This is a genomic window from Wolbachia endosymbiont (group A) of Myopa testacea (assembly GCF_964027115.1).
Taxonomy (GTDB): domain Bacteria; phylum Pseudomonadota; class Alphaproteobacteria; order Rickettsiales; family Anaplasmataceae; genus Wolbachia.
Window position 1 is genome coordinate 1 of the sequence record NZ_OZ034729.1, and the last position, 115343, is coordinate 115343.

Annotated in this window: 107 protein-coding genes, 4 tRNA genes, 1 other RNA gene and 9 pseudogenes (1 of these 121 running past the window's edge); 52 read left to right on the forward strand and 69 right to left on the reverse strand. The window is 34.8% G+C overall.

Going from position 1 to position 115343, the window contains the following annotated elements:
• Positions 1 to 20: 20 nt before the first annotated feature.
• Positions 21 to 1016: a uroporphyrinogen decarboxylase gene (hemE, locus tag AAGD91_RS00005; protein ID WP_410541934.1), complete on the forward strand. Its 996-nt coding sequence runs from the start codon at positions 21 to 23 to the stop codon at positions 1014 to 1016.
• 69 nt (positions 1017 to 1085) lie between these two features.
• On the forward strand, positions 1086 to 2279 hold the full coding sequence (locus tag AAGD91_RS00010) for a pyridoxal phosphate-dependent aminotransferase (RefSeq protein ID WP_341821014.1): 1194 nt from the start codon (positions 1086 to 1088) through the stop codon (positions 2277 to 2279).
• 53 nt (positions 2280 to 2332) lie between these two features.
• Here the strand turns inward: AAGD91_RS00010 and AAGD91_RS00015 are convergent.
• Positions 2333 to 2821, reverse strand: a pseudogene (locus tag AAGD91_RS00015) (hypothetical protein).
• Between the two features lie 488 nt (positions 2822 to 3309).
• Between AAGD91_RS00015 and AAGD91_RS00020 the strand changes: the two are divergent.
• On the forward strand, positions 3310 to 4515 hold the full coding sequence (locus tag AAGD91_RS00020; RefSeq protein ID WP_341821527.1) for an MFS transporter: 1206 nt from the start codon (positions 3310 to 3312) through the stop codon (positions 4513 to 4515).
• A gap of 46 nt (positions 4516 to 4561) precedes the next feature.
• On the forward strand, positions 4562 to 5839 hold the full coding sequence (gene glyA, locus AAGD91_RS00025; protein WP_341821015.1) for a serine hydroxymethyltransferase: 1278 nt from the start codon (positions 4562 to 4564) through the stop codon (positions 5837 to 5839).
• 815 nt (positions 5840 to 6654) lie between these two features.
• On the opposite strand, the gene AAGD91_RS00030 is transcribed toward glyA, so the two are convergent.
• The 3 genes from AAGD91_RS00030 to AAGD91_RS00040 all read right to left on the reverse strand — a co-directional run bounded on the left by AAGD91_RS00030 (position 6655) and on the right by AAGD91_RS00040 (position 8962).
• The gene (locus AAGD91_RS00030; protein WP_341821016.1) at positions 6655 to 7683 is read right to left on the reverse strand and encodes a hypothetical protein; all 1029 of its coding nucleotides are present in this window, start codon (positions 7681 to 7683) and stop codon (positions 6655 to 6657) included.
• Between the two features lie 96 nt (positions 7684 to 7779).
• Positions 7780 to 8034 (reverse strand): ATP-binding protein, encoded by a 255-nt coding sequence (locus tag AAGD91_RS00035; protein WP_341821017.1) that lies wholly within the window; start codon positions 8032 to 8034, stop codon positions 7780 to 7782.
• Between the two features lie 253 nt (positions 8035 to 8287).
• Positions 8288 to 8962, reverse strand: a complete 675-nt coding sequence (locus tag AAGD91_RS00040; RefSeq protein WP_341821018.1) for a septal ring lytic transglycosylase RlpA family protein — start codon at positions 8960 to 8962, stop codon at positions 8288 to 8290.
• 26 nt (positions 8963 to 8988) lie between these two features.
• Here AAGD91_RS00040 and murC point away from each other — a divergent pair, with 26 nt between their 5' ends.
• Genes murC through cgtA form a run of 3 tightly spaced genes read left to right on the forward strand, consistent with a single transcriptional unit; the run spans position 8989 to position 12846 of the window.
• Positions 8989 to 10566, forward strand: coding sequence for a UDP-N-acetylmuramate--L-alanine ligase (gene murC / locus AAGD91_RS00045; RefSeq protein WP_341821019.1), 1578 nt, complete (start codon positions 8989 to 8991; stop codon positions 10564 to 10566).
• 4 nt (positions 10567 to 10570) lie between these two features.
• Complete coding sequence (eno, locus tag AAGD91_RS00050) at positions 10571 to 11836, forward strand: phosphopyruvate hydratase (RefSeq protein WP_341821021.1); 1266 nt, start codon at positions 10571 to 10573, stop codon at positions 11834 to 11836.
• Positions 11824 to 12846 carry an Obg family GTPase CgtA gene (gene cgtA, locus AAGD91_RS00055; protein WP_264731761.1) on the forward strand — a complete coding sequence of 341 codons (1023 nt, stop codon included), beginning with the start codon at positions 11824 to 11826 and terminating at the stop codon, positions 12844 to 12846. Before eno ends, cgtA begins: the two co-directional genes overlap by 13 nt.
• 643 nt (positions 12847 to 13489) lie before the next feature.
• On the opposite strand, the gene recG is transcribed toward cgtA, so the two are convergent.
• Positions 13490 to 15511: an ATP-dependent DNA helicase RecG gene (gene recG, locus AAGD91_RS00060; protein ID WP_341821022.1), complete on the reverse strand. Its 2022-nt coding sequence runs from the start codon at positions 15509 to 15511 to the stop codon at positions 13490 to 13492.
• A gap of 170 nt (positions 15512 to 15681) precedes the next feature.
• On the opposite strand from recG, the gene AAGD91_RS00065 reads away from it, so the two are divergent.
• The gene (locus tag AAGD91_RS00065; protein ID WP_341821023.1) at positions 15682 to 16551 is read left to right on the forward strand and encodes a hypothetical protein; all 870 of its coding nucleotides are present in this window, start codon (positions 15682 to 15684) and stop codon (positions 16549 to 16551) included.
• A 21-nt stretch (positions 16552 to 16572) separates the two neighbouring features.
• Here the strand turns inward: AAGD91_RS00065 and miaA are convergent, their stop codons facing one another.
• The gene (gene miaA, locus AAGD91_RS00070; protein ID WP_341821024.1) at positions 16573 to 17460 is read right to left on the reverse strand and encodes a tRNA (adenosine(37)-N6)-dimethylallyltransferase MiaA; all 888 of its coding nucleotides are present in this window, start codon (positions 17458 to 17460) and stop codon (positions 16573 to 16575) included.
• A 75-nt stretch (positions 17461 to 17535) separates the two neighbouring features.
• Here miaA and AAGD91_RS00075 point away from each other — a divergent pair, with 75 nt between their 5' ends.
• The 5 genes from AAGD91_RS00075 to AAGD91_RS00095 all read left to right on the forward strand — a co-directional run bounded on the left by AAGD91_RS00075 (position 17536) and on the right by AAGD91_RS00095 (position 21149).
• Positions 17536 to 18006 carry a hypothetical protein gene (locus AAGD91_RS00075; RefSeq protein ID WP_341821025.1) on the forward strand — a complete coding sequence of 157 codons (471 nt, stop codon included), beginning with the start codon at positions 17536 to 17538 and terminating at the stop codon, positions 18004 to 18006.
• A 118-nt stretch (positions 18007 to 18124) separates the two neighbouring features.
• A complete protein-coding gene (locus AAGD91_RS00080; protein WP_341821026.1) occupies positions 18125 to 18712 on the forward strand; it encodes an L-threonylcarbamoyladenylate synthase in 588 nt (195 codons plus the stop codon).
• Between the two features lie 17 nt (positions 18713 to 18729).
• On the forward strand, positions 18730 to 19551 hold the full coding sequence (locus AAGD91_RS00085; protein WP_341821028.1) for a DNA polymerase III subunit delta': 822 nt from the start codon (positions 18730 to 18732) through the stop codon (positions 19549 to 19551).
• Positions 19552 to 19624: 73 nt separating this feature from the next.
• Positions 19625 to 20419 (forward strand): hypothetical protein, encoded by a 795-nt coding sequence (locus AAGD91_RS00090; protein ID WP_253309489.1) that lies wholly within the window; start codon positions 19625 to 19627, stop codon positions 20417 to 20419.
• Positions 20420 to 20477: 58 nt separating this feature from the next.
• Positions 20478 to 21149, forward strand: coding sequence for a VirB8/TrbF family protein (locus tag AAGD91_RS00095; RefSeq protein WP_341821030.1), 672 nt, complete (start codon positions 20478 to 20480; stop codon positions 21147 to 21149).
• On the opposite strand, the gene AAGD91_RS00100 is transcribed toward AAGD91_RS00095, so the two are convergent.
• From AAGD91_RS00100 to proS, 3 genes are all read right to left on the reverse strand, one after another.
• The gene (locus AAGD91_RS00100; RefSeq protein ID WP_341821032.1) at positions 21146 to 22642 is read right to left on the reverse strand and encodes a proton-conducting transporter membrane subunit; all 1497 of its coding nucleotides are present in this window, start codon (positions 22640 to 22642) and stop codon (positions 21146 to 21148) included. The two genes, AAGD91_RS00095 and AAGD91_RS00100, sit on opposite strands and share 4 nt — an antisense overlap.
• A 247-nt stretch (positions 22643 to 22889) precedes the next feature.
• Positions 22890 to 23261 carry a holo-[acyl-carrier-protein] synthase gene (locus AAGD91_RS00105; protein ID WP_253309486.1) on the reverse strand — a complete coding sequence of 124 codons (372 nt, stop codon included), beginning with the start codon at positions 23259 to 23261 and terminating at the stop codon, positions 22890 to 22892.
• The gene (gene proS, locus AAGD91_RS00110; RefSeq protein ID WP_341821034.1) at positions 23258 to 24526 is read right to left on the reverse strand and encodes a proline--tRNA ligase; all 1269 of its coding nucleotides are present in this window, start codon (positions 24524 to 24526) and stop codon (positions 23258 to 23260) included. The genes AAGD91_RS00105 and proS overlap by 4 nt, the downstream gene beginning before the upstream one ends.
• A 531-nt stretch (positions 24527 to 25057) precedes the next feature.
• On the opposite strand from proS, the gene AAGD91_RS00115 reads away from it, so the two are divergent.
• The 6 genes and pseudogenes from AAGD91_RS00115 to AAGD91_RS00140 all read left to right on the forward strand — a co-directional run bounded on the left by AAGD91_RS00115 (position 25058) and on the right by AAGD91_RS00140 (position 28407).
• Complete coding sequence (locus AAGD91_RS00115; RefSeq protein WP_341821002.1) at positions 25058 to 25246, forward strand: hypothetical protein; 189 nt, start codon at positions 25058 to 25060, stop codon at positions 25244 to 25246.
• Positions 25240 to 25557, forward strand: a complete 318-nt coding sequence (locus tag AAGD91_RS00120) for a recombinase family protein (RefSeq protein ID WP_341821001.1) — start codon at positions 25240 to 25242, stop codon at positions 25555 to 25557. The genes AAGD91_RS00115 and AAGD91_RS00120 overlap by 7 nt, the downstream gene beginning before the upstream one ends.
• Before the next feature lie 31 nt (positions 25558 to 25588).
• A complete protein-coding gene (locus AAGD91_RS00125; protein WP_264328685.1) occupies positions 25589 to 26077 on the forward strand; it encodes a recombinase family protein in 489 nt (162 codons plus the stop codon).
• A gap of 89 nt (positions 26078 to 26166) precedes the next feature.
• Positions 26167 to 26298, forward strand: a complete 132-nt coding sequence (locus AAGD91_RS06285) for a recombinase zinc beta ribbon domain-containing protein (RefSeq protein ID WP_410541915.1) — start codon at positions 26167 to 26169, stop codon at positions 26296 to 26298.
• Positions 26299 to 26447: 149 nt separating this feature from the next.
• Entirely contained in the window at positions 26448 to 26864 is a 417-nt protein-coding gene (locus tag AAGD91_RS00135) for a hypothetical protein (RefSeq protein WP_341820999.1), read from the forward strand.
• A 100-nt stretch (positions 26865 to 26964) separates the two neighbouring features.
• Positions 26965 to 28407: pseudogene (locus AAGD91_RS00140) on the forward strand (IS4 family transposase).
• Positions 28408 to 28677: 270 nt separating this feature from the next.
• Here AAGD91_RS00140 and AAGD91_RS00145 read toward each other — a convergent pair.
• The 7 genes and pseudogenes from AAGD91_RS00145 to AAGD91_RS00175 all read right to left on the reverse strand — a co-directional run bounded on the left by AAGD91_RS00145 (position 28678) and on the right by AAGD91_RS00175 (position 34577).
• Positions 28678 to 29670: pseudogene (locus AAGD91_RS00145) on the reverse strand (IS481 family transposase).
• 37 nt (positions 29671 to 29707) lie between these two features.
• Complete coding sequence (locus tag AAGD91_RS00150; RefSeq protein ID WP_341821036.1) at positions 29708 to 30151, reverse strand: hypothetical protein; 444 nt, start codon at positions 30149 to 30151, stop codon at positions 29708 to 29710.
• Between the two features lie 426 nt (positions 30152 to 30577).
• Complete coding sequence (locus AAGD91_RS00155; RefSeq protein WP_341820774.1) at positions 30578 to 31066, reverse strand: transposase; 489 nt, start codon at positions 31064 to 31066, stop codon at positions 30578 to 30580.
• A 158-nt stretch (positions 31067 to 31224) separates the two neighbouring features.
• Positions 31225 to 31518 carry a transposase gene (locus tag AAGD91_RS00160; protein WP_253309376.1) on the reverse strand — a complete coding sequence of 98 codons (294 nt, stop codon included), beginning with the start codon at positions 31516 to 31518 and terminating at the stop codon, positions 31225 to 31227.
• Positions 31519 to 32252: 734 nt separating this feature from the next.
• Complete coding sequence (locus AAGD91_RS00165) at positions 32253 to 33014, reverse strand: cytochrome c1 (protein ID WP_410541918.1); 762 nt, start codon at positions 33012 to 33014, stop codon at positions 32253 to 32255.
• Positions 33014 to 34237, reverse strand: a complete 1224-nt coding sequence (locus AAGD91_RS00170; RefSeq protein ID WP_341821038.1) for a cytochrome b/b6 — start codon at positions 34235 to 34237, stop codon at positions 33014 to 33016. Before AAGD91_RS00170 ends, AAGD91_RS00165 begins: the two co-directional genes overlap by 1 nt.
• Before the next feature lie 88 nt (positions 34238 to 34325).
• Positions 34326 to 34577 carry a DnaJ domain-containing protein gene (locus AAGD91_RS00175; RefSeq protein WP_264329184.1) on the reverse strand — a complete coding sequence of 84 codons (252 nt, stop codon included), beginning with the start codon at positions 34575 to 34577 and terminating at the stop codon, positions 34326 to 34328.
• 169 nt (positions 34578 to 34746) lie between these two features.
• Here AAGD91_RS00175 and AAGD91_RS00180 point away from each other — a divergent pair, with 169 nt between their 5' ends.
• Positions 34747 to 35319, forward strand: a complete 573-nt coding sequence (locus AAGD91_RS00180; protein WP_341821040.1) for a NifU family protein — start codon at positions 34747 to 34749, stop codon at positions 35317 to 35319.
• Positions 35316 to 36542 carry a histidine--tRNA ligase gene (gene hisS, locus AAGD91_RS00185; protein WP_341821042.1) on the forward strand — a complete coding sequence of 409 codons (1227 nt, stop codon included), beginning with the start codon at positions 35316 to 35318 and terminating at the stop codon, positions 36540 to 36542. The genes AAGD91_RS00180 and hisS overlap by 4 nt, the downstream gene beginning before the upstream one ends.
• 20 nt (positions 36543 to 36562) lie before the next feature.
• Here hisS and surE read toward each other — a convergent pair whose 3' ends face one another.
• From surE to rseP, 8 genes are all read right to left on the reverse strand, one after another.
• Positions 36563 to 37315, reverse strand: coding sequence for a 5'/3'-nucleotidase SurE (gene surE / locus AAGD91_RS00190; RefSeq protein WP_253309702.1), 753 nt, complete (start codon positions 37313 to 37315; stop codon positions 36563 to 36565).
• 204 nt (positions 37316 to 37519) lie between these two features.
• Complete coding sequence (ffh, locus tag AAGD91_RS00195) at positions 37520 to 38863, reverse strand: signal recognition particle protein (protein ID WP_341821043.1); 1344 nt, start codon at positions 38861 to 38863, stop codon at positions 37520 to 37522.
• On the reverse strand, positions 38848 to 40407 hold the full coding sequence (locus AAGD91_RS00200; RefSeq protein ID WP_341821044.1) for a proton-conducting transporter membrane subunit: 1560 nt from the start codon (positions 40405 to 40407) through the stop codon (positions 38848 to 38850). The genes ffh and AAGD91_RS00200 overlap by 16 nt, the downstream gene beginning before the upstream one ends.
• A 303-nt stretch (positions 40408 to 40710) precedes the next feature.
• Positions 40711 to 43680, reverse strand: a complete 2970-nt coding sequence (locus AAGD91_RS00205; protein WP_341821045.1) for a WPE palindromic element domain-containing protein — start codon at positions 43678 to 43680, stop codon at positions 40711 to 40713.
• Positions 43681 to 43709: 29 nt separating this feature from the next.
• Complete coding sequence (gene fabZ, locus AAGD91_RS00210; protein WP_253309601.1) at positions 43710 to 44150, reverse strand: 3-hydroxyacyl-ACP dehydratase FabZ; 441 nt, start codon at positions 44148 to 44150, stop codon at positions 43710 to 43712.
• 4 nt (positions 44151 to 44154) lie between these two features.
• Positions 44155 to 44706, reverse strand: coding sequence for an OmpH family outer membrane protein (locus AAGD91_RS00215; RefSeq protein ID WP_341821046.1), 552 nt, complete (start codon positions 44704 to 44706; stop codon positions 44155 to 44157).
• Positions 44707 to 47043 carry an outer membrane protein assembly factor BamA gene (gene bamA, locus AAGD91_RS00220; RefSeq protein WP_341821047.1) on the reverse strand — a complete coding sequence of 779 codons (2337 nt, stop codon included), beginning with the start codon at positions 47041 to 47043 and terminating at the stop codon, positions 44707 to 44709.
• A 7-nt stretch (positions 47044 to 47050) separates the two neighbouring features.
• A complete protein-coding gene (gene rseP, locus AAGD91_RS00225) occupies positions 47051 to 48169 on the reverse strand; it encodes an RIP metalloprotease RseP (protein WP_341821048.1) in 1119 nt (372 codons plus the stop codon).
• A gap of 99 nt (positions 48170 to 48268) precedes the next feature.
• On the opposite strand from rseP, the gene AAGD91_RS00230 reads away from it, so the two are divergent.
• Positions 48269 to 48547, forward strand: coding sequence for a succinate dehydrogenase assembly factor 2 (locus AAGD91_RS00230; RefSeq protein ID WP_182158663.1), 279 nt, complete (start codon positions 48269 to 48271; stop codon positions 48545 to 48547).
• On the opposite strand, the gene AAGD91_RS00235 is transcribed toward AAGD91_RS00230, so the two are convergent.
• From AAGD91_RS00235 to AAGD91_RS00245, 3 genes are all read right to left on the reverse strand, one after another.
• Positions 48522 to 48848 (reverse strand): cell division protein ZapA, encoded by a 327-nt coding sequence (locus tag AAGD91_RS00235; RefSeq protein WP_182183710.1) that lies wholly within the window; start codon positions 48846 to 48848, stop codon positions 48522 to 48524. The genes AAGD91_RS00230 and AAGD91_RS00235 overlap by 26 nt on opposite strands.
• A gap of 72 nt (positions 48849 to 48920) precedes the next feature.
• Entirely contained in the window at positions 48921 to 49199 is a 279-nt protein-coding gene (locus AAGD91_RS00240; RefSeq protein ID WP_010963035.1) for an HU family DNA-binding protein, read from the reverse strand.
• A 29-nt stretch (positions 49200 to 49228) separates the two neighbouring features.
• Positions 49229 to 50881, reverse strand: a complete 1653-nt coding sequence (locus AAGD91_RS00245) for a 30S ribosomal protein S1 (protein ID WP_341821049.1) — start codon at positions 50879 to 50881, stop codon at positions 49229 to 49231.
• A 147-nt stretch (positions 50882 to 51028) separates the two neighbouring features.
• Here AAGD91_RS00245 and trmB point away from each other — a divergent pair, with 147 nt between their 5' ends.
• The gene (gene trmB, locus AAGD91_RS00250) at positions 51029 to 51694 is read left to right on the forward strand and encodes a tRNA (guanosine(46)-N7)-methyltransferase TrmB (RefSeq protein ID WP_341821050.1); all 666 of its coding nucleotides are present in this window, start codon (positions 51029 to 51031) and stop codon (positions 51692 to 51694) included.
• A gap of 23 nt (positions 51695 to 51717) precedes the next feature.
• Here the strand turns inward: trmB and AAGD91_RS00255 are convergent, their stop codons facing one another.
• The 8 genes and pseudogenes from AAGD91_RS00255 to AAGD91_RS00290 all read right to left on the reverse strand — a co-directional run bounded on the left by AAGD91_RS00255 (position 51718) and on the right by AAGD91_RS00290 (position 56746).
• Positions 51718 to 52509, reverse strand: coding sequence for a putative folate metabolism gamma-glutamate ligase (locus AAGD91_RS00255; protein WP_341821051.1), 792 nt, complete (start codon positions 52507 to 52509; stop codon positions 51718 to 51720).
• Positions 52510 to 52585: 76 nt separating this feature from the next.
• Positions 52586 to 53098, reverse strand: coding sequence for a dihydrofolate reductase (locus tag AAGD91_RS00260; RefSeq protein ID WP_341821052.1), 513 nt, complete (start codon positions 53096 to 53098; stop codon positions 52586 to 52588).
• A pseudogene (folP, locus tag AAGD91_RS00265) lies at positions 53095 to 54393 on the reverse strand (dihydropteroate synthase). Before folP ends, AAGD91_RS00260 begins: the two are co-directional and overlap by 4 nt.
• Positions 54393 to 54788 carry a dihydroneopterin aldolase gene (locus AAGD91_RS00270; RefSeq protein WP_341821053.1) on the reverse strand — a complete coding sequence of 132 codons (396 nt, stop codon included), beginning with the start codon at positions 54786 to 54788 and terminating at the stop codon, positions 54393 to 54395. Before AAGD91_RS00270 ends, folP begins: the two are co-directional and overlap by 1 nt.
• 31 nt (positions 54789 to 54819) lie before the next feature.
• Positions 54820 to 55479: pseudogene (locus AAGD91_RS00275) on the reverse strand (CADD family putative folate metabolism protein).
• Between the two features lie 78 nt (positions 55480 to 55557).
• Positions 55558 to 55634, reverse strand: a tRNA-Ile gene (locus AAGD91_RS00280).
• Between the two features lie 42 nt (positions 55635 to 55676).
• A complete protein-coding gene (gene trxA, locus AAGD91_RS00285; protein WP_253309585.1) occupies positions 55677 to 56000 on the reverse strand; it encodes a thioredoxin in 324 nt (107 codons plus the stop codon).
• Between the two features lie 125 nt (positions 56001 to 56125).
• Positions 56126 to 56746: a ribonuclease D gene (locus tag AAGD91_RS00290; protein ID WP_341821054.1), complete on the reverse strand. Its 621-nt coding sequence runs from the start codon at positions 56744 to 56746 to the stop codon at positions 56126 to 56128.
• 180 nt (positions 56747 to 56926) lie between these two features.
• Between AAGD91_RS00290 and AAGD91_RS00295 the strand changes: the two genes are divergently transcribed.
• The 4 genes from AAGD91_RS00295 (at position 56927) to AAGD91_RS00310 (ending at position 59315) form a co-directional block, all read left to right on the forward strand.
• Positions 56927 to 56999, forward strand: a tRNA-Gly gene (locus tag AAGD91_RS00295).
• Between the two features lie 115 nt (positions 57000 to 57114).
• Entirely contained in the window at positions 57115 to 57561 is a 447-nt protein-coding gene (locus AAGD91_RS00300; RefSeq protein WP_341821055.1) for a hypothetical protein, read from the forward strand.
• 49 nt (positions 57562 to 57610) lie between these two features.
• A complete protein-coding gene (era, locus tag AAGD91_RS00305) occupies positions 57611 to 58495 on the forward strand; it encodes a GTPase Era (RefSeq protein WP_341821056.1) in 885 nt (294 codons plus the stop codon).
• Positions 58488 to 59315 carry a 3'-5' exonuclease gene (locus tag AAGD91_RS00310; RefSeq protein ID WP_341821057.1) on the forward strand — a complete coding sequence of 276 codons (828 nt, stop codon included), beginning with the start codon at positions 58488 to 58490 and terminating at the stop codon, positions 59313 to 59315. The genes era and AAGD91_RS00310 overlap by 8 nt, the downstream gene beginning before the upstream one ends.
• A 43-nt stretch (positions 59316 to 59358) precedes the next feature.
• Here AAGD91_RS00310 and AAGD91_RS00315 read toward each other — a convergent pair whose 3' ends face one another.
• Complete coding sequence (locus tag AAGD91_RS00315; protein WP_341821058.1) at positions 59359 to 60663, reverse strand: lipase family protein; 1305 nt, start codon at positions 60661 to 60663, stop codon at positions 59359 to 59361.
• A gap of 375 nt (positions 60664 to 61038) precedes the next feature.
• Here AAGD91_RS00315 and AAGD91_RS00320 point away from each other — a divergent pair, with 375 nt between their 5' ends.
• From AAGD91_RS00320 to AAGD91_RS00335, 4 genes are all read left to right on the forward strand, one after another.
• Complete coding sequence (locus AAGD91_RS00320; protein WP_341821059.1) at positions 61039 to 63030, forward strand: porin; 1992 nt, start codon at positions 61039 to 61041, stop codon at positions 63028 to 63030.
• Between the two features lie 133 nt (positions 63031 to 63163).
• Complete coding sequence (locus AAGD91_RS00325; RefSeq protein ID WP_253309591.1) at positions 63164 to 63454, forward strand: GIY-YIG nuclease family protein; 291 nt, start codon at positions 63164 to 63166, stop codon at positions 63452 to 63454.
• A gap of 152 nt (positions 63455 to 63606) precedes the next feature.
• On the forward strand, positions 63607 to 64413 hold the full coding sequence (locus tag AAGD91_RS00330; protein ID WP_341821060.1) for a DUF2163 domain-containing protein: 807 nt from the start codon (positions 63607 to 63609) through the stop codon (positions 64411 to 64413).
• A 31-nt stretch (positions 64414 to 64444) separates the two neighbouring features.
• Positions 64445 to 64531 (forward strand) — tRNA-Ser (locus tag AAGD91_RS00335).
• Between the two features lie 117 nt (positions 64532 to 64648).
• Here the strand turns inward: AAGD91_RS00335 and AAGD91_RS00340 are convergent.
• Complete coding sequence (locus AAGD91_RS00340; RefSeq protein WP_341821061.1) at positions 64649 to 65896, reverse strand: SAM-dependent methyltransferase; 1248 nt, start codon at positions 65894 to 65896, stop codon at positions 64649 to 64651.
• Positions 65897 to 65997: 101 nt separating this feature from the next.
• Between AAGD91_RS00340 and AAGD91_RS00345 the strand changes: the two genes are divergently transcribed.
• Both AAGD91_RS00345 and AAGD91_RS00350 read left to right on the forward strand, forming a co-directional pair.
• On the forward strand, positions 65998 to 66369 hold the full coding sequence (locus AAGD91_RS00345; protein WP_410541935.1) for a hypothetical protein: 372 nt from the start codon (positions 65998 to 66000) through the stop codon (positions 66367 to 66369).
• A complete protein-coding gene (locus AAGD91_RS00350; protein ID WP_007549418.1) occupies positions 66370 to 66654 on the forward strand; it encodes a DUF2610 domain-containing protein in 285 nt (94 codons plus the stop codon).
• A 6-nt stretch (positions 66655 to 66660) separates the two neighbouring features.
• Here AAGD91_RS00350 and dapD read toward each other — a convergent pair whose 3' ends face one another.
• Positions 66661 to 67491 carry a 2,3,4,5-tetrahydropyridine-2,6-dicarboxylate N-succinyltransferase gene (gene dapD / locus AAGD91_RS00355; RefSeq protein WP_341821063.1) on the reverse strand — a complete coding sequence of 277 codons (831 nt, stop codon included), beginning with the start codon at positions 67489 to 67491 and terminating at the stop codon, positions 66661 to 66663.
• Between the two features lie 73 nt (positions 67492 to 67564).
• Between dapD and AAGD91_RS00360 the strand changes: the two genes are divergently transcribed.
• Positions 67565 to 67993, forward strand: coding sequence for a zinc-ribbon domain-containing protein (locus tag AAGD91_RS00360; protein ID WP_341821064.1), 429 nt, complete (start codon positions 67565 to 67567; stop codon positions 67991 to 67993).
• Between the two features lie 117 nt (positions 67994 to 68110).
• Positions 68111 to 68791: a ribulose-phosphate 3-epimerase gene (rpe, locus tag AAGD91_RS00365; protein WP_253309921.1), complete on the forward strand. Its 681-nt coding sequence runs from the start codon at positions 68111 to 68113 to the stop codon at positions 68789 to 68791.
• A 202-nt stretch (positions 68792 to 68993) separates the two neighbouring features.
• Here the strand turns inward: rpe and pnp are convergent, their stop codons facing one another.
• Genes pnp through truB form a run of 3 tightly spaced genes read right to left on the reverse strand, consistent with a single transcriptional unit; the run spans position 68994 to position 72502 of the window.
• Positions 68994 to 71267 carry a polyribonucleotide nucleotidyltransferase gene (gene pnp, locus AAGD91_RS00370; RefSeq protein ID WP_341821065.1) on the reverse strand — a complete coding sequence of 758 codons (2274 nt, stop codon included), beginning with the start codon at positions 71265 to 71267 and terminating at the stop codon, positions 68994 to 68996.
• A 14-nt stretch (positions 71268 to 71281) separates the two neighbouring features.
• Positions 71282 to 71554: a 30S ribosomal protein S15 gene (rpsO, locus tag AAGD91_RS00375; protein ID WP_006279944.1), complete on the reverse strand. Its 273-nt coding sequence runs from the start codon at positions 71552 to 71554 to the stop codon at positions 71282 to 71284.
• Positions 71555 to 71566: 12 nt separating this feature from the next.
• Positions 71567 to 72502, reverse strand: a complete 936-nt coding sequence (truB, locus tag AAGD91_RS00380) for a tRNA pseudouridine(55) synthase TruB (protein ID WP_341821530.1) — start codon at positions 72500 to 72502, stop codon at positions 71567 to 71569.
• Between the two features lie 386 nt (positions 72503 to 72888).
• On the opposite strand from truB, the gene AAGD91_RS00385 reads away from it, so the two are divergent.
• Positions 72889 to 73350, forward strand: coding sequence for a hypothetical protein (locus AAGD91_RS00385; RefSeq protein ID WP_341821066.1), 462 nt, complete (start codon positions 72889 to 72891; stop codon positions 73348 to 73350).
• Positions 73351 to 73406: 56 nt separating this feature from the next.
• On the opposite strand, the gene ribD is transcribed toward AAGD91_RS00385, so the two are convergent.
• Positions 73407 to 74624, reverse strand: coding sequence for a bifunctional diaminohydroxyphosphoribosylaminopyrimidine deaminase/5-amino-6-(5-phosphoribosylamino)uracil reductase RibD (gene ribD / locus AAGD91_RS00390; RefSeq protein ID WP_341821067.1), 1218 nt, complete (start codon positions 74622 to 74624; stop codon positions 73407 to 73409).
• On the reverse strand, positions 74624 to 75823 hold the full coding sequence (locus AAGD91_RS00395) for a deoxyguanosinetriphosphate triphosphohydrolase (RefSeq protein WP_341821068.1): 1200 nt from the start codon (positions 75821 to 75823) through the stop codon (positions 74624 to 74626). Before AAGD91_RS00395 ends, ribD begins: the two co-directional genes overlap by 1 nt.
• Before the next feature lie 47 nt (positions 75824 to 75870).
• Here AAGD91_RS00395 and AAGD91_RS00400 point away from each other — a divergent pair, with 47 nt between their 5' ends.
• Both AAGD91_RS00400 and AAGD91_RS00405 read left to right on the forward strand, forming a co-directional pair.
• On the forward strand, positions 75871 to 76332 hold the full coding sequence (locus tag AAGD91_RS00400) for a heme biosynthesis protein HemY (RefSeq protein ID WP_341821069.1): 462 nt from the start codon (positions 75871 to 75873) through the stop codon (positions 76330 to 76332).
• Between the two features lie 39 nt (positions 76333 to 76371).
• The gene (locus AAGD91_RS00405) at positions 76372 to 77046 is read left to right on the forward strand and encodes an ABC transporter ATP-binding protein (RefSeq protein ID WP_253309781.1); all 675 of its coding nucleotides are present in this window, start codon (positions 76372 to 76374) and stop codon (positions 77044 to 77046) included.
• A gap of 245 nt (positions 77047 to 77291) precedes the next feature.
• On the opposite strand, the gene AAGD91_RS00410 is transcribed toward AAGD91_RS00405, so the two are convergent.
• Entirely contained in the window at positions 77292 to 77990 is a 699-nt protein-coding gene (locus AAGD91_RS00410; protein ID WP_341821070.1) for an alpha/beta hydrolase, read from the reverse strand.
• A gap of 155 nt (positions 77991 to 78145) precedes the next feature.
• Between AAGD91_RS00410 and AAGD91_RS00415 the strand changes: the two genes are divergently transcribed.
• On the forward strand, positions 78146 to 79282 hold the full coding sequence (locus AAGD91_RS00415; RefSeq protein ID WP_341821071.1) for a cysteine desulfurase family protein: 1137 nt from the start codon (positions 78146 to 78148) through the stop codon (positions 79280 to 79282).
• Between the two features lie 693 nt (positions 79283 to 79975).
• Positions 79976 to 80276 (forward strand): annotated as a pseudogene (locus AAGD91_RS00420) (IS4 family transposase); the annotation flags it as partial.
• Between the two features lie 81 nt (positions 80277 to 80357).
• Here AAGD91_RS00420 and fumC read toward each other — a convergent pair.
• Positions 80358 to 81752 carry a class II fumarate hydratase gene (fumC, locus tag AAGD91_RS00425; RefSeq protein ID WP_264731291.1) on the reverse strand — a complete coding sequence of 465 codons (1395 nt, stop codon included), beginning with the start codon at positions 81750 to 81752 and terminating at the stop codon, positions 80358 to 80360.
• Positions 81753 to 82256: 504 nt separating this feature from the next.
• Between fumC and AAGD91_RS00430 the strand changes: the two genes are divergently transcribed.
• Genes AAGD91_RS00430 through AAGD91_RS06295 form a run of 3 tightly spaced genes read left to right on the forward strand, consistent with a single transcriptional unit; the run spans position 82257 to position 82996 of the window.
• The gene (locus tag AAGD91_RS00430) at positions 82257 to 82634 is read left to right on the forward strand and encodes an IS3 family transposase (protein ID WP_341821072.1); all 378 of its coding nucleotides are present in this window, start codon (positions 82257 to 82259) and stop codon (positions 82632 to 82634) included.
• A gap of 48 nt (positions 82635 to 82682) precedes the next feature.
• Positions 82683 to 82802: a hypothetical protein gene (locus AAGD91_RS06290; protein WP_410541936.1), complete on the forward strand. Its 120-nt coding sequence runs from the start codon at positions 82683 to 82685 to the stop codon at positions 82800 to 82802.
• Between the two features lie 23 nt (positions 82803 to 82825).
• Positions 82826 to 82996, forward strand: a complete 171-nt coding sequence (locus AAGD91_RS06295) for an IS3 family transposase (RefSeq protein ID WP_410541919.1) — start codon at positions 82826 to 82828, stop codon at positions 82994 to 82996.
• A gap of 147 nt (positions 82997 to 83143) precedes the next feature.
• On the opposite strand, the gene AAGD91_RS00435 is transcribed toward AAGD91_RS06295, so the two are convergent.
• The 10 genes and pseudogenes from AAGD91_RS00435 to ssrA form a co-directional block, all read right to left on the reverse strand.
• Entirely contained in the window at positions 83144 to 83500 is a 357-nt protein-coding gene (locus AAGD91_RS00435) for a hypothetical protein (protein WP_341821073.1), read from the reverse strand.
• A gap of 111 nt (positions 83501 to 83611) precedes the next feature.
• Entirely contained in the window at positions 83612 to 84892 is a 1281-nt protein-coding gene (gene ispG / locus AAGD91_RS00440) for a flavodoxin-dependent (E)-4-hydroxy-3-methylbut-2-enyl-diphosphate synthase (RefSeq protein WP_341821074.1), read from the reverse strand.
• 17 nt (positions 84893 to 84909) lie between these two features.
• On the reverse strand, positions 84910 to 85530 hold the full coding sequence (locus tag AAGD91_RS00445; RefSeq protein WP_341821075.1) for a TRP75-related protein: 621 nt from the start codon (positions 85528 to 85530) through the stop codon (positions 84910 to 84912).
• 206 nt (positions 85531 to 85736) lie between these two features.
• A complete protein-coding gene (locus AAGD91_RS00450; RefSeq protein WP_341821076.1) occupies positions 85737 to 86258 on the reverse strand; it encodes a hypothetical protein in 522 nt (173 codons plus the stop codon).
• Between the two features lie 154 nt (positions 86259 to 86412).
• Positions 86413 to 88536 carry an FtsK/SpoIIIE family DNA translocase gene (locus AAGD91_RS00455; RefSeq protein WP_341821078.1) on the reverse strand — a complete coding sequence of 708 codons (2124 nt, stop codon included), beginning with the start codon at positions 88534 to 88536 and terminating at the stop codon, positions 86413 to 86415.
• A complete protein-coding gene (locus tag AAGD91_RS00460) occupies positions 88537 to 88815 on the reverse strand; it encodes a YggT family protein (RefSeq protein WP_341821079.1) in 279 nt (92 codons plus the stop codon). It lies immediately after the preceding gene.
• Between the two features lie 155 nt (positions 88816 to 88970).
• Positions 88971 to 89222: a type II toxin-antitoxin system mRNA interferase toxin, RelE/StbE family gene (locus tag AAGD91_RS00465; protein WP_341821531.1), complete on the reverse strand. Its 252-nt coding sequence runs from the start codon at positions 89220 to 89222 to the stop codon at positions 88971 to 88973.
• 12 nt (positions 89223 to 89234) lie between these two features.
• A complete protein-coding gene (locus AAGD91_RS00470; protein ID WP_182183293.1) occupies positions 89235 to 89453 on the reverse strand; it encodes a hypothetical protein in 219 nt (72 codons plus the stop codon).
• Positions 89454 to 89662: 209 nt separating this feature from the next.
• Positions 89663 to 90100 (reverse strand): annotated as a pseudogene (locus AAGD91_RS00475) (ClpXP protease specificity-enhancing factor SspB).
• 22 nt (positions 90101 to 90122) lie between these two features.
• Positions 90123 to 90458: a transfer-messenger RNA gene (gene ssrA, locus AAGD91_RS00480) on the reverse strand.
• 319 nt (positions 90459 to 90777) lie between these two features.
• Here ssrA and AAGD91_RS06300 point away from each other — a divergent pair.
• Positions 90778 to 90965 (forward strand): annotated as a pseudogene (locus tag AAGD91_RS06300) (hypothetical protein); the annotation flags it as partial.
• A gap of 125 nt (positions 90966 to 91090) precedes the next feature.
• On the opposite strand, the gene AAGD91_RS00485 reads toward AAGD91_RS06300, so the two are convergent.
• A complete protein-coding gene (locus AAGD91_RS00485; RefSeq protein WP_341821081.1) occupies positions 91091 to 91732 on the reverse strand; it encodes a hypothetical protein in 642 nt (213 codons plus the stop codon).
• Between the two features lie 330 nt (positions 91733 to 92062).
• On the opposite strand from AAGD91_RS00485, the gene AAGD91_RS00490 reads away from it, so the two are divergent.
• The 5 genes and pseudogenes from AAGD91_RS00490 (at position 92063) to AAGD91_RS06305 (ending at position 93678) form a co-directional block, all read left to right on the forward strand.
• Positions 92063 to 92383 carry a hypothetical protein gene (locus AAGD91_RS00490; protein WP_341821083.1) on the forward strand — a complete coding sequence of 107 codons (321 nt, stop codon included), beginning with the start codon at positions 92063 to 92065 and terminating at the stop codon, positions 92381 to 92383.
• A gap of 16 nt (positions 92384 to 92399) precedes the next feature.
• Positions 92400 to 92669, forward strand: a complete 270-nt coding sequence (locus AAGD91_RS00495; RefSeq protein ID WP_341821084.1) for a hypothetical protein — start codon at positions 92400 to 92402, stop codon at positions 92667 to 92669.
• A complete protein-coding gene (locus AAGD91_RS00500) occupies positions 92633 to 92938 on the forward strand; it encodes a hypothetical protein (RefSeq protein ID WP_341821085.1) in 306 nt (101 codons plus the stop codon). The genes AAGD91_RS00495 and AAGD91_RS00500 overlap by 37 nt, the downstream gene beginning before the upstream one ends.
• Before the next feature lie 49 nt (positions 92939 to 92987).
• Positions 92988 to 93275, forward strand: a pseudogene (locus AAGD91_RS00505) (IS630 transposase-related protein); the annotation flags it as partial.
• Positions 93276 to 93459: 184 nt separating this feature from the next.
• The gene (locus AAGD91_RS06305; RefSeq protein ID WP_410541925.1) at positions 93460 to 93678 is read left to right on the forward strand and encodes a transposase; all 219 of its coding nucleotides are present in this window, start codon (positions 93460 to 93462) and stop codon (positions 93676 to 93678) included.
• A gap of 54 nt (positions 93679 to 93732) precedes the next feature.
• On the opposite strand, the gene AAGD91_RS00510 is transcribed toward AAGD91_RS06305, so the two are convergent.
• Positions 93733 to 94794, reverse strand: a complete 1062-nt coding sequence (locus AAGD91_RS00510) for a hypothetical protein (protein ID WP_341821086.1) — start codon at positions 94792 to 94794, stop codon at positions 93733 to 93735.
• Positions 94795 to 94823: 29 nt separating this feature from the next.
• Entirely contained in the window at positions 94824 to 95267 is a 444-nt protein-coding gene (locus AAGD91_RS00515; protein WP_341821087.1) for a hypothetical protein, read from the reverse strand.
• A 159-nt stretch (positions 95268 to 95426) separates the two neighbouring features.
• Between AAGD91_RS00515 and priA the strand changes: the two genes are divergently transcribed.
• A complete protein-coding gene (gene priA / locus AAGD91_RS00520; protein WP_341821088.1) occupies positions 95427 to 97430 on the forward strand; it encodes a primosomal protein N' in 2004 nt (667 codons plus the stop codon).
• A 17-nt stretch (positions 97431 to 97447) separates the two neighbouring features.
• Here the strand turns inward: priA and petA are convergent, their stop codons facing one another.
• The 9 genes from petA to AAGD91_RS00565 form a co-directional block, all read right to left on the reverse strand.
• On the reverse strand, positions 97448 to 98047 hold the full coding sequence (petA, locus tag AAGD91_RS00525; protein ID WP_341821090.1) for a ubiquinol-cytochrome c reductase iron-sulfur subunit: 600 nt from the start codon (positions 98045 to 98047) through the stop codon (positions 97448 to 97450).
• Positions 98048 to 98133: 86 nt separating this feature from the next.
• Positions 98134 to 100842 (reverse strand): DNA gyrase subunit A, encoded by a 2709-nt coding sequence (gene gyrA, locus AAGD91_RS00530; RefSeq protein WP_341821091.1) that lies wholly within the window; start codon positions 100840 to 100842, stop codon positions 98134 to 98136.
• A gap of 52 nt (positions 100843 to 100894) precedes the next feature.
• Positions 100895 to 100967: transfer RNA gene (locus tag AAGD91_RS00535), tRNA-Val, on the reverse strand.
• An 81-nt stretch (positions 100968 to 101048) separates the two neighbouring features.
• Positions 101049 to 101924: a tetratricopeptide repeat protein gene (locus tag AAGD91_RS00540; RefSeq protein WP_341821093.1), complete on the reverse strand. Its 876-nt coding sequence runs from the start codon at positions 101922 to 101924 to the stop codon at positions 101049 to 101051.
• A gap of 1211 nt (positions 101925 to 103135) precedes the next feature.
• Positions 103136 to 103993 carry a 4-hydroxybenzoate octaprenyltransferase gene (ubiA, locus tag AAGD91_RS00545; RefSeq protein WP_341821094.1) on the reverse strand — a complete coding sequence of 286 codons (858 nt, stop codon included), beginning with the start codon at positions 103991 to 103993 and terminating at the stop codon, positions 103136 to 103138.
• 3 nt (positions 103994 to 103996) lie between these two features.
• Positions 103997 to 104413: a ribosome-binding factor A gene (locus tag AAGD91_RS00550; protein ID WP_164225054.1), complete on the reverse strand. Its 417-nt coding sequence runs from the start codon at positions 104411 to 104413 to the stop codon at positions 103997 to 103999.
• A 9-nt stretch (positions 104414 to 104422) separates the two neighbouring features.
• Positions 104423 to 106747: a translation initiation factor IF-2 gene (gene infB / locus AAGD91_RS00555; protein ID WP_341821095.1), complete on the reverse strand. Its 2325-nt coding sequence runs from the start codon at positions 106745 to 106747 to the stop codon at positions 104423 to 104425.
• 9 nt (positions 106748 to 106756) lie between these two features.
• On the reverse strand, positions 106757 to 108319 hold the full coding sequence (nusA, locus tag AAGD91_RS00560; protein ID WP_341821096.1) for a transcription termination factor NusA: 1563 nt from the start codon (positions 108317 to 108319) through the stop codon (positions 106757 to 106759).
• 88 nt (positions 108320 to 108407) lie between these two features.
• A complete protein-coding gene (locus AAGD91_RS00565) occupies positions 108408 to 111482 on the reverse strand; it encodes an efflux RND transporter permease subunit (RefSeq protein ID WP_341821097.1) in 3075 nt (1024 codons plus the stop codon).
• A gap of 175 nt (positions 111483 to 111657) precedes the next feature.
• Here AAGD91_RS00565 and AAGD91_RS00570 point away from each other — a divergent pair, with 175 nt between their 5' ends.
• Entirely contained in the window at positions 111658 to 112257 is a 600-nt protein-coding gene (locus tag AAGD91_RS00570) for a hypothetical protein (protein ID WP_341821099.1), read from the forward strand.
• Here the strand turns inward: AAGD91_RS00570 and AAGD91_RS00575 are convergent.
• Entirely contained in the window at positions 112225 to 112998 is a 774-nt protein-coding gene (locus AAGD91_RS00575) for a glutamine synthetase (protein WP_341821100.1), read from the reverse strand. The two genes, AAGD91_RS00570 and AAGD91_RS00575, sit on opposite strands and share 33 nt — an antisense overlap.
• A 325-nt stretch (positions 112999 to 113323) precedes the next feature.
• On the opposite strand from AAGD91_RS00575, the gene dnaA reads away from it, so the two are divergent.
• Positions 113324 to 114706: a chromosomal replication initiator protein DnaA gene (gene dnaA / locus AAGD91_RS00580; protein WP_341821101.1), complete on the forward strand. Its 1383-nt coding sequence runs from the start codon at positions 113324 to 113326 to the stop codon at positions 114704 to 114706.
• A gap of 27 nt (positions 114707 to 114733) precedes the next feature.
• Here dnaA and AAGD91_RS00585 read toward each other — a convergent pair whose 3' ends face one another.
• On the reverse strand, positions 114734 to 115343 hold the 3' end of the coding sequence (locus AAGD91_RS00585) for a metallophosphoesterase family protein (protein ID WP_341821102.1). The gene runs 656 nt beyond the window's last position; only the last 610 of its 1266 coding nucleotides appear in the window; the start codon falls outside the window, past its right edge; its stop codon occupies positions 114734 to 114736.

The following is a 115343-nucleotide window of genomic DNA, read 5'->3' on the forward strand; positions in this document are numbered from 1 at the left end:
TGGAAAGCAGTAAAACAACAATAGTAGAAATTATCAAAGAAAATGAGCCAGGTGAAAGAGTGCCTATCTGGCTAATGCGTCAGGCTGGCAGGTCTCTTCCTGAGTACCGCAAAGCAGTGGAAAATATGAATAATTTTATGGAGATATGCTACAACACAGATTTAGTGACAGAATTGACGTTACAGCCAGTGACAAGATTTGACGTGGATGCGGCGATAATTTTTTCAGACATTTTAATAATAGCTGATGTTTTGGGTTGTGACGTGAATTTCCTGCGCAATGTGGGCCCGAGAATAAAACCTATAAAGAATCCTAAAGAATTGAAAAGTCCACAAGACATTGAAGCTAAAATTTTACCAATTCTAAACGCTATAAAGAAAGTCAGAAGTCAGCTATCAAAAAAAAAGCCTCTTATAGGATTTGCTGGTGGCCCATGGACAGTAGCTTCATATATCATAGAAGGTGGAAGCAGCAAAACTTTTTCCAAAGTATTAAATTTTTACCCTTCGTATTTGAAGGAAATAATTGAACGAATAACGGAAGCAACGATTATTTATCTAATTAAACAGATAGAATTTGGAGCAGATGTTATTCAGCTATTTGACAGTAATGCTGGTGCATTATCGGAACCATTGTTTAAAGAATATGTTATCGAACCAACAAAGAGAATTACCTTGGCAATAAAGGATAGATTTTCTGATTTTCCAATAATAGGATTTCCAAGGTCTGCTGGAAATCTTTATAAGGATTACTGTGAACAAACAGGTGTATCTGCAGTAAGTATAGATTATAATGTCCCAATAGAATGGGCGAAAGCGAATCTTAAAATCCCTCTACAAGGAAATCTTGATCCTAATCTTTTAGCCTATAATAAAACGGAAGCAATAAAAGAAGCAAAACGTATAATAGATTGCTTTAGAGATTCACCCTTCATATTTAATCTCGGACATGGAGTATTCCCTGATACTCCAGTTGAAAATATCACTGCGTTGGTGAATTTGGTAAAAAGCTACTAATACAATACACAAAATTCCTAGCTTTTTTACTGTACAGGGTTTATCATTTGAATTTAGCTTCAGTAAGATATGTCAGACCTTGCAAAAAGAATGTCCCTAATAAAACCATCACCTACGATTGCTGTAACTGATAAGGCAAATAAGTTGAAAAATGAGGGAAAAAAGATCTGTGTTTTAGCTGCAGGAGAACCGGATTTTGATACTCCAGATCATATAAAAAAAGCAGCTATTCAAGCAATAAGTGAAGGTAAAACTAAGTATACTGCTGTTGATGGAACGCGTGAGCTGAAAGAAGCAATAATTAATAAGTTAAGAAGGGATAATAACCTCGAGTACACGTTTAACCAAATCTGTGTTGGTACTGGCGCTAAGCAGGTGTTATTCAATTTGTTTATGGCAACAATTAACTCTGGAGATGAAGTTATTATTCCAGCTCCTTATTGGGTTTCATATGTTGATATGGTAAATCTTTTTGGGGGCTTACCAGTTGTAGTGGAATGCAAACAAAATTTTAAACTGACAGCGGAATTATTGAAAAGCAGGATAACTAAAAAAACTAAATGGTTAATTCTTAACTCACCGAACAATCCTGCAGGAGTTGTGTACACATATGATGAATTGAAAGACATAGCACAAATATTGCTTGAATATCCACATGTGAATGTCGTTACAGATGATATTTATGAGCATATAATATACGACGAAAAGTTTTTTACTATCACTCAGGTTGAGCCAAAGCTTTACAACAGAGTTTTTTTAGTCAATGGAGTGTCAAAAGCCTATGCAATGACAGGCTGGAGAATAGGGTATATTGCAGGTAGAAGTGATGTAGTAAAAGCTATCTCTACGCTGCAGTCTCAGAGCACTTCTAACCCAAATTCGATAGCACAAGCAGCAGCAGCAGCAGCATTAAACGGTGACCATAGTTTTTTGAAAGAAAGAACAAGGATTTTTAAGAGTCGTAGAGATTTTATGGTGAAAAAGCTAAATTCTGCTCCGGGATTATCAGCATCCATTCCGCAAGGCGCATTTTATTTATTTGTCTCGTGTGAAGGATTGCTCAGTAAGAGTACAAAAAGTGGTAAAGTAATAAATAATGATCTTGATTTCACTGAATACCTGCTAGAGGATCATTTAGTTGCTGTGGTTCCAGGAATTGCGTTTGGTCTAGAAAATTTTATCAGAATTTCTTATGCAACCTCTCAGAAACAATTAGAAATTGGATGTGATAGTATTACTAAAGCGTGCCAGGAGTTAAAATGAAATAGACTATCCATAAATTACCCATTTCACCGCGTCAAAAATATTCACTAAGGTTATCTTGAATGTTCTAACTTGTATTTTTCTATGGAAGGCGTTTTTATTGAGTGAGCAAGTGTCTTTCTAATATTGAATTCCTCATTTTTTTCATTTCGTTGCAGTAAGTTAATGTTATTTATTTTATTTACTAAATCTTTCCCTTTCTCCAGAGTCTTTAAATCACTTTCGTTAATGTGATGTTCATTGTAAAATTTTGCAACAATTTCTTTTCTTTTCGGGTGAGTATTTAAAAATTCCGACACCTGATGTTTAGCAACAGCTTGAATAAATTTCTTATTAAATCTTGAATCGTTATATAGATTTTACAAACTTTTGTCATAATGTTTTGCTTCGTTTATAGTGAGTTTTATTATCTCTTCTATGCCACTTAGAAGTTCCCTATACAATTTGTCATATCTATTGCCTGACACATGTGTAGCGAATGTTTGTTCAATGTATTTTGTTATGTAATTTTGCAATGTATTATCTATTGTGCTTATGTTCATCAACCTACCTCAATGTTATATTAACTATTTTACATGTAGAAAGGTTAATATTGAGTTAATAGGGTACTTCTGAAGTCAAATTTTACTGAAAATTATAGTGTTTAATATATAATTGTTAGCATGAAATAAAAACATAAATAAAATGGATCTTGTAACAAAAGTGAAGCTCAAGATAAAGATGAATAAGGGCAAAATCATAAATATACTTGTCATTTGTAGTGTAATTTTTTTCATATACCTTATTCATGAGCCAGTTGTAGATATGGTAGAAAAAATTATAAGTAAAATAAAAGGTCTCTTTTAAAAATAGAAAAAGTGAACTTTTTCTATCATCCAAACTTGAACCTGGAAAATTTAGTTAATGCATAAACTACTTATGTTGGCTATGAGTTCAACTGTATAAAATTCCGGTAAATTAAAATAAGTATTCATAAAAATATTGTTTTCTATAAACAGAGTATCTATAATACTAGCTTTGGGGTAAAGTACTGCAGAGGAATTTTTTAATCTGGTTGTTGGCGTCACTGTTTTATGCGTACCAATATATATTACGCGTAATTCCAAACATAATTGCGCCTGGATTGATAACAAAATTTAACATAAGTATTACAGATGTTGGCCAGTTTGGTGGGTTATACTATGTAGGCTATACGCTAGCTCATATACCTGTTGGTCTTTTCCTTGATAGATTTGGGCCAAAATTTGTTTTGCCTGCTTGTATTGTTTTAACATTTACCGGAACATTACCGCTTATATGTTTTGATGAGTGGTATTATTCAATACTTGGCAGAATAGTCGTTGGAATTGGTTCATCCGCTTCAGCAATTGGGCTTTTTAAAGTTGCAAGCATGTATTTTGCGCAAGAAAAATCAGCAAGAATGGCTAGTTTATCCATAATTATAGGAACTTTAGGGGGGATATGTGGCGGATTACCGTTAGACTTCTTACTCAATAAATTTGGCTGGAATTATGTTATCTATACCTTCTCAGCGTTCGGGTGTTTACTTGCTCTGTTACTGTTCTTAGTAACGCCTGAAAGCAATGCTCAACAGGAAAAAGTTAGCATTAGAGACTTGAAAAACATACTTTTCAACAAGCATATTATTCTAATTAGCTTTTTTGGTGGACTCATGGTCGGTCCAATGCAAGGTTTTGCTGATGGTTGGGCGAAAGCATTCTTTTTTGAAGTATATGAAATGAATGAAGGCTTGGCATCTTCTCTCTCTTCCGTAATATTGATAGGAATGTTAACAGGATCATTCTTTTTGGCTTATTTATTGGAAAAGTATAAAAATAAGCATTATGAAGTAATAATTTCATGCTCATTTGCAATGATCGCCGGTTTTCTATTACTTTTTACTCAGATTGGTGGCTTGTATGTTGTATTACCTACGCTTTTTATTATCGGCTTTGCATCTGGATATCAAGTAGTTACAATTTATAAAGCACTAAGTTATGTAAATAATAACTTAGTAGGCTTAGCTACAGCTGTGTCAAACATGATAGTCATGGGTTTTGGCTATTTTTTTCACACTGGAATCGCAAAAATAATAAATTTGTGTTGGGATAGAACAGTAATGCAAGGAAATCCTGTGTATAGTGCTGAATTGCTAATAAAAGCAACATCTATTATTCCTGTATGTTTGCTAATAGCTGTTTTTGGGCTCTTATGGTTAAAAAAGCAGGATAAGTAGTCTTAAAATTGCTTGTGCATCTTAAAATTAAAGCGAGGTTTGATCTATGATGAGTGTTTTAAAAAAAATCTGTCGCTCTAAAAATAGTTTAAAGTCTTTTGATAACGAGGTTTATCAGTTTATAGAAAAAGAGTTACAACGTCAAAAGTCACAATTGCAATTAATTGCATCAGAGAATTTTGCAAGTAAAGCAGTAATGGAAACACAAGGCTCTTTTCTGACTAATAAATATGCAGAAGGCTATCCAGGCAAAAGGTATTACTGTGGTTGTGAGCATGTGGACAAAGTTGAAAGTCTAGCTATAGAAAGACTTTGTAAGCTGTTCGGTGTTAAATTTGCAAACGTTCAACCTCACTCTGGTTCTCAGGCAAATCAGGCGGTATTTGCTTCACTGCTTACTCCAGGCGATACAATACTTGGATTATCACTGAGTTGCGGTGGACATCTAACTCATGGTGCGGCACCAAGCCTTTCTGGTAAATGGTTTAAGTCAATTCAGTATACAGTTAACAAAGATACTTATCTGCTCAATATGGATGAGATAGAAAAGCTGGCGCTGGAGCATAAACCAAAATTGATCATAGCTGGTGCTTCTGCTTATCCGAGAAAAATGAACTTCAAACGCTTTCGCGAAATTGCAGATAAAGTTGGTGCTTATTTGCTTGCAGACATTGCTCACTATGCAGGGCTTATTGCAGCGGGCGAATATCCATCTCCTGCTGAATATGCACATGTTATGACTTCCACGACTCACAAAACTTTGCGTGGTCCTCGTGGTGGAATAGTGATGACCAATGATGAAATATTACACAAAAAAATTCAATCTGCAGTTTTTCCAGGATTGCAGGGCGGGCCACTTATGCATGTAATAGCTGCAAAAGCTGTTGCATTTAAAGAAGCATTAGCGCCAGAGTTTAAAACTTATAGCAAGAAAATCGTGGAAAATGCGAAAGTACTAGCTCAAGAATTGCAAAAGCATGGACTCGACATTATAACCGGTGGCACTGACTCTCATATAGTGCTAGTTGACTTAAGATCGCAGAAATTAACTGGAAAAGACGTTGTAGATAGCCTTGAGAGGGCTGGCATTACCTGCAATAAAAACTCTGTACCATTTGATACAGAAAAGCCAACCATCACTTCAGGGCTCCGTTTTGGCACCGCTGCTGAGACAACACGCGGACTTGAGGCAGAAAATTTTAAAGAGATAGCCAGCCTAGTAAATGAAGTGGTTCAGGGATTAATCAGCGGAAATAGCTCAAGTGTCGAAAAAGCAGTAAAAACTAAAGTTGAAAAGATTTGTAGTAATTTTCCTATTTATTGATTTATGTGGTATCATCCAAGTAGCTGGTAGAAACGGAAAAAGTTGCTTGACAAGCTTTGCCAGCTCCCTTATTGTAGTATTAAGGGTATTTGTGACTCAAAACTTGTTTTTGATCTGCGCAGGTTCAATGACAAAATTCAGTAAAAAACTTAGGGTATTTTTTGGCGGATTACATAAAATTATAGCGGCTGCATGTCTTTTAAATTTTTTCTACATTCAGCCAAACCGCGCTTAAACTAAGCGTCAGCACATTATTACAGCGCCAGTTTAAATTATTATAGGGTCAAAACTCGCACCACGGGGCTTCTTTTGCCTTTTTTTTCGTTTAGTAAATTCCTTAAGTATTTATGGCTAAAGTAACTTAAGAGACCGAAAATGGTCAGCGCTCCTTTTTTTGTCATCCCAGTGCCCCTATGATGTCATTCCAGTCTGGAATCTAGTTCTTATTGTACATTTACTTGGTGTAGAGTTAAGTTTTCTGGATCCAAGTAGTCAGGGCACTGGGATGACACCCTATTGGATGGAAACCAGTGTCAGCTACTTTCATGACACCATGACAACCGTCATCTCGCTGCTTGTTAGCGGGATCTAGAGATACCGCGGCGGTATGACGTAGGACTGCTGTCATTCCAGCGCGTGGCACACATCTGTACGGACATTGTTATAATAAGAGTTCATGAAAGATGTCATCTGGAATCTTGTTCCAATGTTAAACAACACAAAGTTGAAAAAGTAGAGCAAGAATTACTTACAATTCAATAATTCTCCAAAATCAATTATGTTTGAAAAGTAATCACTATCTATAACGTCATCACTCACACCATTAACGTGAATAAGAACTGGACGGCATGAAAAACTTTTGGACGCTTTAGTGTATCTATTTTCTTTTGTACTTCTTGTATTATTGAATGACCGATTTTATTTTTTGAAAATTTGATTTCGCAAATGTAGAGGGTATTAAACCTTGTTTGAATCATGTAATCAATTTGACAACCAGCACCTGTCTTCCTCTGAAAAAATGGATTTTCGCTTACTATTCCATCAATTCTCAAGATATTATATATGCTCTTTCTATTGTTAAGCACCAAATTTTCAAACTGAAGTCCAATAATTGTATGCCACTCTGGTAGAGATGTAAGTAACCCTATAGAGTAGGTGTCGCGATTAATTTTTCCTAGATTTTTTTCAATATATTTTAGATAAAACCTTAAATAATTATCTTGAAGTCTGTACTTCCTGAGTCGTGAATCAGTACCCGTTTTTATATCCCAAGTATGATCCTTTGCAATAAAACCGGCAAGCTCGAGCTCATATAGATACTCAGAAATGCGTCCGTGTCTTGCAATTTTTAAAGCAGTACAAATTTCTTCCTGTTCTTTAGCTCCAGTAGAAAGAGCTCTCACTATTTGCTTATAAAAAGCTGTTTTTCGCATGAATAGATCTGAAAATATTTGGTCAAACTCCTCAACTAAAAATCCACCTTTTGTAAAACAAAGCGTTTTAATATTTCTTTCAGCACTGTGTCTAAAATTTACCTCTTCTAAATATTTTGGAATTCCACCGGTTACTGCAAGCACCTTAAACTTTTCGTATGCTGAAATATTTTTTGGCCAAAATTCATTGCAATCAGAAAGTGATAACTCCCCGAGTGTTAAAGTCAACGATATTCTTCCTACAAAACCAGTACTACTAAGTATATTTTTCTCGATCCAAGATGATGCAGATCCACAGACAACAAAAATTAGCTTGTTATTATTTTTTAGCTGTGTATCCCAAAAATTCTTTATTTTGCCTAAAAAAGTTGGATCTTTTGAGCCCATCCAAGAAATTTCATCAAGGAGCAATAATATTTTGCCAGATAGTAAACGTTCACCAACTGCCCATAGTAAGTCACTCCAGTCGTCATATCTAGCAAAAGATGTATTAAATTGTCTAGAAACTTATCTAGACAATTCATTAAGTTGGTGGGATGTTGTAGTATGCTTTTCTGGTGGCAAACCTGCAAATGAGTAATGTTGTTCGAAATGTTTACCAAACTCTTGAATTAAACGACTTTTTCCTATACGACGCCTTCCTTTGACTACTACAAAAGATGCAGTGTTTTTTTCCGTAAGCTCCAGCAGTTGCTTCAACTCGGTTTGCCTACCAATAAATGATGGAGATATAAAATACGAAATATCAATCTTTCTCTCCATTATACACAATGAAATTGGAGACGTAAATAAGTAAATTTTGATCTTTGTCTCTATAGTGCTATAGCTAAACTGACTTAGATTTACCGACAATTTGAAAAACGACAAATTCGTCATCCCGCTGCTTGTTAGCGGGATCTATCCGCGGCGGTATAGCTATAAATTGTTGATATCTTTTTTATATTACATTTTTAACTTACAATAGTTAGCCAGCGTTTCTTACATTAACCAAATCTTTCGAATTCTGCACTCACCACTACCTATAACTCACTTTCACGCAATATTGATCGTTCTTAAAAAGCAATCTAACATTTTTTATTCCTTGATTGCGAAGCTTTGATGCAGTTGATTTAGCAGCCTGAGCACTTTTAAAAAATGCAACATATCCCTTACTTTCTGCACTGTCTTGTTTCGGGTGACGTTTCTGCATTTCTTTTTCATATTGCTTTCTGTAATGAGGAGTATTTTGTATCAATTGTTCTGACATCTTTCTTAGGTATTGGACTTTTACCTTTGCAAGCCCTACTTTATGAAATCCTAAGACTTGAGCTGCTTTTTCTGATAAGTCTATTATTCTGCCTTCAATAAAAGGCCCTCTATCGTTAATCCTTACAACAAGCTTTCTTCCATTTTCTAAATTAGTGACAAGAGCAAAGCAGGGTAGGGGCAAAGTCTTATGCGCTGCAGAGATCAAGTGACGGTTAAACACTTCACCATTTGCTGTAAGCGTGCCATGATCTTCTATTCCATACCACGACGCTATCCCTATCTCTTCATAGTGTTTACAGTTTTTTGGATAATAAGTTATACCATTTATTGTGTAGCTGCTGCCAATTTTGTAATGACCTGCAGTGCAATTAAACCTGTTGCTAAAACTGCAACTACTCATCAAAACAAATATTAGACATAGGAAGGCTAGGTTTTTTATCATTGTATTCGGTAAGAGGGTTCGATACTATGAGGATTTTAAATTATACTATAATAAATTTAGTAATGAGTAAACATCTACTGCTAAATATTAACAAAACTCAAAAAAGAATAATACATATAATTGGTATAGGTGGAATCGGAATGAGTGCCATTGCTGAAATTCTTCACAATTCCAATTACAAAGTTCAAGGCAGTGATGCACAATCAAACAACAATGTAGATAGATTACAAAGGCTGGGCATAGAGGTTTTTATTGGTCACAATACTAATAATATAAGCCAAGCTCAAATAGTTGTACATTCTTCTGCGATAGAATCTGATAATGTGGAGTTAGTAACAGCGAGAAATAACAATAAAACCATTTTGCATAGATCAGACATACTTACTGAAATTATGAAAGATAAATATGTGATAGCAGTTTCAGGTTCAAGTGGAAAGACGACAACAACGGCTATGATTGCTTCTATTTTTGATCATTCTAATATTGATGCAACTGTAATTGTAGGAGGAATACTAAATTCGTATCAGAGTAATTCAAGACTTGGAAAGAGTGACATTTTTTTAATCGAAGCTGATGAGTCTGATGGAACCATGCTAAAAATTCCTGCAAATATTGCTGTCATAACGAGTATTAACGACGATCATATGGATCATTATGGTACATTCGACGATATTAAAAATGCGTTTTCTCAGTTTATAAGCAAAGCAGGTTTTGCAGTTTTGCCTGATTCTGTAGGCATTAATTATGATGCAAGTAACTCTATGATGTTTGGATTTGAGGATGATGACATTGTCATCCAAGTAGCTGACACTGGGATCCAGAAAAAAAAATCAGCGTCACGCTTTGCCAAAGTGAGTAATGTCAGAGCAAGTAACATTAAACAGCGTGCTAACAGCATAGAATTTGACGTGTTGAACAACTGGATTCCAGTGTCAAGCACTGGAATGACAGAAAAACAGGTGTTATCCCATCACCTTCTGTCATTCCAGTGCTTGACACTGGAATCCAGAAACATAAAAAATGTAATACTAGCAAACGCAATAGGGATGCATAAGGTCAGCAACGCCTTGGCTGCAATATCAGTTGCGATAAAGCTCGGGATTAGCAATGCAGAGATTAAAAAAGGCCTTTTGGAATTTCAAGGAGTAGCAAGAAGATTCTCTTTGATTGCCAATATTAAAGGTGTTAAGTTAATTGAGGATTATGCCCATCATCCAAATGAAATATATACAACTTTAACGGCTGCACGTTCGATTACTAAAGGAAAAGTAATAGGAATTATCGAACCACTTCGTTTTGCTCGCGTTCGTAATTTTTTTTGTGAATTCATAAGGATCTTTATGATGTTTGACTATGTAATCCTTACTCCTATTCATCCCCCAGAAGACAAGCCTATTCCTGGTTGTGGGATTGATGATATACAAAAAGCTTTAATCAGTAATGGGTTTGATAGCGTAAAAATCATGAATGATTCTCTACTCATTTCACATTTTATTAGTGATTCGACAAGTCCAGGTGATATAGTATTATTTATTGGTGCTGGTAGTAATATAGCTAAATTGGCAAAGGAAACTGCAGCACTTATTGCAGAAGTTAAGGTTTAATGCGATGAATAAGATAATCAACAACGTATTTGCAAGAGAAATTTTAGATAGCAGGGGTTACCCCACTGTTGAGGTGGAAATTGAACTCTGTGATGGAGCAATAGGTAGGGCCTCTGTACCTTCTGGAGCTTCAACTGGTAAATTAGAAGCCTTGGAACTCAGAGACCAAGATGAGAAAAGGTATTGTGGTAAAGGAGTGCTGAAAGCTGTTCAAGCTGTAAATGGAGTGATAGCAAATGAAATCATTGGCATGGATGCAACAAACCAAAGTGCAATTGATAAAGCATTAATTGCACTAGATGGAACAAAAAATAAATCTAAACTTGGAGCAAATGCAACTTTGGGTGTGTCTCTTGCGGTTGCAAAAGCAGCAGCAAACAGTTTCAAAATGCCGCTATATAGATATTTGGGAGGAGAGCAGATGCCGGTTCCACTCATTAACATAATTAATGGTGGAGTACATGCAGACAATAAGCTCGATTTCCAAGAATTCATGATTCTTCCGGTCGGTGCTGAGACTTTCAGTGAAGCAATCAGAATATCTGCGGAGGTGTTCCACAACTTACGTAGCATTCTTAAGAAAAAGGGTTATAGCACAAACGTAGGAGATGAAGGTGGTTTTGCACCAAATGTTGAGAGCACTGAAGAAGCTCTTAATCTGATAATCCAGGCTGTAGAATCTGTCGGTTATTCAATGCGAAATCACTTTGCACTAGGCCTTGATGTTGCTTCATCTACTTTTTATGAAGATGGAATTTACAAATTTGAAAATAAAGAGCTTACTTCAAAAGAATTGACTGAATATTATTGTAATCTTGTGGAAAGATATCCAATAATTTCTATAGAAGATGCAATGAGTGAAGACGATTACGAAGGTTGGAAATTACTTACTGCAAAATTGGGGAGTAAAATTCAATTGGTTGGGGATGATTTATTTGTTACAAATTGTGAACTAATAGGCAAAGGAATAGAAGAAAAAATGGCAAATGCTGTACTGATCAAGCCAAATCAAATAGGGACGTTAACAGAAACTTTTGCTGCTATTGAAATGGCAAAATCAAACAACTACAAAGCTGTTATTTCTCACCGCTCAGGTGAAACAGAAGACACAACAATATCTCATATAGCAGTTGCATCAAATTGCGGGCAAATAAAAACCGGGTCGCTGTCGCGTTCTGATAGGCTCGCGAAGTATAACGAGCTAATGAGAATAGAAGGCACATTAGGAAAAGATGCTAAGTATTATCGTGGGTTAGCATGGGTTTTATAGACGAAGTAAAATTGTACTTAAAAGCCGGTGATGGTGGTGACGGTTGTGCAAGTTTTCGTCGAGAAAAGTTCGTTGAATTTGGTGGTCCAAATGGTGGTAATGGAGGAAAGGGTGGAAACATAGTTTTCATCAGCGACGCTAATCTCAACACTTTGCTTCATTTTCGTTATAGAAGACACATTAAAGCAGATAATGGGAAAAATGGTGCAGGCAGGGATAGATCTGGCACAGCAGGGAAAGACGTTATACTTCGAGTTCCAGTCGGTGCACAAATAATTGATGAAGAAAGTGAAGAGATAATAGTAGACCTTGACAAGCCTGGTATGGAATTTCAAGTAGCACAGGGTGGAAAAGGTGGACTTGGAAATACTAATTTTAAATCTTCTACTAATAAGGCACCAAGACATTTTACTTACGGTCAGCCTGGCGAAGAAAAACATGTATTATTAAAACTAAAAGTTTTATCAGATGTTGGAATTATTGGCATGCCAAACGCAGGTAAATCAAAATTTTTGACTCGCTGCTCAAATTCCGATACAAAAGTAGGCGATTATCCATTTACCACCGTAAGACCCCACTTAGGTGTGACAAAAGTGGATGATAGCGAAGTTGTAATAGCAGATATTCCTGGAATAATCACCGATGCTCACCTTGGGGTTGGGCTCGGACATAAATTTTTAAAGCACATAGAAAGGTGTCAAATTTTACTTCATTTAATCGATGTAACTCATGATGACGTTGTTTCGGCTTATAGTTGTATCCATAATGAATTGGAACTTTACAATGGTGATCTTGTTGAAAAAGAAGAGATTGTAGTATTAAACAAATGCGACTTGCTGAGAGAAGCAGAAATTCTGGAAAAGAAGAATCACCTAGCCAATTATCTTAATAAAGAAGTGCTGTGCTTATCAATTAATGGTGATTTACAGCCTATTTTAAGATTATTAAGTGAAAAATTGAAAAAGAGTAATTCTAAGGAAATCGATGTATATGATCCTTTTAAGATGTGAATTTCATTTAGATAATTGATGTTTTTCATTTATTTTATCATATAACTAGAATATATGTGTATGAACGTTTGTTTTTGAAGGTGATTTGCACAGTAAATGGTCAGCGCGTGACGCACTGCCCAGTTCATGTTAGCTATAAATATTTAAGAAATTTACCAAATGGAAAAAAAGGCAAAAGAAGCCCCGTGGTTATTATCCGCTTTAAAATATTGGCGTTTTTTATGTTTTAAACGCTTGATAAGCGAGATTAAGCTGCTTTTAATTGCAACTAACCTACGCTGCAAATGTTTAAGAAGTTTACCAAGCAGAAAAAAGGACAAAGAATCCCCGAGTTAGCTAGTCCTTTACTATCTTTGTCGAGTATTGGCATTTTTTGATGTCTTGTAATGCTTTGTAAGCGCGTTCAGCTTATTTAGATAAAAATCTAGATGTAGATGAAGTTTTGTAAAGACATACAGTATCTATATACTGCAAAAAATTGAACATAAGACGCCGATACATTAAGTAATCCTTACCTTTTAATCTGCAGATTGGCGAAAGCAAATACAATAGCTTCACTGTCATGATAAGGGGGCTGGCGGAGTTTGTCAAGGAATTTTTGCATTTAATTCGTTTCTGCGAGCTACCTGGATAAGAAGTTTTCCTACTGAAATTTTGAAAAATGTAATCTACTTCTATATTCAAATATATCAAGCAGTAATTCAAAATTAGCCATTGCGCCTTTTGCGTTATTATACGCGAGATTGAGCAGCTCTTTGTCCTGATATAAATCAGCAAATTTAAATTCCATACATCCTGATTGTTTTGTGCCTAAAATATCTCCACTGCCTCTTAGCATCATATCCCTTTCAGCAATGTAAAATCCGTCCTGTGACTCACACATGATCTTTAACTTTGAAGATGAGCTTTTACCTAAATCATCGTATAATAATACACAAAAAGATGGCTTGTTTCCTCGCCCTACTCTGCCTCTTAACTGATGTAATTGCGATAACCCAAATTGCTCTGCATTTTCTATAATCATAATGGTTGCATCTGGCACATCTATACCAACTTCTATCACAGTGGTTGCAACAAGCAAAGAAAATTCATTTCTTTTGAAGGAAAACATAACTTGATCTTTCTGCTCCTGAGTCAATTTTCCGTGTATTATCCCGACTCTATCAAAAAATGTTTTTTGTAATTCCTGAAAACGTATCTCTGCTGCAGCAATATTGGTCTCTTCGTTTTCTTCTATATATGGACAAATCCAATATGCTTTTTCGCCCCTGTTTATAGCACCTTTTAGCTTTTCAATAACATCTAGCACCCTACTAATGTTCATAGTTACAGTTTTTATTGGCAATCTGGATTTTGGTTTTTCTCTCAAAATTGAACATTCAACGTCACCATACATAGCTTGCTGCAAGGTTCTTGGAATGGGAGTTGCAGTAACGAAAAGTATATCGGCATTTTCTCCTTTTCCTACCAAGCGATTTCTCTGCATCACTCCAAATCGCTGTTGCTCGTCTATGACTGCAAGCCCTAAATTTTTAAATGTAACGTTAGCTTGAAATAACGCGTGGGTGCCAATCACTATATTTAAAACACCACTTGCAAGTTCGTTCATGATAATCTTTCTTTCCTTGCGCGAAGTTTTACCAGTAAGCAGCGCAACTTTTATATCGGTGCAGGATAAAACTTCCTCAATCCAATTATAATGTTGCTCCGCCAAGATAGTAGTCGGTGCCATTAGAGCTACCTGCATGTTGTTTTCTACCACATTTAGCATCGCAAAAAGTGCAACTACGGTTTTGCCACTACCAACATCACCTTGCAGCAAGCTCATCATGCGATACTTGGATTTTTGCCTCTCTGAAATTTCATCTATTGCACGAATTTGATCGTTTGTTAATTGAAACGATAATTCATTTAAAACTTGCTCTTTATATTTATTCAATACTATAAATTCTCTTCCCCTTTTTTTTACGTGATTTTCTCTTGCAAGTTTCAGTGCTAGCTGATACGCAAACAATTCATCATAAGCAAGCCTTTTTCTACAAACCTCGGCTTCCGCCAATGAGCTTGGTCTGTGCAACTTTATGATGCTTTCCCTCCAACTTAGCCATTTTTTTTGCTTGATTAATGTATCATCTATCCACTCTGGCAAATCAGGCAATTCTTTCAGGTTAGAGCTTATTATGTTCCCAATGCTCTTATTGGTAATGCAACGGCATAATTGGTAGACTGGCTCTATGCGAGCTATTTCTTTAAATTGGTTGATGTCAAGCGACACGTAATCTGGATGAGTAATCTGCCAATGCTCAGCAAATTTTTCGAGTTTGCCACTGATGATTACATAGGCTCCAACTGGAAATAGTTTATATAAATACTTAACTGAGTGATTAAAAAAGACTATGAATATATACTGACTCTCACTTTCAACGACTATTTTATATGGTCTACCTCTAAAAGTGGGCGACTGATGCTCATAAACTTTTGCAATAAAAGTTATAAATTCTCCAGCTTGAGCATCGGGCAGTGACTTACTTCTATCTACATAACTAAGTGGCCTATAAAATAGCAGGTCCATCACTTTGTCCCCACCACAAAGTTTAGGCAATATTGCGTTAGGCAGATTGCTATTTAGAAAAGTTAGCACATCTGATTGCTCATTGAGATTCATACATGTGTAAAACTGTTTATCAATAATAGAGTCTTCTTAAGATCCTGTCACCTTATAGTCAAACTATTTGCTATCATAGAACTTGCGTTTATATAAAATATTTTTATTGATTTATTAATCATTTTTATGTACTATTATACTATTAGTAATTCATATACAGGGTATTAACAATGAATAGCTTTATACCACAAGAAAAGGAAAATCCAATAGTTACACTAAAAGCTCAAGCAGAAAAGTTTGGTTTTAGCAGGTTAAGGGCTGGCAAAGATAATGCTGAAGCGAATTCTGGTGCAACTATGTACGTAGATCTTCCAAGAATGAAACTTGTTATTCAGAACAAAGTTATAACAGAAGAGCTTGTTGATGAATTATATAATAAACATACCAACCTCATTTCAAATGACAAAAATAAGTACCGCCAATTTGTAAAACAAGTTTTTACAGAGCTATTTGAATATGCTGAAGCAGAAGTTCCAAGTGATTCTATTCTAGAAGAACTAATCACTAATTGTAACCAGGCTACTTATGTGGGTGCATTGTATGGTAAAGGAGCACCTATCCTTCATTTAGTTGAAACATATGGGTTATTGTTTCGGTCTAATCATGTAACACATATTAATTGTAGTGATCCAAGTTATGCGGCAATCAGAATTGAAGAAAAAATTGCAGTTCGCACTTTTGCAGAACTGGAAGAAGAATTATGTAAATTGGATAGCTCGCTAGAATTCACACTTAAGTCTCAAGGTGATAAAAATGTAACATGTGAAGATGGTAAATTATCCCTTACTATTCCTGAAGAACTAAAAAACTTTCCAGTTGTCAATGAAATGCAACAAAGTAAAAGTTTATTTGATGTCATTAAAGAGATTTTCCTTCAATTGATTGAGAAAATTTTTGGCCATACTAATGACATAAAAGTAACAGAAGAGGACGGTACAATTACAATGATAAGCAGCTTTAGTAAACCATTGAAAGTAAATAGTACCCTAAAAGAAATCAAGCCACCAATTAATAGCATTGAGACTATATTGGACAAATAGTAGTAAAAAAACTGCATCTATTCAAAAGAAAAGTGAAAATTCTTCCACAAAATCAATCACTTCAGAACTTGGGAACTGGTTTTTAAACCAAGTGTACTGGCGTTTTGCGTAGTGTCTTGTGTTTGTTTGAGCAATCTGTATCGCTTCGTCTAAAGTAATCTCACCTTTCAAATACTTTACAATTTCTGGCACTCCATGTGCTTTCATAGCTGGCAAATGTGGAGCTAAGTTCATACTAAGTAGCTTTTTTACTTCATCAATTGCTCCATTTTCGATCATTTTGATAAAACGAGAATTTATTTTTTGGTATACATCCTCACGTTTAGGCAAAATTGTATATATCTTAAAATTATCGAATAAAGGAGGCTGTCTATTTTCTTGCCATACAAAGATTGTCTTACCAGTTTCAGTGATAACTTCAAGTGCCCTTGAAAGGCGGTGCGAGTCATTCATGAATACTTTACCTTGAATCCTTGGATCTTTGCTTAGCACTAATTTGTAAAACTCCTCTTTACTTAAATTTTTCCTTAATTCGCTTACATTTTTCCTTACTTTCTGACTTATTTGTGGCATTGATGATAAGCCTTTGATTAAACTGCTGATGTAAAGCCCGCTTCCTCCAGTGATGATAGGTATTTGAGCATTTTCTAATGCGTGATTAACTTCTTTTTCTAAATCCTCTAACCATAGACCCACGGAATAATTTTCTTTTGCTGAAACATAACCATATAATTTATAAAATTCTTCTTGCTTTAGTGGTTGAGCAGTAATTATGGGAATTTCTTCATATACCTGCTTTGAATCACAATTTATTATGCTGATATTATTATATTTTTTTATCAGGTTATCACACAATTCTGATTTACCTGAAGCTGTAATTCCTGTAATAATTACTATATTATTTTTCATTTATATTAATTTAATTAACGTATGATAGAGTGTAGTAAAAATTTGGGTCCTACAATCTAAAGTTTGGAGATTTTTATGGCAGAAAACAACGACAATAATTCATTTATTAAGCGTTTCACAAACAGGACTCCTGGCGTTACAGGGGAAGGTTTTTCCAGTAAGTATTCGTCTCAAAACACCAAAGAACGGGCATTAGGGGAAAAAGGGAAAATTTCTGAATTAGCAAACAAAAAAACCGAATCCAAGGAAGCTTTTTCTGAAAGTGGCGGCATAAAAAGTAAAAGCAGAACTGTCAATAAAAGATCTTTTGCTGATGCAACAAAAAGAAGTAGGTCAGATCTTATATATTTAGTCCGTGGTAAAGATCGTGGAAAATCAGCGTGGCATTATGTATTAGTTGATAAAGAGAAAAGAGAAATGTTTCTAGCAAAAAGCAGAACTGGCTCTATAGATGTTGCAGACTATGGAGAGATTTTGTATTCAGGATGGGGAGAGGATCCACCACAGGCAATAGTTGATAAAGTCAATGAAGAGTTTGGGTTGTAGCAAGTCTGCATAACAAATGGTAAGCTGCGTTGCATTACGTTCACAAAAACTAGCAGTTACTATATAAGATACAATGCAACAAAACTGATCTAGTTGTTATGAATAAGTTTTTAGCTATATGGTATCTAAAATAATAAATGCAATACAGAACAACTTGTTAGTGTGTTTTCCAACAGAAACAGTGTATGCTCTTGCTTGTAATGCATTAAATAATGAATCTATAGGAAAAATATATCAGATAAAGAAACGCTCTCAAAATAAACCACTGTCTATATTTGTTAGTGATATTTGCAGCTTGATGAGAATAGCAAAGCTAGAGAAAAAGTATATTGGTTTAGTAAATCACTTTTCTCCTGGACCGATTACCTATATTTTACCACTTAAAAACAATAATATATTGCCAAACGAATTCTTTAAAGATAGTATAGGCATCAGAATCCCTGAGCATCCTATTGCAATTTCAATACTAAACAAACTGAAAGTTCCAATAGTTGCAACTAGTATAAATATTTCAGGAGAAAAAAGTGTATGTAAGGCAGACGATATACCACAATCCATTAAGCAAAATTTATCTGCAGTGATTGAAGATGATGAATTAGTTTCTGGTATAGAATCTACTATTATTGACTTAACCGAAGATAAGATTAAGGTTTTAAGGGAAGGTGCAATTTTATTACAAACAGTAACCAATGCATTTTCAAACTAAGATCTATAGGAGAAAGAATGAAAAAAGTAATAGGTCACAACCAGGCCAAAAAAAAAATAATGAACAACTTATCTGTTCAGTCTTGGCTGATCTGTGGTAAAAAAGGTATAGGAAAAGCAACACTTGCAAAATCCTTCTCCAATTGGTTACTCATAAAAAGCTATAATGAAGTAGCATTGGACTTACACATTGTTGAAGGTGATACTATCGGAATAGAAAAAGTCAGAGAAATGAAAAACTTTCTACACTTAAGTCCCATTCAATCAGAACACAAAATATCTATAATAGATAGCTTAGAGGCAATGACTAATAACGCTAAAAACGCAATATTGAAAATATTAGAAGAGCCGCCAAAAAATTCTAAGATATTTATAATTAGCCATAAGCCATATGATATACAAACTACTATCCAGTGTAGGTGCTTTCAGCTAAATTTACTTCCATTAACTTATGACGAAACAAAGCAAGTTGCTTCATCTCAATGTAAATTTGATGATCAAACGTTTGACGAAATGATTACTTTATTTCCTGGAATGCCAGGAATGATAATAAATGCAATAAGTAGTGATGCTTATGAAGCATACAAATGCTTTTATAAATTTCTTTATGATTTAAAGAATCCCAATATGATTAATAAAGTAATTAATAGCGAAATCGAACTAGAACTAGCATCATATATAATTCAGGCCTTCATTTTAGAAAGCATAAAGAGAGAGGTAAATGGTGTTGAAATTTTACTAGGTCAGTGGAAAAAAATAGATGAACTTTTCGTTGTTGCTAAGCAACTTCACTTAGATAAAAAGCATGTTTTAGCTAATGTAGTTAATATCATGACATAAGTTTACAAAGTATAATACTTTTAACATAAATTCATGATAAAATTCTGTTAATTTAATACTCGAAGTGTATAATTTGACTGATAATAAATTAACTGTATGGCAATCAATAGAAGTTTTGACGAAAGCCATACTAAACATGCAGAAAGAATTAAGTTCAATCAAGAATATAGCTTTAGACCAGGACGTCACCTTAGAAAAAGGAAAGGAGTTGTTAAGCGGCATTTATGAAGCAAATTTTAAGCTAAACAAGGCAATCAATATAGCTACTTTGCCAAAAATTGGCTATCATATGCTAAATGGTGAGCTTGTTGTACGTAATCATATCACGGAAGAGGAAGTAAAGATTCCTAGAGATTTTCATTACCTTAAAGTCGTTAAATCCGATCATGATGATTATAAATTAACGTTTTGTAATTTTTTAGGTAATGAGTTTTTTGAATATAAAAAGTATGATCCACAATATTCTGGCGTTTCAGATGAATATAAGTTTGTGGATTTTGGTAGTGTAAAAAAGACTCATAATCTAAAATTTAAGGAATACGTTGGTCATGCACCTAAGTTTTTTGCTGCAGAAGGGCCTATTGAGCCTGGATCTCAAAACCATGCAATTGATCTATTTGAGCTAGTCAAAAGTGGTAAAGGTAGCAAAGTGGGAACCCTCGCTGATGAATTTGGTTATTTTGATGATCAAAATAAATTACATTATTATAATTATCACAAAAGTGCTGAAAGTAATATTTACAATCCTGAAAATTTCAGTGTAAAAATGATCAATGTAGATGTGAGCAAAATCGATAAATTCTACCTTATTGCAGAACAAGGTGATATAATCATTCATCCTATTTTGGAAAATTTAGACATATTTTAAAGTTTTTTAGAGTATCTAATCTTATTGTTATTATAATTGGGTTTGGTAGCATTGTGTTATGGAAGATAAATTGCTTGAATCAGTAAAAAACAAAAGTTATTTCAGTAAAGCAGTCGAATGGTACTGCCATAGGTATCTGTTTTGTGTAGCAGAAAGATCTTGGATGGCATTAATAGTATCGCTTCTCCTAGTATGCTTATGTTTATTAATATTAAACATATACCTGTTATTTCCTGTTAAAAAAGATTTAAATTTTGTGAAGTACATGAACCACACAGAAGATGAGTTCTCTGCAATGCATAAGCTTAGTTTCAGTAAAAAGGAAGATGAATACACTTCTACAGCGAGGTACTTAATAAGTAAATACATTGAAATATACGAGTCCATTAAGATCGTTGAACCGAAGTACCAAGAAAATTTTATAAGAAACAATTCTATACATAAAATCTATCAAGGCTTTCAGGAAAAAACGAACAATGAAGCTGTTAGTTCACCTTCATCCAAAAGAAAAACTACCAACATAAATGTAATAACATTATCTATTGATCGATCGACCAAGGACTTAGTTACATTTGCTGGAAATGCTACTGTAGTTTTTACAACCGAGCAAAATAAGGAGGTGAAAGATCATACTGTGGAGATTAGCTTCACTTTGTCGAGTATAAAAGCAACTCTGGCTGGTATAATACCATTTAAATTTATTGTTAATGGTTATAAATACAGATTTTAAAATATTACTTGGTAGCTAAAAAAAATAACTAAAGTGCATGTACCAGTAATAACTGGAGGTAAAACTAGAAGAATTGGCGTTTTTTTAATAAAGTAATTCTGAGAAGGTTTTAAGAAAAAGGCATTGTAAATTATCGGTAAAAAGTACAGAGCGTTAAGTATAGTACTAACAATTAACACTAGAGTTACAAACACAGAAAGTATTACATTGCCAGAGTTGAAAACAGCTTGAAAAATGAGAAATTTACCCCAAAAAGTCGGAGCAGGCGGCACCCCTATCATAGACAATGCACCTATAGCAAATGCTGTCATGTTAATTGGCATACTGCGTCCTATACCGTGAATCTTATCTATATATTTCTCACCTGTTTTCGTTATTATTGCTCCGGCAATGAAAAACAAAGTGATTTTTGCAAATGCGTGGCAAACTAATTGAAAAATTGCAACCCTCATGCTGAGCTCACTAAAAATTGAAGCAAATAATATAATATACGACAATTGAGAGATGGTAGAGTAAGCAAGCAATTTCTTTAATTCTTTTTGCTTTAATGCAATCAATGATGCAGTAATAATAGTAAATCCAGCAGCGTACGGAAGCCACCCTCCAGCAAACCAATTTTGCTGCACAAAACGTTGTATGTTATCGACGCCGAAAGTGTATAATATAACTTTTATGATGATGAAAACTCCGGATTTCACAACAGCAACAGCATGTAATAATGCACTCACAGGAGTTGGTGCAACCATTGCTTTTGGTAACCAAAAATGCATTGGCATTAATGCAGCTTTTCCTATTCCATAAATCAGCATAGCAAAACACACTGCAATGAAAGTGATGAGTGAAGTATCAAATTTGAATATTCCACCACTTACAAAGTCTAAAGTATGAAATTCATTATATAAAAGGCCTATTGCAGGAAAAAATAATACTAAAGAAGAGAAAAATAGCACGCCAAAGTAATAGCGCCCTGCAATCATTGATTCATTTGTTGAGTTGTAAGTAACCAGAGGGTATGTACTAATAGTTAGAAGCTCATAAAAAACAAATGTAGTGAGCAAATCTCCAGAAAAAGCAATAAACATTGCACAGCTAATCGATATTGAAAAAAAGCATAGAAAACTTGAGTGATTGCTATCAGCATAGTTATTCTGCATATAACATATTGCATATATACTGGTTAGTATCCATAAAAACGATATTAATAAACTGAATATTACTCCGGTAGACTCTAGCTTTAAACTAATGTGCAAATTATTACCAAAATCCATGAGAATAAATTGAGAATGATCACCATATACCCAATATAAAGTGCACAGACACGTATACGTAAACAGAAGTACAGAAGAAATGACAGTAATACTATTGTTCACTCCGGGCCATTTACCAGTAAAAAAGATAACAAAAGCACTTAAAAGCGGAATCAACGCAGTAATTAATAAGTAATTCTCAGTAATTAAAAATGGTAAGGAAAGATACATTAAGATATAGTCCATTAAATTTTCTGTTTAGGTAAAGCTAGAATTATACTCAAATCATAGAAAAACCGCCATGTTTTTTTGGTAAACTAGTTGTTTGTGTATGCTATAGCTAACACGTTATACCGCCGCGGTATCTCGGCATAGATTCCGCTAATGAGTAGCGGAATGACGAATTTGTTGTTTTTCAAATTGTCGGTAAACCTAAGTCAGTTTAGCTATATAGATAGCATAAAGTCAACTGCATAAATTGAAACAATATCTGCTAGACGCAAATTATAACAAATGCAGTAGCGTAATCTCCATCGTCACTCAGAGAAAGATGAATCTTGTAGTCCTTTGAGATGAAATCCTTTCTGACAGCAATATATGGTTTTCCTCTTACATCGCTGTATATTTCTATATCTTTCATTATAATGCCCTGGCTAAATCCAGTACCTCGTGCTTTAACAAAAGCTTCTTTTGCTGCAAAGCGTTTGGCAAAATACCTTGCTCGCATTTCTTGACTATTATACTTTCTACTTAGCTCTATTTCTTTTTCAGTGTAGATTCTATTGAGAAATTTTTCCCCGTATTTTTGTAATATTCTCAATACTCTTGGTATATATACTATGTCAGTGCCGATACCGCGTATCATTTTGTGCTAAAGCGATTTATTGCTTCCTCAATCTGCATTTCTTTTACCTCTCCAGTTGCTCTATTTTTTACTTTAACTATATTTTCATCTATTGCCTTTTTTCCAACAATTATTTGCCACGGCAAGCCTATCAGATCCATTCTAGAAAATTTTACTCCTATACTTCTTTCCGTATCATCGTAAAGCACTTCATCACTTTTCAAAGCTTTGTATATTTTATCTGCAGCCTCCGTTACTTTCGTTTGTAAATTGATTAAACCAATTCTGAAAGGAGCTACCGCTTCTGGCCAGATAATTCCCTTATCATCATGAAAAGCTTCTATTATTGCACCGACAAGCCTTGAAACCCCAATGCCATACGAACCCATATGCATGTTGACATTTTTTCCATCTTGAGAAGTAACACTTGCCTTCATAGGCTTTGAGTATTTGTCGCCAAAATAAAAAATATGCCCTATTTCAATACCTTTACTAACATTTAACTGCTCTTGCGGCACAAGGCAAGTTTTAGGGTCGTGCATATCATCTGCAACTGCATATATATTCTTCAAACTTTCAACATCTTCACTTTCCAGTAGTTCAGAAAATTTATTGTCATAATATAAAGTGCTCTCACCAGTGTTTGCCAATATATGAAACTCGTGGCTCAAATTTCCTCCAATTGGCCCAGTGTCCGCTCTCACTCCAATTGGAGTAAGTTCCATGCGTTTGAAGATTTTTATGTAAGTTTTGTACATCAAATTATATGAATTCAGTGCACCTTCGTAATCTACATCAAAACTGTATGCATCCTTCATCAGAAATTCCCTACCCCTCATAACACCATAACGTGGTCTTACCTCATCACGGAATTTCCACTGGATATGATACAAACAAAGTGGCAAATCTTTGTAACTTTTTACCACATCTCTAATTAGATCAGTTGCTACCTCCTCATGCGTTGGACCGAAAAGCATATCTTCCTCATGCCTATCCCTTATACGTAGCATTTCCTTACCGTAATCATCGTAACGTCCCGATTCTCGCCAAAGATTTGCTGGTTGCACACAAGGCATTAATGCTTCAATTGCACCAGATTTATCCATTTCATCTCTGATAATATCTTCAATATTCTTAAGCACGCGCAGACCAAGCGGCAACCACGTATAGATGCCAGATGCTATCTGCTTTATTAAACCTGCACGTAAAGAATATTGATGGGAGATAATTTTAGCATGGGTAGGCTTTTCCTTTAGAGTTGGTAGGTAATATTTGGATAAACGCATATAATAGACCTGATTATATTAAGTAATCTTAATACAATCAGACCTGTAGGTAAACTTATTTTGAAAAAGAAGGGAAGTGTGTGGTACTTCCCTTGATAATTTTATAGCTACCGTGGTCTTGGTACAACATTTTCATCCCGCTAATGCGTAGCGGGATGACGATTGTCAGGGTGTCATCCCAGCGCCCCTATGATGTCATCCCAGTGCCCAGACACTGGGATCCAGGAAACTTAACTCTACACCAAGTAAATGTACAATAAGAACTAGATTCCAGTGTCAAGCACTGGAATGACAAGTTCTCGGCAACCCCTACATCATACCGCCGCGGTATCTCTTAGCCGCTAACACGTAGCGGGATGACGAGGTTATCGTCATCCCACCGCGAACCGTCATAGGGACTCCGCCAACAATATTGGAAGAAATCTGAAACTTGAGAAAACTATTTCCCGAAAGCTTCTACAAAAAGAACAGAGAGTTGAATTTATTTATAGAGCTAGTGATCAAATAACCATATGTCTCAATGAATAACATATGGGAGAGCTAATGGACAACAAGAAATTAATAGTTTGTATTCGTTGTAGTTATGAAGTGAATAGATTAGCAGAGTTGTATCTATTAGATGCATATGAAAAATTAGTGTTAAGTAAACCAATAAAAGTGAGCAAAAAGGAAGAAAACTCTGAATGTAAGAAAGTAGATTTGAGGAGGGTTAAATGGTAACAGTTAGATTATATGCAAGAGTTTCTTCAGGGAGACAAGCACAAGAAGGTACAATAGCAAGTCAAATTGCTGCTATAGAGAATCAAATTAGTATGGACGGACATAAATTATTAAATGAATATAAATTTATTGATAATGGTTCTAATATAATCCGTCCTGGTTTAGAAAAATTACGTGATAAAATAGTAGAAGGTAGCATTGATAAGGTTTATATTCATTCTCCTGATCGTTTATCTCGCAAGTATGCATATCAGATGGTATTACTTGAAGAGTTCAAGAAACTAGGAGTAGAAGTCATTTTTTTAAATTAGCGATAATCCAGAATCTCAATTACTATTACAAATGCAAGGTATGATAGCAGAATATGAACGTGCAAAAATCATGGAAGGAAGCTGCCGAGGAAAGATTTATGCAGCCAATAAGGGTTATATAAGTGTAATGAGAGCTGCTCCTTATGGCTATCATTATATAAATAAAAATACAGAGACAGGACAAGCCTTATTTGAAATTTATGAAGAAGAAGCTGAAGTTGTGCGTAAAGTATTTTTTTGGGTAGGAAGAGAAAGAGCGAGTATAGGAGAAGTATGTCGTGGGCTAAGTGCTATGTCCGTTATGACGCGAACAGGAAAAGAATATTGGGATAGGGCTGTAGTTTTGAGTATGTTAAAAAACTCTGCTTATAGAGGACAAGCAGCTTTTGGTAAAACAAGGTTAGGCGTAAAATTAAAACATATAAGACCAAAAAAAACTCCTGCGAGCAACCAAAAGATAATTATTCTACTTATCCTGTTCCAAAAGAGGATTGGATTTATATTAAAGTACCTAGTATAGTAAACGAAGATTTATTTGATATAGTTCAAGAACAATTAGCAGAGAATAGAAAAATAGCAAGAACAAGACAAAGAGGAGCAAGATATTTATTGCAAGGTTTAGTAGTATGTAAGCTTTGTAATTATGCATATTATGGTACTAGCACTGCAAGGAATAAGGAGGGAAAAAAAACTAATAATCAGGTGTATTATCGTTGTATTGGCACGCCGTTTTGGTGGTAATAAAATGTGTAACAACAAATTAATTCGTACAGATACATTAGACATAGCTGTGTGGGAAGAAGTAAAGCATCTATTAAAAAATCCGAATAGAATATTAGAGGAGTATAAACGAAGACTTTCAGAACTTACCACTAGATCAAAAAAGCGCTTTGCTTGAAGCAGAAGAAGATAAATTAAAACGTGGTATTGCAAGGTTAATTGATAGTTATGCTCAAGAATATATTGATCAAGAAGAATTTGAGCCAAGAATTAAAGCAATGAAACAAAACTTAAAAATGGTTGAAGAACAAAAGAAAAAAACATTTGATCAGAAAAAACTCACACAAGAGTTCACTCTAGTAGTAACAAATTTAGAGGGATTTTCCTCTAGTATTAACTCAAGTCTTGATAATGCAGACTGGCTAACTAAACGTGATATTATTAGAACGTTAGTTAAGCGAATTGAGATTAATTTTGAGGATGTGAACATCGTGTTTAGAGTGAAAGAGCTTCCAGACTCTTCTCATGGGGAGAAAAATCAATACTTGCAATGTTGTTGTAGGGGTAGTCATCCCGCTACTTGTTAGCGCTTACTATTACCCATAAATCTAAAAATGGAGAAAAAGCTGCTATTTTACTAATTCAACTTTCTATTATAAATAGATCTATGGTCTAAAAATGGAATATATGATGAAAAGAACTATAAATACCTCAACTGGCGAATGGGCAGAAAGTGAATTTGGAATTGTTAATTTTGGTGATATAAGATTAAGTAAAAGGCTTCTAAAAATAGTTAATAGTTTTGCTGAATCGCCTGAGCGTTCAATAAATCAAGTTTGTGAAGAGTGGCATCAAAGTAAAGCAGCTTATAGATTTTTCCAAAACGATGCCGTTTCTGAAAGAAAGATATTAGACAGTCATATAATTAAAACTGTTGAAAGAGCTAAAGAATACTCAACTATCTTAGCTATCCAGGACACGAGTTATATTTCATATAAAAATCATAAAAAGACCGAAGGGTTAGGGATTATAGCAGCAAGATTAACATCTAAAACAACTAATTTTAAAACCCATGATGCATACAACGTTTGCAGTTACAACAGAAGGACTACCTATAGGATTATTGGATCAAAAAATTAGTACTAGACCTTCCTTAGCTGAAGACCTAAAGGAGTTGAAAAGAAGAAGCCATAATACTGCTCTTCCCATAGAAGAGAAAGAAAGCATACGGTAGATAGCATCACTTAAAGACTCTACTAAACATCCTGGATTAAAGGATGTTAAGGTAGTTACCGTTTGTGATAGAGAAGCAGATATTTATGATTTATTTGAAGTTGCTTCCACTAATCAATCTCTTTTTGTAGTAAGAGGAAATCAAAACAGAACAGTAAACAAGAAGTCGACTTATTCTGAAAAAGGTGGTGAAAGATTGTGGGATTTGATGAATCGCATGTCTTGTCAAGGAGAAATTCAAGTCTGCTCGCGATAACAAACCTCAAAGAACAACAGTTTTAGAAGTAAGGTTTAGTAACTTTGTGATGAATGCATCAAAAAACAACGCTAGACGTAAAACCCAAAAACTTCCTAATTTAAATTTAAATGCTGTCTATGTTATAGAAAAATATCCCCCATTTGGCAAAGAGCCCATGAACTGGATTTTGTTAACAAATATAAATATTAATAATTTTGAAGAAGCAGTAGAAAAAATACAATGGTATTGCTTAAGATGGAGAATAGAGGTTTTTCATAAAATTTTGAAATCCGGTCTTAAAGTTGAAGAATGTAGGCTCCAAACAGCAGATAGATTGATCCGCTTTCTTACAATTGTGAGTATAATTGCATGGAGAATATTTTTTATCACATTGGTAGCTAGCGAATCTTTCTTGCACTGTCATACTGACTGATGACGAATGGAAGGTTTTATATACCAAAATGCTTAAGACAAAAAACTATCCTGAGACTCCACCACCTATAAGAGAAATTGTGAGGTGGGTGGCCAAGTTAGGAGGGTTTTTAGCTCGCAAAAATGACTTAGAACCAGGCCCTATAGCTTTGTGGAAGGGATGGAAACGTCTCTTTGATTTAGCAGAAGGATGGAGACTTGCTCATGAATTCTATACTTGTGGGTAATAGTAAGCGCAAGAACCGTGCATGCAGCTTTCCCGCACACGGCTCCACAATATTAGCGTTCACGACATACCTCCTGTGTATACAAGGAAAAACATATTTTTGGTTTTGATGGTGAATTGGCTTGTGTATAATGAATAAATTGCTCCCAATTCATGCTCTTTTTCTGGCTACGTCGGTTTATCCACTTAAACGTTAGTTTCTTTACTGCCCAATTAAACTTATTGAGCCATCGATAATTTCCGCTAATCTCGAAGTAGTTATAGTGTCCTCTTAGTTTGGCTTTGAGTATTTGCCACCAGTCTTTGAGACGAATAAGATGTATGGTTCCAGAGTGTGATGGTGTGGATCTATTATAAATAATTCAGGAGACTTTGTCAACTGAGAACATATAAATTCAAAAGGTGTAAGACCCCTAAGAGTTTTGAGTCTCTTTGCATAATTGTAGGCCATAACAAAGTCATAAAGATGCTCCTTAAGTTGCTGATGCGAACGATACTAATATTTCTTAACTGTAGCATTCTTTAAAGTTTTATTCATACGTTCAACTTGTCCATTTGTCTAAGAATGGCTAACTTTTGTCAGACGATGTTCAATGTTATTTTCTTCACAAACTCTATCAAATATGTGTTGGAAGGCGTATTTATGGCGCTTCTGATTTGTAAATTGTATGCCATTATCTGTCAAAATAGTGTGGATTTTATACGGTAAAATTCTAATCAGATTACCTAAAAACTCAGCAGCTATGGGTTTTGTAGCACTTTTGTGCAACTCAACGTAGGTGAATTTGGATGTTCTATCTATTGCAACAAACAAATACAGCTTTCCTTCTTCTGTTCTAACTTCCGCGATATCAATATGGAAATAGCCTATAGGATATTGTTTGAATTTCTTTCTTAGTTTAACTTCACCATCGACATCTGGTAGTCTGCTAATGTTGTGCCTTTGTAAACAACGATGTAAGCTGGAGCGACTCAAATGTGGGATTGAGGTTTGCAAAGCGTAGAGACAGTAATCTAACGGCAATAGAGTATGCTTACGAAATGCAACAATTATAGCCTCCTCTTCTAAAGTTAAAACAGTTGATCTTGGATGCTTTGGACCCATACCAGCATCTTTGGTAAATGAGCGTTTTCTCCACTTAATAATAGTTTTTGGTTTAAGGTTATAACACTTGGAGAGTTTTGCTATGCTCTCTTTACTATTTTGTATTGCTCTACGAATTGTCTCTGTTGTTCTGGCGCACCCATGTAATACTTGTCCCATAATTCCTCCCTTGATGATATTTTTTTCTCACATTTTATCATACCATCACACTCTGGAACTGTACAACTACTCTCATAATGTCATTGTCTCTACGTGATATAGCATCTGTAAGTATTGTATGAGTTTCTTCCCGACCATCTGAATATTTTGTGGTCATTTCTTCATTCAGAACTTCCTTTAATAGTTTTTGTTTTTTGGCTTCTTCCAAAAGATCTTTTACAGCTTGATTATTCTTATGACTTATAGCATAATGTAGTAGTGACAACGTCTCCTCTCTACCCTGATACTTGCGAGTTATTTTTGCTAAAAGAATCGTGCTTGCGTTATAGCTGGACCTTTTGAATATTCTATTTCTGAACTTTCCAGCAACACCTTTCCCTTCCTCTATTTCTCTTGCTAGTTTTTGAATATTCTTTCTATCTTTATTTGTTAATTCATATATATCACATACTAATTCACCAGTCAGTTTTGGCGTTTTCACAGTGCTTTTTCCTCCTATTAAGATTTATTGATTTAGTTGTAGTAGTTGAAATAGCGCAGTTGCTCACCCCATAAATTTGGTGCTCTCTTTTGATCAAAGGTGTCTTGCTGCTTGAAATGTTTTCTTTATAAAAATTTAGCTTATCTTTTACATCTAAACAGCATTAACACGATTTGCCTTTTTTTGGATGTAGAAATTTTCTAGGAATTGTCTTCTTGAGTTCTATGGTATTTTGTTTAACATTGAAACAAGATTCCAGTGCTTGGCACTGGAATCCAGGAATTTTAATTGTAAGTAATGCATTGGGTTTGGTGAGTATGGGTTTTGCGTTATAAAATGAAGCACTTTTGGTGAATTTGTAAAGAAAACTGGATGCCAGTGGGCTTTGTTGCATCACACTTTATGAGATGGTGATTTATGGTAAATTCATGTAACTATCTCAAATTTAGCCATACCAATATCAGTGAATTTATTAAGCAAATAGCATTTGATTAGCAGTTCTTTTTCTCGATTTATCTCAGATTTATTCCTAAAACTAAATCCGAATATTTGCTTTAATCTTGAGAAAAACCCTTCAATATAAGATCTTTTCCCATAATTTACTTCTTTTTTCCATTCTTTCATGCCATCTTCACCGTATAATTTTATTAACGTAATAGCAGCATTCCTGTCAGACATATAATCTATTTCTGGATGTTCTGCCGCATTGTTTATTGGTGGAATTTTTGTCTTTATATCATATTCGTTACACAACTTATAAAACTTGTGCCTATCACATGCTCTATCTGCATATAGTGCTTTTATGGCATGCTGAAAATCAACTTCTTTTAGCAAATCACAAGCTCCATAGTGATCAGAGTAGACACCGTTACTGTATTTTACAGCTATGGCTTTTTTGTTGTTTATATTCAACATTACGTGCAATTTTCTCGTTTTCTCATAGTCACGATATTTTCTGTCAGTGCTATTTTCCTTGCTGTGTGTTGTTGTATATACTAATTCCTGTACTGTCTATAGCAATTTCGATATCTTCCATATTATTTTTATCAATTCTGCAATCATTTATCTTAATATTAAGTTTCTTTTGATGCTTGTGAATAGCTGATAACTGCCAAATCTCTTCCTATTTGTTGCAAATACCCTTTTATAAACCCGACTGTTTGTCTTAAACCAATTCTAAAGAAACTGACGATTATATGCACCAAAATCACAACTTTATCACTATAAATATAGTTGCCGCCCTGCATTTTTGGACAATTCTCGTACCAATTTTCTATGGCATCATTGATATAACAAAAAATGCTTCCTCTTTCTTGGAGAAATTTGTTATATTCATGGCAGTTACTGACTCTCATTTTTTGTGGCATATTTTTTCTTCAACAGCTAAATGGCTATTTATAATGAATTTTATCAGTAACTGCCAGTTCTTTTTACTTGAGCGATGCAACAAAGCCCACTGGGATGACATCCTCCTAGTAGAGATCGCTTTTGTAATTGCAACATTCGTGCAATCTTTAGCTATAAATATTTAAGAAATTTACCAAACGAAAAAAAAGGCAAAAGAAGCCCCATGGTGGTTGGCTATTCACTATGTACTAAAATATCGGCGTTTTTTTTATTCTAAAACGCTTGATTAAGAGCGATTTAGCTGCTTTTAACTTGCAACTAACCTACATCGGAAGTGTTTAAGAAATTTACCAAGCAGGAAAAAAGGCAAAGAAACCCCAGGGTAGCTAGTATTCAAATTCTCCCTTGTCAATTTGACGTTTTTTGCTGTCTTAAACGCTTTATAAGCGCGTTTCGGCTTGTATAGGTAGAAACCTAAAAGTTTTATAAAGACATGAGGTGCACATAGTGCAAAAAATTAAGCATGATTTACGCCAAATACATTAAGTTTTTTTGTCATTAATCCACTGCAGAGATTGCGAAGATAAATAAATAGCTTCAGTGTTATGATAAGGGGGCTGGCGGAGTTTGTCAAGGAAGTTTTTCGTTTCTATGTTGTCAGCTACTTGCATGACACCTCTGGGCACTGCCGTCATAAAGGAACCAGTGTTAGCTACTTGGATGACAACCATTGTATTTGAGGCAAAATTGACTATCACTTCTTTTTATAGAGCTTACTCCAAATTCTATTGTTAGTTAATACAAAAAACACTGTTAAAATTATAAAATACGCCACTACTTTTAATCCAAGTTTATGCCGGCGCTCTAATTCTGGCTCTGCTGCCCATTGTAAAAAATTTATCACATCATACGCCATATTTTCAACTGTAGCTTGTCTTGCACCATCATATTCCACCATTCCTTCAGAAAGTGGTGGCGCCATAGCTAACCTGCCTGTTGAAAAGTAAGGGTTGAAGTATAAATTATTTTCATCGTGCTCGCCGTTTTGATAGCCTGTTAACAGTGAATAGATATAATTTGCACCATCATGCCTTGCTTTAATAATTAACGATAAGTCTGGTGGAACTGCACCATTATTGCTTGCTGCAGCTGCTTCTTTTGTATCAAAAGGTGCAATAAAATAATCCGAAGGTACTCCAGGTCTATCGAACATTTCACCCAAATCATTCGGACCATCTTTAACTTGATAAGAAGCTGCAATCTGTTTTATATCTTCTTCAGAAAAACCAACATCTTGCAAATTACGAAATGCTATCCTATTCATTGAATGACAAGCACCACAAACTTCTTTATACACTTTATAGCCTCGTTGAATTGACTCTCTATCGAAAGATCCGGTAATTCCATCAAATTTCCAGTCCATTTTTTTATTTGGTGATGGCTTGAATTCTTCTGCATACACAAAATTAGCAAAAAACAATATGCAAAGTATAGCTAACATACTTCTCATCAGCATTACTTCATCTCCGGCACAGAATCACTTAAGATTTTTGGTGGTTCTTTTGGCTTTTCATACTTACTAAGAAGCGGTAAAATTATTACAAAATATGCAAAATAATAAAGAGTGGATAGCCTACTCATAGTGATGTAAGGCTCTTTCACCTCTTGTCCTCCAAGCCAGGCAAGAAGTGCAAAATTTATTGCGAAAACCCAAAAAAATTTTTTGAACACTGGGCGATAAGCACCACTTTTAACTTTTGATTTATCAAGCCAAGGTAACAAAAACCAAACTAAAATAGACGCAAACATGGTAAGCACACCAGTAAGTTTATCTGGAATTGAACGTAGCATTGCATAAAAAGGTAAAAAGTACCACTCTGGCACTATATGTACCGGAGTGACCATAGAATCAGCTTCTATATAATTGTCTGGATGTCCAAGATAATTAGGAGCATAGAAAACAAATGCAAACAAAACTACAAAAAACAGACCAAAAGTTATGCAATCCTTGACTATATAATAAGGATAGAGAGGAATGGTATCCTTATCTGATTTTACCTCCACTCCACTTGGGTTACCAGAGCCAAACCTATGCAGAGCTATCACATGAAGCATAGCTAAAGCAATAATAATAAAAGGCAGAAGATAATGCAGAGCGAAAAAACGGTTAAGTGTTGGGTTATCCACTGAAAAACCACCCCATAACCATATAACTATTTTATTGCCAACTAAAGGTATAGCAGAAAATAAATTGGTTATAACTGTTGCACCCCAGAAACTCATTTGTCCCCAAGGCAATACATATCCCATAAAGGCAGTTGCCATCATTGCAAAAAATATAAATATACCAACAAACCACACCATCTCTCGTGGCCTCTTGTAAGATCCGTAATATAACCCACGCATTATATGAATATAGACTACCATAAAGAAGAGCGATGCTCCAACAGCGTGAGTGTAGCGTATTAACCACCCGTAATTCACATCTCGCATTATGCGCTCTACACTATTAAACGCATAATCAACATGCGGAGTGTAGTGCATAGCAAGAAATATACCTGTTATTATTTGTAAAATTAGCGCTATACCAGCCAAAGAGCCAAAGTTCCAAGCATAATTTAAGTTTTTTGGCACTTGGTAAGAAGCAGTGTGTTTCAAAAAAGAAAATATAGGCAATCTATATTCTATCCACCCTAATATGCCTTTTTCTTCTTCTATCGTTGTTTTTTTTTTCTGCATAACTTAAAGCTTTCTCTACCTTTAACTCGTTTTATTGTAGCAACTTATCCTTTACACACAAATAAAAAGTTTAAAGCGATATTAATTACTACCTCTTCAGCAACCTATCACGTGCCGCATTTAATTTCTGTGCAAAATACTCTGAGCCTCCCTTATCTGGGTGAACTAATTTCATTAAATTTTGATATGCTTTATTAATTTCATTTTGACTTGCCTCAGGATTCAGCCCCAGTATCTTTAATGCTTCATCTTTGGACATGTTATCACCAGTGTAATTTTCAGTATAACTTCTACTGCTATTAAATTCGTTCAAAAACTTACTCAATATAGAGTTCATCATGAAACTTATGTTATTTTTTTTTGTCAGGAAAAGAAAAAATAGAACAACGCTAGGCAAAACAAATGTAACTACTATGAATACTAAAAAAAGAAAAAAGATGAATGACATGTATATTTTTTTATCATTTTATGATTAAATAGTAACAATTATAATTGTCATGGTAAATAACATGTTCATCCAGATTGAAGGAACACCAAATCCAAACACACTGAAATTTCTCCCTGGATTTGCAATTCTAAACGAAGGAGAAACGGCTGATTTTTCAAATGCAGATGAAATAAAAAACTCCAAGTTAGCAGCAAATCTTTTTCAAATAGAACATGTGGTAAGAGTGTTTTTTGGGCATGATTTTATTTCAGTAACAAAATTGAGTGGAATTAATTGGGATACATTAAAAGTAGAAATTTTAACTACAATCATGGATCACTTTACTTCAGGTGGAAAAGCACTAGATAAAGAAGGAGTAAATGATAATAATATACCGGATGAAGAATTTTTTGATAAAAATGATATAGAAATTGTAAATAGAATAAAAGAATTGATGGAAAGTTATATCAAACCTGCAGTTGCTCAAGATGGTGGCGATATCAAATTTCGTGGCTATAAAGACGGGATAGTTTATGTTGAGTTACAAGGAGCTTGCTCTGGATGCCCAAGTGCTGCAATTACTTTAAAGCAAGGAGTGCAGAATATGCTGAGCTACCACATACCAGAGGTTGCAGGTATAGAGACCACACTATGACTAATCAAACGGTTAGAGGAACAAAAGATCTCCTGTTTGATGAATGGTACAAGTCTAAACACATAGAGCAAACAGCAAGCAGAATCTCAAGTCTATATGGCTTTTTGCCTGCTCAAACTCCGATATTTGAATATACGGAAGTTTTCACAAAGACTTTAGGTGATAGCTCAGACATCATCACTAAAGAGATGTACACCTTTAATGATAAAGGGGGAAAGAGCATAACTTTACGTCCTGAGTTCACTGCAGCGGTTGTTAGGCTATTAATTGAAAAAAAACTGCAAACGCCGATAAAATTATTTTCAACAGGGCCTGCATTTCGTTACGAAAGACCGCAAAAGGGAAGACAGAGGCAATTTCATCAGATAAATTTTGAGGTTTTTGGTGTAGAAGATTCAAAAGCCGATGTTGAATTGATATCACTCGCTCAGCACTTACTAACTGAATTTAGCATCAATAAAAATGTAAAGCTGGAAATCAACTCTTTAGGTGATAGTGAAACAATAACTAAGTATAGAGAAGCTTTGATCTTATACTTTACAAAGTATCAAAACGATCTATCAGAAGATAGCAAAAATAGGTTGATCAAAAATCCACTCAGAATACTGGATTCTAAGGATGAGAAAGATAGATTAATAATTTCTGATGCGCCTAAAATCAGTGATCACTATACAAAAGAATCTTCATATTTCTTTGACCAGGTGTTAAATGGACTGCAAGCTCTTGGCATACCTTACACTGTAAATAGCAAATTAGTTCGAGGTCTAGACTATTATTGTCACACAGTATTTGAATTTGTCACAGAAGATTTAGGTGCACAAGGGGCAGTTTTTGCCGGTGGAAGATACGATAATTTAGTATCTTCAGTAGATGGAAAACACACTCCAGCGATAGGATTTGCAGGAGGTATTGAACGCATAATGGAGTTAATCAATTATTCTCCGAAAGAAGAGCGACCTATTTACCTAATTCCGATCGGCAGAGAGGCTGATGAACATGCTCTAACACTTGCGAATGAATTGCGCAGAAATGGTTTATATGTAGTCTACGAATATAGCGGAGCACTTAAAAACCGAATGAAAAAAGCAAATCAAGCAAATGCTAAAGCTGCTTTAATCTTTGGCGATGAAGAATTGAGTAGTAAAACTTTAAAGATTAAAAACATGGATACAGGTGAAGAAAAAATAATTGCTCGCGATAACACAATAGAAAACATCAATTAGGAGCAATGCAAATTTTTTTCTTAGTCAGCTATAGAAGAAAATTCGTCTGCACAAGAATTTTTCATAGCATTCAATGTATCATAATCTGTAAAATCTAATTTTACTGGTGTGATAGTAATAAATCCTTCTTTTATTTTATTTACACTACCACTGCCTGAGTGCTCTCGAGACCAATTTAAGCTAAAAAAGCCATTCGAATTTTCAGTAAAAGTTAAATCCCCATCAATGTTATATTCACCTTGTTCAGCAAATTCTACTCCTTTTACTTTTTCCGTAGCAGGAAAATTTACACTCATCACTATGTTTTTAGGCCAACCAACCTTAACTAGCTTGGCAATAACCTTTGGTGCAAAAACCTTTGTATTGTGCCAGTCTATTTTATCATGATAAACTTGGCTCAGCGCAATAGAAGGTATAGACCTTGCAGCACCTTCCATTACAGCACCAATTGTTCCTGAATAACAAATATCGTCCCCGACATTTGATCCAATATTTACTCCGGACAATATTAAGTCTGGTTTTTTATTCATAACTTTATTTAGCGCAATAATGACACAATCTGCAGGAGTACCAGACACACTAAATTCCCTTTCACTATGTTGGTTTATTCCAATAGATTGTTTCACTGGATAATCAAGAGATCTTGCAGCCCCGCTTCTATCAGTATCTGGTGCCACTATCCATATTTCTGACGCAAAATTCCGTGCAATCTCTTTGAGTAATTTTATTCCTTCACTTCCAAAGCCATCATCGTTTGTTATCAATATTATCATATACAATACTCAGCTACACAGTTCCAAATTATGTAAATCACTGACTGTAAATAAACTCATAAGGCTTTAGGTTTCTTTGCATAACTACAAACTGTAACAAAGAACCTGCTGTAAATCAATAAGAAAAGATTAGGAGTGAAAACAGGTTGGAAAGTATATAGCTAAAGGTTTACTGACAATCGTCTCATTCCACTACCTGCTGACTTACTTTCTGCTTAGCATATCCATCAAATCAGATTCTTTGAGTTTACTATGGTCAACTTTACTGAACTTATTTACCACAGAGCTCATTTGATTATACTGCTTAATCAGAAGATTAACTTCAGTTACACTTGTTCCGGACCCCTTAGAAATTCTAAGTCTTCTTTTGCCATTTAAAATATCTGGATTTTGCCTTTCTTTTTCAGTCATTGAGTTTATGATAGCTATATATTTTTTCACTTTATTGTCATCTGGCACACTGCTACTTAGCTTTTTTGTGAATGAACTAGGAATGAATTTCATTATGTTGCTAATACCATCCATTTTATTGAGAGTTTTTAACATTCCCACTAGGTCGTTTAGGTCGAATTTACCCTTTTTTACTTTCTTTTGTAACTTATCAATTTCTTCCTGACCAACAATCTCAGCAGCTTTTTCAACCAATGAGACAACATCACCCATGCTAAGTATCCTTTTTGCAATTCTATCGGGGTAAAAATCATCGAGGTCACTTAATTTTTCACCACAAGCAATAAATTTAATTGGACAATCGGCGATCATTTTCATAGAAAGAGCAGCACCACCACGTGCATCACCATCAACACGGGTAAGAATAATGCCGGTTACACCTATTGCCTCATTGAATGATTTGGCAATGTTGACCGCATCCTGGCCTATCATTGCGTCGGCTACTAAAATAACTTCTGCAGGTGAAGCTATTTCCTTTACGGCTTTCAACTCATTCATCATATTATTGTCAATATGAAGCCTGCCTGCGGTATCTAGTATTAATACATCACAATTATCGTTCTTTGCTGTTGCCAGTGCCCTTTTTGTAATTGCAATAGGCCCCTCATTTATTACTATAGATAAAGTTTGTGCGTCTATTTGTTTACCCAGCACCTCAAGTTGTTTCTGGGCAGCCGGCCTATAAATGTCTAAAGAGGCAAGCATCACTTTTTTCTTTTGCTTTTTTAGCTTTAAAGCAAGCTTTCCTGAGGTAGTTGTTTTACCTGCACCTTGTAAGCCCACCATCATAATCACAGCAGGGGGTTTAACTGCTAGATTTAAGTCACTTTTCTCTGATCCGAGAACTGCAACTAAATTATCCTGCACAATTTTAATTATTATTTGTGCTGGAGAAACACTTTTTATGACTTTTTCCCCAATCACTTTATCTTTAATGTCATTGATGAATTTTTTCGCAACTTTAAGTGAAACGTCAGCTTCAATTAAAGCTATACGTATTTCACGCATGGCAAGATTAAAATCATCTTCAGAAATGATTGACTTTCCTCTCAGTTTACTAAATACAGAATTTAAACTTTCAGTTAACGATTTAAACATAATAGCGTTAGTAGAATACTCATTAAAAAGAGAGAAGAAGCTGAAACAAAACTCACTGAGTTATAATCCAGCACTTCTTTAAGTTTAGTAATATTATTAAAGTATAAACCAGCAAGTGAATTAGTCAAGTTTTGCACTATGCTGGCAAACATTTCTCTAGTTTTAGAGACTAACTGATTGAACAGCAAGACAATATAGGGTATGAAAGCTCTAAAAGTCCAATCAACATCCATTTTAAAATTTATTCTCGGGTAAAATAACTTGCGTAAAGGAATAAACAATAAAGTGGTACATAATAACAAATTAAATTGCGACAAAATATTTTTTGTGTTGTACACAAAATCGAAAATCGAAGATTTATTGTAAATAGGTAAGTAAGGATTGCCAGTGATTACGCATATAAATGCTAAAATGATCATAGTCATTTTGCCCCCCCTCTCTGCTAAAGGTTTTGACTTACTTTTTGCAATAAATAAGTAATAAAGAAACTTTAGCCCCACGCTTAAATGAAGCAGCAAATTTAGAACCTTATATAAATTTTTATACCCTTTTAAGGCAACAGTGTTCATTTCAATTTCAGCTGTGAGATATGATTTACTGATAAATCCAGCGGTTCCAGGAAATGCAGCCATTGTAAGTATTGCGATTATAGCACACATGCCTTCCACTGACATCAGTTTACCTATTCCATTAAAACTAATTGTTTTTGTTCGTGAAATAATCGAATTGCTGACCACAAACAATAATGATTGATAAACAAGAGAGAAGATTATATGCAGTATCAAAATTGGTATTGCCTTTTCCGAAGGGCTGAGTAAACCTCCTGCAATAATCAGCAAGCCCATTTGTCCTACAATATTATAGCATAAAAATCTACGAATATTTTGCTCAAGAGAAGCAAATATAATGCTGTAAATTGCAGTGATGGCGCCTACAAGCGCTAATATTTCAGTACAATCTTGCCATAGGTTATAAGTGTGTAAAAGCATCACTAAAAAAGAGACTTTAGTGGTAAATAAAGAGAGATATGTAGTGCCATGTAGCGATGCAGCAGGATATGCATCAACAACCCAAAACGAAAAAGGGAAACAAGCGCAGTTTATCAATAAACCTAAAATTATCAGGTTAGTACTTTGCAGTGCCAATCCTGCTGTTAATATAACTCCAACGAAAAAGTGTACACAAGCGTACCTTATTGCAGGTCCACTATCTCTACAGCCATCTGCGATAGTAAAAAATGCACTGACGGTCATTAATTCACAGAATATTATAACCAATATCATATGTTCAGATAAAACTGCATAAAGTGAACTAATAGTGTAAGCAGCAAAAGATAGCATCTTTGAAAAAGTCAAATTTTGTGCTGGTAGAACAGCTAAAAATGCAACTGATAAAAAAGATATTAGTATGATACGAAAAGATAAATCAAAATCCAGAATTGGGAGAGACCAATTTACTGCAATGCTCAAATTTTCAGGTAATTTTAGGACTATAACTATTAATACAGTCAGTAGAAGTAACAGTGACGATTTATAAAGTTGCACAATAATTTAAACCAATATGGTTTATGCTATCTCAATATATGAATAAAATCAATTTGCATATTAACCACTAATTAAACTAATTATCATATAATTATATCAGAGTTTAGAGGGTTATAGAGAAACCGGTCAGATTAGGTTTTTAATCTAATCTGACCGATAGCTTTAATAGTGAGGTAAGCTTTAATATAGCATTCTTAATTCACAATGCTACACTCGTGCATAATTTATTTTTAATTTGTGCACAAGCGTTAGTAAATTATTTACTTTTTAAAATAAAATTTGGCATCACTTTAATATCCAGACTTAGTAAACCTCAGTAGGGTTGCCAGTTGGACCCATAAGAATTACTTGTTCACCTTCTTTAAAACATTTACATAAATTAGTGGAACCGCCAGTTTCAAGCACAATAGTGGAAATAATTCCTTTTTTTTTGTCTACTTCAGTGCCGGTTACGCCTATACCTTCCATAGCAAGGTTTGTATTATTGGCTTTTCTGCTATTGGTTTCAAAATTTTGCAACCTAAAGAATTGTCCAGGTTTAAAATTCTTTGCCGCAAGTGGTGCTTTGATCACTATTTCCACAACTTTGTCTGTTAAATATTGAACTTTTATAACCTTTGCAGTGAATTGCTCTTTGATTTTATTGAAAAATTCTTTGTTAGCCAGGTGTTCTGATATTATTCCAGCGCGTGACGCTTTAGTGTACAAATGCTGCAATTTGTAGGTAATTCGCATAGCAGGTGGTGTCATGCAAGTAGCTGACACTGGAATCCAGTTCTGACTATACAACCATCTGGTGTACTCATTCAAAATTAAGTTTTCTGGATCCCAGTGCCTGGGAACTGGAATGACATCTTTTTTGGTGAAAGTTACTCTTACATTACAACATTCATACAATTGTGCATATGACTCCGAGATTCTAGCTGGAGTGGCAGAAATGAAGCTATTAACTCTATTCAAAAGCTGAGAAATGATAGGGTAACCATTCTTAGCGCTTGCCATAGCTTTCACGACGCTGCCGCTATACGAAGGATGAAGATCACCAAAAAAGCTAATTGTTTTATTGCCTTGCTTATATACTAATATTCTGTCTTTATTCTGCATCTTAGGAGAAAATATTGGATCTATTTCTTTTCCTGATGAATTCAAATGAGTAAAATACCCATTGCTTAATTTAAAATGCTTTTTATCTTCTGTTGCAATAACTGTATTTGGCTCAGTACCTGCTGCTATAAAAATAGAACGTGCTTTCATGCATTTGATTTCGCCGGATTTTGTGTCTATTAGTTTTATTGATTCAGCATGATTATATTTATCCGTCACAACTTCAACTGGCTCTAAGTTTTCAATAAAGTAAATCCCTTCTGACAGTGCATTTTGCACCTCTTCGCTATTTAATCGATAACTTGGCGAATCTTTTAGCTCTTTTCTATATACAACTTTCACTCCCCCCAAACTCTGCATTAACTCTAATATTTTTATTTCTCTACTCTCTTTTTTTGCTAACTTTTGCTTTTCTCGGATCAATTGTGCGTGCGATATAAACTCATTCGCAATTTCGCGCTCTTCCTCTGTCCAATCCTTTTCAACACAGTCCTTTCCATACTTATCAACTAATATCTCATAACGAAGAAGAAATTTTTCTGCTTGAATTGGATAATACGCTAAAGCTTCAGTGGCAGTGTCAATCGCAGTAAGCCCCGCACCTATGACAACTATCGGCATACGAACTTGCAGATTTGCTATAGAATCAAATTTAAGAGCGCCAGTCAGTTGTAACGACATAAGAAAGTCAGATGCCATACGCACTCCACGAGCTAGTATATCCTTTATTTTGATCATTCGTTGCTTGCCAGAGCCAAGTGCTAGTGCGATGTGATCAAAACCCAAGTTGAAAGCATCATCAACATTAATCGTGCCACCAAAACGAATGCCCCCATAAAGTGCGAAATTCTCACGTCTTTCCAGCAGTAATCTAATAATCTTTAAGTAATTTTTATCCCACCTAGAAGTAATGCCATATTCTGCCACTCCACCAAACCCACCTGCCGTGCGTTCACTCAATTTTTCGTGTTCAAAATCTTTAATTAGCTGGAAATTATCGATTAAAGGTTCAATCTTTAGTCCATCAATGGCGATAACGTTATGCCCATCATTCAACAAATGATGAGCTAAATTAAAACCAGCAGGACCAAGGCCTACAACTAGAACGTTTTTTCCGGTGTTTTCTCTTGGCAATGAACGCTGAAAATTTAAAGGATTCCAACGGCTGAGCAGAGAATATATTTCAAATCCGTACGGTAAATTAAGCACATCATCCAAAATCCTTGTTTCAATCATTGGCACATTCACGGGTTCTTGTTTCTGATATATGCACGAGTTCATGCAGTCATTGCATATTCTGTGCCCAGTAGCCGCACATAATGGGTTATCTATCATCACAATTGCAAGGCTTGCTATGCTGTAACCTTCGCTTTTCACCAGATTCATTTCTGATATTTTCTGTTCTAGTGGACAGCCATGCAGCTCAACTTTTAGTGGGGACTGTTTAAAAGTATTGTCGTTATTAATTAGCCCCTTTGAGCAGCTGTCCTTATTTTGCTTATGACAGAATATGCAGTAGTGAGCGTTATCTAATGCTTTGTTCAAACTCACCTTTTTGCTTGTTAGATCAAAACCATATCGTCTTTTTACTTCATTTGAATACAGCACTTCAACTTTGTCCACTTCTTTTTTAGAAAATGGCATGAGGTTTTCGTGGTCGATTTTTTTATGAATACTGAATAATATACTCTGTTTATTTTTTACTCTCCACACTGCATATTGTGCCGCAAGTTCTATTTCTTCTTTGTGATTTTCTTTATCTTCAAACCAATGCATCACCTGCTCGGCAAAATTTTTTTCTGTTGTTGGCAAAGTGAGAAAATGACTTAGTTTGTTAGTAATATCTATATTCGCCACATTAATGTATTTCTTCAATGCGTAGCGTTGGACAAATAACCTTTTGCATTTATATATCACAGCAAAGTCATTGTGTTTTTTCTTTAGCTCTTCTATTTCTTTTTCAATGTTGAAAAGTTTTGCAATGAACTCGTCAAATAAATATGAGAGGTCTATTATTAACTGGCTATCACCAATCTGATTTTCCCTTGCTTCAATTAATGAACAAAACAAGCTTTCATCACATGATTTAATATAATTCAAAAATGTCTCATCCAATTTTATTAATCCACTGCGAGTATATAAATTTGAAAATGAGATATTAAGCTGCATTATACAGTATGCACACTGTCTTTTGTATATTACGTATTTTGTAGCATAGCTAAAATCGTTGCTTCTGCAACCTTTTCTTCACCAACACACGCAATACACTCAAATTTACATGCACTTAAACGTGCGTTTTTAACATTAGCTTGCAGAATCAGTGTGTCCCCTGGAGTGACTGGCTTTCTGAATTTTGCATTTTCAATAGACATAAAGTAAATAGCTTTGTTTTCTATTGTACCTTGACTTTCTTTACCAAGAACACATATAGCAGATGCTTGAGCTAGAGATTCAATTATCAAGACTCCTGGCATTATTGGATGACCAGGGAAATGACCAATAAAAAATGGCTCATTAAAAGTCACATTTTTGATTGCTTTTATACTTTTACCAGGATCACACTCTATAACCCTATCTACTAAGAGAAACGGATAAGAATGTGGTAGTATTTTTATAATATCACTGATATTAAATTGCATAAGCCTACTCAATGCCTTTTAAAGCAAATTCAGGTATTTCCTTGTTTATATTGTTTAATACCATATCCGATAAATCAACTTCATCCATAGAGTATAAAACTTGGTTCTTTTTTGAAATAAATAGTACTAAATCTATGTTGTTTTTTTCTGCCGTTTTTTTAGCAACTTCTTTTATCTTGTTAAAAACACTCTCTACTGCATCTCTATAACTTTCTTCTAAATACAACATTTTTTTAGCGTAAGCATCTCTAGCATTTACAGTACGCTTATTAAACTGTTCTGTCTTTTCCTTTTTTGCTTCTTCTGACAAAAGTTCAAATTCTTCTTTTGATGGCTTAAGTTTTTCTAACTCACTTTCAAATTCTTGTTGTAATCTAGAATTCTGCTCCTTTATTTGTTGTTGTATGTTTCGCAGAGCAAGAGATTCATTGATAACTTTATCACTATCAATAATGGCAGCCTTTGTGTTCTGAGGTTGATATCCTGCAAACTTATACCCCACAAATAAGGAAATAATTAAGGCAATAACTGATATAAATAACTGTATATATTTCATTCAAATCCCCGCTTCAATAGAAAATTTAACATTTGGTGATGGTATTATATCATAAGATTCCTTTACTAAAGGAAACCCAAAATCTAACCTAAGTCTACCAAAAGGAGAAGGCATTGAAAAGCCAAAACCTGGTGACACTCTTATAAGCTTACTATCATTATATGGATCTTTATATTTCTCATTTTTATCATCTAAGCCAAAAAGTGTTGCATAGTCAACAAATAATGAGCCTTTGATACCAGCATAGTCATATAGTTTTGGTAGTGGGAAATCTACTTGCTGTGTTAAATTAAAATAAGTTTTGCCTCCCAATGAGCTTTTATTTTTGTCTTCTGCTCTTGGTCCAATGCCGGAAAGGTCAAATCCTCTAATCTCATTACCCCCTTTAAAAAAGTGCTGGCCAATGTTTAGATCTTCATCGGTATAAGAAAAAATATGACCTGCTGCCATCTTAAAGCGTAGTATTATGCTATCGTCAATTTTACTTAATATAGGATGCGTGTAAAAAGACAAGAACTCAGATTTTAGGAAGTTTACATTTCCTCCCAATCCTGAAATATCCTGACTTATACGCAATAAATATCCTTCTTTTGGAGCATAAAGATTATCCAGTTTATTATATGCCAATGTGTATCCTACTGATGAAATCTGATGTTCACCTCCTTGCCCCTTTATTATATCAGAGATGTCATTGTCTTTTCCACCCTTATTATCCATGTATATACGGTTATACTTGTAAGAGTAGCGAATGGAATTAGTTAAGTTTTCTATAACTTTGTATGATAATTTTGTTGAAAATCCCATGTCACAACTGTCGAAGCTAGTGTGTGGTTTATCTTGTTTTTCATAAAATACGCCCACACCTAGTGATGTATCAGAATCGTTAAAATTATTTTCAACAACCTCTACATTAGTAGAAAGTGAATATTTATTTTTTTCAAGAGCAAAAGAGAGCTCTTTACCACTACCAAATAAATTACGATCTGTGAAATCAGTTTTTACAAATGCTCCGCCAGGAAAGGACATACCTCCTGCTAAAGATAATGAGGCAGTTCTTTTTTCTTTAACATTTAAGTCAAGATTTACTGCATTGTCATTAACTGCGTAACTATTTACTTTCACTGTTTCAAAAAAATCACTACTCATTAGTTTTTTACGTGATTTTTGAATCTCAGATATATTGTATGCATCACCTTCTGCTATACTTAGCTTACTTCTGATCACTTTATCTAAAGTGCGATCGTTACCATCAATTGTAATTTGATTTATATAAATCTTTTTACCCGGCAGCACTCTGTAGGTCACATCTACAACATTGTCACGTTGTGCATACTCTGGATTAACTTTTGCAAATATATATCCTTTCTCATTTAAATACTTGTTTATTTTTTCTACTGTATTATTAATTTTAACTCTATTAAATATCTTATCGTTTTCCTCTGTTATAAAGTCCAATATTTCTTCTTTTAGGCTTAAATCCTGAATTTCAGTTTCAATATTAACCTCATTATTTCCAAACAAATATTGCTGTCCTTCGTCAATCAAAAAAGTCAATTCTATCTGATTGTTATTATTAACCTCAACAATCGGTTGAATATTATTTTGAATATATCCCTTAGACGAATAAAAACGATAGAGCAATTCTGTGTTAATCAATAAATATTGTGGTGAATAACGAGTTCCGCCCTTAAACATGGCTCTAAATAACTTACTAAATATGTCATTACTATGCACTTTAATAGCTTGCTCTAGCTCGTTTTCAGAAAAGTTTTTGTTACCTATAAATCTTATATCCTTAATTTTAGAGGTTTTACCTTCTTTTATTTTAAAAATTAGATTGACCCTATTACTATCAAGCTTATTCAGCTCATATGCAACGTTAACACCAACCTTACCGTTATTTCTATAAGTAGTGATTAAATTCATTAAATCGTTTTGCAATTTTGTTTCAGTGAAAATAGTTAGCGATTTTGATTGAATTACATTATTTAGCAGCTCTTTGCTGTTAAATAATTTATTACCCTTTAATATTATCTTGTTAATTAGTGGATTTTCTTGAATTTTTACTACTAAATTTTTTTTATCATCGATATAAGCGTTAACACTAGCAAACAACTTTGTTTTATATAAACCTTTTATAATCGAATCTATATCATCGTCGTCTACATAGCTACCAGGTTCTAACTTTATATAAAACCCTATTGTTTGATTGCTTACTCGCTCATTGCCAATGCATTTGATATCTTTTATCTGTACTTTTTCCTTATTTTCTAAAGCAACAAGTAGAGCGGGAAAGGAGATAAAAATTACTATTAGTATGTAAAATAGCTTTTTCATATTTATTTTAAAAGAGACTCCTAACATCATTCGAAATTGCAATTGCCATCAGCAAGAACAAAATGAAAGCACCAAAGGTAGCCTCATATTTTTGATATTTCAAACTTAAATCTCTACGTATAACTGCTTCTATAATATAACGAAATAAATGCCCACCATCCAGTAGCGGAATTGGTAGCAAGTTAATCGCAGCTAAATTAGCTGAAATAATTGCCATGAGATACACAACCATAATAAATCCTTTTTTGGCTGATTGCCCTGAATATTTTGCAATTTTTATTGGTCCACCTATTTCACTTGCACTTCTCTTACCAACGATAATTTGAAAGATAGCTTTGATCGTTAAGCACATAGTGTGGTAAGTTTCACTTACTGATAAGCTCACAGCCCCAAGAAAAGATGACTGCTTTAATGTATTGACTGAAATAATCCCTATAGTTTCTCTTTCTATTATGTTGCCAAAAACATCTCTACTCTCAATTGTCAATGGAGTCAGGCTAGTTCTACGCTCCTCATTATTTCTGCTATATTTAATTTCCATTCTCGTCTTGGGGTTCGACATTATCACACATGAAATATCTTCAAAGTATTTTATTTTATGTTTATTGATTTGTGTAATAGTGTCACCTGGTAATAGGCCAGCTTGTTTGGCTGCACTTCCTTCAATTACATCCCTAATCACCGGTGGAGTGCGGTAATAACCTGCCGTGCTAAAAAATATTGTAAAAGCTATAACAGCAAGTATCATATTTGCAAAAGGTCCTGCAAAAACCACTGCTGCTTTTTTATACCGCGGTTTTGTATGAAATGAATACAACTTTTCTTCTTCAGTTAATTCTTTTTGATCATCTGGGACACTCGCTGCATTAGTATCCCCTAACATTTTAACATAACCACCCAATGGAACAGCGCTTAGTTTCCATCTAGTTCCAGACTTATCGTTAAAACCAAAAATTTCAGGACCAAAACCTATAGAAAAAGATTCAACTTTAACTTTGCATGCTTTGGCGACAACATAATGCCCATATTCATGCACAAACACTATAACAGAAATGATTAAGGCAAATGACAAAAAACAATATATTCCATTGCCAAACTGATGAATGAAATTCGAAATTAACTCCACCTGTGTATTTAGATCTTAAACAAATGTTAAGTATATTAAAACGCGCCTCGCTTGACAAGTATTTAGTTTAACTTTTAAATTAAAAAAAGTTTAATTGTAATGACAGATACCTCACTACTCAGAAGAAAATTGATGTATAGAAGCTGGCATAGGGGTTGCAAAGAAACCGATATACTTTTAGGGCATTTCGCATTGAAATATCTTGATAAATTTTCCTTGAGCGAACTAATCGAATACGAAAAAATAGTTGATCTTGATGATTACGAATTATATTGTTACATAACTCGTAAGACAAACCTCCCTCCTGGCTTAAATAGTCAGATAGTCAATTTAATTGCTTGCTTTATTGAAGCTAATCCTTTATGCACTCAAGATTAGTGATAATCTTATTTACCTTATCTAGTACCTCAATATATTCTATTCTTTTCTCGTTTCTATACTTTTCGCGCTCTTGATTTGCTTCATCCAACCGCTTTGTTAATTCTAAAATTTTATCCTCAAGAATTAGCGCTGCAAGTAAGAAATTTAATGCATCCGAACCCTTACCTCCAGTTTTTTGAGATACAGAACCAACTAGCTTGTCAAAACTATTAGCAAGACGTAATAAATGGCTCTTCTTCCCACTTTCGCAAGATATTTTGTATGTGTTATTACGTATAACTATTTCTACTACTTGCATATGGTGCTAAAAATTTCTATCGTACAGTATAAACTCAAACCCCTACTTTCATCTTATTTATGGTATAAATTTTTATTCATTTATCAAATCAGATAATTTTTTACTGCTACGAAAATATGTTTTAAAGTATTGATTCTTTGTAAACTTCTGTAACATTAAATGGCTTGTTTCTTTCAAGTTATAACTTCTAACTGAAAAAGAACCAAACCCCCTAATTTCAACTCTATTATGATGCTTCAATGTGCTTGAAAGTATCCCAAAAAATCTATCAACTATAGCTGCTATAACAATCTTATCTAAAAAAGGATGTCTTTTTGCTACCCTCGCTATTATATCAGACTTTGTTGCCATTTATATGAAGCCAAAATAAGTAAACCTTATCACTTAGCAGATAATACTATGTTATATTCTTCAACACCCAATACTTCAACTTCTATTTTTTCTGATACAGAGAACTTTTTATTTTCCGGTAAATGCTCTTGATCTATTAGAAGGGTTACATCGTTCTCAACTTCAACGACTAGTCCATTATCTTCTCTCTTATCTACAATAACCTGTATTTTATTGCCTACCTTAACTTTCTTTATCAGTTCTTCAAGAGGATCATACTCTATTTGTTTTATTCCAAGATAAATTCTTGCCCGATTCATGTTAGCCCTTATTACTTTTGCTTCTATTTTATCACCTACATTATACTTCTTTATCTCATCTGAGCTATTTTTAGACCAACTTAAATCTTTCACATATATTGTCCCTTCTACGTTCTCATCTATTTCAGAATCATTGAAAGCAACAGATACATATGAGCCGGTATTATTCTTCACTTCACCAGAAACAATAGAACCAGGAGGATATTTATTGATAAATACTTGCCAAGGGTTGTCTACACACCTTTTCATGCTTAAGCTCATCCTACTCTTAGCAATGTCAATACTGAGAATTTTTACATATACTTCTTGTCCCCTTGTTAAGAGACTACTAACTGGTAAATTACTCTTAACCCAAGTTATTTCTGACGAGTGCACTAAACCTTCAATTCCAGGTCTAAGCTCAACAAACAATCCATAATCTTCTATGCTTGTTACATAACCCTTATGCACACTATCAACTGGATATTTTGACTCTGCATCTTGCCAAGGGCTATCTTCTAGCTGTTTCACACCCAAGGAAATTTTAGCATTTTCCTTATCTATTTTTATAATTTTAACTTTTATAGTCTGCCCACAAGCAAAAACTGCAGATGGATGACTCACTCTACTCCAAGAGATATCTGTAATATGTAGCAACCCATCTATAACTCCCACTACATCTGATTCATGAATACCGACAAATACACCGTAATGAGTGATGCTTTTTATTTTTCCTTCTATTATATCGCCTTCATTTAAAGATTCTAAAAATTTAATTTTTTCACCAGCGTGCAATTTTTCTAACACCAGCTTTCTTGATACTACAATATTACCTTGCTTCTTATCCATTTTAAGCACGATGAACTTTTGTTCAGTTTCAATAAGGTGCTTCGCGTCTTTTACTTGCTTCAAATCCACATGACTCAGCGGTAAAAAAGCGCTTATTCCGTCACCAAGATCAACAATAAAACCACATTTAATTGAGCGTTTAATAACTCCGCTTACTTCAGCTCTTGTAACTGTATCTTCTTCCAACTTATTCCATTTCTCGTCTCTAATTGCTTTTTCACGGCTAAGAACAACATTACCATGATAATCTTCAATTCTTTCCACATAAACTCTAATTTTCGAGCCAATAATGATCTCATCATTACAACCGAGTTCCTTGATCAGAATTCTCCCGTCAGACTTTAAACCAATATCAACCACAACGTCGTTAGGGTTTATTCTTGTAATTACACCTTCTACCACATCTCCTTCTTTAATTTTGTTAATAAAAGAATCTTCAAACAAGGCATTATCTTGATCCTCAAATTGGCCTTGACATATCTCTTCTATAAACTTGTTTGATGATAGCTTTCTGATAGTAACCGGTAGATTTACAACTGGATCATTATTATTCATGCAATGTGACCTTTAATTTAAACTTTATTAGAACTCATATATTATATAATATTAATAATTATTGACAAGTAATTTTTCGTTAATTCATTTCGAGAATTGTTTAAGCTATATAAAATATAGTGAGAAAATTATATATGTATCAAGAATATGCTATTTAAGAATAGCAAGTGGATTAGATCGTTCTCCAGAAGGTCCAGGTTAAAACCGGATGTTGATGAAATATTGGAAAAATATTCTATTCAAAACAGCAAGGAATCTATAGAGAAGATTGTAAATTCACGAAAAAGAATATGGGTAGAAATAGGCTTTGGCAACGGTGAAAATATGCTTTACCAGGTGCTCAATGAACCTGATCTATTATTTATAGGATGTGAGCCCTACTTAAAGGTGGTTTCTCGCTTGCTAACAAACATAGAAATACAAAACATAAAAAACATTTTAATATGGACAGAAGATGCAAGAGAATTGATTGCAAATTTTCCTGACAACAGTGTTGAAAGATTCTTTATCCTCTTTCCAGATCCATGGCCAAAAAGAAGTCACAATAAAAGACGATTAATTAATACGGAATTTTTAAATTTATTAGCAAAAAAAATACTTATAACAGGGGAAATATTCATTGCAACCGATCATCAGGACTATGCAGAGTGGATAGCATCACATATAAAGCAGTGTAACTCTTTAATCTATAGGGAAGACGATTTCACAAGTTATACTCTTACAAAATACCACAAAAGAGCGCTCAAAGATCAGCGTAAAGTAAGGTTCTTTAAAGTAAGTGTTATTAATAATTTGCAGACTATGGATCAATAGAGTTTTTGCATATCTCTTTTACGTTAACTATAGATTAAAAATAATAAAAAAAGAGGGAGAAATAGCAAATTTTTTAAGTTTCTCTTTAACCAACGGGCTTCCATGAGGAGAGGAGAGTAAAGATCTTTTTTCATAGATATCTTAACACTTTTTTCTTCTTTTGTAGTTGGCGGACGAGTAAGAAAGCGAACCTTTGGTGCACCACTAATTATTGCCATTGGTGTTTGCTCTGCCCCTTCTCCCATAACTAAAACAGCAGATGTTGCCAGTGCATCAAGAAGATTGACTTGTGTTACTTGCAGTGATTGATTATAAAGATCTGGCTTGCCTATATAGGAATAAAGTGGTTCAAATCCACACCAACCAAGAGCAACGCCCGTAACCCCACGACGTATAGGTGTTACATTACTATCTGTAATCAAAATGCCAAGATGTTTTATGCAGTGTTTTGTCTTGAGATAGTTCCATATTGATAGAGCTGTTTTCTGAACATCCTTTGGGTATAAAATATACATTTCATTACCATTTGATTCATCAATGCCAGCAGATGGAATTAAGATATTATCTTTAATCGTTAAACAGATACTATGAGGATTGTGGTCCACATCAACAATTGCATCAGCTTCTCTTTTGATTAGCTCTTCTTTAGAACAAGCAGTTTTGCAAACTACTTGTTTTTGACAAACGGAAATGATTTTTGATGTGATAGCAAGAACAACTTCCTCTCTTAGCAACTCTGAAACATAGCGATCAAGAACCTGCTCTAATACTTCTCCACATTCAATGCGGTGGGTATAAATTGCTTTAACATACATACTATTACATCAAAAAGTTTCTCATAAAAGCCCTCTTGCCTGTTGTTTCAGTTGGCATAATTTACAATTAAGAGACTTAATGAGCTTCACAATTTTTTCTTCCATCTTTATCACGTGTTAACCTACATATAGTATAATCTTTTGTTTTAGCAAGAGCGGTTTTATACCATCCATCAAGAAGTGTTAAGTTGAAATATACATCACCTTTATAAAGTCTGTGAATTTCTGTTATGATAAACTCTGAAATTAGATCATACTCCAAAAAAAGGTGCGCTATTTGTGCTCCACCAATCACGAAGACTTTAGAACTACCTTGGATTGACAAAAACTCTTGCATAGAAGAAATAATAGTGCACTTTATACCTCTATTAAAACAAGAACTTAACTCGTTACGAGAAAAAACAACAGGGATACGATCCTTTAATATGTTTTGGGGTATTATCTCAAATGTTTTTCTTCCCATAACAATAACTTGTTTGTCAATCACCTGACGAAAATGATCTAACTCACTTGGATAATGCCAGGGCAATCCATTATTTATTCCAATTACCCCCTTGGGATCAACAGCCATAATTCCGATAACTATCATCCCTGTAAAGCAGCTTGAGCTACAAAAAATCGCATGTGACCACGCACATTATGCACTCGAAGGAAATCAACCTTGTTGTGCAATGCAGATGATAAAGCAATTGTTTCTAAATCTCGGTTAAAGACAGGTTCTGTAGAAAAAGAAGAAATAAATGACTTTCTAGAATGACCAACCAGAACTTTGCAGCCAAAACTTTGCAATGCTTCTATATTGCGTAAAAGCCAGATATTCTGATATAGAGATTTTCCAAAACCAATACCAGGATCAATAATTATCGAGCTTTGATCAAAACCTAGGGTAAGTAACCTGCTAATGCTCTTCTCTGCCCAATTATTTATGATATCAATTGGGTCAGTGTCGTCTGGAATAATGTTGTCTCTATGTGGTGGTATTGAAAGTGAATGCATAATAACGATGCTGCAACCATTACTAGCAATTGCTTTTAAGGTATTATTATCTAGAGCTTCCTTCTGATCGTTTACCCAGGTAATTTTGTAGTGTTTTAAAACATTCAAAATAACATCTGGCCAGAAACTATCAATGCTAACTTTAATATCGCCAGCTTTCATATAATCGCTAAGATTATCAAGTACTGGCTTTAGACGTGCATACTCTTCCTCTGGGATCTGCATTAAAGATCCAGGTCTTGTTGATTGAGCACCAAGATCAACTATACTTGCACCGTCTGATACCAGTTGCAGTGCTTGCTTGGTTGCTTGATCTGCATCATAATAAAGACCACCATCTGAAAATGAATCAAGAGTAATATTGACAATACCAACAAGCTCTGGCGAAAGCGTAAAACTCTTTAAAAAACAATCTTGAATGTTAGGGATATCATAAGCAACAGTACCGAACGTCTTGTTGATTATTGGAGTATTATCCATAGGGTTCAGCATTGCCATCAAGTGAAGCAAAAATGGTCTGTTTATCAATTCTGGGTGAGGAATTCTAAGGTAGGGTGTATCGAGCGTTAGATCATCCCATAATAAAATATCCAAATCAATAACGCGAGGTGCCCACTTTTCATAGACCTGCGGACGGCCAATATCACACTCAATTTGTTTTAGACCTTTTAATAGCTCTTCGGGAGAAGAAGAACAACTTCCATAGACAATCATGTTGAGAAATGGCTTATCCCACTCAGGTGGAGCACCGTTTGGTAAAATGGCCTTAGTTTCTAGAATGATCGAAGACTTTAAATCTTTAAAATAGCGTTCCTTTAGTAACTGAGTAGCCCTTTATAAATGGGAAAAGCGATTTCCTATATTTGAGCCAATAGAAATATAGATCATTAGTTACCTTCCTGTTCTTGTAATGTATTACAATAAGTAAAGAGAACACCTCCATGCACACCGGGAACGGGTGGTGCAACTTTGTGAGCAGTCACTCTTATGGAAGAAATAATATGTTTTTTTTGCACCAAAAGATTATTAATGGCTCTGTATATATCATGGGTTAAGTGCTCGATTAAATTGAATTGCTTGCTTTGAACGAGAGATTGAATACTCTGAACTACCTCCAAGTAGCATATAGTATCCTCAAGCCGGTCAGTTGTAAGTCCTAAAGGGGGGGATTTAAAGTTAAAATCAATATTAACACTAACTAATTGAGAATGAAACTTCTCTTCTGCACTACATCCTAAATGAACCCAAAGCCGCAGGTCAGATATAAGAAGATTAAATTGCATTTTAATATCACTGAGTTTAATCTACTTACAATTAATGACACACACTAGCGTTCATCATCCCGTCAAGAAAACCCCACAAGAGTTTTGCTCCTTTTTTAGCGCCTTGCATGGCTTTCTCTTGCTCTTCTTCGCTTAAGTCTGCAATAAGATTTGCACATTCCTCAGAATGCCATTCATCAGCATGCATATGAACCGTAAAAAATTGAAGAGAACGCTCATCACTTATTGAATAGTGTTTTTTTTAACCTTCAATTTTAGACTTAGAAACCTCTGGAGTTTGACGTTCATAAGCATAAAGTGCACCCAAACCGGAAGCAAAGTCTGATCGTACAATATCAAAGTAACCATCAACTAACTCCTGTGTCTCTTTAATCTGTGCATCCTTATGGAGATCAGAACGTGTTACACCAAGCCCTTCAGCAAAACGTTTCCATAACTCTGGGTGATTTTCATCACCTTGTTCTTCTTCTATTAAATTACCAAGCAAAACCTGTCGCATTTTTAGATCTGGGCACAAAAAATGTATACCACTGATATAACGAGGAAACGCAGCAACGTAGTGATAATATTCTTTAGCATAGGTTTGTAAAGCTTGCAAGCTTAAGCTTCCTGTATTCCATGATTGGTAGAATGGATGATTTAGTAAGTGCAACTCATCTAACTTATTATTCAAAGATTTAGTCAATTCCATTATTTCCTCTATTATATCAACATATAATTCATATACTATAGTTTTCTCATTGTTATGATCATGCTAAGATCAACACAATGGTGGGATTGGTAGGACTCGAACCTACGACCAATTCGTTATGAGCGAACTGCTCTAACCGACTGAGCTACAATCCCTTTTATCAATATTTATAATACACACAAAAGCAAATTTGTCTATTAGCTTATTTCACTATCAACCCAACTTAGCAAATCATTTGTTGCACCAATTTTGCGTGCAATTTCCTTACCATCTTGAAATATGATTAAAGTGGGTATAGATTGCACTCCATACTTACTTGGCACTTCAGTCCCTTCATCTATATCGAACTTGCAGATCTTAATCTTGCCTTTTCTGTCTTTAGCCAACTGTTCAATACGCGGCATTAGACTTTTACATGGACCACACCATTCTGCCCAAAAGTCTATCAGAACAAACCCTTTATAGTCAGTGACTTCAGATTTGAAATTTTGATCATTTACTGATATAATGTCATCACTCATAAAATACCTAAACTTAGAACGATTGCTTGTAAAATATAGCGCATCAATCAACAGTTAATCAACTAAATTCTTCTGAAAAATTGCCCTAAAGTGTCTTGCACAAACAAAAAACTTCTCACAAATGGTTATATCTGATGATTAAAGATATCCACGTTTTCCCAACCCATTAAGTCTAACTCAATGCGAGTAGGAAGAAATTCAAAGCACTTTTGGGCCAATTCTTTTCTATTTTCACGTTCCAACATTAAATCTAGCTTTTCCTTTATCTTATGGAGATACAAAACATCAGATGCAGCATAATTTTTTTGTTTGTCTGTCAAATTTTCATTTCCCCAATCAGAAGATTGCTGTTGCTTATTTAATTTGGTATCAAGTAGTTCTAAGCACAGTTCTTTTAAGCTATGATTATCTGTGTAAGTGCGAACTAACCGTGAAGCTATTTTTGTGCAATAGCACGGAAGTGCCCAAGTTTTCAAGTAATAATGTATTATGCTCAGATCAAATCGCGCGAAGTGAAATATTTTAGTTATATTTTTATCCTCTAATATTTTTCTCAAATTTGGCGCTGTGTAATCGTTCTTGAGTTGAACTAAGTGAACGTTGCCATCATTAAAAGAGAGCTGCACAAGGCATAATCTATCTCTGCTATGAAGTAGCCCCATTGCCTCGGTATCAACAGCTATAGAACTTATATCATCAGGTATTGAACTAGCTGGCAAGTCGTCTTTATATAAAAATATTCCCATAAAATTAATACATTTTTTGGCACAATTGAAAACCTATGATAATCAAAAATTAGCCTTAAGTATACGAAAAGATCATAGAAGGAACCACGCAAATTTATGGGCTCTCACATTTTTCGTGTACACGGGGTTTACAAATCGCTGTATATGCCTATAATTAAGTAAATTTAGGTTAATTTAATTGCGGGAGTAGCTCAGTTGGTAGAGCGCAACCTTGCCAAGGTTGAGGTCGAGGGTTCGAATCCCTTCTCCCGCTCTTTTTTAATTAAAAAATTTATTTACTTACTTAATAAACTGAGCTGTACTAAAATTAGCTAAAAGCTTTTTAGAAAATTAATTAAGGAGGTTATATTAATGATGATACTAAAGGAATGTTATTTTTCTTAGGTGGAACTGCAACAATAGCAGCACTTACAGGTTTGGGACTCAGTTTTACAGCTCTGTCACCCTTGGTAATGGGTGGAATTGTTGCTGTCGTTCCTGTAACCTTATTTGTTGCATGTGTAATACTTAATAAGATAAAAGAAAAAGAACTCTCTAAAAAAGACTTTTTTCTTGGCGCTTATTTTTGCATTGCATCTGCTGCAGTTGGAGTTGGTTTAGCTGCAGCTTGCACTGCCATTTTTCCTAGTGCAACGCTTGGAATGGGATCTGCAGCCTTAGCAGGTGCAACAATAGGGGTGATAGCGCCAATTGCAACGTTTTGTGCAGATGCAGCTACAGCATTTGCAGCTAGAAAAGTGAATGAGTATATCATATCACCTGTAGTTAAGAGTTTTTCTTCAAAAGGAGAAGAGCGCAATCTATCTGCAAAATAATCAAAAAGTTGTTTGACGTTAGCATTTAGTTTTCTTTATAATTTCCTTTGTGAAAGAAGAAAAATGCTTATTTGTAACGATAGCTGGTTTACCAAATGCTGGAAAGTCTACATTAATTAACAGCATCATAGGCAAGAAGATTGCAATTGTCACCTCTAAAGTGCAGACAACAAGGACGCAAATAAGGGGTATTGCAACATGCAACACCACACAAATTGTCTTTACTGACTCCCCAGGAATTTTCTCAGCAGAAACAAAACTTGAAAAAGCTTTAGTCAAATCTGCATGGTCAGCAATCAAGGGTGATGACATCACTTTGTTACTTGTTGATGTAAGCAATTATTTGAAAAATATAGAAAGAATTAAGACTATATTTACGCGGCTGCAACGCACAAAAGGCAGATGCATTTTGGTTATCAATAAAACTGATTTAGTAAAAAGGCCAGAACTCAAGATGGCTCATGAGCATCTGAATTTGCTTTATAAATTTGAAAAGGTGTTTACGATATCAGCATTAAAAAATGATGGACTTTCTGATTTGATGAATTACTTGTCTGAAATTGCACCGGTGAGCCCTTGGTTTTATGAAGAAGATCAAATAACCGATTCCTCGACAAATTTTTTATCAGCAGAAATTACGAGAGAAAAATTATTCTTGAACTTGCGTGAAGAATTGCCATACTCTACAGCTGTTATAACTGAACAATTTGAGGAAAAAAAAGATAAGAGTTTAGTCATAAAACAGATCATATTCGTGTTGAAAGATAGTCATAAAAAAATAGTGCTAGGGAAAGATGGCAGTAATATTAAAAAAATTAATATCGAAGCACGTGCTGAACTAGAAAAATTATTTGAGTGCAAGGTTCACCTCTTTTTGTTCGTAAAAGTGCGACCTTGGATCGACCGTCCTGAGGAGTATATAGGCAATGCTTAATTCTTTATTGGTATTTGATATTGAAACTATACCAGATGTAAATTCCTGCAAAAATTTGCTCAATATTAGTGATGATAGTAGTGTAGAAGAGAAGAGGGATGCATTAACAAAATATTATCTTGAAATAACAAACGGGCAAAACTCTTTTTTGCGTCAGCCCTTCCACCAAATTGTAGTTATCAGTTTTTTACTTTGCAATATAAGCCACCAGAGCGGTTATGAGGTGTTCACACTGCAAGAAATAAGATCTGGAGGCACACTAAATTCCAGTGAAAAGGAGCTAGTGAAAGGATTTTTTAACTACATATCAGAGAAAAAGCCAAGATTAGTTTCGTTCAACGGACGCACTTTTGATATACCAGTACTGAAGTATCGTGCTATGGTCCATGGCATTCAAGCAGAATATTTTCATAAAGCTGGCGATAAGTGGAATAGCTATAATCAAAGATATAGTAGTGATTGGCATTGTGACTTACTTGAAACCCTCTCTGATTTTGGAGCCTCTGCAAGAGTAAAAATGAACGAAGTTTGTGCAGCATTTAACCTTCCTGGCAAGATTGGAATTGATGGGTCACAAGTTATGGGCTTATACGATAGTGGCAAAATACAAGAGATTCGAGATTATTGCGAAACGGATGTAATTAATACTTATTTGATTTACTTAAGGTTCATGCATCATCAGGGAAGGATCACTACTGAAAGCTACAACAAAAGCGTGGAAGAGCTGCTTTTAGAGTGCGAAAAAAAAGAATACCTAAAGAAATTTAAAGAAGAATGGCAAATAACTTGTGGTGGAAATTTTTATATTGAATTTAAATGAATAGATGTTATGGAACAATCTAATAATTGCTCCATAGTAATAGTTATAAACTCCTTGCAGTAGACAAGTAATTCTCATATGCTATCTTGCTTTGCACAACTTCTGCTTGTTCAATCTGAGAAGAATTTTTATTTTTTACTTCTTCGAAAAAATTTGACCCACCAAAAATATAATTTACTGCATTGGCAGCGTAATATTGAGCATTACCTAAAACTGCAGAGTTAATTTGACTTAATGCCCTAACGGGATAGTAAAAGAGAGATACGTTATTATTTGACTTGAAATCACTTTCATCCATTACTTTAACAGCTTCATGATAACCATCTATTTTATGAAAAGAATATCCTTCCGGTGCTGATATTCTTAATTGTGCACCTACATGAGCATAACCAAAAAGACCAGGTGATACTGCTGGCACTGGATCTTGTCTATGTTGAGTTACTCTAATGGTTTTTTCTTGAAGAACGTCATTATAAAATTTACTAGCAGTAAGGTCAAAAACTCTTGGATCACCAAAAGTTGCAACATGAATATCTTCAGCTCTTTCTGTTTTATTAAGACATAAAGCAGCTATCTTAGCAATCGCCCCTCCCATGCTGTGACCTGTAAGATTAATTCTAAAATCTTTGATTTCTGATCCTTGTTTCTCAGCGTGAGATTTTAAAATGCCATAAAGATTAGGCCATGAATCCGTAAATGAGTTATAAAAACCACGATGAATTCTTCCACCTTTAGATAAAAGTTCTGAGGTAGTAAAAGATGCATTTAGATCAGTGATTAGATCATTTAAGCCCAATAAACCATGTTTTAAGCGAGTACCATGGTAAGCTATTGTTATTTCTTTACCTTTTATGAAAACATGACCAGCATCTTTTTCAAAGCTATTACTAAATGGAATGATTTCATAACTTTCTTTAGTAAGTTCAGCTCTAGTTTTATACATTTTTTCAGGGGATGGAATAATTTCATAACCTTCCGTAGTAACTTCAAATCCAGTTTTGTATACTTCTTCAGCTAAGGTGTTGCATCTTTTTTCACTTAACTTATTGTCGTCATCACCATAGCTTATTTTAGAGAAATTACTCATTTCTAATAATTTCTCTTTATTAAACCCTGCAATTTCTACAATACTTTCATCTATCTTGTGAGAAGAAGGTAAAGAATGTATTTCATTTGGGTCGCGAGGGTTTATAAATTCGTAATCTTCAATAATCTCAAATGCATCGTCTTTTTCTATGTTGTCCCCTATTAAAGAAGAGTTTGATTGTTCAGCATTGTCTAACTTTGAGCTTACATCACCTACACTAGTATTTGTGGTAAACCAATTGCGTAAAAAACTAAAATCCATAACTACCTCAATCTACTATCAGCTAAACAATTTATTTAACTATAATGTAGATTGATATTATTGTCAATAGCATTTTTCATAATTTATTTTTTTAACATAGCTATAGTTTCTTTTCCTTTCAATTACTATTGTTAGAATAAAAAAATTTTACTTCCATAGAATAAATAGTAGAGTTATAATGCACTAGCAAGCAAAAAATATTAACCTTTGTGCTAAATTTTGGTTAATATAAACGTTAGGCATATTAAAAAAGTTGTTTTTAAGGTGTTGCACTTTACTTTTGTTTTCGCTATAAGATTGCTTTAAGTTGAATTTTCAACATTTTTATATATTTACATTTAAGACAATGATTTCGAAATTTTTTGGGGGCACTTCATGAAAAAATCTATTTATACTAGAACTGCTCTAGCTTCTTTATTAACTTTATGTTCTTTCAGCAGTTTTGCAGCTGACTTTCCTGATGAGAGTATGAAGGAAATAAAAAAGCAAGAGAGCACAAAAACTTCTGGAAAAACAGAAGTTATGAAAACATCAAATAAAAAACTGAAAGAAAAGATGGACAGAATATGTAATGCTGATCCAAGAAAAAAAGCTGAAGAGCTTAAGAAAAAAGAGGAGCTAAGATTAGCAGCCGAGCAGAAGAAAAAAGAGGAGATCAGGCTAGCAAATGAGAAAAAAGCAAAGCTTATAGAGGATTCAAAAGCGAAAGCTCTAAATGCTAAGAATTCTAATATAGAAAAAGGTAAGGCTTCTAAAACTAAGAATGCTAAAATTAAAGCTAAAGATGTAAAGAAGGATGTAAAAATTGTTAACAAAAATACAGAGGAAAAAGGTAAGGCAAGTCCTGTTGTTTCAGTTGGTGGAGTTGATATTATCGACACCAACCAAGGAAAAGATGGCTTAAGAATAACTTTTGGTGGTGTTGTTGATGCTCAAAGCTATGGCAAAGCAGGGCCAAGTGGTGAAGAATATAAACGTTACAACGTTATGCCAAACAGATCTATAGAGTATTATACTGCCCCTCAGGATAGGATACAAGGAGCAAATCCCGTATTCCCTAGTGGAATAGGAAATATTGGTGATTACAGCAACGATATGGGTATGACTGCTGATGCGATATTACACCTCAGAGCAGAAAATAAAAATGAAGATTTAGGTTTTCTCTATGGTGCTGACGTGCAATTTCACGTCCCAGTTACAGAAGGCAAAGGGGCTTCACAGGGTGTTTACGCTGCAAGGAGCAGGAGTGCACATGTATTTTTAAATTCAAAACATGGTGATCTAAAGTTTGGTTATCAATTTGGTCCTGAGGCTCTGATGAGAGTTGATGCAACAAGAATTGCAACTGTTGACGGAGCTGCAGATAGTGACTGGTTCAGAAAAGTGAACTTAGAAGGAAGCGCTGCGAGCTTTCCATTTTATGTAACACCACGTCTTTACACTGAAAGTTTTTCGAGTGAAAGTGAAAAATTCTCTTTCCGCATGGCAGGGAAATACAACAAAGATGTTATGACTACACTGCCGTTTAGAGTTGCTTACTACTCACCAAATTATATGGGCGCAAGGTTTGGTATCAGTTATGCACCTCGTTATGATAGTAGCTTGTTTACTGTAAAAGAAACAGTTCCTTTCAAGGATAGTACAGATAATGATAAAATAAAACATAAGGAAGAGATAAAACATGTCGGTCCAGACTATGAGCACATAGTAAGTGCTGGTGCATCATATGAATATGACTTTGATAAACATAAGGTGAAAGTTAAAACTTCTGCAGTTGGTGAGTATGGTCAAGCGAAAAAACTAAATAAAGATAAGCACGTTTATGATGAATATGTAGAGTACAATGACCTTATGGGTGTTAATTTGGGTGTAAGCGCTGATTATAAGATTAATGAAGATCAAGGCGTAAAATTTGCTGCCTCTTTTGCATACTTGGGCAAATCTGGTCAACCGAAGGGTATTAAAAAATTAGTTGGTGATACCTATAAGGAAATTGATGGTAAAGGTACTACTGATGAGGACAAGAGGGTGAAAGGGCTGAAAGCTCAATTTGGTGAAGATAGTATAGACACCATGTATTGGACTGTAGGAGCTAGCTATCAATATGAGAATATCTACACAAGTTTGACGTACTTTGGTAGCAGAATGAATGATGGAGATATGCTTCATGATGTTGCACTTGGCGTTCAATATGATCTTTCTCCTGCTTGCAGTAAGAGCAAATTTGTTCCTTACGCAGCTCTCCATTATTTTATGACTAACGAGAAACAAAACGCAAATCATAAGATTACAAAAGTAGGTAGTAACGAAGAGGCACCTTCTAACCAAGGAATTCTCCTTCTTACTGGTGTGAAGTTTTCTTTCTAACCAACTAGTGTACACCACAGTTAATTGTGGTGTATTCTTCTCTGTTGATGTTCAGTGTTTATTTGTCAATCAAATAAACATATGGTGTCCTCTCTCCTGTCATCCCAGTGCATGACACTGGGATCTAAGTTATATGCAAAATTATTACGTTTACATACTTGCAAGCAAGAATAATCGAACTTTATATACAGGTATAACATCAAATCTGATTAAACGAATCTGGGAACATAAGAGTAAAGTTATTTCTGGCTTTACATCAAAATACAATGTGCATAAATTAGTTCATTTTGAAGAATTTCAAGATATAAATTCAGCTCTTAATAGAGAAAGACTGTTAAAAAGTTGGAAAAGAAAATGGAAGACTGATTTGATCGAAAAAGAAAATCCAAATTGGGTAGATTTATATGATAACATAGTCAGGTAAAATTAGATCCCAGTGTCACGCACTGGGATGACACCCTATGGTTACTGGAATGACACTCTATAGCTACTCAGATGACGGGAAAAGAACCAAACTGGCTTATCTACTAGCCGTATAGCTACTTTCAAATTCAATCAATTAAACAGGAGGCCCCTATGCAAACCACACTAAAAAATCATTTAGCTGGAGAATTACTTACCACCGCTACGTGCTGGAAATTAAAGCTCGCAGGTGGAGAAGTAATGGGATTCACTGACTATGATGAAGATTTAAATATTAATAATATACTCTATAAATCTTCAAGTGGATTTACAGCCAGTAGTATAATATTAAACAGCGATTTAAAAACTGATAATCTAGAAATTGAAGGGATATTAAATAGTGGTGATATTAAAGAAGAAGATGTTTTATCAGGAAAGTACGACTTTGCAAATATTGAAATATTTCTTGTGAATTATAAAGACTTGACCCAGGGAACAATGAATCTACATTCAGGAACTTTTGGTAAAGTGACATTAAGTAGTGGAAGATTTATTGTTGAAATTAGAGGGCTCTCAGCAAAGCTTGAGAGAAGCATAGCAGAATTATACTCTCCTGCATGCAGAGCACAATTTTGCGATGATAAATGCAAAGCCGATACTAAAAAATTTAGTAAAATAAGTACGATCACTAAAGTAATAGACGAAAGAAGATTTGAAGACACGAATTTAACTGAGAGTGATGAATATTATAAGCACGGAGTAGTGAAACTCTTTGGCTCAACAGCGTTTGAAGGTATAGTAAAAGAATATAAAAATAAAGTAGTTACATTGTTTACTTCGCCTTCATACCAAATTTTTGCTGGAGATAAATATTCAATACTCGCAGGTTGCGATAAAACATTTCCAACTTGCAGAAGCAAGTTTAACAATACTGTAAATTTTCGTGGTGAACCCTATATACCAGGTTTTTATATTGTTTAGCAGCACAATTTTCAATATTATGAATATGCATGGAAAGGTGGCTGAGTGGTCTAAAGCACACGCTTGGAAAGCGTGCACATATGAAAATATGTCGGGGGTTCGAATCCCCCCTTTTCCGCATATTACTTCTAGAATAGTATAAAACCCGCTATGTCAGCCTCCTTTTACCCCACTTAGGTATGTACCAATATACCTAATTTTGTTACAACATTCCCAACAACATAAATTATTTTAGCTATGCTATCAATAGCATTGCTTTAAAAAGAGTGCCCATATTTTCAGTCAACCTTAAGAATTCACTAAAGATCCTATTCTTTTGTTCATCACTTGCACTTTTCATTAAAGCCTGGGTTCTTTCTTTTATGCCAAAAAGATATAAAAATTCTCTTTGAGTTAAAATCTCGCAATCTACGTGTTTTAATGAATCTTTTAATGCTTGAAAGTTCACAAGTGCAGTAATATCACTATTACCAACATTCTCAAGAAAATTAGCATACTTATGTTGTTTTATCGATTGCAAAGTGCTCTTATATGCGGGGTATACATAACCGTAATCTATAATCAAAGCAGCTCCTTTATTATTATGTATCTTCTTCTCAAGTTTTTTTAATATTTCAACCCCAGTTGAACATATTTCCACCACTGCATCATTAAAAAGTTTTCCATTTGCCGTTCCAGCGCTTGATGCATAATTGTACGAACGTTGCAATTTACAGGTAATTTGAGTAGTAGGTGGTGTCATTCCAGTGAATGACGCTGGAATCCAGTGTTTATTATACAACTGCTCAGTGTGCTCATTTACAATTAAGTTTTCTGGATCCCAGTGCCGAGCTACTCGGATGACATCATTCTTGGTGTGAATTACCCTTGTATCACAACGTTCGTATAGCTGTGTGCTTGATGCTGGAGTCCAGTCTGGTTGAGCAGTTTGCACAATTTTGAGACCGTTATCGCCTTGTTTTGTCACCCTATTTTCATACCACCCCTCATCACGATATACAAACTGATCTATCGGAAGAGCGTCAAAGAACTCATTTGCTAAAAAAATGGTTGGTTGTTCTGGTAGGTTGTCAATATCTTTGTGCCAATTAACACCTAAGCCTTTTAATTTTTCCTTTTGTATCTTCTGTAAAGTAGGGCTTATTTCAACTAAGTGGATCAACATTGAATTAAAAAAGCTGCTGTATTTTTTAGTGACTCTTATTATATCGTGAATGAGTGTTCCTTTGCCTGGCCCAAGTTCAACTAGAGAAAATTTTGATGGCTTTCCTAATTTTTCCCATGTATGCATTATCCAAACTGCAATTACTTCACCAAATAATTGGCTGATCTCAGGTGCAGTAGTAAAATCACCATCCTTACCAAGTGGTAATCTACTCGTATAATAGCCGTATTTTTCATGGTACAAAACGGCATTCATGAAATCACTGATGGATATTGATCCTTGACTTTTGTCAATTAATTCGTGTATATAAGTGAGCATGTTATTAATAAATGTTTAACTATAGCGTGCCATAATATAAAATAGTAGAGTATTTATATATATAGTATAAACTTAAGTTTGTGAGTAATAGTGCTTCAGTTATGGACGACAAAAACACCGATTATGTTGCCCTTATACCTCAAGATGATAGTATTGAATACAAATTTGAAGAAGCTGCCAATTTTATAGAAAACAAGGTTATAAATGCTGATGGACTAACTTTAGCGGAAGTGTTTCAAGTGCTAGTTCAAATGCTAGATGGTGATCTAGAATTGGTAAAAAAAGTACTAGCATATGCTAATATTATGGCAAAGCATGGAATGAAGGTAGCAAAAGAGTCGCAATTAAGCAGAGCTAATGTTCGCCGAGCTTTGGAAGGTAAAGAAAGTGTTGTCAATAGACAAGATTTTATAAAGAAACCACCTCTTCCACCTGCTATAAAATCGACCAAAAAGAAAAGTAGAGGTCTTTAGATGGCTGAATCTATAAAAAAATTTACTGTACAATGTGACTTCAAAGGACAAAGTTCACCTTTTGCAATATATATAGGAAATCCAAAAAGTGATGCTCATCCAATTCATCATCAAGATTCCTGGCTTGTAAAAGAACGTGGAGGGAATATCCCTAATAAAGTAAAAGAAAGTCTACAAAAATTATATAAACTATCTCAAGAAAATGGAGTCTCTTTCTCAGAGTTATGTGCGTATGCCATTACTGTGGTTAGTAATAATGATAAAAAAAGTGACGACAAGCAGTGAGATAGTTTAATCCCTCAATATTTCATTTATAGAGGTTTTCGATCTCGTCTTTTCATCCACTTTTTTTACTATAACTGCACAATAGGTTGAAATGTTATTTTTAGATGGAATAGACCCTGGTACCACTACAGAATAAGGTGGCACTTCGGCATAAAATACCTCGCTAGTTTCTCTATCAATAATCTTTGTTGATGCTCCAATGAACACACCCATGCCAAGGACTGATCCTTCTCTCACTACCACACCCTCGGCTACCTCGCTACGTGCTCCAATAAAGCAATTATCTTCTATAATGACAGGTGAAGCTTGAATAGGCTCAAGGACTCCACCTATTCCCACTCCACCGGAAATATGGCAGTTTTTTCCTATTTGCGCACAGCTACCAATCGTTGACCAGGTATCTATCATTGTTCCTGAATCAACATATGCACCAACGTTGATAAAACTTGGCATTAGAACAACATTTGTACCTATATAAGCAGATCGGCGGACAAAACACCCAGGAACTGCTCTAATTTTTAACTGGCGAAATTTCTCCTCATTCCATTCACTAAATTTGTTACCGATCTTGTCAAACCAGCAATTGGTATTGTCTATTATTTTGTTTTCTTCAGTGAGAAAATGTAATAATATTGCCTGCTTTATCCACTTATGTACTACCCATTCTCCACTTGATAGCTTTTCTGCTACTCTAATTTTGCCACTATCAAGGAGCTCAATTACCTCTTTAATTGCTATTCTTGCTGTTTCCTTTAGGTTACAGTCATTAAATTTTTCTCTATTTTTCCAAATATTTTCTATCTCACTTTGTGTTTTTTTTAGTTGCAAACCTTCCATTTGTTATATATATTAATATTAAATTTATAGCTCTGTATCATTTGAGCTTGTTACCACTTTATATGTAAGTGCTATGAAAATACAATGTAATAGTTGTACTAAAACTTACTTAGTATCTTCTGAGCAAATTGGTGCATTTGGAAGAAAGGTAAAGTGTACGAACTGCAATCATATATGGCATGAACATCTAGAAGAAGCGTCAAACAAATCGCACTCTGCTAATATACAGGAAAAAAAAATTAGTGGAAGGAATTTTTTACAAAATCTAGCATTTACCACTCTAGCTTTTGCAACAGCTACAGGGTTATGCGTCGTAATTGCTAATGGCATCTTTCCTAGAGAGATGAGCAAAGCATACAAAACGATCAGTTCATATAAGGATTCAATAAGCTATAAATTAGGGTACAAAAAAGAACAAACAGAAAATCCAAATGTAAAAAAACTTGTTGTAAATAAGTTTTATCAAGACTACCTTTTTTTATCTAATTTAAGATCTAGTTAAATAGGCATAAACCATTGCCGATATCGGTATCCAGTTCCTATAGCTACTCAGATGATGCAAATAGTATTAGGGTGACAGAGTCTTAAAAATAAGTTATTTTTTAGTAAAAAACAGCTCATGAGTATTAAAATTGCACCTTCTATACTTTCAGCAGACTTTGCAAAATTAGGAGAAGAAGTAAGAAAAATTAGCGATTTAGGTGTAGATTACATACACATAGACGTTATGGATGGGAATTTCGTTCCAAATATTACAATTGGTCCTAGCGTTGTCTCTGCAATACGTAAATATAGCAATCTTCCTTTTGATGTGCATTTAATGGTCAAATCTCCTGGTAACCACATTGAAAGCTTTATAAATGCTGGTGCTGATATTATCACTGTACATGCAGAAGCAGAGATACACCTTGAGAGGTTGATAAGAAAGATAAAGTCATACAAAAATGTAAACGACGCAAAAAAAACGATTCAAGCTGGAGTCTCAATTGTTCCTTCAACTTCCCCAAGTGTGCTTGAATACATAATACATGAGCTAGATATTGTGCTGATTATGACAGTCAACCCTGGCTTTGGAGGGCAGGAATTTATTCATTCACAGTTGAACAAGATATCTACTATAAAAAAAATGATACAGGAGCGTAATCTTAAAACACAAATTTCAGTAGATGGTGGAATTAACTTTTCTAACGCAACTGATATAATAAAAGCAGGTGCTGATATTTTAGTTGCGGGATCGGCAATATTCAAGGCTGAAGATATTAAGAAGGCCGTAAATGATCTTAAAAATCCATCGTGGTAATCCTATATAGCTAGTGCAGCCCTACGTCATACCGCGATTCATTCGCGGTATCTCAGCCGCTAACACGTAGCGGAATGTTGGCAAACCTAAGATCTTTAGCTAGTTAACACAAATTATTTCTATTATCTACTAATTTGAAAAAGTCTCTGGTCCAAGTAGTCAAGCTACTTGGATGACAAGAGGTAACGCAAGAAGTTTACTCTTAATAAAAGCCTGATGATGAATCATTATTACCAAATTTCGGCCTATTTCTGTTGCTGAAACCAGAACGAGGACGAGAAGGCTTCTTATGGTAACTTCCTCCAGGTTTTCTATTAAATGAATTATTGTAATAATTATCCCTGTCATTTGGACCATCTTTCCTTTCCTCGTTGTAAAGCTCACCTTCAAAAAACTCTCCCGTCTCTTGATCAACTCGACGTCTTGACAACTTTGGACATCCACCTTTTTCGAAGTCAATTACTAGTGCTTTGAAAGTATCATCTTGTTTAAGTATGCTCTCTATAGAATCTATGTGTTCATTAGCTACTTCACTTATGTGCATTTTTCCTTTTCTGCCATTAAGAAATTCAAGCTCTACAATAGACTTCTCCATTTTTACAACTTTGACATCAACTATAGAACCTTGTTCTAGTTCTGTTATTGAATCAATCATCATACTCTTTGCAATTTCAGCTTCAGTGCCACTCGTGGCAAAAACAGAAACTTTACCATCATCTCCTATTTCAATTTTTGCATTACTTCTTTCACACACACTGCGTATATTTTTTCCTTTAGCACCAATAGCTGCAGAAATTTTGTCTTTATCTATGTAAAATGATAACATCCTTGGTGCATGGTCTTTGACGTCATCACTGTGTTCTGAAATCACTGCATTCATTTTTTCTAAAATATGTAATCTTCCAGCTTTTGCCTGTTCTAAAGATTTTTCAACAATTTCAAAGCTTATACCAGAAATTTTCATGTCCATTTGTAGTGCCGTAATTCCTTCACTAGTTCCTGCTACTTTAAAGTCCATATCACCAAGATAATCTTCATCACCCAATATATCGGAAAGTATTACATACTCGTCTTTATCTTTAATAAGGCCCATAGCAATTCCAGCAACAGGGGCCTTTATTGGTACACCCGTATCCATTAAAGCAAGAGAAGTCCCGCAAACTGTTGCCATAGAAGAAGAACCATCAGATTCCATAATTTCAGATACTACTCTTATTGTATAAGGGAATTCAGATTTATCAGGTAAAACAGGGTGAATTGCTTTCCAAGCAAGTTTACCATGACCGATTTCTCTCCTTCCTGGTGCACGTATAGCAGAAGCCTCTCCAACAGCAAATAGAGGGAAATTATAATGCAGCATGAAATGCTCACGTCTATCTCCTTCAATATCATCCACAATTTGCTCATCTTGAGTAGTACCAAGAGCAGTAACAACCAATGCCTGAGTGTTGCCTCTTGTAAACAGCGCAGAACCGTGAGTTCTGTACAGAATATCAACTTCAACTTCTATCTGACGTATCTCATCATGCTTACGACCGTCTATCCTTACACCTTTCTTCCTAATTATTTCACGTACTAAAGATCTTTCAAAGTTTTTTACTGCATACGTAATTAACTTTTCATCTTTTCCAGTCTCTTTAAGAGTATTCAATATATTCTCTCTGACCGCTTCTAGAGCTTGAACTCGCTCTTGTTTTACTGTTTGCGAATATGCTTTTTCAAAATCTTTACCGTATTTTTCGAGCTCTTGTGTTATATCTGATGTATCAACAGGAGCAAAGCTTTCAGGCTTATTGCCAACTGTATCAGCAAACTCTTTTATGAGCTTAATGACAGGTTTAAGGTGTTCATGGCCAAATTTTATTGCATTAAAAACATTTTCTTCAGAGAGCTCTTTCACTTCTGACTCAACCATTAAAATCGAATTTTCATCACCAGACAAAAACAGATCCAAGCTGCTTGCTTTCATCTCTTGAACAGAAGGGTTGAGTATATAGTTATTATTTTCATCACAACCAACTATCACTCCAGCTATAGTAAAGTGAAAAGGAACACCAGAAACCGCAAGAGCTGCAACAGCACCAATTAATGCTGGCACTTCAGGAGGATTGACTGTATCATAAGTTAATAGATTACACACCACACTAATTTCATCATGAAATCCTTCTGGAAAGAGTGGCCTTACACTCCTATCTATTACTCTTGAGATTAAAGTTTCTCTATCAGATGGCTTGCCTTCTCTTTTAAAAAAACCACCAGGGATCTTACCCATGGCATAGCTTTTTGCGATAAACTGCACATTTAAAGGTAGGAAATCAACGCTTTCTTCCTTCTTTTTACGTACAACAGTTACTAAAACAGAAGTATCACCGTAATTTACAACTACTGAACCATGAGCTTGGCGTGCTATTTTTCCTGTTTCTAAAGATAAGGCACGACCACCCCACTCTATAGATTTTTTTATAATTTTAAACATACTAAATTCCTCGATTATTTTCTAATGCCTAACTTCTCTATTAATTCCTGGTAGGCTTCATTACCAAATTTACGCTTTATATAATTTAAGTGCTTGCGTCTTCTACCTATCAATATAAGTAAACCACGCTTAGAGTGATGGTCATGCTTGTGCACTTTAAAATGCTCAGTTAAGTTACTGATCCTCTCGGTCAAAATTGCACATTGTACAAAAGATGAACCTGTATCATCCTCTTTAATCGCATATATATTTATCAAACTCTTTTTCTTTTCGGATGTTATCGACATCTAAACCTCATTTTAAATATTAAAAACACGAATAGGTTTCACACAACCATAAATAAAACTGCAGATTGCAATAGGTACACTACCCACTATCGTACAACAAATATCATAATTCTTTAAATTACGCAAGTTATTTAATACAACTTCCTGACCTTTTCTGATTTTCCCCGCATCTTCTGGGGAAATTTCAATTTTGAACATCGATTTTAAAGCCGATTCAATGGGAATGATGAAACTTTTTGCATTACTCCCTGTACCTTCCATTACTCCAGTATCACCTTTTGTTATCGGAGAGTAAGTTATTGTGTTTCTTTCAGCGAGCTGTTCAATTGTCACTGATTCGTTTTCTCTAAAGTCACCTACCATAGTTCTTCTTAATTTCGTAATGTGTCCAAAACAATTTAATGCAATGCCAAGATCCCGAGCAATTGATCTCACATATACACCACTACCGCACATCATAGAAAAATTTGCACTATTATTTATGGTGTCCACAGATATCAATTTCAGCTCATGTATTTTGACTTGTTGGGGTTTTATATTTACCTTTTGCCCACTTCTTGCCAATTTATACGCCCTTGCTCCTTTAATTTTTATTGCTGAAAATTGAGGAGGAGTCTGCTTGATCTCACCAATAAAATTTTTAATTGCACAATTTATTTGATTATATTCGGGTTTTATATCGCTAGTTCTAATGATATCACCACCCAAATCATCCGTTGTTCTTTGTTCGCCCCATTTTATTGTAAAATCGTATGCCTTTAAGTCACAAGATAAATACGGTATAGTTTTTGTTGCCTCGCCAAGAGCAATTGGCAACACACCTGAAGCTAAAGGATCAAGTGTTCCCAGATGACCAGCTTTCTTAATTCCAAAGATCTTTTTAACTTGGGTTACAGCTTGTGCAGAACTAATTCCTATTGGTTTATCGAGATTCAGCCAGCCGTGTATCATATGTGAATTATATACAGCTGATGACAGTTTAGGAAGCAGCTTGAAATATATACTTTAAATAATAATGTAAAATAGCTTGACTAACATACATCTATTAACAAATACTTAATCTTTTTATTAGCATTATTAAGGGTACTATTATGACTATAAATACAAATAAAAGCATATTGAAGTGGGAAAACACTGCACATATAACAAAAATGAGTATTGAAGGTTTAGTTGCACTTGCATCTTTAGCGTGAGCAATAACGGCAATATTAATTGCTACTAAAGTAATTGCTCGACCTGCATCTTTAGCATTTGTTGCTAGCCCTGCTGGAATTGCAGTTCTATTTATTGCCGCTGTATATTTTGCCGCAGCAGCTTATGCTTCATATCAGCAAATGCAGAAGAATGAAGAAATAGGAGTAAACGGTACAAATGGTAAGGATGGTAAAGACACAAACTTTGCTACTCTTGCCAAATATGTGGTAAAGAGTGGTACGATTGTTGAAGAAACAGTTGAAAAAGAGGGCAAGAACGATGTTCAGCAATTATTCTTGACACTTCCAATTGCTGATTACAAAGCATTAAATAATGGAGTAGTTCACGTATTATTAGCAAATAGGAAAGTTGTTAAGCTTGCAAACGTAGCTCCTGAAGATAATGCTACTGAATGTAAGGTGCAAATAACTAAAGTTGCTGAAAAAACAACTGTTGCTGAAATGAAAGCAGAGTTATATATGGCTAATGATTCTAAGTCATTAAAAGTTGCGGTGAGTAATGAAGCTTTAAAAGGTAAAGTAGCAACTAACTTAGCAGATGTTGCATTAGAAAATGCTATATCAAACGCTAAAAAAGTTTAAAGTTAATGAAAGAAGAGGTAGAGGTGGTTCTGCCTCTTTTTTTCATTTGAGAAGAGTTACGGTAATCTATCCCACATCTCAACTACATCCTTACTAAACTCTATTATCTCTACTTTTTTAAATTGGTAACAGTTGTTGATGGATTGAATTCCTAAATTCCCTATAAAGGGGATGGCATCATTACCTAAAATCTTACCACTACGGCAGATTATCAGCCTGTCGATTAAACTATGCTTCAGTAGCTCTGTGATTAACACTCCTCCACCTTCAACTAATAACCTTGTTATGCCAATTTCTGAAACAAGTTTTGATGCCATGTCTTTTAGGCAGACTTTGCCAGCATTGTTTGAATTAACTACTAAGTAGTTAATATTTTTCATTTTTTTCCTTACCTTGTCGTTTGTAATCACCCAAGTTGCCGCCAAGCCTCTTGATGTCATCCAAGTAGCTGACACTGGGATCCATTCTTCTTCTTTTTTTCTAGATTCCAGCGTCACGCGCTGGAATGACACCGAAGAGTGAGCTATTGGCTCTTTGCTTAAATCATAGCTATACAAGGGACCTGCAGTCTTTGCAATATTATGCTCTTCCTGCAATTTTTCCTGGCTATCAATAATTAGCCTTATTGGCGATCTATTTTCAAGTCCTGGTAATCTGCAAGTTAAGAGTGGATTATCGTTAATAAGAGTATTGCTGCCAATCATAATTGCATCATATTTTGCTCTAAGCTCATGCACCCAATTTCTTGTATCCTCACTTGTTATCCATTTGCTATCGCCTGTAAATGTTGCGATTTTTCCGTCAAGAGTTGTTGCGATTTTGCAAGCTATAAATGGTCTATGTAATTCTTTAGTGGTGAAAAAACCGACATTCAGTTCTTCTGCCTCTTTTTGCATAATACCTTGCTCAACTTCAATTCCTGCTTCTTTCAGAGCTTTAATGCCTCCACCTGAAACTCTACTATCTGGGTCAATAGTTGCAATTACTACCCTTTTTACACCAGCTTTTATGATTTTTGCAGTGCAAGGCCCTGTGACTCCGTGATGACAACATGGCTCAAGAGTGATATATATAGTTGCACCATGAGTTGAATCTTTAGTGTTTTGCAAAGCGACTACCTCTGCATGCGGACGTCCACCGATCCCTGTATATCCCTCACTAATAATTGTACCATCCTTTACAATAACACACCCGACAGCAGGATTTGGTGCAACATTTCCAAGATTTTTTTCTGCAAGCTTTAATGCAATTGACATGAAGTGATCATCTGTCATTAGAAAGAAGTCATTTCATAGGAGGTATCAAAAATTCTTCTGTGCTCGTGTATGGCAAATCTATCTGTCATACCTGAGATATAGTCACATATTATTACTGAACGCTGAGATTCACAAGCGAGTTTGCTCCACTCTGTGGGAAGTAATCCTGGGTTTTCATAAAAACATTGAAAAAGTTCCTGTATTATGCGTTTTGCTTTGTTCATCGTTCTACTCAGTTTATAGCTTCTGTATATTTTCTCCATGTTGAATCTTTTCATTTCTTTTGTAGCATTCGCAACTTCTGGTGAAAATGTGACTAGCATTTTATTTAGACTTCTTACGTCTTCTACGCTTTTTATTTTTTGATTTTCAATATTTCTTTCAGTCTGAGAAACAACATCACTTATCATAGTTCCTATAGTTCCACTCAGTGATTCATGTATGAGTTTGCTCTGAGGCAATTCTGAATATCCGCTCCTTACGTCTTTAAACATTTTTCCAATTAAAGGGACATTCAGCAAATCTTCGATGGTTACTAAATTTGCTCTGAGTGCATCATCAAGATCGTGAACACTGTAAGCAATATCATCGGCAATTGAAGCAACTTGCGCTTCAATGCTTGAAAATTCCTCAAGTTTTAGATCATATTTTTCATTATATTTTAATAACAGCTGATTATTTGTAGAAGACTCCGCGTTTTGACCAAGCAAAGGACCATTATGTTTTGCAACCCCTTCAATCACCTCCCAACTTAGATTCATACCATCAAAATCAGCATGTTTTTGTTCAAGATAAGTTAAAATCCTTATAGCTTGAACATTATGATCAAACTCATACTTCTCGTTATCAAGATTCAAATCTTGAACTGATTTCTTTAGAGCATCTTCACCTGCATGACCAAATGGAGGATGACCAAGATCATGTGCGAGCGCTATGCATTCAGTGATATCCTCATTTAAGCCAAGTCTACGCGCAATGGACCTTGCAATTTGTGCAACTTCAAGGCTATGAGTAAGCCGAGTGCGATAGTAGTCGTGCTCATAATTGATAAAAACTTGTGTTTTGTACTCCAATTTCCTAAACGCATTAGAGTGAACAATGCGATCTCTATCACGCTGAAAGCAGCTGCGATTCTCATCTTCTGGCTCTTTGAAGTATCTCCCTTTTGTTTTGCTTGGAAAGCATGCATAATTTAATAGAAAATTATTGTTTGACATGTAAAATTTCTACTATAATAAATTATCAATAATAAACGGTGGTTACTATGTCAACAAATTACAACATCAACTTAACTGATAATGCACTAAAAAAAATCCACTCTCTTGCAGAGCAGGAAGGGGATAAGAGTTCCGTTTTGCGGGTTGCAGTTTCAGGTGGTGGATGTTCTGGCTTCAAATACAATTTTCTTATGGATCAAATGAATAAAAATCTATCTTTGGATGATGAAGATGATGATTACGATGATGAGTTTGATGACGAAGACGAAGATGATGACTATGAAGAAAGCGAGGACTATAGAAGCCACTACAGTTTTAGCGAAAAAGGTAAAGATATAGTAATTAATGATGAAAATGGCAATCCTGTATTAATGGTTGATAATTGTTCAGCAAAATTTTTAAATAACTCAGTTATAGATTATACTGAGGATCTCAGTGGTTCTGGTTTTCAAATAAAGAATACCCTTGCTAAGTCTCAATGTGGTTGTGGTAACAGTTTTTCGGTTTAATTATTACCAAAATTTAGATGCCTTCTGGGTCTTTTAAACATGGGTGATAATGTAGCTCTAGAACTAACTTCTGTAGATAAAAGCTTCAAGGACAATTCTGCTGTTGTAAAAGACATCAACCTAAGTGTCACAAGAGGGCAAGTAGTAGCGCTGATTGGCAATTCAGGTGCAGGAAAAACAACTATATTGCAAATCGCAGGCTTGTTGGACAAGCCAACTTCAGGTATAGTTACGATAGATGGAATAAATTGCACACAAGCTAATAATAAGCATAAAACCCATGTAAGAAGAAATTTTCTTAGTTTTGTTTATCAATTTCACTATTTGTTACAAGAGTTATCGGTGTTGGAAAATATTATGCTTCCTCAACTCATTGCAGGAAAAAGCAAAGCTGAAGCAAAAAAAAATTCGCAAGCAATGTTGGAAAAATTTGGTCTGGAAAACAAAGCAAGTAGCATGGTATCTGAAGTTTCGGGTGGGGAAAGGCAGAGAGTTGCAATTGCAAGAAGCATTGTCAATTCTCCAAAGCTTTTACTTGCAGATGAGCCAACAGGAAATTTAGATCCAACAAATTCTTTTAACGTGTTTTTACTGCTACATTCATACGTAAAGGAAAATAACAGCTCTATGCTTATAGTAACGCACAATCATCTCCTTGCAGAAAAGGCAGACTGCATTTTCCAATTGAGAGATCGATCATTAGTGAAGTTGTGAATAGGGAAAATAGCACAATTTAAACTACCTATGCCTTATACTTATCTAACCAATGATCATTAACAGAGTACAACTCGCATGAAACGCTTTCATTGCTTTTTATACACGGACTTTTTAACTTACGCTGTTTACTTAGGGAACACCCCGATAACATAAACACAGCTAAAACAAAAAATAATAGCTTTTTAAACATAACAAAACCTTTTCATTTATATTACTACACTCATTTCTCTTGTTTGTAAAGGTTAGGCATATTCTTTTACCCTTACCTCTTTTTTGACCTTTTGAGAAGAAATAGCTGCACTGTTTAAGCGCAGTTTTATATAACCATCTACGATTTGAGCCACTTCCTCTTCTTTATCCCTTAGAAAGTGATTAGTATCGTCTATTATATGGTATTTCATGTGATCACTTTTTACTGAATTTATTAACCTTTTTGCTAATTCTGTTACATCGCTTTCTTCTGAGATTGTATCGTTACTGCTTTGTATTATAATCCCAGAAACTGGACAGGGAGAAAGAAAAGAAAAATCGTACTTAGTTACCGGAAGAGAAAGAGCAATAAAACCCACTATCTCAGGGCGACGCATTGTTAGCTGCATAGCCACCCATGCTCCAAAAGAAAAACCAGCGATCCAAATTGGAACGTTGCTAGGATTATGTTCCTGAAGCCAATCAATAGCTACCGTAGCGTCAGTTAATTCTCCTATACCCTTATCAAAAGTTCCGGTAGATTTTCCCACACCACGAAAGTTAATTTTCAATGCAGAAAAATTGTTATCGATAAAAGACGTATATATACCATGTACAATTTTACTACCCATATTACCACCATATTGAGGGTGATGATGTAAAACCAGCACAACCGGTGCGTTGGCATCTTTGCTTTGGTGGTATTCACCTTCTATCTTTCTTGTTGCATTATTCAAAAAAACTTCTACCACGGTAACTCCTAATAAAAACCTGCTTGACAGGTATTGATGACATGAATTATTAATTATGTATTAATTTCGCTGTTTTTGCAATAAATTTTTTATCGTGTTAAAGCTAACGTACATAGTTATGGCTATAGTTGATGGTAAACTTATTTAAGTGACAGATGAGTCCATTCTCTTTAGAAAATAGTGGTTACGTATATGCTGATTACAATGCAACTGCTCCAATTAGTGAGAATGTAAAAAAAAGTATATTTGAGGTCTTGTTAAAACAAACGCTCAATCCATCATCACTACATAAAAGAGGACAAGAAGCGAGGAAGATTCTTCAGGATGCAAGAGATAACATACGTGATGCTCTTGGTGTTCCAAGTGATAAAGAAATAGTTTTTACGTCTGGTGCGACTGAAGCGAATAACCTTGTTATGAGAGGAATAGCAGGCTATCTGCATGTAATTTTAGCTATAGAGCATCCTTCAATTCTTAATTCTGCATGTAATCCATATATAATACCCGTTAATCAGGAGGGCATTGTTGACTTTTTAGAGCTAGAAAAAATTCTAAGCGAACTTAAAGGAAACAAAGCAATAGTTTCAGTTATGATGGCAAATAACGAAACCGGAGTTATTCATCCTGTTAAGGAAATAGCTGAAATAGCACACAAATTTGGAGCAATTTGCCACACTGACACTGCTCAAAGTGTTGGAAAAATTAAAGTTAATATGGAAGATTTAGGAGTGGATTTACTCACTTTATCCGCCCATAAATTTGGCGGTGTAGCAGGCAGTGGAGTTTTAATATTCAATAAAGAACTTGCGATAGAACCTATTATAATAGGTGGTGGACAAGAGAAGGGATTTCGTGGTGGTACGGAAAATATTGTTGCGATTGCAGGCCTTTCTGCTGCACTGCAAAATATTCCAGACCTTCTATCAAAAATGGATGAAGTAAAGGAGCTACGTGATCAATTAGAGTGTGAATTATTAAATCTTGCCAGTGATATAAGAATCTTCGGTAAAAACTCTAAGAGGCTGCCAAACACAAGTTTTATTTATATGCCAGGAATAAAGAGTGATGTGCAGCTCATGCATTTTGACTTGAATCATATTGCAGTTAGTAATGGTTCTGCATGTTCTTCTGGAAAAGTTGAGCCTTCCCATGTTTTGCTTGCAATGGGGGCAACAAAAGAGCAAGCAGAGTGTTCAATTAGAATCAGTATAGGTCCAGAAACTAAACCACAAGACATAAAAAAAATAGTGGATTGTTGGTATAATATCTACAAGAAGAACACCTTGGTATAGATAATACGTGGTATCATGCAGGGAGCTATAAATTAGATGTAAAAACTTACTTGACACCCTTCGCCAGCCCCCTTATCATAACAGTGAAGCTATTTATTTATCTTCGCAATCTCTGCAGTGGATTAATGACAAAAAACTTAATGTATTTGGCGTAAATCATGCTTAATTTTTGCACTATGTGCACCTCATGTCTTTATAAAACTTCTAGGTTTCTACTTATATAAGCTGAAACGCGCTTATAAAGCGTTTAAGACAGTAAAAGACGTCAAATAGACAAGGGAGAATTTGAATACTAGCTACCCTGGGGTTTCTTTGCCTTTTTTTTCGCTCAGTAAATTTCTTAACGTTATTTAGGTTAATCGCATTTAAAAGCGGCTGAATCGTAGCGTTTAGAATAAAAAACGCCAATATTTTGAAGTACATATAAATAACTAGTCACCAACGGGGCTTCTTTTGCCTTTTTTTTCGTTTGGTAAATTTCTTAATATTTATGGCTTAGGTTAGTTACAAATTAAGAGCAATATTCACGGAAATGTTGTCATTCCAGTGCTTGACACTGGGCACTTTAGACAATGTTACAAAAATAATATCATAGAATTCAATAGGATAATTCCTGGTGTACAGTCCCAGAGTGTGATGGTATGATAAAATATGAGAAAACAATACCATCAAAGGAGGAATTATGGGACCATACACCTAGAGGCTGTATTACAAGAATTTTGGGCGAACTTAGTTATGTATAATATATTATCGCTTCATATGTGTGATGCACAAGAGCCTTGGAACCCAGATCAAATTACTGAGTATCGTTTAAATTTTTCAGTTTTATTTGGTGTAATGAGGCAGAAACTCTATCAAGTACTTATTGCGCCAAAAAACTTTCAAGCCCTTTTTGATAGAGCAAGCATGCGTGCTAAAGTTAAAATTCGACCAGGGCAGCCACAATAAGGTAGATAAGCCCAAACGCCATCATGTTTTTAGGAGAGTTTGCTAATGGAGGCTCTTAAGTTGACGCCATTGGCTGAACGGATACCTCTTAACTTGACGCGTATGGTTTATTTAACACTCCCAACGGTTACAAATAATTCACCATTTCTTCTGGTTTCACTATCCTTTCAAACTCCTCCTCAGTGAGCAGTTGAAGTTTTGCTGCTGCTTCTTTTAGAGTGATATTTTCTTTATAAGCAAGCTTTGCTATTTTTGCTGCATTGTCATACCCTATATGCGTATTTAATATAGTGACCAACATTAACGACTGATTCAGTAAATCTTTTATCCTCTCTTCATTTGCCTTAATACCAACTACACATTTTTCTGTAAAATTTAAACTTGCATCAGCTAAAAGTCTTATAGACTGCAAAACATTGTAAATTATCACTGGCTTAAACACATTCAATTCAAAATGACCGTTTGAACCACTAATGGTCACAGCAACATGATTTCCCATAACTTGAGTGCACACCATAGTTACTGCTTCACACTGAGTTGGATTCACTTTACCTGGCATAATTGAAGAACCAGGCTCATTTTCCGGTAACATTATTTCCCCAATTCCACATCTTGGACCAGAACCAAGCAACCTTATATCATTTGCAATTTTCATTAAACTGACTGCTACTGTATTGAGTGTTCCACTGAGCTCAACTAAAGCATCGTTTGCTGCTAGCGCTTCAAATTTATTGCCTGCTGAAGTAAATGGAAGATTAGTAATTTCTGCAACTTTGCTTGAAAAATCTTCAGCAAAACCCTTTTTAGTATTGAGTCCTGTGCCAACCGCAGTGCCACCTTGTGCAAGCTCGTATATACCACTTAAAGTTAATTTTACTCTCTCTATCCCCTTTTTAATCTGGGCTGCATAGCCAGAAAACTCCTGTCCCAGTGTTAGGGGCGTTGCATCTTGTAAGTGAGTACGTCCTACTTTTATTATATTTTTAAATTCCTGAACCTTATTATCCAGCACCTTATGCAATTTTTCAAGATTTGGAATAAGCAAGCAGTTTATTTGCTCTGCTGCTGCTATATGCATTGCTGTTGGAAAGGTGTCATTTGATGACTGACCATAATTCACATGGTCGTTTGGATGTATCGGAGATTTACTACCCAAATTACCACCTAAAATCTCTATTGCGCGATTGCTGATCACTTCATTCATATTCATATTAGTCTGCGTTCCGGATCCGGTTTGCCAAACAACAAGCGGAAATTCATTATTAAATTTGCCATCTATTACTTCCCTTGCGGCTGCGCAGATTGCGTCCCCTACCTTATTATCTATGCTACCCTGCTTCATGTTAACACGTGCTGCTGCAAGTTTTACTATTGCTAATGCTTTAATCAGAGGCTCTGGCATTTTTTCTGTGCCAATCTTAAAATTTTCTAAAGAACGTTGAGTCTGTGCTCCCCAGTAATGTTCACTTGGTACTTTTACTTCCCCTAAGCTGTCTGATTCTATTCTCGTTTTTCTATCCATATTTTCCTTCTTAGCGTCATGCAAACTGGTTCACTACATAATTTTTTCATGTCTACTTCTTGGTTAATTAAATCATACTAGATCCAAGTAGTCAAGTGTGACCTTACCCAGAAAAAGTAGAGAGAAAGTTAAGACGTTTTTGGAGTAAAATAAAACGTTTTTTCAAAATATGGCAAATAGAAGGGAATATACAGCAGGATTCAAATTAGAAGCTGCTAAGCTGGTTAAAGAAACAGAAGTACAAAAATAGCAAAAGATCTAGGCATAGATGGCAGTATGTTAAGTAAATGGGTAAGAAAATATGATGGAAAAATGTCAGAAGCATACGCATTTCCAGGCAAAGGCTCCTTATAACAAAGAGAGATTTGATTTACAGAAAGAGTTAGCAAAAGTAACAAGAGGAAGAGACATTTAAAAAAAAGCCCTGGCCAGTAAAAAAGAGTAAAATATTTTTTCATAAAAGAGCATAGTAAACACTATAAAGTGCAGGAATTATGTAGGGTTTTGAATGTATCTGCTAGTTGCTACTATAAGTGGACTACAAGGAAAATAAGCAGTAGAGAATCAGCAAATAAAAGCAGATATTCAAAAAAATCTTCTAAATGTAGATATGGAGCTCCTAAAATTCATGCTGAATTGAAGGCTTTGGGTAAAAGTTGCAACTTGAAAACAGTGCAAATTATTATGCAGAAAAATGGTATTCGGGCTATATTGAGAAGAAAATTTAAAACTAAGAAGCAACAAACGGACAATAGAGTCGTAGCTCTCAATATATTAGACCAAAACTTTATTGTCGATCAACCAAGTAAAATATGGGATTACTTATATAAAAACCAAAGAAGGATGGCTATATTTGGCAGGATCTATATTCACGCATGGTAGTTAATGAGCAGTTCAATCAATAAACAATTGGTTATTGACTCTTTATTGATGGCCGTTAATAAGCGCAAACCCGATAAAAATCTGCTGTTACATAGCGATCAAGGGTCACAATATACTTCGCAAGGTTATCAATATCTCTTATCCATAAAAAACATAGATGAGTCATAAAGGTTGTTTTTACGACAATTCTGTTGTGGAAAAGTTCTCTAAAAAGGGAGTTACCAATAGACACCTCTCTGCACTCTAAACGGTATATCAAAACTACTATATTTGAATATATAGAAATTTTTTATAACAAACAACGTAGGCATTCTACTATTAATTATTGCATTCCTGCACAATTTGATGCGTCATTCTCATGACAAAAACGTCTTAACTTTCTCTCCACTTTTTCTGGGTAAGGTCAGTTCAGCTATAGGCAGCAATTTTCTGTATTTACTTTAAATTGAAGAAAGCTCAAATGAAAGATCGTGTTTTGCTAAAAATCACAGAATGCAGTCTGGTTACAATTATTTATAACTAGTGCCTAAAGTGATCTCCTTTATCCTCTCATCTGCTAGTATTTTTAATTCCTCACCGTATCTATAATAATTTCGCTTTATAACGTGTAACTCATCAGCAGAAGAAGAATCTAATTTAGGGTAATATTCGTAATCGCAATTTTCTTCGATGTCCTCAATGCTTATAGATGATGCTAAAAGTGGAAATAGAATTAATAGTAAAGTTAGTAGGATTCTTGTACAACTATTACACCACGTCCTGGGTGTCATTCCAGCGCGTGACCAGAGAAAAAAAGATATGGATCCCAGTGTCAAGCACTGGGATGACAGAAGATAGTGCAAGAAATTTCGTAAAAAGCTTTTCATACCAACTATTTAAACTCAATTGTGTTATAAATATATTAATAGCGAAAAAAGAAAAACAAGGTTTAATTTTCTTTTTTATTTGCGATTTATCTATTAATTAACCGTGAAAGGTTACGTGTAATGCTCCTTCACATAATTATCAATAATTGCCTTAAATTCTTCAGAGACATTATCACCTTGTAAAGTTTTGAAATACTTGCCGTCTTTGTAGACTGCTGAAACAGGTTTTTCTCCATATCCAGGCAAGCTGATTCCCAAATTTGCGTGTTTGCTTTCTCCAGGACCGTTTACTATGCATCCCATAACAGCGATGCTCATATGCTCTACACCTGGATTCTTTTTCTTCCATATCGGCATATGAGTTTTTATATAGCCATTCACCTCTTCAGTTAATATACGAAAACGATCGCTACTTGTGCGTCCACAACCAGGACATGAATTAACTTGAGGGTTAAAGTGTCGCAAGCCTATAGATTGCAATATTTCCTGACACACCACCACTTCATTAGTACGCAATTCACCAGGACGTTGAGTCAAAGAAGCCCGTATTGTATCTCCAATGCCATTTTGCAATAAATAAGTAAGCCCTGCTGCGGTATTTACCACACCTTTATTGCCCATACCAGCCTCAGTTAAACCCAAATGCAGAGCATAATTGGAAGATTTTGCAAGTGCCATATAAACTAAAATTAAATCTTGTACTTTGCTAACTTTACATGAAATGATTATTTTGTTTGAATTTAGACCAATTTCTTCAGCTTTTTTTGCACTATCAAGAGCAGACATTACAAGTGCTTTGCGCAGTATAACATTAGAAGGCCTTGCATTACTAAGCGAAGAGTTTTCATCCATCAGTTTTTGTAAAAGGTATTTATCAAGACTACCCCAATTTACCCCAATTCTAACAGGAAGATCGTGCATTATTGCATACTCTATCACCCTTTCAAATTTCTCATCACGTTTGTCGCCAAAGCCTATATTGCCTGGATTGATTCTAATTTTACCCAGCATTTTGATGTTGTCTGGATAATCTTGAACTAATTTATCTAGCTCATATTGACCGCAGCCTACCAATATTTTACCGTCAAAACCTTCTTTATTTATCTCTTCTACTATATAAGGTATTGCTCTTGCTACCTCCTCTGAGTTCAAGGCAATTCGCACCAATTCTGAACCTGCACGCGCTAGTTCTGTTATCTCTTTTGCATAATGTTTTGCGCTACTTTTTATATCATCAGAATCTATATGCACACCAAGCGCCATAGATTGTACAACTATAGGATTATTTCCACCTATCTTTACTTTTCCAACTTCTACAACATGAGTTTTGTGCCTGGAAATCGGCGATAATTCATATGCTTTATCATTCAATATTAGATCTTTATCTAGCATACTTATTAATTGTGATACTATTTTACTGTGTCAGCTACGCTGCCAAATGAACTCGAACCATTCAAACTATAAGCATCTACGTTATCCAAATTAGCAATAGAATCATGTGAGCACGTTTTTCTTGATGGATTTTCTTTTATAGTGACATTTATAGGAGAAACTTTTTTTTCTCGTGTTGAAGTAACTTTCTTCCCTTCTTGTTGTTCACTTTCATGCTGCTCGATTTCATACTGGGAAACTGGCTCTTGATCTATAAATACAGCACCCTTTAAACGTGCGATATTAATACCATGCTGATTTATCATAGCGCTCTCTTCATCGTCGACTATGCACGCTTCCATGTCATTTGGCTCATTATCAAGACTAGCAATTTTTTTCTCTTTTAATTTTTTGATTAGATCTTCTTTATTTATAGCTCGATCTTGTGACTTTTTTTCCTTGAGCAATTCCCTACGCTTCTCATACAGTTTATATGACTCAGCAAAATCCTCATCTGTATGAAAGTTTGCACCACCAGGGTTACCAGGAGGTATGTATCTCTTACTGAGCTTAGATTTAGCTTCAGCACTATGCACAGTAAAAAAGCTAGAAACCAAAAACATTAATATAAATAAAACTTTAGAAAAAATCCTAAGCATATGGTGCTATAGTAAATATCGTGTTTTAAAAGATAGCAATTAACAAACTTTAAGTAAACCAGAATCTTTACTAACTTTACAATAATATGTTGCAAATATTTTTCTAAAAAGTGATATGTTTGCTATCAAAAAAACCTACATAGGCTGAGAGAAGAGTAAGGTGTTACAAGTTGCGTAACACTTCCTCAAGAAGAGTGTTATGCAGCTTAGTTTAGAGTGTGTAAGCTATTCTGTTGCGCTTGAGTATCAACTTCATCATTAAGTTTTGTGTCTGGCGTATCTTTAGATAAGTCGTTTTTCTTTTCCTTATCAAGCTTAACTCCCTGATAGATGCAGAATGCAACAAAACAAGTTATCGCTGTTACAGCAACAGCAGTGGCTATGGTACAAATTAGTAGTGTTTTTTCTTGATCTGCTACTGCTTCTGTGAGTGTTTCCACTTTTTCTTCTAAACCTGTGAAGTTTTCTTGCAAGCCTGTAAAATTTTCTTGCAAACCATTGAATTTATCTGATAGATCTGTTGACAAACCATCAAATTTACCTGACAACTCTGTAAATCTTTCTGATAAACCACCGAATTTATCTGACAGTTCTGTTACTTGTTCTGGCAAACCTTTGAAGTTTCCTAATAGCTTCTCTAGTTCTTCTACTTGTTCCTGCAATTTTGTTATGTCTGTTATGTCATTGCCAGACAAACTATACCAAGCATTACTCAAAATATTTAACATTTTTACCCCCTAGTTAATTAATATATTATAATTTTACATTCCAAATGTTTAAATTATTATTAAATTAACTGTCATTATGTATTGACCTTTTAATAATTTTGTTTGACTTGCTTTTTGAAAGTGCAAAAACTTGAGTTAATGTATTACAAGGTTGCTATTCAACCAATATCTCTCTCTTTCCTGAGTAATTTGGAGAGCTGACAATTCCTTCTTTTTCCATTCTTTCAACAATATTTGCAGCTCTGTTATAGCCTATTCTAAGTTGTCGCTGAATGTAACTGGTTGAAACTTTTTGATCTCTTTGAATGATGGACACTGCTTGATTGTAGAGGTCGTTTTCTTCATCCTCTGTTTCACCTTCTGATTCCACAGAAGAATTTTCATCTTCTTTGGTGATTTCCTCCATATAATTTGGCTCACCTTGCATTTTTAGATGATTAACTATATCTTGCACCTCATTATCACTTACAAATGGGCCGTGAACTCGAATGATCTTACCACCAGAGGCCATATAGAGCATATCACCCATACCGAGCAATTGTTCAGCTCCTTGTTCGCCAAGTATTGTACGGCTATCTATCTTAGAAGTAACAGCAAAACTGATTCTCGTTGGAAAGTTCGCCTTTATCACACCTGTGATCACATCCACAGATGGGCGTTGTGTTGCCATTATGATATGTATTCCTGCAGCACGAGCCATCTGAGCTAAACGTTGAATAGAGCACTCTATCTCTTTGCCGGCAACAAGCATCAAATCTGCCATTTCATCCACGATCACTACAATATACGGAAATGTCTCCATCTTGATTGGTATTTTTTCAAACAAAGGTTTGCCTGTTGTTGAGTTAAAGCCAATCTGCACAACGCGCTCCAATTCTATTCCACTATTCATTGCTTCTGTGATTTTTTGGTTATAGTTTATTACATTGCGTACATTTAAATACGACATCATGCGATAGCGATTTTCCATTTCTTTCACTATCCACTTAAGAGCGATAACAGCCTTTTTTGGCTCTGTTACTACTGGCGCCATTAGGTGCGGTATTGCATCATATATTGAAAGCTCAAGCATTTTTGGGTCGATCATTATCATCTTACATTCATCAGGACTTAATCGATAAACGAGCGAAAGAATCATAGTGTTAATCGCAACTGATTTACCCGACCCTGTGGTTCCAGCAACGAGCAAGTGGGGCATTTTAGTCAGATCTGCAATAACTGGTTTTCCACTTATTTCTTTGCCAAGAGCAATTGGGAGATTTAAGTTTGCATTCTGGTATTCTGGTGATTCAAGCAAATCACGCAGCATTACAATTTCTCGTTCCTTGTTCGGCAACTCTATTCCCATAGCATTTTGCCCACGAATTATTGAAATACGTGCAGAGAGTGCACTCATCGAACGTGCAATGTCATCTGCAAGGCCAATTACTCTTGCAGATTTCGTACCAGCTTGTGGTTCAAGTTTGTATAAAGTCACAACCGGCCCATAGCATACACTGATAATTTTTCCTTGCACGCCAAAATCACTCAGGACTTGTTCCAGCAGAGATAAATTTTTATTGCTCTCCATTTCATTCAGCTGTTTTCTCTGCAAAGACTCCTCTGCTTTAGAAAGTAAATGAATGCTTGGAAACTCGAACTCACTGGAAGGTTTAAAAATTTCTTCGGTAGCTTTTTTCTGTCTTTCTTTTGGTTGTTGTTTAGTAGTGATTTTAGTTCTATGTTTTTCTTCTACTACTAATGGTGCAACTGAATATTCAGCAGTTTTATGTGATCTGAAGAATAGAACATTTACAAATAAGCAAGCTATTTTTTTACATAAGAAGAATAGAGAGTAAATTGCTCTCTTCCAACCAACCGATCCTACAAGACCTATTGATGTTACTATCACAAATACATAAAATGGGCAGTTATTAACGAGTGCATTCCCTATTATTCCACTGTGTCTGTACCTTGCAGTGATGCCTAGCGAAAGTTGTGGTAATATAGCACATACCCCTAAATTGATTAATATTAAATAGAGAATTTTCAGCAGTATTTTTGCTGGCCTGAAGATCAACAAGTAAACTATGGTTGTAGCTATTGTAACACTAGTTAATCCAAGAAATTGAACCAATATATCAGCTAAATATGAACCTACTATTCCACCTAAATTTGTCACTTCCTTATTTGTAGACGTGTTTAAGGAAGGATCTTTATAGTTGTAGCTAAAAACTGATATATATACATATATTAAAAGGGATAGATATATTGCTGATTTTAGATATTTTTTTAACATCTACCTAAAGTAGTAAGCTACTGTATATTTTACAAAGTGAATTGTTATTAGCAATATCATTATAGATAAATCTAATCCATTGAACGGTGGTATATATCTTCTAATAATCTTTAGTGGTGGATATGTCAATTGGTTCAAGATGTGCATTATGCTACTGATAGTTTCATTATATATGTTCACCATATTAAGTTTAACCAGCCAGTTTAAGACAACCCAACATATTAGAATGAAGCTATAAAGATCAAGTAACGTGTTGAGTAGATATAGGATTGGATGCATACATATCTATTACACGAAAGATATATAAAAGACAAGTATTTAGCCTTTTCAAACTCAAAATGTTGGCTTTGCTGAACCAAAAAAACTTCGTTTCTTGAGCTAAGCAAAGCTACCTAAGGTAGGAGGAAGGAGTGCTGTATAAAAATATATATTGTTTATAGCAGTAAGTCTAAAGGCATTTTATTATAGACGTCTTCTCTGTGTCCTGCTGTGGCAACAAACACCTTATATTTTGCAATATTTACAATATAAATAACTCGGTAATCACTAACTCTTATTCTTCTATATCCTTTTAGTCTGCCACGTAATGGTTTACCAAATTTAATTGTGTCAGTTGCAAGCCGCTCATTTATCGTTTTTGGAAGATTTGGAAAATCTCTTTCAGTAAAGTTTTTTGAGTAGACAATATCGTATCCAGTTTATGTCCTCGCCCTTTCAGATAGCACTGTGCTCCAGTCTACATCCTCACATTCCTTAACAGTTTTATATAACGCAATATCTTCTACTTCGCACTCGATTCCTTCTATGACTAACCTTTTTGCTAGTTCTTGAACGGATTCCTTGGTGATTTCAGCTAACTTAGCAAGGTTATGTGAAGTTTTTGGGTCAAAAGTTATACTAATTCCTGAATCTGCCATATGTTTTACCAAAGTCTACTAATAATTATACAACATTTTTCTGAATTTTTCAATAAAGAAAGTTGATGATATGTAAGAAAAATTTTGCCACCTGCGTTAATAAACAATTAAAGATTTAGCATATTTGTTTACGATAGTATTCCTCTATTCTATTACTTAAGTTAGACCACTTTTTTCTATTAATATTTTTTGTTTACAAAGATGAGCAATTACTCATCATGCAGTTGATCTATGGATATAATACTACCGTTTGATAATTTTTCAGTACATTTTTCACTTTTGTATTCTTTATCAGAATCGATACTGATTTTGTCAAATATTAAAACATCTCCTGAAATTTTATCACGAAACTCACTAATAGCAAAAAACGGTATAGTAATTCGCTCTTGTTTTCCTTGAAAACTCAAACTGACGCTAAATTTATCCTCAGAAACTTTTAAATCATAGAATTAATGCTGTAATATAATAAGCATTTGAGTGGGGTATGACTTTTTCAAACGATCTGGCATGGTCACACCATTAAAATATGTGAAAAATAATATTTCTAAATGAGGGATAAAACCATTACCTGATATAACATCTAAAGTCTTTTTGATAACTTGAAACTTGGCAGAATTAAGCAATTTTTTGTAATCTGTTTGCTCCATATAACTTCCACATACGTAAATTTTTGGGGAACTTCTGTTACCCGGCGTTCCCTGAACCGTGCTTATAGCAATGAAGTTATAGTGCTTAAATTAAGCAGCTATTGCATTATTGTCTTCAGCAGCAAAATTATCGTTTGCATTTAAATTATGAACTCTTAGCGGTGGTGTCTAACCGAGCAAAACTACCATCTTTACTATGCATGTCGATCCTTATTCGCCCCCATATAAATTAAAAATATGGTGGAGGCGCCGAGTACTGCCCTCGGGTCCAATACACCTATTACAGGGTGATTTTATTGCTATAGTACACAAAATGTACATAGCTATTATATAGCAACATTAAATAAATGTCAAGATATTATGACCTTAAGTTGATTTATTGCTAAGACAAAATTAAGATTTCCAGTAAAAAATTCTGTGACCTTACCCAGAAAAAGTGGAGAAAAAGTTAAGAAAATTTTTTACAAAAAGAATGATGAATCACAATGTTCAGGAATGCAATAATTAATAGCAGAATGCCTACGCTGTTTTTTGTAAAAATTTCTATGTATTCAAATATAGCAGTTCTAGCTTGTTGAACAGAGTGCTTAGGTGTACAGTTCCAAAGTGTGATGGTATGATATATAAGAAATTGCCATCGAAGGAGGAATTATGGTTACACCTTTACAACTTTGTTATATTACGCAAAAAGACTCAAAACTCTCAAAACCTTATGAATTTATATGTAACCAGTGGACACAAGTATCCTGAATTATTTATACTAAATCCATACCATCACACTTTGGAACTAGTTCCTTATTCATTCTCACAATCCGTGAACGGTTACAAATACTGGAGTTTACCCTTTTTCTTGTTATTTTTTTAATCTATAGTTAGCATTCAAAACCATATTCGAAAAGTATCTCATATATTTCCAGATTTTTTCAATGCTGTTTATTTTATCCTCAATATTGTCTCTACCTTTATGAACTAAGTTACAATTTAGCAGCATTAAAAATTATAACGTATTCCTACCTCCAGAGTTGCATCTGGTATTTGTAATGCTTTTATACCACTTAGTTGCCCGCCTGCAGCAATACCAACTGCACCAACTATCTGTGGAGCAATTTCATAATCAACACCGACCTTCAGTTTATAGGAAATAGAACCCAGTATTTTATCTACTACAGATGCCTCCTCTGCAGCAGCTCCAGTAACCTCACCTGCACTCAGAGTAGTTGTAGCTCCTGGATCTTTAGGTTTTGAATCTTTGCTTTTACCACCTTCACCAAAGCCAAAAGGTATTACTTGTAAGTATCCTCCTAAACCTCCACTGACATATAGTTTAACGGGATCAATATCAAGGTCAGGGTAATAACGATAATTTGCCAATAAGCTAGCCCCTATTTTCCTTGTATCCTTATTAGCAATATCACTCATGTTAGCAAGAACCTCAAGTTCAAACTTAGAGTTTTTGTCATGATGATAACCAAAAACAACGCTAGGTTTCATTACAAAGCCACCACCCCATCCAGCACCAAAGTTTAAACCTGCATAGTACTGATCTTCTGACTTACTTGCACTATTATTAGCTGCACCTGATAGAGATGAAGTAAGCAACACAGCCAAAACGCATAATCTCTTCATTTTCATATAACTCCTCATACAAAAAAATATATAATGCATAAGTATATATCCTTTATATTAAAAAAGATATAACCACATGTCAAAAAAAGTATACCCACAAAGTAAAGGATGTGCTACTCGGATGTATCCGTTCAGCAGAATGGCAAAATAGGTAGACAAGATAAACCAAAAAATCAAGAAAAAGTGAGTTTACAACAAATGGTGTCATTCCAGTCTGGAATTCAGCTTTTTCATAATCATCAAAACGTTGTATTTTAACATAAAACGGCTACTTTTATGCTTACCAACTTAATAAATTTCCTGGATTGTATATTAAATCAAAGTCGCAAGACTATAATGAGCAAGCTGTTAACTGGATTGATTGGGTGGAATCTTAGTACACTCCTAGCTAGAAAAAATGTAGTACGAACGGTAGGGGGATCTAAAAGATCGAATCACAATCCTGTACAGCATTTGCATTATTATTTGATTATATTTATAGGTACAAAAATGGCTAGAACAGTTTTTATGGGTATTGATGTTTCAAAAGAAACACTTGATATCTCAATCAACAATAAACATCAGCGTATAGAAAATGTAGAGACAGCTATATCTGAGTTTATAAAGTCAAAAATGGCTAACGTATTTGTTAAGTTATGTGTAAACAGGAGGTTATGAGAAACTTGTAATAAAGTTGTATAACATAGCTGTTCATAGAGCTCACCCAAATCGGGCATATGAATTTGCAAAAGCCTGCAATCACTTTGCAAAAACCGATAAATTAGATGTAAAACTGTTGGAAAAATATGCTGAATTCATCGCAAAAAACGATGGGGTAAAAGAGTGTATGGTTTCACAAAAGCAAGAAGAATTAAAAGAGCTAAGAGCAATTGAGCGCAATTTAAGCGATATGCAAACAAGTGCCGCTTGCAGAATGCCACAGGAAAAGCCAGAGAATATATAGAAAAACAGATAGAATTTGCAAAAGAGCAATCAGAGCAAATTAGGAAAGATATAAAAGGCATAATAAACTCTGACCCTGATTTGAAGGAAAAAAGCAAACTGCAAACTATAGTATTTTCAAAAGCGAATGATAAAGGTATAATATGTTTTTTTAAAGTAGGGAAAGCTATGGTATATAGTGTAGATTTAAGGGAAAAAGCAGTATCTTTGGTAGAAAAAGGAAAGTCAAAGGTTGAAGTTGCAGAGGTTTTTGAGATAGACACTATATAGATGGTTAAAAAAGAAAGCTACTGGCCAAGGTCTCAAAGCGGTAAAAAGTACTGGTTTTATTCGGAAAATAGACCCAAAAATACTTGTAGACTATGTTAAAAAACACCCGGATCACACACTAGCAGAAATGAAACAAAACCTTGGCTTTGGAATAAGTGCAACTTGGTATAGGTTAAAACAGCTAAAAATAACCTTAAAAAAAGTCACATTCTATCAAGAGCGCAATCAAGAAGATAGGCAGCAATTTATCGATAAAGTCTCAAAAATAGACCACTGTAGCATTTTATATATAGATGAAGCAGGAGTTGATAATAGACTATACCGAGAATATGCATGAGCTCCAAGAGGAGAAAAAATATATGCTGATGTTCCAGGAAAAAAGTGGGAAAGAGTGAGTATAATAGGTGGATGGATTGAAAAGAAGTTTATTGCACCAATGACCTTCACAGGAGGGTGTAATAAAGATGTATTTAATGTATGGTTAGAGCAAACCACAATTGCAGCGTAATACAACCATAGTTATGGATAATGCTATATTCCATAAAACTCCCAAAACAAAGTCATTAATAGAGTCTTTTGGCTGTCATTTGCTTTATCTTCCAACATATTCACCTGATCTAAATCCGATAGAGCATTGTTGGCACACCATCAAAAGTCGCCTCAGACCTCTAATGCATCAATGTACAGACTTACACCTTTTAGTTGGTAATACCATTTTAGACGTTTATCATTCGTTTTAGAAAATACTATAGAATCCAGAAAAAAACATGCCTAGACGAGCTATTTGAATGACATTAGTTGTTAGTTACGCAACTTTCATAACAGCTTCGCTTATGACATTTGTTTACTGTTATGTCTGTAAGATACCCTACTATACCACCTAATGCTGCACCTGCAATTCCTCCGATAGCAATAATCTCAGGTATAATTCCTATTGCAACTAGCGTAGCTCCTACAGCACCAAATAATAATGCTAAGCCTATAACTCTTGTGGAAATTCCTGAAGCTTGTTTTTGTGGAGAATTACGTTTTGGGTTGCCTACTATAGGTGGCTGATTAATTTGCTTTTTCTGCTGAAAATTATTGTTAGTTTCGTTACTGACAGGTGTTTGTTGCAATGGAACTGCACTGCTTGTAATCGTTTGTGGGCCACTGTCTACTGGTTGTTCTTGTTGTGGAGGGGTTGAAACAAACGGTTGTGTAGTGGTATCACTTGCAGCCGGTTGTTCTGAAATTTGCTTATCATCACAGCTGATAACTATATCGCTACCTACTTTTGATTGAAATGATTCGGTAAACACTACACTGTAATCTACATCATCAATTATTGTTTCTGAAGTTGGATCTGGATTTTGATAGTAAGTTATAGTAGCAGTGGATACTTTAGGGTTACCTTTTATCGTCTCTTTTACTAATCTTTTCTTTTCTATTTTACACACATTAAACTGATCAGAAAAACTAAAAGTTAGTTTATCTTTAAATGTTTTTTCAAAATCATTCGCAAAACTATCTTTAAAAGCAATTGGAACAGAGATACGCATTCCGCTTAGAAAGATCTCTCGCATGCAGAGCTTATTAGGGGCTATTTTAGTACGCTTATCTTCAAGCTTCATAACCTCTTCTATAGCTAAATACACTACACCTTTAGCTATTTCTGGATTGATTTTATTAATCAAATTTCTGACATACTCTTTATCTTCTTCATCCACTATAACAACTCTAATGTTAAATCTTTCACATCCATATTCATTATCTATACTCGAACCTATTGTCGTTCCTCCAATTCTATCACCTAAAACAACCATTGGAATAGAAGATAACCTTTCATATGCTTCTTGCATTTCTTTGTCATTCAAAAGTGCTCTTGCTTTTTCTATAATGCTTTCTACGCTTCTCTTCTGATATTTACTAAGATATTTTTACTGAAGTTACTGTAATCATAATTATGATCTTCTGTTGCCATTTCTGCATAGCGAAGTGTATCAAGCAAATGCGAACTCTTATTATGCAATCCAACAGTTGACACTGCATTTTGGCTCACTGTGTTTGGACAATGGGAACCCGGACTATATCTATTTTTCTCATATATCAATTCACCTGCAACAACAGGTATTTCCCTTATTTTCATTTCATTTTTTGGTAGTAATTGGCCATTTGTAAAAGCAAATGCTGAAAAAAGTGCCCAAGCATTGGTACCGTGTGCAGCAAAAGTTCTCTTATCAATCACATTACTGCGTACATTCAATCTAACTTCAGGGTGTTTCCTTTTAAATTCCTCACTTATCTCAAACAATTGTTTTTCCGACTCGCTTGGTCTTCTGTTCTGCATAAAGTTCTTATGAAGTTCAGAAAATTCTATTAGTTTCTGTATATGAGCCTCTTGGATATTTATCATCCTAGCCAAATAAACTTATATAGTATCAGTTCAACCAATCAATCCACAAAAATCAAACGAATATTTTCAAAACAGTGCTAAACTTAGGCTGCTATGACAAGAACAGTTGATGTATTACTACCACTTCCAATTGATCAGTTATTTTCATATGTAGTTGAAGAAAATACTGAAGTTTCAGTTGGAGATTACGTAGTGGTGCCATTTGGCAAAAAACGCTTGATCGGAATAGTTTGGAAATATAGTAACAAGAGTGGTCGATCATTAAAATTTATTGAGCAAAAAATCGATTTACCAAATATTAGACCAAAATTGATTGCATTTGCAGAGTGGGTTGCACAATACAATGTAATGCCTATTGGTATGCTTGCCAAAGTGATAATGGGAGGAGTGTTAAAAGTAAACCAAATAGATAAATTGGTTTGTGTTGAACAAAAGCAGGAAATAAGTGAAATAAGTTGCCAATTAAACCCTGAACAGCAGATAGCTAGCGATAAAATAATAAGCAGTTTGAATGAGTATTCAGTGACTTTGCTTGACGGTGAGACAGGATCTGGAAAAACGGAAGTTTACTTATCCGCAATTGCAAAATTGGTAGAAACTGTAAACAGTGCACAAATTTTAATCCTCTTGCCTGAAATTGTTTTAACTTCACAATTGGTAAATCGTGTTCGCGGTCAGATATCAAAAAACTTAGTTGAATGGCACTCAAGGCTCACTCCAAAAACTCGCCAGAATAATTGGCTCAATATAGCAAGTGGAAATGCGCAGACAATTATTGGTGCACGGTCAGCGCTTTTTTTGCCTTATAAAAACCTAAAATTGATTATCGTTGATGAAGAGCACGACTCATCTTTTAAACAAGAACAGGGAATTATATATAATGCTCGAGATATGGCGATAATCTTAGCCAAATTTGAAAATATTCCGATTATTTTATCATCAGCAACTCCACTGCTTGAAACGATTCATCATGTTAAAAGCGGGAATTATAATCATGTAAAGCTAACCAAGCGATTCGGTGGTGCAGAATTGCCACTTATTAAAGTAGTAGATATGAGGAACAACAAGCAATGGATCTCCTCTGAGCTTTTTGAAAGCATCAAACAAACCATAGAGAAAAAACAGCAGGTTATGCTCTTTTTAAACCGCCGAGGGTATGCACAACTGGCAGTTTGTAAAAAGTGTGGATATAAAATTTCCTGCTTAAATTGTGCTGTTTGGCTTACATATCACAAGAAAAAAAATGCTCTTTTGTGCCATCATTGCTCTTATCAATTAAAACTCCCAGAAAAATGCTCTGATTGCCAGAGTGAACAGTCATTTTCCCTTTATGGCGTAGGAATTGAAAGGTTACTTGAAGAAATGGTGAAATTAATACCAAACGCAAAAACTGCGATGATAAGCAGCGATCAGAAGTCGGTTAGTAACGTAATTGACTTGGTACTGAAAGAAGAGGTGAACATTATAATCGGCACACAAATAATTGCTAAGGGGCACAATTTTCCTAAATTAACTTTGGTTGGAGTAATGAATGCAGATTTGAGTCTCGAAAATTCTGATTTAAGAGCAGCAGAAAAGACGTATCAATTGTTGCACCAAGTTGCAGGCAGGTCAGGAAGGTTCAATGAAAAAGGAATGGTAATAGTGCAAACCAATAATCCTGAAAGTTCAATAATAAAAGCATTGCTACATCAAAAAAGGGACTCATTTTATGAAATTGAACTTAAGTCAAGACGCGAAGCCAAAATGCCACCATTTAGCAGATTAATAGCGCTTATAATTTGTGGTAAGAATCAGATTGCGACACAAAAAGCAGCGAATGAAATAGTAAAATCTCTTCTCTGTCATACAAGTAGCTCAACTACTTGTATTCAGGAAAAAAATGTAAGTGCAGACAAAAAGGAATTTGAAATTCTTGGTCCATCACTAGCAGCAATAAATTTCTTAAATAATAAGTATCGGTATAGGGTGTTGCTAAAAATACACAATAAGCACAGTCTATCTATACAAAAGAAGCTGAAATGTTGGATTAAAAATTGTAACTTGAATTCGAGTATTGCAGTGATAATAGATGTTGATCCTGTGAGTTTTTTTTAACGAGTTTATTGTATCCGTTAAGCCTTCTTGCCAATTACCACAACATTCTCACTGGGAAAAAAATAATCAGGTACAACCATATTTTTTGGTGCAGGACCCCCAATTACTCGGCCTGATGTGTCATAATATGAACCGTGGCAAGGGCAGAACCAACCGTTACCATCTTTTGTAGCGTGATCAATCGGCACACACCCAAGATGTGTACATATTCCAAGCATAATTAACCATTCGTCTTTTCCTTCGTATACTCTCTGCTCATCTAATTGAGGATCCCTCAAGCTCTTCACATTCACAGCTCTTGCAGCCTCAATTTCTTGCTTTGTGCGTCTACGAATGAATACTGGTTTACCTTGCCACTTTACTTTTACTCCGTGTCCTTCCTGAATTCCAGACAAATTCACCTCCACTGTGGAAGTTGCTAAAACTTCAGCAGAAGGATTCATAGACTTAACCAGTGGCCAAAGTCCACTTGCAGCTCCTATACCTGCTATAGCGCATGTAGTTAATGTTATAAAATCTCTCCTACTCTTATTTTTAGTAAGATCTTTAACAGGAGGTGTTTTTTTATCCTCTTTGTTTGCCAGTAGTTTTTTATTTTTAGTTAAATTTTTGTCCATTGATCTCTACTTAGCCATAAGTATATATTTTAAATTAAATACTGCGTATTAATCAACAAAAACTTGCGCTTTTTGTTTAACCTGTACTACAGTTGAGAAGAGATAGAGTTTTCAACTTCAGAAATACTATCTTCAGTGGAATCAGGATCTTCAATTTTCGCTACTGACACCACCTTTTCTCTACTCTCTGTTTTAAACAGAGTGACTCCTTGAGTGCTACGTCCTGCAATTCTGATATCATTTACTGAAATACGAATTAACTTTCCTTTATCTGTAATAAGCATTATATTATCACCCTGCTCAACTGGAAAACTAGCAACAACATTACCGTTTCTGTTGGTAGTAAGAATATTGGTGATACCAACACCACCCCTGTTAGTTATTCTATACTCATATGCAGAAGTTCTTTTACCAAAGCCATTTTCGGTAATAGTTAATATAAACTCCTCATTCACTGCAAGTTTTAAGAACAATTCGTTATCTATTCCTAAATCATTCAAAGTCTTTTCCAATTTAGAATCAATGGAGTTATTAATTGCAGTCCCCAGTCTTTTTGCAAGTGGAACTTTTAAGTAAAGTTCTTTTGTTTCTGTTGCTACACCTATCCCATTTAATATGGTCATGGATATCACGCTGTCATTCTTTGCAAGTTTGATACCTCTTACGCCATCTGAATTGCGACTTTTAAATTGACGCACATCACTTACAACAAATCTGATACTTTTGCCGAATCTTGTTGAAAGAAAAACATGATCAATTTCATTGCATACTTTAACTGATATTAACTTATCTACTTCATCGAGCTTGATTGCTATTTTTCCATTGCTTGGAATATAGTGAAAATCCGCTAAAGAGTTGCGCCTTATATTCCCATGAGCAGTAGCAAAAACTATGTTTTGATTTTCGTCATTTTCACTTGGTAATGGCATTATATTAGTTATAGTTTCACCATCGCTAAGCGGGAATATATTAACAAGTGCTCTTCCACGTGCAGTTGGCTCTGCAAGAGGTAACTTATAAACTTTTAATCTATAAACTCGGCCAATATTAGAAAAGAATAAAAGGCTAGTGTGGGTATTCCCAACAAATAATTTTGTGGTTACATCCTCTTCTTTTAATCCTTGTCCTAGCTTTCCTTTTCCACCACGACGCTGAGTTCTATAATTAGAAAGCTTCACACGCTTGATATAACCATTCATAGTTACAGTTATCACCATATCCTCTTGTGGAATTAGATCTTCAGCTTCAATGTCCGTATCTGATTCCTCTATTGAAGTTTTTCGCGGCACAGCAAATCTGTTCTTTATTTCTTGTAGATTGTTTTTTATTTCTTTCATCAACTTCTCTCCTGAGCCAAGAAAAGCGATATATTCTTTTATCAGGTTGATCATTGAACTTAGCTCAGCTTCTAATTTGTCTTTTTCAAGGCCTGTTAAACGTTGCAATTTCATGTCAAGAATAGCTTTCGTTTGCAGCTCAGTTAATCTATACACTCCGTCTTTCAAAAAGCTTGTGCTGTCTGAGATTAATCCAATAATTGTGTTTATCTCAGCTGAAGTTTTCCATTCTTTATTTAAAAGTTCTCTACTTGCTTCCGCAGGATCTTTTGCACCACGGATGATTTTTATCACTTCATCTATGCTCAAGACCGCAATGTAGAGCCCTATATATATATGAGCTTTTTCCCTCGTTTTTCTTAGACGAAATTCTGTTCTCCTGATTAATACTTCTTTTCTAAAATCAACAAAAGCAGCTATGATTTCTTTTAATGACATCAAAGCAGGCCTGTTGTTGTTGAGGACTAAAGTATTAACACTAAAACTACTTCTTAGTGGAGTTAGTCCCAATATTTGATTAAGTATAAAACTTGCTTCAGCATTTCTTCTGAGGTCAATTACTACTCTAATACCAGACTTATCAGACTCATCCCTAATTTCTGTTATGCCATCAATTCTTTTTTCTTTTACAAGCTCACCTATCTTCTCAATTAATTTTACTTTATTTACCTGGTAAGGTATTTCATCAATCACTATTGCTTGCCTATCTTGTGGCAGGTCTTCCATGTGAGTCTTACCTTGCACAACAATTGATCCACGACCCGTTGCAAATGCTGATCTTATTCCAGACCTTCCAAGAATCTTTCCCCCAGTTGGGAAATCCGGCCCTGGCATCACTTCAAGTAACTCATCCAAAGTAACTTCAGGATTATCTATATATAACATACAAGCATCTATTATTTCTCCAAGGTTGTGAGAAGGAATATTGGTTGCCATACCAACTGCAACACCGCTTGCACCATTTACCAATAGATTCGGAAATTCTGCAGGCAGTACAACAGGCTCTGTTTCATTTCCATCATAGTTTGGCCTAAAATCAACTGTATCTTCGTCAATATCATTTAGTAAGAAGTGCGACACTTTGTGAAGCCTTGCTTCTGTATATCGCATCGAAGCGGGTGGATCTCCGTCTATCGAACCAAAGTTACCTTGTCCATCAACAAGTGGTAAAAGAAGAGAGAAATCTTGGGCCATTCTAACCAAGGAATCGTAAATAGCTGCATCACCATGTGGGTGATATTTCCCCATTACATCCCCTACTATACGAGCCGCCTTTTTATATGGCTTACCAGCATCGTATCCAGCCCTTGACATTGCATATAATATGCGCCTATGAACAGGTTTAAATCCATCTCGCACGTCAGGTATAGCCCGGCTTATGATAACGCTCATTGCGTAGGAGAGATAAGAATCTTCCAGCTCTTTTACTATTGAGATTGGTACTATATTATCCTGCATTTTCTATATTTTGATTGAAGTAATTAATAATATTAACATTCAGTTAAGCAAATGGGCAATGACAGACTTGAACTGCCGACCTCCTCGGTGTAAACGAGATGCTCTACCAGCTGAGCTAATTGCCCCTTTAGATGTAATTCTATAGCTCAATATTATTATTGTAAACAAAAATAGCGATAAATTAGATTTAGGTAAGCTATAAGCTTTTATGAAATCTTTGGGTGCGTGCTGTGGAGTTTTATAAATTTTAGTCTTGCTGTCACTTTGCATAAAGGTATTTTTTCACTCACATCTTTCGAAGTTGTAGCCATGTTCAACAACTTTAAGTAGAATATTGTAGCATTTTTAAAATCTGAAAGTTTATCTAGAATAACAGCTAAATTATAGGTATAAAAAATATTGTTTTCATCAAGGGAAATAGCAGTTGTCATATACTCTTCACCTTTTACATAATCCTCCTTTTTCATATAAATCAGACCTAAATTTGCTAATAAAGGAGCATAATTTTTATGTATATCATACAATTTCAACATTTCACTCAACGCCAGATCAGGATCATATTGTGAGATTATCGTCAGAAAATTTTTTAATATGTAAGGGTTACTAGGGTATTCTTTTAACAGTCTTGTGTAAATCTCTACAGCTTTTTTGTATTCTTTATTAGCATAATAAATATTTCCCAATCCAATTAAAGCATTTTTATGATAAGGAAACTTTGTGATGATCTGATTAAGGAGAGAAATAGCTGTTTCATTATCTCCTGACTCAAAGGAATCTTTTGCTTTTTTTAAAGTAGAGTATATGTCAAAACTCTTGCCAGAATTCTGCGCAATTTTGATATTAAATTTGTCACTTTTTCTCTCAATAACATCAAGATCTTTATACTTTTTATCAGCTTTTATATGCTTGACAACACTATCAAAGGCCTTCTGTATCTCCAAATTTTCACTAGCATAGGTAACAGAAGACCTCCATAAAATCACAACGCAAATTAACATGCAGACAAACATAGATCCTAGTGTTGTGGCATTGGCTGCAGCGTGTAACCAGTAAACCTTATTTCTTTGAGCTATGCGTAACACATTACAAATTCATAAATGCTAAATTACCTATCTCATACAATAATAAAGATATTATTAATTAGCGGGACGAACACGCTGCGTAGAATGCACTTATCTTTTGTCTTCCATATTTCGCTCTATTAGACTTCTTGCATAACCCAAACTTAAGTAGAAAAAAGGCAAATAGTTATTATAGCTCTAAGTTTACCGACGATAAGAACCGTCATTCAAGTAGCTCCTCCCTGCCATCTAAGTAGCCTTCTTCTCCTGTCATCCCAGCACCTTCTTCCTGTTATCTGAGTAGCTGACACTGTACGAACATTGTCTATCAGGAAGGTGTCATGCAAGTAGTTGACACTGGTTCTTTTATGACGGTGTCATTCTAGTCTGGAATCCAGGAAACTTAATTGCAAGTAATGCATTGGGTTTGGTAAGTATGGGTTTTGCGTTATAGAATGAAGCACTTTTGGTGAATTTGTAAAGAAAACTGGATTCCAGACTGGAATGACAAGTTCTCGGCAACCCCTACGTCATACCGCCGCGGTATCTCATCCGCTAACACGTAGCGGGATGACGATTGTCAAGGTGTCATCCCAGTGCCCTGACTACTTGGATCCAGAAAACTTAACTTTAAATAAGTGGCTGCATAATAAAGACTAGATTCCAGCGTCACGCGCTGGAATGACACCATTTTCGGTCTCTTAAATTGCTTTAGCTACAAACATTAAGAAATTTACCAGGTGAAAAAAAAGGCAAAAGAAGCCCCATGGTTGGCTAGTTATTTATATGTACTTCAAAATATTGGCGTTTTTTATTCTAAACGCTGCAATTTAGCTGCTTTTAAATGCGACTAACCTAAATTATAAACGTTAAGAAATTTACTGAGCGGAAAAAAAGGCAAAGAAACCCCAGGGTAGCTAGTATTCAAATTCTCCCTTGTCTATTTGACGTCTTTTACTGTCTTAAACGCTTTATAAGCGCGTTTCAGCTTGTATAGGTAGAAACCTAAAAGTTTTATAAAGACATAAGGTGCACATAGTGCAAAAAATTAAGCATGATTTACGCCAAATACATTAAGTTTTTTTGTCATTAATCCACTGCAGAGATTGCGAAGATAAATAAATAGCTTCAGTGTTATGATAAGGGGGCTGGCGGAGTTTGTCAAGCAAGTTTTTTCGTTTCTGCGAGTTACCTGAGTTTATTGACTTCATTAGAGCCAAAACTCTTGAGACCTAGGTGATAATTCTATCTAAAAGGATGCCAAAAAAGAGAAGCAACCCTACGTAGGAATTATTTTTAAATATGGACATGCATTGACTGGGATCGTCAGGATTGAAATTTTTGTATTGGCGGTGAAATATGAACTCTACAGCAAGTAGAGCAATATAAAAGATGTTATTTAATGATGATAAGATACCAGCATATAGCCACGTCATAAGAGATATTAAATAAAATCTTTTCAACCAAGATTTTGTTGTATCACCAAAATATAATGCGGTAGATTTCATTCCGAGTTTTTCATCATCTTTTTTATCTTGATGAGCGTATATGGTGTCATAGCTAAGTGTCCAAAAGACGCATCCTATATAAAACAGCAAGGATTCTATACTGATCTGGTTTATTATTGCTGCTGAGCCCATGAGCGATCCCATATTGAAGGTAAACCCTAAGAACAATTGTGGCCACCAAACATACCGCTTTAATAAAGGGTAAGTAGCTATCATACACATTGAGATTATTCCAAGTATGAGTGTGGTTTTATTAGTTAACAATAAAATTACCAAGGCGATAGATAGTAGCAGTGAGAGTAAAACCAAAGCCTGCTTTATGTTTAATGCACCACTTGCAAGTGGCCTATATTTTGTTCGTTCAACGTGCGCATCTATTTCCCTATCGAAAATGTCATTGATTATGCACCCTGCAGGTCTCATTAAAAATGCACCTATAGTAAATAAAACAAGGAGAAAAAGAGCCTGATACGATAGAGAAGTTGAGGCTAAAAGAATACCGCTCAAACTAGGAAATAGCACAAGCCACAAACCTGTTAAACTGTGCAGTCTCATTAATGAAAAGTAACGGTTGAAATACATTAATTAAGTGTGATTATGTAATATTTTGCTTACATTAACAAAATTATCGAACGCTAAATCAGGCTTGAAAACTAACTCAGGTATAAATCGCAAATCAACATAACACAATATAGATTTACGTATTGACCATGCAGATTGGTTCATTTCATTAACAACAGTGTTAATATCACAATTATCCTCAGAAGGATCTCCAGTGCGTGATGCTGAAATCCATGTACTTTTTTCTGAATCTGAGTAGTCAGCTACTTGGATATTCAATGAAGATAACACAATATATACATCTGCTTTTTTCAAATCTTTACTTAATTTTACGTCAGATACCGCTACATTTTTATTGAACACCTTACCTTCCATTAGGACTCTTGATATTGCTCTATGCAATACCGATGCTATTTTTAGGTTTCTAATTTCCTTTTTCATATCCATCTACTATAACACCCTTTCTTCTTGCACTAATTGATAAGCTTCCAAAATATCTCCAACTTTAATATCGATATTACCCTCTAGTGATACTCCGCATTCAAAGTTTACACCTACTTCTTTAACATCATCTTTAAATCTACGTAGTGCTTTTAACTTTCCTTCATGCACCAATTTGCCACCACGCACTACCTTAATTAAAGAATCTTTTCTTATGACTCCATCACTTACGTAACATCCAATGATATTACCAGCTTTAGATACGTTAAATATTTGCCTCACAGATGCAGAACCAACACGAACCTCTCGTGTAACAGGCTTTAACATTTTAGTTAAATACATTCTCATGTCGTCAATGAGCTCGTATATTATGTTATAAGTATGTATTTCTACACCTTTTTGTTTTGCCAAGTCCCTTATTTTTGAGTCCACTTTTACATTAAAAGCTAAAATTACTGCACTTGATGCTTCTGCAAGTAGCACATCTGAATCTGTTATCCCTCCTACTGCTTTGTGTAGGATATTTAATTTCACTTGGTCTTTACCGAGTTTATCAATTGAACTTGATATTGCTTCAATAGAACCAGTTACATCGCACTTTAAAACTACAGATAGTTCTTCTGTTTCACTGTTATTACGACTGAGTATATCTAAATTATTGTCGTCTAAATCTTCTTTCTTTTTCTTGATCAACTCTAGCCTGTATTCAACAATTTCACGCGCCTGCTTTTCAGAATTTACAACAACAAATTTATCTCCAGCATTTGGCACACCATTTAGACCAGTAATTTCAATTGGAGCGGAGGGTAGTGCTGCTTTTTCTCTTTGACCAAGGTGATTAACCATACTACGTACTTTGCTGTATGTTGTACCAACTACCAATATATCACCAACCTTTAACGTTCCTTCCTCAACTATCAATGTAGCTGATATTCCTTTCGTTTTATCTATTTTGGATTCTATTACCCATCCAAGTGCTCGACAATCTTCTATTGCTTCTAGCTTCATTAATTCAGCGATTAACAAAATCGCCTCTTCTAGTTTATCTAAATTAGTTTTCTTTTTTGCTGATACTGGCACAATCATAATATCACCACCAAGCTCTTCAGAGATGAGATCATATTGAGGCAAACTATTAATTATTTTTTCTACATCACCAGGTTCAGATTTATCAATTTTATTAATAGCAACTATAATAGAAACATTTGCTGCTTTTGCATGATTTATTGCTTCAACTGTTTGTTTCATAATTCCATCGTCAGCTGCAACTACTATTACGACTATATTAGTAATATTGGCACCACGTGCACGCATCGCAGTGAACGCTTCATGTCCTGGTGTATCAATAAAAGTAATTTTTTGCTTATCTTTTGTCGTTATTTGATAAGCACCTATGTGTTGAGTTATGCCACCTGACTCTCTTTCTGCAACATTAGATTCACGAAATGCATCGAGCAATGAGGTTTTACCATGATCGACGTGTCCCATAAAAGTGACGATTGGTGGTTTAGGTTTTTTAGGCAGGCTTTCTCTGCCTTCTATAAAAAATAAATCCTTTTCTCTGTTGGTATCGCTCACTCGTTTAGCCGTATGATTAAATTTTTCCACTATTTCAGATGCTATATCTGGATCCACCAGATCATCTACTCTATAACTCTCACCGACTTCTTCTTTGAACATTTTTAGCACACTCTTGCTATCTTCTGCCATACGAACAGATAACTCCCTGATAGTTATTTTGTCTGGTATAATAACTTCTCTTGATATATTTTTACCCTTAGTAAACTTTGACTTTCTACTTCTTATACCAAATCTTTGCTTAAATACAGGGCGTTGTTCAGTTTTTTCATCTATTGCCTGTGCAATTACCAGTTTATAATGCTTAGAATATATATCTTTGTTGACTTTAGAAGACTTTTTATCGTCGCTCTCATAGTCAATATTATCTTCTCTTAGTTCAACTAAGTGAGTATTACTTAAAACTTTCTTATTTATTTCTTTAGATAAAGTGTCCGCTTCATTTTTCTCATTAATCTCTTTATAGCTGTCTTCTTTTGCTGTTTTCTCTTTTTCTTCTCTCTGATTTCTTTCTTTCAGCAAAGCAGCATTCTGCACAGCATTAATGCGGAAAATTTGTTCTTTCTCTGTTAAAGAACCTAATTTACTCTCGTCAAATAAATTATGTTCTTCTGCATCATGAGATTTTTTTCTTCTTTTTTTTACTATTGTAGCTCCAGTACTTGGACTAGCTGAAGAGTTTAAATTGAGGTCTAATTTAAACTTGCTTAAGCCTTGGAGCGTTAATTTTTTATTACTGATATCTTCATTATTCATATTATTTTATTATATTAACCCAAGCTTTTTACGTGCTTCTATGATTATTGAGTCTACTGTATCTTTTAGATTTTCTTTACTATCAGATGAGGAAGAGAGTATGCTGCAAAACTCATAACTTGATAAATCTGCTATGTCCTCTAAAGTCTTAATATCATGTTTACTAAGAGCAATTTTATTGTCTATTGATAAAGTTAAATTGATTACATCATCTTCCATACCTAGACTTTTTAGCTCTTCTATTTTTCTATCATTTTCTGCTTTCAGGTGCTTGTTTGCTCTGTTATGAAGTTCGTTTGCAATATCCTCATTAAAGCCCTCTATTGAAGCAAGCTCTTTAATTGAAGCGTTGGATATATCTTCTACGCTTGAAAAACCTTCTGTTACCAATAGCTGACCCATAATCTCTTCTAAGTTTAAAGCTTCAGCAAATAAAGCTGAACATTGACTAAGTTCTTTACTTCGCCTTTCTGATTCTTGCTGAGTGCTTAATATCTCAATTTTCCATCCAACAAGCTCTGAAGCTAATCTTACATTCTGGCCCTTTTTTCCTATAGCTAAACTCAATTGATTTTCAGCAACTATTAACTCTATGCAATTTTCATTTTCATCAATAATAACCTTCGATACTTCTGCAGGAGTAATGGCTTTAATAATAAATTGACCCAAATCTGAGGAGTAATTTATAACGTCAATTTTTTCACCATTTAATTCGTGTATAATAGTTTTTATTCTATCTCCCTTAACTCCAACACAAGCACCTACTGGATCAATGTTCTTGTCAGGAGAGAAAACAGCAACCTTAGACCTTGAGCCGGCGTCTCTAGCTATACCTTTAATTGTTACTAACCCGTCAGCAATTTCTGGTATTTCTTGATTTAATAATGCCTCTAAAAAGCCTTCATGAGTCCTAGAAAGAATAATTTGACGTCCATCATCAGAGCGCTTAACGGTCTGTATGTAAGTTTTAACCTTATCGCCTTCACGAAATGATTCACCACCGGTCAAATTTCGCAATGGAAGATATGCCCTAGTGCCATTTATGTCTATAATAAGATCTGAATATTCTACTTGTTTAACAATACCATACCTTATTTCTCCCACCTTATCTTTAAATTCCTCATATTGCTTTTTTGACTCTTCATCTTTAATTATTTGAGCAATCTTTTGCTGGGCAATCCTTGCTGAAGCAAGATCAGTGTTAAGAGAGAGCAATTCACTAACAGTATCTCCAACTTTTGCATCTCCTTTTATTAATTTAGCTTGTGTCAGCGTAATTGATTCATACTCAGTGTTCTCTTCTTCATTTGATTCATCATCAATAACTTTTAGTTTTCTGTATGAAGTAACTTTGCCTGTATTTCTATCTATATTAACTACAATTTTACTTTTGCTACCATATTTTTGATAAGCCACTGCTTCTATAGCATTTTCTAGTGCCTTTATTACAACATTAAAATCTAAACCTTTTTGAAGTGAAAGTTCTCCTGCTGTTTTTATTACATCAAGGCTTCCAACTATGTTATTCTTGTTACTTTTCTGCTTAACACTGCTTTTACGATTAGCAATCATAATAAATAAATCCAATGTAATTAGTTATAATTATAGCTTCAACGGGCAAAGAACGCTATCTTAAATGTTAAATGATTGCTAATTTAAGTCAAGTTTTTTCATGTCTTTGTATGACAAGCAACGCCGGAGTAAAGAATAAAGTTAAGACCGTTGCAGCCAATATTCCACTTGCTATGGTTGTTGAAATGTCAACCCACCACTGGCTTGATGGAGCATCATATCTGATTTGTAGCGTAAAAAAATTGATATTTAACCTGGTAATCATCGGTATTAAACCAAGAACTGTGGTTGCAACGGTAAGCAATATTGGCCTAACGCGGGAAATTGCAGCGTTTATTACACATCGCTTGATGTCATTTTTGTGTACCTTAATTTGGTGACGAAAGGCATCAAGCAATAGTATGTTATTATTTACTATAATTCCTGCCAAAGCAATTATCCCCACTCCACACATAACAACTACGAAAACTTGTTGGATAAGAAAGAAAACAAAAAACACACATGTTGTGGATAAAAACACTGCTGTCATTACGATAAATGTATGGTATACATTATTAAACTGTGTCACTAATACCAATATCATTAGTGTAATTGCTAATATAAAAGCCTTTAACAAAAATGTTCCTGATTTTTGTTGATCTTCTTTGTCGCCTTTAAAATCAATTTTTACTCCCTTGTCCCAATCCTGGGCAATAGAATTCTGAATGAACTTTACTCTTTCATTAACAAGATAGCCTGTATCCACATCAGCGGAAATTGTCACTGTACGTAATCCATCAATCCTATTTAGTTTGTTTACCTTTTTTTCGGGAGCATATTTTACTATGTTGCTCATAGGATGCGGGCCATTAACTGTATTGATAAAAAGATTATCTATAGTCTTCATGTTGCGGTCCCTTCTGGGGAAACGGAGTACAATATCGATTTCTTCATCCGTGTTATTTGGTCTATATTTTCCAATCAACACTCCATTTGTAACCATCTTTATAAAATCGCCAATGGTTGCAACACTTACTCCAGAACTTGTAGCCTTACTCTTATTAACACTCATATTCCACTCTATTTCAGGTGCTGATCTGCTATCTTGAATATTTATAAACTCGGATGAAGGTTGGTCCATAATTTTTAGAATTTTCTCTGCTGCTAAATTCAGATTGGATGCACTTCCGCTGAGGTTAATTTGTATTGGCTTGTCAGCCGACGGTCCTAACTTTTCCTCTTGAACATTAATTATTATTCCTTTCATGTCTTGCACACTGCTTCTTATATCGTTTAATATGTGCTTAGCTTTCCGCCTGAAGCGCCGATCCATAAGTTCTAGTTGAATTCTGGCGATAACGTTGTCTGAAAATGCTCCTGATCTAGCATAAGAAACATGAATTTCTTTTTCAACGCTCAAAATGCGTTCTTCCACTTCTTTGAGTATCAGATCTCGTTCTTTGGCTGATAAGCTTTCTTTTGCTTTAACAATGATTAAAATATTATCTGAATCCACTTTCGGAAAAAACTTCACTCCAGGACCAAAGGTAAAGTACATCACACTAAATGAAAACAGGACGAATACAGTAGCACATATGAATTTTTTAGGATGATCTAAAACCTTCTCTAGCATGCGTATGTAAGCTCTTATTATAGGCCCAGCATTTTTTATCTCACCACTTTCTATAGCACTCATTTTTTTTATTTCTTTTTTTGAAGTTATTGAAGGCTTACCAAATATTGCACCAAGTGTTGGTATAAAAACCAAAGCCATAATAAGCGATCCAGTCAAAGTTAGAATTATTGTAATTGGTATGTACTGCATGAATTTACCAACAGTATCAGGCCAGAATAATAGAGGAAAAAACACTGCTAATTTAGTTAACGTCGATGATAGAACCGGATAAAACATATCACGAACTGAAGTGTGAAAGGCTTCTACTTTGTCCATTCCGCAGATCATCTTTCTATCGGCATATTCGCTGATCACAATTGCATCATCAACCAGCATGCCAACAGCCATGATTAAACTGAAGAGCACAACGATATTTAAGGTTATGCCCATAAAGTAAAGAGCTATTATCCCAATGAGAAAGGAACCGGGTATCGAGAGTGCCACAAGAATAGCAATCCTTGTTCCCATAGAAAGCATCATTATGATCAATATTAACAACACAGCGAATATTATGCCGTTTTCCAAGTCATTAAGCACATCGCGGACGTTTTTTGACTGGTCATTTAAGTACACCACTTTTAAATTTTCAGGTAATTGATCTTTTGCCTTATCCATTAAGTATTTTACTTGATTTACTGTGTCTATTATGTTTTTTCCGTTACGTTTTGAAATTTCTAGCACGACACTAGGTAATCCATTAATGCGAGCAAATCCTTCGTGATCCTCAAACCTAGGGTATACTTTTGCTATATCTTTGATTCTCAAAACTGCATCGCCTTGAGATCTAATAGGAATATTCATAATATCTTCTATATCTTTTAATAACCCTGATATTTTAATCGAATATTTACCGGTATCATTTTCCAGTGACCCAGCTCCCACTAGTCTATTATTGCTTGATATAGCTTGGAATATTTCGTTTGATTGAATGTTATATTTTGTTAGAACTGTGGGCTCAATTATAACTTCCACTGTTTCTTTACGCATACCTGCCACTTCAACTTTGAGAACATTTGGCAGAGATTCTATTTCTTTCTTTAGCTTGCGTGCTATTTCAGTTAAGGCTCTTTCTGGCAAATTACCAATTAAGCCGACATTGAGTATCGGAAATAAGCTCAAGTTTATTTCATTGATTATCGGAGATTCCGCTTCAACAGGTAACTTCGATTTTATGTTTGAAAGCTTTGAACGGACATTATCGAGCACTTCTTTATTATCATACTCTGTTCCAAATTCGAGTATCATGTGAGCACCATCATTAGTTGCAAAAGCTCTCAATTCTCTTACACCTTCGATGGATCTTAGTTCATTTTCTATAGGCAGCACTAATAGCTTTTCACTATCTTGAGCAGAAATCCCAGGAAGTCCAACAAACACGCTGATTATAGGAATCTGTATATCAGGGTTACTTTCCCTTGGCATTTTTACATAAACGTATGAACCGAAGATAAAAATTACTATAAGTAATAATACCACCGCCCTGTTTCGCTCTATAAGTAAACTCTGCATGTTGAATGTTAACTAAATATGTGTGTTTGTACAATATTATAGTCGAGATACGTTGCATATTAATTAATCCTTGTATAGCTTTAAAACTTTACGCAAATAATTAAAATTTTCGCAAAATTGCAAGTATAAGAAAATTTCTGTATAATAATTCTAGAACAGTATTTGAGAGGTTATTATGGTGGCAATTTTAAATGTAACAAAAGGCAAGAGAAAAGTTATTGTGTCTGGATTAGCTGGAGCTTTATCAGCTTTAATATTTTTAACAGCAATCCACATTGCCGCAAAGATAGCCATTATCGTTTCTGCTGCTGCAGTTACTTACTTATTACTTTTGCTGATTCATAAAATAAGAACTAAAGCTGAAATTACTCGTGTTTCAGAAAATGAAGGTGAAGAAAAAGATACGGAAATATCCGTAAAAGAACCAAAAAGAACTGAAACTGAGCTAGCAGAAGAATTAAAAAATAAAAGAGCACAAGAAGAAATGAAAAATGGACTACCTGAACATATGGATTTCAAAGGTAATTCACTTTCTAAAAGCGCTGATACTAAAGATAGTCATTCCGTTTCTAGTGCTACAAATATTGTTATGGAACCTTTACCTAAACACATGGATGCGCTTGGTAATCCACTTCCTGAAAGACCAAGTGCAAATATTAGTATAGAATCTAAACCTGAGAGAAAACTATCTCCTGCAGATTGGCTATTACAGCATGGGGTAAATAATGATGTGAGGGAAGTGCTAGAACGGCCAGCAAAGGGGTTTAACATGTAGTTGTTGTATTAAGCTCTCCATCTTATATTGAGAATCAGATGCAATGCCGTAGACCCTATTTGGCGGAGCAATTTTGTTCTCTATACCAAAAACTATACCTTCAATTATTGCTGTGAGTACTTTTTCAAGGTTACAGTCTGCTCCAGGAACACGGTGCTCTAGGCGGCATCTTTTGGAATCGTTGCCAAAATAGGGAATTCTTATCGCAGCAGTTCTGTTATTTACTCCCCAACTAATCGTAGTTGGAGTGTGAATATCCGGGTACTGAAATCTTAAATATGAATCATCATTTGGAGCAAAAAACAACATATGTTTTTTCATCATTGCACATAATCCGCCAATACTATGAATCAAATAATCACTATACTTTTGCTCATTGATATAAAATAAGTTATCGTTATTTGAATTCACGAGATTAACATGCACATTTAATGCACTGCCTGCTCTATCCAAATAAGGCTTTGCTTTAAAAGAAACGTTCCCACCAAGTTTTTGTGCTACTTCAGTAAGTAATTGTTTTGCTAACTCAAAATGCTTAATTAAATTGTCGGAGTTCGTATAACAACCACTTTTTATCTCATATTGATGTGTAGAATTCTCCTTCTCGCAAGAAAATTCAAGAAATGCTATTTTATTTTTGATGCTATTCAGAAATAAATATTCTTTTTCTATTCCTTCAATGTAAAACTCTAGTTCAATACCGAATACAGCATGACAACTCAAATTACTTAATATAATCATAAATTTGCTTCAGTAAATCTATATTAGGTTAGCTATATTTATATGAATACTTTACTTATTTGCCAGTAAATTTAACATCTTATTTATACATAATGTATTACTATTTTTAATAGCATGCTTCTAATCCTCGATACAAGCGACATTTACAAATTTTTCATTTTTTTGAAATAAAAATGATCAATTTTAGTGTTTTTATACCCTTTACAACTCATCAAAAAATCACCATAATTTTTAGTATGTATTAAGTAGTATTAGCTTTTCATTTTGCAGTAAGCTATTGATTATCTTATATTTTCTAATTGTTGCTTTTTTCTTGGTATGGTATATGAACTTAACTAGCCCTAAGGTTTTTACTATGTTTTTTGATCAGATTATTACAGTAACGGATCACAATGTTACTTGGGAAAAAATCCAAAATTGTCTTTATAATCTTTATGGAGAAGCAACATATAACAGCTGGCTGAGTTCGCTAAAATTTGTCAGTAGCAGAAATGGGGAAGTTCTTTTATCCGTGTCAACAAGGTTTATAAAAGAGTGGATTACAGTTCATTACATGAAAAAAATATTATCATTATGGCAAAGCGAAGATAAAAGCATACGTTCTATTGATATTCAAGTAATTGAGGAAAGGAATTCAAATTTTAATGTTATACTAAAAAACAGAGAGGAAAGTAATCATAATCTTGGTTCGCCTCTGGATCCAAGGTTCACCTTTGATAATTTTGTAGTGGGAAAGCCAAATGAATTAGCATTTACGGCGGCAAAGCGTGTGGCAGAATCTATAGATCCAATATTAGGCAGCAATCCTTTGTTTCTATATGGTGGAGTGGGACTTGGTAAAACACATCTAATGCATGCTATAGCTTGGCACATAGTCAATTCCCCATCAGAAAAAAGAAAAGTAGTATATTTATCAGCAGAGAAATTCATGTACCAATATATTACAGCGCTGCGAAGCAAAGATATTATGTTATTTAAAGAGCAATTTAGATCAGTAGATGTATTGATGGTAGATGATGTGCAATTTATCAGTGGTAAAGATAGTACACAAGAAGAATTTTTTCACACTTTCAATGCATTGATAGACCAAAATAAGCAATTGGTTATATCAGCTGATAGGTCTCCTAGTGATCTTGATGGAGTGGAAGAAAGAATAAGATCACGACTCGGTTGGGGGTTGGTGGCAGATATTAATGAAACAACTTTTGAATTAAGGCTTGGTATATTGCAGGCAAAAGTGGAGCAGATGAATATGTATGTTCCGAAAGATGTCCTAGAGTTTTTAGCAAGGAACATAAAATCTAATATAAGAGAATTAGAAGGAGCATTAAATAAGGTTACCCATACCTCATTAATTGGAAGAAGTATGACGGTAGAATCAGCTAGTGAAACCCTAATCGATCTTCTTAGGTCAAATCATAGGTCAATCACAATAGAAGAAATACAAAAGAAAGTAGCTGAATTTTTCAATATAAAGGTTGCAGGTATGCAATCCAATAGAAGACTTCGCAGTCTTGCAAGACCAAGACAAATAGCTATGTATTTTGCCAAAAAATTTACGCAAAAAAGCCTACCAGATATTGGGAGAAACTTTGGTGGCAGAGACCATGCTACCGTTATACATGCAGTAAAACAAGTAGAAAATTTTATAAAGACCGACTCAAAATTTGCTGATGAAATCAATCGATTAAAAAAAATGTTTAAGTAGCGTTGTTAAAATAGCTAATAACAAGTCCTAAAATGAATCGACTATAGTTTTAATCCGTTTAAGTTTAAAATCTTCTGTTAGCTTCGCAGAATACATTTCCTTATTGTGTTGATTATAGAAGGTAAATTTGTGATCATCTAAGTTTAGTATTGCAAAGCCAAAACCGAAAAAGTTTCTAACCTCGTGTGCTAAGTAGTTTCTACCATTTGAATAGTCAAATTCTACATTTTGATAAACAGGCTCTTGATCTTGAGCGTGTAATAATGCACCACCGTTTCCAACTATAATCTGGTCTGGAACATTATCCATTAATAAAATCTGGGCTATATGAATGTGGCCAGAAACTATGGTAGTGACATTGCTTGGAAATTTATCTCCAAAAGCTTCAATTTGTGTAAGATTACCATGGCTTTTTAATGTCAAAAATTCTTTTTTTGGAGATCTCCAAAGCGGTTTATGAGTTAAAAACCACGTGGGCTTATCTTGTATCAATTTATCAAATTGCCTTTCAAAAGCATCAATTGTGCTTTGGGTTGTAAAAATATCCTCACCGGATGAAGAGTCGAAGATAAAAAATTTCATCGGTCCAGCATCTAAGGACCAACTAGAAAGGAAGTTTCCACATTTTTCAGACGAA

What these genes read in the sequence shown, in the direction of transcription:
- ispG (WP_341821074.1), bottom strand. Translation starts at nt 84,892, where the DNA reads ATGCTAGATAAAGATCTAATATTGAATGATAAAGCATATGAATTATCG.
- rpsO (WP_006279944.1), bottom strand. Translation starts at nt 71,554, where the DNA reads ATGTCGATAACATCCGAAAAGAAAAAGAGTTTGATAAATATATATGCG.
- miaA (WP_341821024.1), bottom strand. Translation starts at nt 17,460, where the DNA reads ATGAAAAATAATATAGTAATTATTACAGGAATTACAGCTTCAGGTAAA.
- AAGD91_RS00155 (WP_341820774.1), bottom strand. Translation starts at nt 31,066, where the DNA reads ATGTTGAATATAAACAACAAAAAAGCCATAGCTGTAAAATACAGTAAC.
- AAGD91_RS00255 (WP_341821051.1), bottom strand. Translation starts at nt 52,509, where the DNA reads ATGTATGTTAAAGCAATTTATACCCACCGCATTGAATGTGGAGAAGTA.
- AAGD91_RS00320 (WP_341821059.1), top strand. Translation starts at nt 61,039, where the DNA reads ATGAAAAAATCTATTTATACTAGAACTGCTCTAGCTTCTTTATTAACT.
- AAGD91_RS00360 (WP_341821064.1), top strand. Translation starts at nt 67,565, where the DNA reads ATGAAAATACAATGTAATAGTTGTACTAAAACTTACTTAGTATCTTCT.
- AAGD91_RS00230 (WP_182158663.1), top strand. Translation starts at nt 48,269, where the DNA reads ATGACAGATACCTCACTACTCAGAAGAAAATTGATGTATAGAAGCTGG.
- AAGD91_RS00385 (WP_341821066.1), top strand. Translation starts at nt 72,889, where the DNA reads ATGCAGAAGAATGAAGAAATAGGAGTAAACGGTACAAATGGTAAGGAT.
- AAGD91_RS00515 (WP_341821087.1), bottom strand. Translation starts at nt 95,267, where the DNA reads ATGCAGAACAGAAGACCAAGCGAGTCGGAAAAACAATTGTTTGAGATA.
- proS (WP_341821034.1), bottom strand. Translation starts at nt 24,526, where the DNA reads ATGCGTTTATCCAAATATTACCTACCAACTCTAAAGGAAAAGCCTACC.
- AAGD91_RS00460 (WP_341821079.1), bottom strand. Translation starts at nt 88,815, where the DNA reads ATGCATCCAATCCTATATCTACTCAACACGTTACTTGATCTTTATAGC.
- AAGD91_RS00205 (WP_341821045.1), bottom strand. Translation starts at nt 43,680, where the DNA reads ATGCAGCTTAATATCTCATTTTCAAATTTATATACTCGCAGTGGATTA.
- AAGD91_RS00415 (WP_341821071.1), top strand. Translation starts at nt 78,146, where the DNA reads ATGAGTCCATTCTCTTTAGAAAATAGTGGTTACGTATATGCTGATTAC.
- AAGD91_RS00240 (WP_010963035.1), bottom strand. Translation starts at nt 49,199, where the DNA reads ATGGCAACAAAGTCTGATATAATAGCGAGGGTAGCAAAAAGACATCCT.
- priA (WP_341821088.1), top strand. Translation starts at nt 95,427, where the DNA reads ATGACAAGAACAGTTGATGTATTACTACCACTTCCAATTGATCAGTTA.
- AAGD91_RS00340 (WP_341821061.1), bottom strand. Translation starts at nt 65,896, where the DNA reads ATGCTCACTTATATACACGAATTAATTGACAAAAGTCAAGGATCAATA.
- fumC (WP_264731291.1), bottom strand. Translation starts at nt 81,752, where the DNA reads ATGGATAGAAAAACGAGAATAGAATCAGACAGCTTAGGGGAAGTAAAA.
- ffh (WP_341821043.1), bottom strand. Translation starts at nt 38,863, where the DNA reads ATGTTTAAATCGTTAACTGAAAGTTTAAATTCTGTATTTAGTAAACTG.
- AAGD91_RS00125 (WP_264328685.1), top strand. Translation starts at nt 25,589, where the DNA reads ATGCAAGGTATGATAGCAGAATATGAACGTGCAAAAATCATGGAAGGA.
- gyrA (WP_341821091.1), bottom strand. Translation starts at nt 100,842, where the DNA reads ATGCAGGATAATATAGTACCAATCTCAATAGTAAAAGAGCTGGAAGAT.
- AAGD91_RS00350 (WP_007549418.1), top strand. Translation starts at nt 66,370, where the DNA reads ATGGCTGAATCTATAAAAAAATTTACTGTACAATGTGACTTCAAAGGA.
- trmB (WP_341821050.1), top strand. Translation starts at nt 51,029, where the DNA reads ATGCTATTTAAGAATAGCAAGTGGATTAGATCGTTCTCCAGAAGGTCC.
- AAGD91_RS00010 (WP_341821014.1), top strand. Translation starts at nt 1,086, where the DNA reads ATGTCAGACCTTGCAAAAAGAATGTCCCTAATAAAACCATCACCTACG.
- AAGD91_RS00400 (WP_341821069.1), top strand. Translation starts at nt 75,871, where the DNA reads ATGTCAACAAATTACAACATCAACTTAACTGATAATGCACTAAAAAAA.
- AAGD91_RS00330 (WP_341821060.1), top strand. Translation starts at nt 63,607, where the DNA reads ATGCAAACCACACTAAAAAATCATTTAGCTGGAGAATTACTTACCACC.
- AAGD91_RS00435 (WP_341821073.1), bottom strand. Translation starts at nt 83,500, where the DNA reads ATGAAAAGCTTTTTACGAAATTTCTTGCACTATCTTCTGTCATCCCAG.
- murC (WP_341821019.1), top strand. Translation starts at nt 8,989, where the DNA reads ATGAGGATTTTAAATTATACTATAATAAATTTAGTAATGAGTAAACAT.
- AAGD91_RS00165 (WP_410541918.1), bottom strand. Translation starts at nt 33,014, where the DNA reads ATGCTGATGAGAAGTATGTTAGCTATACTTTGCATATTGTTTTTTGCT.
- AAGD91_RS00215 (WP_341821046.1), bottom strand. Translation starts at nt 44,706, where the DNA reads ATGAAATATATACAGTTATTTATATCAGTTATTGCCTTAATTATTTCC.
- AAGD91_RS00290 (WP_341821054.1), bottom strand. Translation starts at nt 56,746, where the DNA reads ATGGGAATATTTTTATATAAAGACGACTTGCCAGCTAGTTCAATACCT.
- AAGD91_RS00405 (WP_253309781.1), top strand. Translation starts at nt 76,372, where the DNA reads ATGGGTGATAATGTAGCTCTAGAACTAACTTCTGTAGATAAAAGCTTC.
- AAGD91_RS00180 (WP_341821040.1), top strand. Translation starts at nt 34,747, where the DNA reads ATGTTCATCCAGATTGAAGGAACACCAAATCCAAACACACTGAAATTT.
- AAGD91_RS00270 (WP_341821053.1), bottom strand. Translation starts at nt 54,788, where the DNA reads ATGCAATTTAATCTTCTTATATCTGACCTGCGGCTTTGGGTTCATTTA.
- AAGD91_RS00325 (WP_253309591.1), top strand. Translation starts at nt 63,164, where the DNA reads ATGCAAAATTATTACGTTTACATACTTGCAAGCAAGAATAATCGAACT.
- AAGD91_RS00120 (WP_341821001.1), top strand. Translation starts at nt 25,240, where the DNA reads ATGGTAACAGTTAGATTATATGCAAGAGTTTCTTCAGGGAGACAAGCA.
- nusA (WP_341821096.1), bottom strand. Translation starts at nt 108,319, where the DNA reads ATGATTGCTAATCGTAAAAGCAGTGTTAAGCAGAAAAGTAACAAGAAT.
- AAGD91_RS00345 (WP_410541935.1), top strand. Translation starts at nt 65,998, where the DNA reads ATGGACGACAAAAACACCGATTATGTTGCCCTTATACCTCAAGATGAT.
- rpe (WP_253309921.1), top strand. Translation starts at nt 68,111, where the DNA reads ATGAGTATTAAAATTGCACCTTCTATACTTTCAGCAGACTTTGCAAAA.
- AAGD91_RS00395 (WP_341821068.1), bottom strand. Translation starts at nt 75,823, where the DNA reads ATGTCAAACAATAATTTTCTATTAAATTATGCATGCTTTCCAAGCAAA.
- AAGD91_RS00065 (WP_341821023.1), top strand. Translation starts at nt 15,682, where the DNA reads ATGAATAGCTTTATACCACAAGAAAAGGAAAATCCAATAGTTACACTA.
- petA (WP_341821090.1), bottom strand. Translation starts at nt 98,047, where the DNA reads ATGGACAAAAATTTAACTAAAAATAAAAAACTACTGGCAAACAAAGAG.
- AAGD91_RS00170 (WP_341821038.1), bottom strand. Translation starts at nt 34,237, where the DNA reads ATGCAGAAAAAAAAAACAACGATAGAAGAAGAAAAAGGCATATTAGGG.
- AAGD91_RS00455 (WP_341821078.1), bottom strand. Translation starts at nt 88,536, where the DNA reads ATGTTAAAAAAATATCTAAAATCAGCAATATATCTATCCCTTTTAATA.
- AAGD91_RS00100 (WP_341821032.1), bottom strand. Translation starts at nt 22,642, where the DNA reads ATGGACTATATCTTAATGTATCTTTCCTTACCATTTTTAATTACTGAG.
- surE (WP_253309702.1), bottom strand. Translation starts at nt 37,315, where the DNA reads ATGATAATATTGATAACAAACGATGATGGCTTTGGAAGTGAAGGAATA.
- dapD (WP_341821063.1), bottom strand. Translation starts at nt 67,491, where the DNA reads ATGGAAGGTTTGCAACTAAAAAAAACACAAAGTGAGATAGAAAATATT.
- AAGD91_RS00075 (WP_341821025.1), top strand. Translation starts at nt 17,536, where the DNA reads ATGGCAGAAAACAACGACAATAATTCATTTATTAAGCGTTTCACAAAC.
- AAGD91_RS00445 (WP_341821075.1), bottom strand. Translation starts at nt 85,530, where the DNA reads ATGCTTAGGATTTTTTCTAAAGTTTTATTTATATTAATGTTTTTGGTT.
- hisS (WP_341821042.1), top strand. Translation starts at nt 35,316, where the DNA reads ATGACTAATCAAACGGTTAGAGGAACAAAAGATCTCCTGTTTGATGAA.
- AAGD91_RS00260 (WP_341821052.1), bottom strand. Translation starts at nt 53,098, where the DNA reads ATGATAGTTATCGGAATTATGGCTGTTGATCCCAAGGGGGTAATTGGA.
- AAGD91_RS00485 (WP_341821081.1), bottom strand. Translation starts at nt 91,732, where the DNA reads ATGAAAATGAAGAGATTATGCGTTTTGGCTGTGTTGCTTACTTCATCT.
- AAGD91_RS00470 (WP_182183293.1), bottom strand. Translation starts at nt 89,453, where the DNA reads ATGGCAGATTCAGGAATTAGTATAACTTTTGACCCAAAAACTTCACAT.
- AAGD91_RS00085 (WP_341821028.1), top strand. Translation starts at nt 18,730, where the DNA reads ATGAAAAAAGTAATAGGTCACAACCAGGCCAAAAAAAAAATAATGAAC.
- trxA (WP_253309585.1), bottom strand. Translation starts at nt 56,000, where the DNA reads ATGAGTGATGACATTATATCAGTAAATGATCAAAATTTCAAATCTGAA.
- AAGD91_RS00450 (WP_341821076.1), bottom strand. Translation starts at nt 86,258, where the DNA reads ATGTTAAATATTTTGAGTAATGCTTGGTATAGTTTGTCTGGCAATGAC.
- AAGD91_RS00565 (WP_341821097.1), bottom strand. Translation starts at nt 111,482, where the DNA reads ATGCAGAGTTTACTTATAGAGCGAAACAGGGCGGTGGTATTATTACTT.
- AAGD91_RS00160 (WP_253309376.1), bottom strand. Translation starts at nt 31,518, where the DNA reads ATGCCACAAAAAATGAGAGTCAGTAACTGCCATGAATATAACAAATTT.
- ubiA (WP_341821094.1), bottom strand. Translation starts at nt 103,993, where the DNA reads ATGTATTTCAACCGTTACTTTTCATTAATGAGACTGCACAGTTTAACA.
- infB (WP_341821095.1), bottom strand. Translation starts at nt 106,747, where the DNA reads ATGAATAATGAAGATATCAGTAATAAAAAATTAACGCTCCAAGGCTTA.
- AAGD91_RS00490 (WP_341821083.1), top strand. Translation starts at nt 92,063, where the DNA reads ATGAGCAAGCTGTTAACTGGATTGATTGGGTGGAATCTTAGTACACTC.
- dnaA (WP_341821101.1), top strand. Translation starts at nt 113,324, where the DNA reads ATGAACTTAACTAGCCCTAAGGTTTTTACTATGTTTTTTGATCAGATT.
- cgtA (WP_264731761.1), top strand. Translation starts at nt 11,824, where the DNA reads ATGGGTTTTATAGACGAAGTAAAATTGTACTTAAAAGCCGGTGATGGT.
- AAGD91_RS00095 (WP_341821030.1), top strand. Translation starts at nt 20,478, where the DNA reads ATGGAAGATAAATTGCTTGAATCAGTAAAAAACAAAAGTTATTTCAGT.
- AAGD91_RS00570 (WP_341821099.1), top strand. Translation starts at nt 111,658, where the DNA reads ATGGTGGCAATTTTAAATGTAACAAAAGGCAAGAGAAAAGTTATTGTG.
- AAGD91_RS00115 (WP_341821002.1), top strand. Translation starts at nt 25,058, where the DNA reads ATGGGAGAGCTAATGGACAACAAGAAATTAATAGTTTGTATTCGTTGT.
- AAGD91_RS00080 (WP_341821026.1), top strand. Translation starts at nt 18,125, where the DNA reads ATGGTATCTAAAATAATAAATGCAATACAGAACAACTTGTTAGTGTGT.
- AAGD91_RS00235 (WP_182183710.1), bottom strand. Translation starts at nt 48,848, where the DNA reads ATGCAAGTAGTAGAAATAGTTATACGTAATAACACATACAAAATATCT.
- AAGD91_RS00245 (WP_341821049.1), bottom strand. Translation starts at nt 50,881, where the DNA reads ATGAATAATAATGATCCAGTTGTAAATCTACCGGTTACTATCAGAAAG.
- ribD (WP_341821067.1), bottom strand. Translation starts at nt 74,624, where the DNA reads ATGACAGATGATCACTTCATGTCAATTGCATTAAAGCTTGCAGAAAAA.
- fabZ (WP_253309601.1), bottom strand. Translation starts at nt 44,150, where the DNA reads ATGCAATTTAATATCAGTGATATTATAAAAATACTACCACATTCTTAT.
- AAGD91_RS06305 (WP_410541925.1), top strand. Translation starts at nt 93,460, where the DNA reads ATGGATAATGCTATATTCCATAAAACTCCCAAAACAAAGTCATTAATA.
- AAGD91_RS00575 (WP_341821100.1), bottom strand. Translation starts at nt 112,998, where the DNA reads ATGATTATATTAAGTAATTTGAGTTGTCATGCTGTATTCGGTATTGAA.
- AAGD91_RS00300 (WP_341821055.1), top strand. Translation starts at nt 57,115, where the DNA reads ATGTTATTTTTCTTAGGTGGAACTGCAACAATAGCAGCACTTACAGGT.
- AAGD91_RS00175 (WP_264329184.1), bottom strand. Translation starts at nt 34,577, where the DNA reads ATGATGAACTCTATATTGAGTAAGTTTTTGAACGAATTTAATAGCAGT.
- AAGD91_RS00105 (WP_253309486.1), bottom strand. Translation starts at nt 23,261, where the DNA reads ATGATACGCGGTATCGGCACTGACATAGTATATATACCAAGAGTATTG.
- AAGD91_RS00040 (WP_341821018.1), bottom strand. Translation starts at nt 8,962, where the DNA reads ATGATAAAAAACCTAGCCTTCCTATGTCTAATATTTGTTTTGATGAGT.
- glyA (WP_341821015.1), top strand. Translation starts at nt 4,562, where the DNA reads ATGATGAGTGTTTTAAAAAAAATCTGTCGCTCTAAAAATAGTTTAAAG.
- AAGD91_RS00550 (WP_164225054.1), bottom strand. Translation starts at nt 104,413, where the DNA reads ATGAAAAAGGAAATTAGAAACCTAAAAATAGCATCGGTATTGCATAGA.
- eno (WP_341821021.1), top strand. Translation starts at nt 10,571, where the DNA reads ATGAATAAGATAATCAACAACGTATTTGCAAGAGAAATTTTAGATAGC.
- bamA (WP_341821047.1), bottom strand. Translation starts at nt 47,043, where the DNA reads ATGAAAAAGCTATTTTACATACTAATAGTAATTTTTATCTCCTTTCCC.
- recG (WP_341821022.1), bottom strand. Translation starts at nt 15,511, where the DNA reads ATGAATCTCAATGAGCAATCAGATGTGCTAACTTTTCTAAATAGCAAT.
- AAGD91_RS00310 (WP_341821057.1), top strand. Translation starts at nt 58,488, where the DNA reads ATGCTTAATTCTTTATTGGTATTTGATATTGAAACTATACCAGATGTA.
- AAGD91_RS06290 (WP_410541936.1), top strand. Translation starts at nt 82,683, where the DNA reads ATGGCCGTTAATAAGCGCAAACCCGATAAAAATCTGCTGTTACATAGC.
- AAGD91_RS00315 (WP_341821058.1), bottom strand. Translation starts at nt 60,663, where the DNA reads ATGGATTTTAGTTTTTTACGCAATTGGTTTACCACAAATACTAGTGTA.
- pnp (WP_341821065.1), bottom strand. Translation starts at nt 71,267, where the DNA reads ATGTTTAAAATTATAAAAAAATCTATAGAGTGGGGTGGTCGTGCCTTA.
- AAGD91_RS00035 (WP_341821017.1), bottom strand. Translation starts at nt 8,034, where the DNA reads ATGGAGAGAAAGATTGATATTTCGTATTTTATATCTCCATCATTTATT.